Source organism: Acetobacter sicerae (genome assembly GCF_011516765.1).
In the GTDB taxonomy this organism is placed as follows: Bacteria; Pseudomonadota; Alphaproteobacteria; order Acetobacterales; family Acetobacteraceae; genus Acetobacter; species Acetobacter sicerae.
The window spans coordinates 57,672-164,265 of sequence record NZ_JAAABN010000008.1 but is presented as its reverse complement, the minus strand read 5'-3'; the positions used below and the strand labels follow the sequence as shown (position 1 = coordinate 164,265).

Here is a 106,594-nt window from a genome sequence, read left to right as displayed (position 1 = left end):
GCATCTGGTCGAAAAACTGTGGGCAAGGCTCAAGGAGTGGCGGGCTGTCGCGACCCGATATGAGAAAACCGCCGCATCCTTCCTCTCCGTCATCCTCATCGCTGCTACAGCAGACTATATCAAGACCTAACAGGCCCTAGAGGGAATTGAATTTTTCATAAGGTCGCTACGAAAATGTTAATATTACACTTCTAAAAAATATAATTAGTAAGAAAAATTATGATAAATATATTGCACAATTTTTAGAATTAATACTTCCCAGATTGTTTAACCAACGATATAAGAAATTCAGTAACCAGAAGACAGCACATCACTATTCTTTTTGCTGTTTCAATGGGTTAGAAAAGTGTCACTGCGGGTTCGAGTCCCACAGTTCGCACCAATAGCACTATTTTTCGGCTAAAATGGAGCAAAGAAGATAATCTTTGTTCCATCGTCCTCCTTCACCAAAGGGAGGATTTTATGCTCCGTATTCAAGGCAATTCTTACTACTTTCGTCAGATTGTTTTTCCCACAAGTAGCCTTAAGCCGATGAGCAACCTGACTTTTCTTTACGAACAGATTATCAAAACAAAACTCACAACCAAAACAGTGAATTAATGACTGCATGGGAAAATTGCGAAATAATCAAGAAGTAATGCTCAAAACCGGGGCAATAGGGCTAGCTTGCCCTAACAGCGTGAGTTAAAAATAAAATTAAAGCTTTCGAAATGCGAGCAAAAAAACTCAAGGGATGATTATAAATGTCTGATACAAATTTGAGTGTTATTGGCAAAGCATTAGACTGGAGCTATGAAAAGGCAGTTACAGGAGTCGGAGTTCTGGGTACAGCACAAGAACTCGGTAACGAATACCTACGCGCCAACAACAATAATAAAATTGATGCAATTAACAGTTTGATTAGATGGCAGAACACAAAAGCTGCTACTGGTGGTTTTGTTACCAACCTCGGAGGCTTGGTAACATTACCTGTTTCCATACCAACGAACATGGCATCCAGTTTATATATACAACTAAGAATGATCGCTGCTATCGCACATATTTGTGGATACAACGTTCTTGATGACAAAGTAAAGACATTGTGTTTTGTTTGCCTGACCGGCAAAAGCGCTGCAGATGTAGTTAAATCTACAGGCGTGAAAATTGGAACAAAATTTACAGCATCAGCTATACAGAAATATGTTACTGGTGAAATGATAAAATCTATTAATAAAGCTGTCGGGTTTAGATTGATAACAAAGGCTGGTTCAACTGGAATAATTAATTTAACGAAAATGGTGCCTGTGGTTGGTGGTGTAGTCAGCGGAGCATTTGATGGCATATCAACAAATATAGTTGGTAACACTGCACGAGATGCATTCACACTTTAAGAATAATATCAACATTTATCGCCCATTCCTTCCATGTACTACTTACAACAATATGGCTCTGCACATTAGGATTTAGCTTATTGTCCTGCGCACACACTTAAACCGCAGTTCTCCTATGATGGGAGATCAAGGCTGAAATGGTTATTTTACTTCATAAAACAACCCTGTTATGTAAGTTTAAAGCAACTGGGTTCTAATTTAACGAGTTCAGAGCACCTTTAAAAGACTTACCTCTACATATAGAGACTCTATTTTGCTGCCCCGCTTGTCTTCTTGATCTAATTTTCGTCAGCGAGCTACTCTCTATCTTCGTAATATTTCGCACAAACGAAAAGCGCGACACTCTCACGAAGCGACAAGACGAGATATGGCGAACCCCGTTTCTTCTTTCTGATCTTTGCGATATCGCTCTTCAATGAAACGGTACCGCAACAAGAGTGGAAATCATGCCGGGATGGATCGCTCTTGCAGCATTGCTGGCGCTGCTCTGCACCACATTTTTGCTGGCATGCGCCTTTGCGGCGGGCCAGCCCGGCACGGCCATCATGTGGGATATCGCGATGATCGGCGGGTATTCCGCCCTGTTCGCGCTTTTTCAGATGTTTTTTCTGACAGGACGCCCACTTGATCGGCCGCTGTATGAAGGCAAGTTCTTCCTCCGTTTACATGAGTATACGGGCTATCTTGTCCTTTTACTGGCCGTCGCCCATGTGATCGGAGGCGTGTGGGCAGAACCTCTGCTCTGGCGCGACATCTGGCCGCCCGTATTGCCGGTCATGCAAACAGGCGCGTTCGCCATCCTGCTCCTTGTCATTCTTGCTGTTGTATCGCAGCCCCGCTGGAAGCTGGCTGTTTTCCGCAACGCCCGCATCTTCCGTTACTGTCATTACAGTCTGGCGGCGGCCCTGCTGTGTATGACCGGGCTTCACGCATGGCAGGCTGATTTTCGGATCGTCACGCCTGTTCCGACCTTCAGTCTGATCGGATTGATTGCTCTGGCGCTCATCGTACCATTACTGGTGCGGGCTTTGCCGGTTCCGGTTCGTCGAGGAGAAAAACGTCTGAGAAATACGGCTGATCTGGCTGTACCTGTCGTCGTCACTCTGGGATGTATCGGGCTGCTCCTGCCGGTATTATGTGCCGTGTGGCTCGACAGATAATGCGACGGCGTGCGCACTCAGGGGCCGTAGCGCTCTGCGCTGCAGCCAGCATTGTCGGCAGTGCGGTCTGGTGGAGCGTCAGCGGGGCTCCACACACAGCACAGTCACTGCCTCTGATGCCGCTGACTTTTACGCATCAGGATCACGGCGCATTCAACTGCGTGGTCTGTCACCATAATTATACCGAGCCAAAACTGGCGTCAGGGCCATTTCAGCATTGTATCGAGTGCCACAAGAAGACGCCGGAACTGGCCCCGATCATCGAACGACAGTTTCATCAACAGTGTGAAGGCTGTCATCTGAAGCTCAAACGGGAAAAGCGGGCTTCAGGACCGGTTCGGGCGTGTCATGTGTGTCATGCGGAAGAACGACCTCCACGATTCTGAAGCTGGCATAACCTGTTGTAGGGCTTTGCCCCGTGCCCACAAAGGGACGCGGCCCCTTTGATCCCGGTTTGGTTATGAAAAGTAATTCCCCAACAAATAAACGCTGGCTGGAGATTTATAAACCACCAGCCAGCGTCATGGCTTTTCAGGCCCGAACAGCAGCCGCCAGTTCCCGCAACTGGGTCAGGACGGATGGCAGCGTTGACGGCGTCGCCTGTTCGCTGGGGTCCAAGGTCTTCGCCAGCGTGGCCAGCAGAGCCGACGCCACGACTGCACCGTCAGCAATACGCGAGGCAGACGCAGCCTGCTCCGGCGTGCGGATACCGAAACCGATGGCGATCGGCAGATCCGTCGCGGCGCGGATGCGTGGCAGAGCCGCCCGCAGATCCTCGTCGCTGGCCGAGCGCGTGCCGGTGATGCCGGTGATGCTCACGTAATAGACGAAGCCGGACGCATGGCTCAGCACCAGCTTGAGGCGGTTGTCGTCCGTTGTCGGAGCGATCAGACGGATGATGTCCAGACCAGCGGCCTTGGCCGGTCCCTGCATCGGTCCGGTTTCTTCCGGCGGCATGTCCACGATGATGAGACCATCCACGCCAGCAGCGGCAGCATCCACGCAGAACCGGTCGATGCCATAAGCCTCGATTGGATTCAGGTAGCCCATCAGGATGATCGGCGTATCGTTATCCTGCTCGCGGAAAGACTTCACCATCTCGAACAGGCGCGGCAGCGTGGCGCCTGCTTTCAGACCGCGACGGGCGGCAAGCTGGATGACCGGACCGTCGGCGGAAGGATCGGAGAACGGCATGCCGATCTCGATCAGGTCCGCACCCGCTTCCGGCATGGCTTTCAGCAGGTCGAGCGATGTCTGGAAGTCCGGGTCGCAGGCTTCGAGATAGGGGATGAGCGCGCCGCGCCCATCCTGTTTCAGCGCCGCAAAACGGCGGGCGATGCGGCTCACAGCTTCACTCCCAGATGTTCGGCGACGGTGAAGATGTCCTTATCTCCACGGCCCGAGATGTTGATGACGAGCAGGGTCTCAGGGCTCAGCGTCGGCGCGATTTTGACCGCGTAGGCGATGGCGTGCGCGGATTCCAGCGCCGGGATGATGCCCTCGGTGCGGGTACAGGTCTGGAACGCTTCCAGCGCCTCGTCATCGGTGATGCCGACATATTCGGCGCGACCGATTTCATGCAGCCATGAATGTTCCGGTCCTACGCCAGGGTAGTCCAGACCGGCGCTGATCGAGTGCGCCTCGGTGATCTGGCCGTTCTCGTCCTGCAACAGATAGGTGCGGTTGCCATGCAGCACCCCGCGTGAGCCACGCTCGATGGAGGCGGCGGTCTTGCCGCTGTCCAGACCATGACCGGCCGCTTCAACACCGATCAGCTTGACGGAAGGATCGTCGAGGAATGGATGGAAGATGCCCATCGCGTTGGAGCCACCACCGATGGCCGCGACGATCACGTCCGGCAGACGACCCTCGGCCTCCTGCATCTGCACCTTCACTTCGTCACCGATCACGCTCTGGAAGTCGCGCACCATGGCGGGGTAAGGGTGCGGCCCGGCGACCGTGCCGACAAGGAAATAGGTGTCGTGGATGTTGGCGACCCAGTCACGCATCGCCTCGTTCATGGCGTCTTTCAGCGTGCCTGCGCCTGCCGTGACCGGCACGACTTCCGCGCCAAGCAGCTTCATGCGGAACACGTTGGGAGCCTGCCGTTCAACATCGGTCGCGCCCATGTAGATCACGCACTTCATGCCGAACAGCGCGCAGACCGTGGCGGTGGCGACGCCGTGCTGGCCCGCGCCGGTCTCGGCGACGATGCGTGTGCGGCCCATGCGACGGGCGAGCAGGATCTGGCCCATCACGTTGTTGAGCTTATGGGAGCCGGTGTGATTCAGCTCTTCGCGCTTCATGTAGATCTTCGCGCCACCGAGTTCGTCCGTCAGGCGCTTGGCGAACCACAGCGGCGAAGGACGGCCCACATAGTCCTTGAGATAGAACGCCAGCTCCTTGTGGAAGGCCGGATCGGCCTTGGCCACCTTGTAGGCCTCGTCCAGTTCAAGGAGCAGGGGCATCAGCGTTTCCGCGACGAACCGTCCGCCCAGCCCGTCGCCGAAATGGCCGGAGGCGTTGGGGCCGTTTCGCAGGCTGTTTGCTCGTACGCCGTCTGTCATGACTGTTGGTGTCTCCGCTGCCCGGTTTCTACGGTATGTGGCTCCGCTTTCGTGCGGAAAGATCAGGTCTGGCGGTATAACAAGGCCCGGGATGGGCGTCCATGCGGACCCGCCCGATGGTCCCGGCGTCGGTTGTTCCAATGGGATGGCGGCTGTAACGTCCCGCCCTGATGTCATCACGACCGGGATCAGCAGAGTTTATGCCGCAACTATCAGACAGGAAATTTTCTTTCGCCCTGCGTCGCTCGGGCGGTCGACCGGTGGTGGATGCGCGCACCGTAAAATGGAGCTGGTATGCGGCGGGTCTGACCGCCTCGCTACAGGCGTTGTTCATCGTGCGGGCGCTCCTGCGTCCTCACCGTCAGCCTGCCTCCCGCGTGGCATGGGTCGCCATCATCGGCGCCCTGCCGATCGGCGGTATTCTCGCCTATCTTTTTCTCGGTGAAACCAAGCTGACACCCCAGCGCGTGCTGCGCATCCGCGATGCCATGAAGCGTCTGCCCGTGCCGGGAAAGACCGCCGAGGCCCTGATCGACGCTGAAAAGGAATTCGGTCTGCCGCCGCGCCTTGCTCCCCTGTTCAAGGTGGGGCAGTCGATCAGCGGCTACCCTCCGATGGGTGGCAACACGGCGCATCTGATGAAGGATTCCAACACCGCGATCGACGCCATGGTCGCCGACATTGATGCCGCGAAAGAGCATGTGCATGTCTGCTTCTATATCTGGCTGGCGGACGGGAACGGCATGAAAGTAGCCGACGCGCTCATGCGGGCGGCCAGGCGGGGTGTGGTCTGTCGCGTGATGGCGGATGACCTCGGCTCACGTCGGCTGATTCACAGCGGTCACTGGGCGGACATGCAGCAGGCGGGCGTCTTCCTTGTGCGGGCGTTACCGCTGGGAAGTGTGCTGCTGCGCCCGTTCAGAGGCCGGTTCGATATGCGCAATCATCGTAAAATTGTGGTGATTGACAATCGCGTGACCTATTGCGGGAGCCAGAACTGCGCGGACCCGGAATTTCGGGTCAAGCCCCGATTTGCGCCATGGGTGGACCTGCTGGCGCGCTTTGAAGGGCCGGTGGTGTTGCAGAACCAGCATCTGTTCGCGACTGACTGGATGGCGCACACCAATGAAGATCTGACACCGCTTCTGGCCTCCGCAAAAGTGCAGGAGGGAGACGGGTTCGTGGCGCAGGTCATCGGCACGAGCGCCGCCGTGCGGTATGCGGCGATGCCGGAAACCTTCGTGTCGATCATGAACTCGGCCGCAGAGGAGCTGACGGTCACGACACCTTACTATGTGCCGGATGAGCCGATTCAGGCGGCTCTGTGCGCTGCGGCGCGAAGGGGCGTGAAAACGTCTCTCACCATGCCGAAAAAGAACGATTCATGGATCGTGGCCGGGGCGAGCCGCAGCTACTACCGTGATCTTCTGGAAGCCGGGGTGAAGATTTACGAATACCCGCATGGCCTGCTGCACACCAAGGCGATGACTGTTGACGGGCGCATGACGCTGATCGGGTCGGCCAATCTGGATCGTCGCAGCTTCGATCTGAACTTCGAAAACAACATCCAGCTTGTCGATGACGCCTTTACACAGGCGGTGCGCGAGCGCCAGCAGACCTATATCGACGCCTCGAACGAAGTGTCCCTTGAGACGGTGGTAAAATGGCCCAAAACACGCGTACTGTGGAACAATACTCTGGCGATGATCGGCCCCATTCTTTGATGGACGCAAGTTAAGAAAAGCAACTCTTGAAAAACCGTCATTACGGACCAATATTTCGGAGAGAGCTGTGACTGCAAGAGTCACGGTCATGAATTTTCAGGAGTGCTGCTGTTATGAGCGCAACCGATGTCCTGCGGAAACTAGCCCCCGAAGACCTTGAAGAAATCGTGAAGGGTCTCGACAAATCTCTGCACAAGCATAAAGACGAATTGCACAAGCAGATTTCAGAACACCTCGCTGACATCAAAAGCGAGACAAAGCTGCATGAGAAAACCATCCCGACAGGCTGCAAGGTCTTCGGTTTTCTGATTCTCGTGGCGGCTTCTGCGATCAGCTATGTGCTGGGTCGCAAAGCGGCTGAATGATTCGGAAGGCATTATCATGAGTACGCTCGTTGTTGTTGGTTTCGACAGTCTGGACGGAGCGCAGAACGCGCTGACAGAATGCCGTGAACTTGAAAAAGAATATCTTCTGGATCTGGAAGACGCGGTCGTCGTGCGGCGCACGGCAGACGGCAAGACGCATCTGGACCAGAGCTACAATCTCGAAAAGATTGGCGCTTCTTGGGGTTTTCTGTCCGGCGGTTTCTGGGGAGCGCTTGTCGGTCTCCTGTTCCTCAACCCGCTGGCCGGTCTTCTTGTCGGCAGTGTTGCCGGTGCGGGCATCGGTGCACTGGACGGCAAGAACAGCGACTTTGGAATCAATGACGATTTCATGAAAAACCTCGGCGCCACCCTGACACCGGGTACGTCGGCCCTGTTCATCCTGATCCGTAAGGCCGAGCCGGAAAAGGTGATTGCACATCTTTCAGAACTGAAAGGTCATGCGAAGATCATCCAGACGTCCCTGTCTCCGGAAGTCGAAGGCAAGCTGCGTCAGGCACTCGGACAGACTGCCTCTGCCTCCGCCTGAGCCTCGTCGTGCTGCCCGGAACTGGACAGCGCACTCCGAGTCAGGCCACAATAAAAGCCCCGCCACTCTGTGCGGGGCTTTTTTCCGTCCGGAGTGATCCATGCGTCTGTTGATTGCATTCTTTCTGCCCTGGCTGACATTTTTCACGATCGGGCGTCCGATTTCCGGGATACTGTGCCTGTTTTTACAGATCACCGTGCTTGGCTGGATCCCCGCCGCGATCTGGGCTGTCTATGCCTTGAGCCAGTACAGCACGGACCAGAAACTGAAACGGGCAGGCCTGAGCTAAGCGGTATTATGCATCTTTCGGCATAAGTGATGCATAGCAGGTGGATGATTACTGCGCAGAAACAGTCCGCGCGTAATGCCAGCGACAAAAAATAATCTCTGGTCCACCCATGTCCCTTTCTGCTGAAGACGACACGCGCAGCCCAAGCGTAATCTTCGTATGTGTTCCATTGCGGCATTACGTAACGGATCAGAAAACACCCCTACGCTCTCAATGAAGCGCCTTTGAGACGCTTCAGATGCGCCGCCTGCATCCAAATGTTTTGTTGTTGGCAGAACCCGGAAAATCAGACCAACAATGCCTGTTCAGTGTCGAAAGATCGCGACAATCTGCGCCGTGATTTCCTTTCGGCTGAGCCTGCCTTCCCGATACCAGCTTTCCGCCGTGTTCAGGATCTTGAGCAGGAAAATACGGTAGACGCTGCGGTCGATCTCCGCGGGAAGCGGCAGATCATCGACAATACGCCGAAAGATCATTTCATAGTCGTCGCGTTTACGCACAAGCGCGTCACGCACATCATCCGGCACGGCATGCAGGTTGTTCATGATCGGCAGCGTCACATGCTCCGGACTCAGCTGGAGATCAAGCATCTCGCCACAGGCGGCCTCCAGCCGTTTCCACGGGTCGGAAAACGGCTCCATGGCTTTCAGGACACGATGCGCGGCCGCATCAATCGCCTTGTCGTGAATTTCAACGAACAGGGCTTCCTTGGACGTGATGTGATAATAGAGAGAACCCGGCAGCATACCGACACGATCGGCAATGTCGCGGATGGAAGTCCCCCTGTAGCCACGCTCGGCAAAAAGCTGCGCCGCTACCTCGAGAATCTCGCTACGCCGGTCAGGCGACTGGGCTTCGGGCTTCCTGTTCACTGTATTCAATCCGTTTTCCGCCACATCGCAGACCTAAACGGAGTGGATAGTAGGTCAGACTTCCGAAAACAGGCAACCAGGCGTACGTGTTGCCCCCTGTTGCCTGCCGTGAGACAAATCCTGCATGACCACAACCGCCCCGGATGACAGGATCAGCGCTCTTCACAGCCTCATCTCCCAATCGGGCCTGTTCGACGCGGCCTGGTACGCCAGTCGCCTGCCAGCCTGTGAGCGGGATATGGATGATCCCATCCGACATTTCCTGACGGCAGGCACACAACGCCAGCTTGATCCCGGACCACTCTTCGACACTGCCTGTTACCTGAAACAGTGCTGGCATCTCAGGCCCGGCACGGACAATGCGCTTGTGCATTACCTGACATACGGCATTGAGGAAGGCCGGATCGTTGAAGGCGTGCATGACCGGCAGCGCCACAACGATCGACAGGCGACCGTTCCCACCCGGTTGACCGCTTTCCCCACTCCCCTCCCCCGGATTGCCGTCGTCATCCACGTCTTTTACCCGGACGTTCTGGAACACAGTATCCTGCCGCGCCTGAGGCATTTCGGTTGCGCACACTCCCTGCTGATCACCACCGACAGTGAGGAAAAGGCCGCCCATATCGGACAACTGATCGCGGACACTCTACCTGACGCACAGTATTTTATCCGCGTCACACCGAACCGGGGACGTAATTTCGGCCCTCTCCTGTCCTGCTGGCGGAACGCGCTTCTCGACCACGATGTGTCCCTGCATCTGCACACCAAGAAATCGCTCTATACCGGCTCGGAGCAGCAGGAATGGCGCGATACGCTGCTGGACACGCTCCTCCCGACACAGCAGGGCGTCGCCGGTATCCTGCAACGTTTTATGGACGACGAAACGCTCGGCGTGCTCCAGCCCGCTCCCGGCCCTGCCGTGCCATGGTGGGCATGGACCTGGCTGACCAACAAGGCCGTTGCGCGGCCCCTTCTGAAACGGCTGAATATCACGCCGCCGGACGGTTATTTCGATTATCCGGCTGGCGGCATGTTCTGGGCACGCTCCAGCGCTCTGGCGCCTCTGCTGGACCTTCCATGGTCGCCTGACGACTTTCCTGAAGAAAGTGGGCAGATGGACGGCACGACGGCCCATGCCATCGAGCGCTGCATCGGCCTTGTCGCCCGTGCCACCGGCCATCGCCTTGATGAATATGACCGTAGCGCCGGCCTCATCCGCGTCGGCTACGGACGTCGCAATCTCGATCTGTACGAACGTCTGACCCCGAAAGACCTCACAGCCGCCATCCGCAGGGCGACGACGGTGTCCTTCGATCTGTTCGACACCCTACTCACACGAATCGCTCTCACGCCCGATACGATCCACCACGCCGTCGCTGATCGTCTGGTCCGCACATTTCCGCACCTCACACCCTCCGGAGAGGATTTCCTGCCTCTCCGAAAGCAGGCCGAACACGCCGCCCGCGAGGCCCTGTTCGGCACCGATGACGTGACGCTGAACGACATCTACGCGGCGCTCGCCACCCTGACAGGCTGGCCCGATGAAGCGCTTGCTCTGGCGCGCTCCGAGGAAGTGAGGATCGATCGGAACGTGCTGCGTCCTCGCCCGGCTGTCATGGACGCGCTCAGACTGGCGCGGGCGGAAGGCAAGAGGACGCAGCTTGTCAGCGACACCTATCTGACACGCGCCGAGCTTGATCCCGTTCTGGAACGGACCGGCATCCTGTCTCTGATCGATGAGATTTATCTGTCGTCCGAACGCCTCGCCCGCAAGGATCGCGGGGACATGTGGGATCTCCTGCGCGCCACGGAACAGACCGAAACGCTGCTGCATATCGGCGATAACGAACAGGCCGATATCCAGCGCACGGCCGATCTGCGGATACGCCACCATCATGTGCTGTCCGGTCTCAACATGCTGCGCCTGTCACCGCTGGCTCCGCACGTATTCGACTGTCTCTCCAGTCCGCCGGGCACATCCCCCCGTCACGCGGAGCAACGGCGGCTCGCAGGTGATATCCTGCTGGGCCCGCTGGTCTCCAACCTCTTCGCTTCGCCCTTCCTCGATCCGGGAACACCCGGAAGCCATGCGGCCAGTCTGACCACGCCCATCACGCTGACCTCACCCGAAACCGTGGGGCGAGTGCTGCTGGGGCCGCTGCTGACGACCTTTCTCGCCCGTCTGGCGCTGCACCCCGCCCTCGCCGATCTCAAGCATCTGCATTTCCTGTCGCGTGAGGGGCATTTTCTGTGCCGCCTTTACACGCATCTGCGCACGCACTGGCTGCCGCATTTACCGGAAGCCTCCGTGTTTCCTGTCTCGCGCCGCGTTGCGATCTCTGCCGCGCAGGCCGTACGCTTCGATCCTGAAATCCTGTTTCATTCAGGTGACGGCTATCGCGGCAGCATGGCGGACCTGCTCACAGCACGACTGGGCGTGAGTGTGCCGGCAGGCGATTCCCTGCACGACATGATCGTGTCGTTGCCGGAAGACCGCGCCACCACCCGTAACCTGACGCTGCTGCTGAGAGACACCATCCTTCGACAGGCCGAGACCAGTCGGGATGAACTGCTGGCGTGGGCGACATCTCAAGGAATCACGGCAGGCACGGAAACTAGGCGAGGCGTGGTCGATGTCGGATATGGCGGCACGATCCAGCGTCACCTCCAGACTGCGCTGAGTGCGCCATTCACAGGCTTCTACATGGCCGCCGAGGCTGGCATGCGGCGCGTGGAAAAAACCGGTGGTCTCGCATTCGGACTGCTGGCCAATGGCGAACAGGCTGGAGCCTTTCGGCAGGACGCCTCGATCTTTCTTGAATCGATTCTCACCGCGCCACACGGACAGGTGACCGGATACGACATCTCTGCCTCACCGCCCCTTCCCCGTTTTGCTGCGGCTGGTCTCAGCCAGCAGAATTTCACGGTGCTGACCCGTATCATCAATGGCGCGGAAGAGTATCTGACCGACCTGCTGGAGAGTTACGGCCCCTGCGTGCTGCACGCCCTTCAGCATGGGACGGCTGCTGCTCTCGCTCCCCTCTCGGCGCTCCGAAGCGGTGCAATCCGGCTGTCTTCCGACCTCTCCGATGTTCTTTTCACAGAAGACGCCTTCTGTGGGAGAGGCGAAATCAGGGCAATGGAGGAGTGTTTGCCGGACCGCGCGGAAAAAATTTCAGAAAAATGAAATGAAGGGGATTGCGCGGTAGCTTTTTCCTTTCTATAAGGCCGCCACGACGCACCCGTAGCTCAATTGGATAGAGCACCAGACTACGAATCTGGGGGTTAGAGGTTCGAGTCCTTTCGGGTGCGCCATTCTTCCTAAAATCTCTGGAATTCAGCAGGCCACGTTAATAGACGTGATTATTGCCTTGTCTTTTGACGCGTTTTCGTTCGCCGGTATCGGTCTCCCAAATTTTTGGGCATTCCCTCATGATCCATGCAACAGACGTGATGCCCGCATTGTCGTGGTTCTATGGTGGCACTCCGACCTGACGTGGGAAGATTCAGGCCCCCACTCACAACGGTTCATACGCGTCATAGGGTTGAGAACGACAGGAAAGAGCAGCATGGGTAGGATTGCCCTTGTCGCTACCAGCCTCAGTCTGCCGCACGGGTGATCTGATACAAGCATTGTCTGCCCTTCCCCACGCAATGCCGTATCAGAAGAGCTTGTCCATCAGGCAAACCATAATAACCTCCGTCAAAGTTTCGCTGAGCCGCGGCTCCCGGAAAAGCTGACGTTTGATGGCCAGCCATGATCCGGCTGTCTCATTTGCCGCCTCTTGCAAAACTTCCCTTCAAAAGAAGCGACATCAAAACATCCTTCGACTTCACCGGACCTTTCACGATCGGCCTTCAACTCATCCTGATCGTTGACCTGACTGCACAAACCGAGAAAAGCCCCGCGATTATCAGTGCCGTGGCGCACATATACCAGGCAATATCGAACTGTCCCGTCAGGGATACAATATAACCCGTTACAATCGGAGCCAGCAGCCCCAAAGAGTTACTGCAGGTCAGTGTGACGCCGGTGACGGTTCCAATCCTGTGACCATCTTCCACCAGATCGGTCAGCAGCGCCGTATTGGCTCCATTCGCCGCGATAAGGCAGGCCATCGAGACAGACATGACCAGAAGAATGGGCTGCATCGTATGGAACCATGGGAGCGTCCCGATCGAAGAGGCTCCAATCAGGCAAATGAAGACAATGAAACGTCGCCGTTCGGGAGAGGCGTTTCTCCGGAAAACGATCGCTTCCAGCACTTTGCCAATCACCACCGCTCCTGCCGCAGCCGCAAGATAACAGAGCGCCGTTCTTGTCCCGGTGCGGGTAATGTCAATGTGTAGTTCGTGTATGAGATACAGCGGCATCCATGACATCATCAGAAAATTGAGATAGTTCTGCGTGCACTGGACAGACAGAATTCCCAGAAAAGATCTGGACTGAAAAAGATTTTTTATCTCCGACAGGGAAACAACCCTGTGCGGGACCGCCGTTTTTTTCTGCGCCGGATCCCGATAGATCAACCACCAGACCAGCGCCCAGACAAAGCCGATACCGCCGAGAACAATAAACTCACAGCGCCAGCTGAAAAACGTAATCAGCCACGCCCCGGCGATTGTTCCTCCCGCCAGACCAAGCTGCATGCCGGTCAGCAGAACGGTCATGACCGATCCACGTTCTTTCGGAAGCGCCCAGTTTCGGACGACCGTCGCGCCAACGCCGAATGTTGGCGCTTCCCCGACGCCGAGCAGAACACGGGTCAGCAGGAACTGTGAAATCGTTTGCACGAAGCCACCCAGCAGCATGGCAAAAGACCAGACAGAGACGGCAAGACTTCCGATCAGACGTGCACCGACTTTATCGAGGAGGATCGTCGAAGGCAGATTCAGTAGGAAATACGACCAGAGAAAACTGGACGAGACCCATCCCATCTGCACCGGAGTCAGACTGAACTCCTTTCCCAGATCAGGCAGGGCGATCGACAGCGCCGCCCTGTCACCATAGCTGATGACGTACATCAGAAAGACCAGACCAAAAAAGACATAGCGTGACGCCGTCTTTTTCTGAATTGTTTTTACAGTTCCAGATAGGTTTCCGGAAGACGTCACTGTCTGATCAGAGGGCATGATGATCCACCGGACAATAGAATGAAAAGGAAATGGGAAAGGGACCACTCGTGACCACGGTCACGATCTCACTTCATCGACAGTGGTCAGAACATCCTCTGTTGCGACAGGCGCTTTTGAAGGCCGATCACCACGAAGCATCCACACACCAGACCCGATGATGAGCAGCCCACCGGCCAGCATGGCCAGACCGGGAATTTCCTGAAAACCGAACCATCCGATCAGAGCGGCCCACAGCAGACCGGAATAAGCGAATGGTCCGATGGCGGAGACCTGCGCGGAGGCAAAGGCTTCAGTCTGGAGCACCTGAGCAATTCCGGCAAAAGCACCGACAGCAACAAGACAAAGCGCATCTGCCATATGCGGTGTTGTCCAGATGAACGGGAGCGGTGCCGCAGTCATGACCGTCATCAGAATGGCCTGCCACAGGGAGATGGTCGTGCTGGTTTCCGTGGCGGAAAGCTGCCTGATCTGCATGGTCGTCAACGCCCCGACCGCTCCCTGCGCAAGCGCCAGGAAATAGGCCCAGACGGGAACCGCGGTGTCACTGCCATGCAACAGCCCTTTTCCAAGAGCGACGACCACGACACCGGAAAAACCGATACAGACTGCGATCCATCGCTGGAGCGACGGCTTTTCTTGCAGGAGCGGAATGGAAAGAATGACCAGAAAAAGCGGCTGCGTATAGGACAGCACCTGCTGCTCCGCCAGCGGCAGACGGGTGACGCTGACCACCACCATGATCATGCTGATCAGTCCGATAACCGACCGCAACAGGTGCCCTTTGAAATTCCTTGTCCGGAGAATGATGTGTGTTCGTGAAGCGATCAGGAGAACGAACGGCAGCGAAAAAAGATTTCGGAAAAAGATGATTTCGAGAGCAGGCAGAGTCGAGCCCGTCAGTTTCTGAAGCGCATTGAGAAGAGCCGTAAAAAAGGTCGCTGACACCAGAAGCATCGCGCCACGCTGAAGATCATGCTTCATGCCCACCTCATTTCAGAATACAGCACTGGCATCTCGCGACAGCCGGGGAAGAAAAATTTTCCAGACGCTATACTATTACGATTATGCAACTAAATTCCGACATGGAAACGATTTTTCTTCTGTCAGACAATCTTTTTCTTCAGCGGAAGTGTCAGTCGTCCAGCCTGTGGACCGGTGTCAGCACTGCTCCGCAGGCCGTCATCTCGGCGCGGATGGCCTTTGCAATGTCGAGCGAACCCGGTGTGTCACTATGAACCAGAATCGAGCGTGCATTCAGCTTCTGTCGCACACCATCAATCGTTGTCACCGAACCATCTTCAAGGAACTGCCTGACACGGGCGCGAACGCCTTCCAGATCATGAATAACAGCGCCCGGTTGACCGCGCGGCACAAGTGCTCCGGGAGAGATATAGGCCCGATCAGCAAGAAACAGGGTGTGCGTTTTTAGCCCAACCTCTTCGGCTGCCCGCTCAGTCGGCTGTCCGGGCATGCAGAAGACCGTCAGATCCTTATCCAGCGCAGCAATGACACGGACCAGTTTCAGCGCACGGTCTTCATTCTCATTGGCCATGGTGCCGAAAGCGGCATGATAACTCACATGCGTGACACGATGCCCATGACGGGCCGCAACACCCTGAAGAGCGCCGATCTGGCAGGCGAGCATGGCTTCCATATCCGTATCGGAAACAACCATGGTACGTCTGCCAAAACCCATAAGATCAGGCAGACCCGGATGCGCACCGATTCCAATGCCTTTTTCTTTCGCCACCCTGACAGTGTGGTCCATGATCGCATAATCACCGGCATGAAAACCACAGGCGATATTGGCTGACGAAATCAGACCCATCAGCCCGTCATCATCAGCCATGGCCCAGCGTCCAAAACCTTCGCCCATATCGGAATTCAGATCGATCTTCATTTCTTGCCTCCGCTCTTGCCGGACTCTCGACGTATAGAGGAGTTACGATAACGGCTGACCATCAGACGCATGTTTTCAAGCCAGTCTTCGACAGGTCGCATGGCATCAACCCCTTCTTCGTAACTGCATTCCTGAAAACGGATACGGGAACCAATCCGCGCCTGAGCAAGCCTCCAGAGATCCGCCTCGATGACCGTGGCGATACGGGGATAGCCACCCGCCGTGTTGGCGTCCGCCATCTGCACGATCGGCTCTCCGGCGGGAGGCACCTGCACAATACCCGGCACAATCCCGTATGAGCGCAGTTCCACAGGCTTTGTGAGCTGGAGTTTGTCACCGCTCAACCGATAGCCCACACGGTTGCTCTGCGGCGTGATCTTCCACTCGCAGTTCTGGAACAGCACGCGGGATTGTTCGGTAAATAGCTGATAATCCGTCGCCGGGATAAAACGGAGCGTCATAACGCCGGAAGTCTCAGCGTCATTCCCGTTTTTCAAAGCCACTGACGGCGGAAGTACGGCGTAACCAGCACAGACGGCGCCGCCGGGACGAATACCCAGCGTGTCACCTGCCTCCAGAAAACGTCCCGACAGGCCACCGAAACCGCCGCGAAGCTGCGTGCTGCGTGAACCAAGTATGACCGGAACATCAACGCCGCCGGCAACACAGAGATATCCTCGTGCTCCCGTACGGGGCGGTCCGATGCGGAGTGTCTGCCCGGCAGCAGCCGTGACAGCCGACCAGGGCAGGAGCGTTTGTCCATCCAGATCCATATCGGCGTCGATCCCGGTGACAGCGAAACTGACGGACGCATCAAAACGCAGCAGGAATGGAAAAGTCTGCAACTCGATACAGGCGTCATCAGGCTGGTTTTCGAGCAGAATATTACCGGCCTGCAGCGCCAGCATATCCATGACACCCGAACAGCCGACGCCAAGATTGCGATAACCGGGTCTGCCGCAATCCTGAACGGTATTCAGCGGTGCTGTTTCGAGAATGGTGATCACAGCACGATACTCTCAGGATAGAAACGGATGCGGTCACCGATTGCAAACAGCGCTGGTGGCTCCTTCATTGGATCGAACAGCGTGATTTCAGTAAAACCGATCGAGTTCCACCCGTTCGGTCCTGTCAGGGCGGAAATACCGGCCTGCATCCCGCCGATCGTGACAGTTCCAGCCAGCATGTGCAGAGACGGAACGGATTTTCGTGGGGTGGCGATACGCGGATCAAGCCCGTGCAGATAACCGAAACCGGGAGCGCTCCCGATGGCGCAGACCGTGTATTCATTACCATGGTGAATCGAGATCACTTCCTCCGGCGTCAAACCGGCATGTTCGGCGACACGATGCAGATCCTCACCGAGTTCACCGCCATACTGGACGCCGACCTCGAACAGACGCCCTTCGATATGGCGTTCCGGCAGCGTGTCCCAAGCGTGATGCAGCCATGCAGCGATCTGTTCCGGATCTTTCGGGGGCGTTGTGAAAACGAGCATCAGATTCGTCACGCCCGGAACAAGTTCCTGCACGTCACTGCGGCTTTCAGCAGCCTCGATCAACGCCCAGATACGACGCTGATGCGCCATAGTGAAATCGCCCGGCGCTTCAAACAGCATGGCGCGGGTGCCAATCATGCTGATGATCGGGGCCTCGTCACCGACAGGACCGGTTTTCTGACCTGACAGGCTGATGCTACGTTCCTGAATATCTGTCATGTCATCATTCAAAATATACGGTCCAGTAACTGTCTTCCCAGTGCAGCCTCTTGAAAGGACCATCGGAACCGCTCAGGAAACGCGGATTTCCAAGGTGTCGCACCGTTCAGTGTCCATCAGGGAAAATAGAATTGTTTCCGAAATTATTTCCAGCCCTCTTCCCGCTGTGAGGCCATCGGATAATCTTATAGGTCGTGAGGACCGCGCCTGCGGTATAGTATTATCTTATGACGTGAGAACGAACTGCTCTTGGCGCTGAAATCGTTACGATACTAATATCATTACAACATTCCAAGCTCGCCGCCTGTATGCTTGCGGACAGGGCATTTTTTTCAGAACTGGGATCATCAGCATGAGCAGTCAGCCATATCGTAACGCTCTCGTTACTGGCGCTTCCTCCGGAATCGGCGCGGCGATTGTCAGACGCCTCAGGGAGGCCGGGCTGGAAGTGCATGCGGTGGCCCGTGACGAGAAACGTCTGGCGCAACTGGCGGAAGAGACCGGCTGCATCCCTCACGCAGTCAGTGTTGCGGACCAGAAAGGCATTGAGGCGCTCATCAACGACATCGAAGTCGATGTGCTGATCAACAATGCTGGACAGTCCCGCACAGGCAACATCACAAAGACGACACCCGAAGACATCGACGCACTGGTTGACGTCAACCTCCGGGCGGTCCTGCAGCTGACCGCGCTTGTCGTACCCGGCATGATGCAGCGCGATCGTGGGCATATCGTCAACATCAGTTCCATTGCGGGCCATTACGCCTTCGCAGGCGGCAACACCGTCTATCATGCAACGAAGGCCGGGGTTCACTCCCTGTCACAGCAGCTGCGCTGTGACCTGTTTGGACATCATATCCGCGTCACTGAAATCTCCCCTGCCCGCGTGGAGACAGAAGTCTTTGGTCGTCTGATTGGCGACATGGCAGAAGCGAAAAAGCGGTTTTTCGATGAATACGAATCCCTGCTGCCGGAAGATATCGCCAATTCGGTCGCTTTCGCCGTGCTCGCGCCATCACGCATGAATGTCAGCTTCATGGAGGTTCTACCCACCATGCAGGTGGTAGGCGGACTGAACTTCGCAAAGAAAACCACCGGCAAGGTCTGAAAACGGTGGATATTCCGCAGATCCGGCGTCTGGTCGATCTGCTGGCCCGCTCTCCGATCGATGAACTCGAAATCGAAGAGGGCGGGTGGAAGATCAGGCTGACACGACAGGCTGGCGGTGCGACGACTGATTTCATCCCGTCGTCCGATCCGGGCAGGCATGCGCCTGCACAGGCAGCCGACGCCACGACCGATTCACCCTCCCAGGATCCGGTGATTCCGTCACCCACCTATGGTGTTTTTCACCTTTCACCCTCTCCCGGAACTCCGGCTTATGTGAAAGTCGGCGATACGGTCGAGGCAGGACAGCAGGTCGGTCTGGTCGAGGCCATGAAGGTCTTCAATGCAGTCAAGGCGACGCAATCCGGACGGATCGCAAAAATCCTGGTGGAAGATGGCGCGGAAGTGGAGGCAGGGACTCCCCTGTTTCGTTTGGCATGACTGATACTCATCGTTTCAACAGAGTCCTGATCGCCAATCGCGGTGAAATCGCATTGCGCATCCAGCGGGCCTGTCGACAGCTTGGTCTGGAGACAGTCGCCGTTTATTCAGATGCCGATAAAGACAGCCGTCATGTGCAGGAAGCCGATATCGCCCTGTGCATCGGCCCGGCAGCGGCATCCCGCAGCTATCTCGATCCGGACGGACTTTTGCTGGCGGCACGGGCGACAGGCGCCACGGCCATCCATCCGGGTTATGGCTTCCTCTCCGAAAATGCTGATTTTGCTGAAGCTGTTGAAGACGCTGGCCTGACATTCATCGGGCCAACCGGGTCTTCAATCCGGATGATGGGCGACAAGATCACCGCCAAACGCACGATGCTGGCGGCAGGTGTCCCCTGTGTGCCCGGATCAGACGGCCCTTTACCAGAATCCCCCGATGACATTCTGGCTCTGGCTGAAAAGGTTGGTTTTCCGGTTATCGTCAAAGCATCAGGCGGCGGCGGCGGACGGGGCATGCGCGTCGTGCTCCGGGCAGAAGATCTGATCGAAGCCGTTGGTCTGACCTCTCGAGAAGCGCAGCAGGCGTTCGGAAACCCGACTCTGTATCTCGAAAAATTCATGCAGAAACCACGCCATATCGAGATTCAGGTTCTCTGTGATACGCACGGCGTCGCCCTCTGGCTTGGCGCACGTGACTGCTCGTTGCAAAGACGACATCAGAAGGTTCTCGAAGAGGCTCCCCCACCGGGCATCGACGCCGCAGTCATCGCGGAAATTGGCGAACGCTGCGCAGAAGCCTGTCGCCACATTGGCTATCGTGGCGCGGGAACATTCGAATTTCTATACGAAGACGGTGTATTCGCTTTTATCGAAATGAACACCCGTGTTCAGGTCGAACATCCAGTCACGGAACAGATCACGGATATCGATATCGTCGCGGAGCAGTTGCGTATCGCTCAGGGCGATAGACTGTCCATCAGGCAGGAAGACATTCTCTTTCGTGGTCACGCCATTGAATGTCGTCTGAACGCGGAAGATGGAGCGACATTTCTGCCGTCTCCCGGCACGGTGACGCGCTGGGATCTGCCGGGAGGTCCGGGCATCCGCATCGATAGCCATGTTGTCTCAGGATATACGATCCCGCCTTACTACGATTCCCTTATTGGAAAAATCATTGGTTATGGCGCAACACGGGAAGAAGCCATTGCTCGCCTGCAGATTGCTCTGGCTGAAATGAAGGTGGAAGGCATATCGACCAATATCGGCCTTCATCAGGACCTTCTGGCCAATCCGACCGTCCGAAAGGGCAGTATGGATATTCACTTTCTTGAAAAATGGCTTGAAGAAAGAGCTGTACCATGACCGGATCAGCCGCACGCATTCCTGCTTTCGATACTGATGATATCGCCAGTATCGCTGATATGCTGGTTCAGGCCGGACTTGAGACGTTTGAACTGTCTGGTCCGGATGGCGCAAGGCTTTTCATAAAGACTTCGCAAGAAAAGCCGCAGATTGAAACCCGGTGTACGCCATCTCTTCCGTCTCAGGAAACCGATGCTGTCGATAACTGCGTCCCGGTAAAGACACCGTATTTCGGTGTTCTGACTTTCACCCATCCCTTACGCAGCACTCCATTCGCATCAGTCGGATCATATGTGAAAGCCGGTGATGTTGTTGCCTTACTGACGCTGGAAACGCTTCAGATACCTGTTATGGCATCCGTTGATGGCGAAGTTATCGAGATCACTGCACCGGAAGGTGAGCTAACTGGCTTCGGCACAGAAATCATGAAAATCAGGACCGATTCAGACGCTTAAATTAAAAGCGTTTTATGCCTGGGCGTCTGAATAACAAAAATTTCTTAAATCACTGACGTGTCTTTTGTACAAAGAAACTATTTGAGGCACGAGCCGTGCATATCCATGCTGTTTCGCCGGATTGCTCAGCGGTTATCGTAGCGGTCGCGTAACTCATTTCTCCCATAAACCCTGAGAGTATGCCTTTGCATATAGGCCAGCCTCTTACGTGAGAACTGATCTTCAATTCTTTTTTTGTATATTAAAAAAAGCGGTCAAAAGGGCAGCATGCTCCTTTTGACCGCGTTTCTTCATAACAGGACGACTGCTTTTTCTGCTTTCTCTATTTCAGAGACTGCACAAATTCAGCAATACGCTGGCAGCCCTCCCGCAGCGTCTCAACACTGGTGGCATAAGAAATACGGAAGAAAGGACTCATCCCGTACGCCGCGCCCTGAACGGTCGCTACCTGCTTTTCTTCCAGAAGCGCCATGACAAAATCCGCATCGGTCTTGATCTGCCGTCCTTCCGGCGTCACTTTTCCAATACAGGCGCTGATATCCGGATAAACATAGAACGCGCCCTGGGGGGTATGACACTCCACGCCCGGAATCGCATTCAGCAGACTGACAACGATATCCCGCCGTGTCTGATACTCAGCGGCACGTTCACGCAGAAAATCCTGCGGTCCTTCCAGAGCGGCAATGGCGGCGGCCTGTGCAAGCGTGTTGATACCGCTGGTCGACTGTCCCTGCATGTTGTTCATGACAGCGATCAGGTCACGCGGTCCGCCACAGAAACCAACGCGCCAACCGGTCATGGCATATGCTTTGGAAACACCATTGACGGTCAGCACACGCTCTTTGAGACGTGGCTCAACTTCCGCCAGCGTGCAGAAATTGAAATCATCATAGACGAGATGTTCATAGATATCGTCTGTCATGATCCAGACATGCTCATGCTTCAGCATGACCGCCGCAATCTCCTCCATGTCTTTCCGGGAACAACATGCGCCGGTCGGATTGTTGGGAAAATTCAGCACGAGCCATTTGGTGCGTGGCGTGATCGCGGCATCAAGATCCGCCGCCGAAAGACGGAAATTGCTGGCGGCCGGACACGGAACCAGCACGATCTCGGCACCGCCAAGCCGGGCGATGTCGGCATAACTGATCCAGTAGGGCGTCGGCAGAACAACCTCGTCACCAGGATTGATGGTGGCCATCATGGCGTCATAGATGATCTGCTTGGCGCCATTCGCCACCAGAATTTCATCCAGTGCGTAATCGAGACTGTTGTCTCTCAGGAACTTCGCCTGGATCGCTTTTTTCAGCGCGGGCTTGCCTGCCTGGGGTGGATATTTCGTATCGCCGCCCCGGGCTGCATCGACAGCAGCTTCAACAGCATGTTCTGGCGTGGGAAAATCCGGCTCACCGGAAGAGAGGCTGATGATCTTCAGCCCTTCCGCTTTCAGCGCGGTCGCTTTATCTGTCATGGCTGCAGAAGCAGAGATTCCGATCCCGTTCAGTCGATCTGCAAAACCAGGCATCAGCTCTATTCTCCAGCGTTTGTTCGATTGGACAGATAATATAATCAGAACCATCCTAAATCATTGCGAAGCAGAATGGGTAGCGGGGAAAACAATCTGGCGTCATATAACAATCCTATGAACGCAGATAATTTTTCCAATAAAGGCATCCGTATAGAGTTGTCGTTCAACGAGACTTCAGCCCGTTAAAGACGCTTTTGACTATTAAAGGTGAGAGACGATCTGTTCGTGTTCAACAGGCCGTCGAAAACGGTTCCTCACCCGCTGACTTTATAAGCCTGCGAGTGAGGAGGTGCTGTCGGTTCTCTTTCCGAGAATACGTTCACCATATATGGAACATTTCTTAGAAGTTCAGAGAAGTCTTTACGTAATACATTCCGCCATTGAAACCATACGGTGAATAGGACGCATATTTCGACAGTCCCTGCTGTGAGTTTGCAATCGCACGAGGCACCCGCGTCGGATACTTGTTTCCGAGATTGTTCGCCCCCACTCCGACTGTCCACTGCGGCAGAATCTTGTAATCCACTTCCAGATTTGTAATGAACCCGGGATTCTGCATGAACGGAACACTACCAGCCCCGGTCGGCGCCGCCATATAGACAACCGACCCGTAACGCATTTCCTGCACGAAGACCGACCATTTTCCCATCTCCCAGTTCACGCTGATCTGTTCGCGGTTTTTGGGAGCCGCACGCAACACCATCATTTTGGTGTATTCATTGACCAGATCGTTCTTTGCGGACCGGATTTCATTATCCGAGAAGTTGATCCCCATCGCGAACCGGAATTTACCATATCGTCTGGTCTTCAGGGTATAATTCGCGTTCAGATCACCGCCAAATGTCTGCGTGTTATACAGATTGGCGTAATAGGACAGTGTTGTCGCGCTTTCCAGATTCGATTGACGCAGAAGATCCATCAGTTCCGAATCATTCTGGTTCACACTGTAAGATTTCGTGCTTCCAAGACGACCGTTGATGGCGATGTAATACAGGTTCGCCGTGACCTGGAAATTATCCACCGGCGTCGCGTCGATGCCAATCGTATAGCTTCTGGAATACTCGCCCTTCATGTTGCCGGCACCAAGATATTTGGCAATGGCGCTGTTCGCCGGCACCTGATCGACCGTGTACCCCGGATACGGAGCCGAGTAGAAGTAGGACATCTCCCCAAGGGTCGGCGGACGATAGCCGGTATTGATATTGGCGCGAATGGCCCAACGCTTGTTGAAGTCATAACGCGTACCGATGGATCCCGTTTCGACCGTGGCGAGATTGTTGTAGCTGGCGACACGACCTCCGAGCGTCCACTCCCATTTCTTCGTTACATAGAAATCAAGATTGACGTTACCTTCATAGACGTCACGGTTCTGATGGGTCACGGCCATGGGCACGTTACCGGGATGATCCGTTGCGCCAAGACCTTCCCATGAAGCCGCCTCACCCTCAGTCATCTGGAAGGTGTCGTGACGATACTCACCTCCAAATCTGAGATTGATATCCTTAGGCAGCAGATCCGTATGGAAAGATCGTGACCCCCTCAAACCAGCAGTCATTTCAGACGCAATGGACGCGCCATCATAGAACGATGTCTGGGTGCTGTCGGGAAATGACATGTTTTCGGAATCTTTGGTTCCGTAATCCTGCTTGTCACGTCCGTAAGTAATGTAAGCATCCCATGCAAAACCAAACTGATGCGTTCTGATTCCATTGTCTGTTTCGAAATCATACTGATCCATGGTGATGTAAGGCTGATTACCGAGAGGATACAGGTTTGTATTGATCCAGGTATCGCTGTCAGCGGCGCTTCGGTACGTTTCGGCAACATTGGCGCGACGATGGGAAAATGTCGACGTGCTGTAAAACTGGAAGCCTTTAGCTACCGGCACGGCCATATTTTCGCTGATCGTCTCCAGCGTCGATTTTGGGATACCAAGACCACGCTGCACATCGCGATTGGCAGTCTCATTCCGGGAATCACTGAACAAGGTGCCGTAAAAATCGCCGCCTCTGGTTGTCGGCAGCTGATGCGTCACCTGCGCGGCCAGATCAAGGTATCCGCCGTTCTGCCCCAGCGCCATGCCATAATTTGCGGAGCCATCAAGCCCCTGCCCGTCTCCTGCGTAGAAACCACTGTTCTTGAAGTTGACGGTGCCGCCATGCGTATCGTGCTTGAGAACGATGTTCACGGCACCGGCAATGGCGTCCTGCCCGTACAGCGCCGAGGCTCCTTCGGTAATCACTTCGATATGGTCAATGGCGGATACCGGAATGAGCGAAATATCGGCAGGCTCACTGCCCCAGTTGGTGCCAGCATTGGAATTGAAGTTCGCACCGATATGACGACGATGTCCGTTGACCAGAATCAGCGTATCGTCAGGCGACTGACCGCGCAGCTGCATGGTTTTCACGAAGGAACTGGCGCCGCCGCCGGGCAGCGCTGCCGTGGTGATCGCCGGATTAGCCTGCGCCAGCGCGGAAAGAACATCCGTCTGACCGGTTTTCATGAGATCAGCGCCCGTCACAACGGTCACCTGTGTCGTGCTGTGCGGCGGCGTGGACGTCATGAAGACGGAGTTTCTTTTCCGGGCGGCGACATGCACCACTTCCGCGTCCTTGGCATTGACCGACGTGGGCGCGACGTGAGCCGGACGTGTCGATGAAGAAACCTTTTTCTCTGCCTTGTAATGCTTTACCGGCTTATGGACAGACACCGTCTCGGCATATCCCGGCGCTGCCATGAAGGAACTGGCCATCATGCCGGAAGCAAGATACAATTTCTTTTTCGACAGACCTGCCATCATATTCTCCCGACACCACCCTTAAATGAGCACATCTGTGCTGGTATGAATATGATACGGTTCCGTTATGATTTGGCGTCATACATATTAACGATACGTCATGATTTTCTCCTTCGGGAAAAAGCAGCGAATCATGTTATCTATCGAAAAATTCGTTATTTTTTTCAAGCGCTCAAATCATTCCTTATGTGAAACAATAAATGCGGAGCGCTGTTTCGCCGATCCATCAACACCAGCCATTGCGCTGCGGAGCAAACATCCATAATCATTGAAAGCAGGGAATATCGTAGATTCGGAGCCTGATATTTCTCACTGACGCATCACGCACCTGGGGATTCACATGGACATCAGGCGCCTTCAGGCATTCGTAAAGATCATTGACCTTGGCTCCATTTCACGCGCGGCCGATCTGCTCAATATCGCGCAGCCTGCCCTCAGCCAGCAGCTGGCGACACTGGAAAGCACCTTCAAAAAGAAGCTGGTGATCCGCAGCAAAAGCGGCGTCACTCCGACTGCGGCAGGCTCCGATCTCTATCGTCACGCTCAGACCCTGATCAAGCAACTCGATCGCGCCATGGTTGAAATCAACCTGGGCAGCGGCCCGCTCGTGGGCAAGGTCTCGGTCGGCCTGTCTCCCTACAGCGCCGGTTCCACCCTGTCGGTGGAACTGCTGCGTCTTGTCCGCGAGCAACTGCCGGGCATAACCCTGCATCTGACCGAAAGTTTTGATGACATCTACAGCGAACTGGTCATGACCGGCAGGCTGGATATGGCCGTCATCCATGGCGTCGGACCGATGAAGGGTGTCGTGTTTACGCCCCTGATGAAAGAGGAATTCTTTCTTCTGGCGCCGGAAGCTCTTGAACTTCCATGTTCGGACACAGGCGCTGTCCGGTTACAGGATATTGTCGATATTCCGCTTCTGGTGCCCCCCAGCCATAACTTCGTCCGCAAAAGCATTGATATGGCGTTCGTGCGTAAGCAACTGGAACCCCGGATCGCGGCTGAAATCGAAGCGCTGCTGACATTAAAAGACGCCATTGTCGAAGGCCTCGGCAGCACCATCCTCCCCTGGTCCGTAGCAAGCCGCATTGTCGTGCCCGGGAAATCGAAGATCTGGCCACTCCATAATCCAACCATTCATGAAGTCGTCTCACTTTGTGTGCCAGAGATGATTCCTGAGACGGAAGCTTCCCTTGCTGTCAGGGAACTGCTTATTGGACTTGCAAAGGCCATGGCATCTTCCCGCAACTGGCCGGGGACGCAGCCTTCTTTGTAATGTCGTGAAGCGATCGTCTTTCTGCTGGTTCAGGTTTTGTCATGATTTTGGAGAGGCGCCTTTTCAGGCTGCCTTTCGGGAAGCGTGCAGGATCAGTTGTTGTCAAGTATGTTCCACGGCTTTTTGAAAAAAGCTTCACCAAAAACTTCTTTTGTATTTTTCAAAAGTTTGTTTGAGGATATCCGACAGAGAAGCTCATGCTGGACCTTAAACGGGTTCAAGGCTGCGGGATATGCTGGTGAAGATTCAACCGGGCGTGACATTCAGGGATAACCTTCAGAAACTGCCGTCTATTGAGGTGTGTAGCACATCGACCAGACCGACGAGACGGATGCGGCGGTGGCCAGCATCGATAACCTGCCGGGCAAGCAGAGGCTGTGGCTGTATATCAGTATCTTGGGCGGGCTTTTGGTGTGCTGGATGCGGCAGCGCACGGGCTGGCTGTGTTTGGCGAGCATATGGCGGATGCGCGGAACCGGCCCGAGGCGCACCCGAATATTGACCGATTGCTGGAGATTGTGGTTGGGGGCGGAAGTTATGTGTTGAGCGTTGGGTAGGTGATTTGATGAGAAAGTGGTAAATCGTGTTATATTGGAGTCCTAAAAAAAGGAACCTGGTAATTGACTCCAATTTTGATGTTATCCCGCCTTCCTTGGATCGGAGCAAACTATTCTCTTTCCCGAATGCTTGTCGTCGGAGAAAGTCATTATGGTTCACCGGAGCAGAGCGAAGACCTCAATCTGACTCGAAATGTCATTCAGAATATGATTAACGGAACGAAAGGTCACTCCACTCTTCGAGCTATTGAGCGTTCCTTCACTGGAAATTCCATTTGCAGTCCAGATAAATTCTGGGAAAATGTAGCCTTTATTAATTTTTGTCCTGGTATAGTTGATGCTTCTCTCGCAGGGCGTCACTCTGCCACACGCTCTATGATCAAAGCTGGCATTCAGCAGTTTCCGGATATTTTGCTGAGTTTGAATCCACTTCCGAAAAAGATAGTCTTTTTTTCTACGATTTCTTGGGAAGCAACTGAAACCTGTATTGGGCTCCCTTATGAGCCACTACTACCCGTGACTATTGATGGCATCAGCGTAGATTGTGGTCTGTTCAGATCAGATGGAGGGGCGTCTTTTGAGGCTATAAATGTCGGCCATCCAAGCGGCCCTGTCCTTCGAGGCTTTAGTCTTAAACACCAATTCATCCAAGAATTTCTTAAGAGACCGTAATTTCAAGACACGAAAAATAGAAATGCATTTCTTATTACAATGAAATAAAATACAAACATAAATTAAAATTTTTTATACAATAAATTTTATAGTATGAAAAATTACAATGACCCATTCTACTTTAGAATCCTCTCTACAAATTAGTTATTTTCAATCTCAGCCATAACTGAGTCATTGTCTTTCATCAGACGAGGAAGAATGTCCACGTTTGATGATGGCAAGAAGCCACCAAAGTCTTTTTGAACTTGTAGAATCAAGTCTGCTGCATGAAGTCCAGCCTTTGCTGCAAGCCAAAGATCGAATTTGACTAATCCATTATCCTCAAAATCGAAATATGATGTAATGATCTCATCTCTTCCACCTACTTTGAAATCAAAATTATGCTGACTATTTACAATATGAGCGTGAGCTGTTTGCTCATTGATCATTGATCATTGATCATTGATCATTGATCATTGATCATATTTTTTAAGTCTTTTATAAAATCGGAGTGTCCTTTGTATTTTAGATCTAACCATTTGTATGCTTTATGAGATGCCTTTTTAGCATCGCTAATAATTCCACTTTCATAATCAATATAATTTTGAGTATCTGCATGAGCTAGTGAAAAAGCGGCATTCGCAGTTGATTCCAAAAAATAACGAAGATCCATCTTTGCTTGAATACGGTGCATTCTCACTGTCGAGACTACCGACAACGTATGGTATTTTTTCATTTGCGAATAGAATCTGATGAATAAATCACAGCTTGTTATGGGCCATATCATCAAATTCGAAACAAAAATTGTTGTATTATAGGCGTTGGTAAACGCGTTTCCGTAATTTTTCTCGGCATCAAGAACTTTTTGATGCTCTTCGACAGAGAATTGATCTAGGCTCATAGCGACAATACATCCGTTTTTGGAGTCGATATAAAACTACGATAGGTCGAATGCTGTGTAATTTCATAGCATACATATGCCGTATTTACGTCGCGGATCAAAGGGACTGCGTCCCTTTGTAGGGCACGAGGCAAAGCCCCGAAGACACCGCCCCAACAAAAAAGACCTCCCACCGGAAACACCAGCGGAAGGCCTCTCTCACACAATCCCCGGCGCAGTCACCCACGCCGGATCTTCATGCGGCAATCAGTTCTTCGTTTTGTCGACAAGCTTGGACTTGGCGATCCACGGCATCATGGCGCGGAGTTTTTCGCCGGTGGCCTCGATGGGGTGGGCGTCGTTGCGGGCGCGGACGGCCTTGAAGCCGACGTTGCCGGACTGGTTTTCGAGGATGAAGTTACGCACGAACGTGCCGTCCTGAATGTCGTTCAGGATGCGCTTCATCTCCGCCTTCGTTTCCGGCGTGACGACGCGCGGGCCGGAGACATATTCGCCGTATTCGGCGGTGTTGGAGATGGAGTAGTTCATGTTGGCGATGCCGCCCTCATAGATGAGGTCGACGATCAGCTTCATCTCGTGGAGGCACTCGAAGTAGGCCATCTCGGGAGCGTAACCGCCCTCGACCAGCGTCTCGAAACCGGCGCGGATCAGCTCGACGAGGCCACCGCAGAGAACTGCCTGCTCACCGAACAGATCGGTCTCGACTTCTTCCTTGAAGGTCGTCTCGATGATGCCTGCGCGGCCACCGCCGTTGGCGGAAGCGTAGGAGAGAGCGATCTCCAGAGCGTTGCCGGAAGCGTTCTGCGCCACGGCGACGAGGGACGGCACGCCGCCACCACGCTGGTATTCGGAGCGGACCGTGTGGCCGGGGCCCTTCGGTGCAATCAGGAACACGTCGAGGTCGGGACGGGCTTCGATGATGCGGAAGTGGATGGACAGGCCGTGCGCGAAGGCGAGAGCTGCGCCCTGCTTCAGGTTCTTCTCAAGGGATTCCTTGTAGAGCGCGCCCTGACCTTCGTCGGGCGTCAGAACCATGACGACGTCTGCCCACTTGGCGGCTTCATCAGGCGTCATCACCTTGAAACCGGCGGCCTCGGCCTTGGCTACGGCGGAGGAGGTCGGGCGCAGACCGATCACGATCTCCTTGACGCCGCTGTCCTTCAGGTTGTTGGCGTGGGCGTGGCCCTGGCTGCCGTAACCGATGATCGCGACCTTCTTGTTCTTGATCAGGTTAACGTCGGCATCGCGATCGTAATAGACGCGCATGGACATGGATTATGCCTTTCAGTGCAGAAATACGGGGCGAAACCGGAAGTCCACCCCGAAAAGGAAACTCAGAGCGTCCGGCAACCGCGGGTGAGCGCGGCGACACCGGTGCGGGAAACTTCAGCGAGCCCGATTGGCCGCATCAGTTCGATGAAACTGTCCAGCTTGTCGCTTGCTCCCGTCAGCTCAAACACAAAGGAGCTTGCGGTCGTATCCACGGCGCGGGCCCGGAAGGCTTCCGCAATGCGGAGCGCCTCGGTACGGGCCTCGCCAGTGGAGACGACTTTCACAAGCACCATCTCGCGGGCGATATGTGGACCAAGCGTTGTCAGGTTGGCAACTCGGCAGACGGGAACCTGCCGGTCAAGCTGGGCGCGGATCTGTTCGATGATCTCGGACGTGCCTGAGGTCACGATGTTGATGCGCGAGCGTGTGCCCGCTCCTTCGACTGGGGCAACAGTCAGGCTCTCGATGTTGTAGCCGCGCCCGGAGAACAGGCCGACCACACGGGCGAGAACGCCGCTTTCATTGTCCACGAGCACGGAGATCACGGCGCGGGTGATGATGTCACCACCGGCTGAAAGACCGTCGGGAGAGAAGGCGGCTGTCGGGATCGACAGGTCAGAAAAATGCTTCATCGAGTGAATCCGGAGTCCGATCCGTTACGACGTCCGGGCGGCTGTAACCGCGCCGGGCGCAAAAGGGAAGAGCATGGGGCAATGCGCGGCGTTTCCATCCTTTTAAAGAACAGAATCACCACACGCGGGAATGCGATCTCTAGACGAGCATCTTCCCCTCATCGGTGATTTCAGCACCTTTCTCTTCCTGTTCCGGTCCGAGGATCATCTCGTTATGAGCAGCGCCGGACGGGATCATCGGGAAGCAGTTTTCACCCTCCGCCACGCAGATGTCGATGACCGCCGCACCATCATGCTCCAGAGCGGCGCGGATGGTGTCGTCCAGTTCGCCCATCTTCGTGGCGCGGAAGCCCTTGGCGTGGAAGCTGTCGGCCAGCTTCACGAAGTCCGGCAGCGCGTCGCTGTAGCTCTCGGAGTAGCGGGAGCCGTGGAGCAGTTCCTGCCACTGACGGACCATGCCCATGTAGTGGTTGTTGATCAGGAAGATCTTCACCGGCAGCCGGTACTGGGCGATGGTTCCCAGTTCCTGAATGTTCATCAGGGCAGAGGCTTCACCGGACACGTCGATGACCAGCGCATCGGGGTGCGCGACCTGTGCGCCGACGGCGGCAGGCAGGCCGTAGCCCATCGTGCCAAGGCCACCGGAGGTCAGCCAGTGGTTCGGGCTTTCGAACTTGAAGAACTGGGCGGCCCACATCTGATGCTGGCCAACTTCCGTGGAGACAAAGGTCTCACGACCGGTCTCGACGGCCAGTTCATAGATGCGTTTGATGGCCTGCTGCGGCTTGATGACAGCCTCGGCGGACTTGTCCTGCGTGAAGCGCAGGCAGTCGAGCGCCTTCCATGCCTTGATGCGGGACCACCATGCCTCCAGCGCCTTCGTGTCGGGTTTGGCGGACTGCGCTTCCCATTCCTCGATCATCAGGGCGATGGTGCGTCCCGCGTCACCGACGATCGGCACGTCCACGCGGATGATCTTGTTGATCTGCGAGGGGTCGATGTCGGCGTGGATCTTGAAAGAATGCGGCGAGAACGCATCGACGCGACCGGTCACGCGGTCATCGAAGCGTGAGCCGAGGGCGATCAGCACGTCGCAGTCATGCGTGGCCAGATTGGCTTCGTAGGTGCCGTGCATGCCCAGCATGCCGAGGAACTGTTTGTCGCTGCCGGGGAACGCGCCAAGGCCCATCAGGGTGGCGGTGCAGGGAAAGCCGGTCATGTGGATCAGGCGCGTGAGGTCGGCGCAGGCTTCCTTGCCCGCGTTGATCACGCCGCCGCCGACATAGAACAGCGGGCGCTTGGCCGACTTCATAGCTGCGACGGCGCGGGCGACGGTCTTGCGGTCCGGCTCGGTGCTCGGCTGGTAGGAGGCACGGGGCGTGCGGCTTGGCGGCGCGTAAGGGGCCGGGCCGACCGTGATGTTCTTCGGCAGGTCGACCACCACCGGGCCGGGGCGGCCGGAGCGGGCGATCTCGAAGGCCTCGTTGACCACAGGGGCCAGCTCTTCCGGGCGCTTGACCAGATAGTTGTATTTCGTGGCGGGGCGCGTGATGCCGGTGGTGTCGGCTTCCTGGAACGCGTCGTTGCCGATCAGCGACACGGGCACCTGTCCGGTCAGACACACGACAGGCACGGAATCCATCAGCGCGTCGAGCAGGCCGGTCACGGCGTTGGTCGCGCCGGGGCCGCTGGTGACCAGCACCACGCCCACGCGCCCCGTCGAGCGGGCGTAGGCTTCAGCGGCATGCACGGCAGCCTGTTCGTGGCGCACGAGAATGTGGCGGATGCGGTCCTGCTGGAACAATGCATCATAAATCGGAAGGACTGCGCCTCCCGGATAACCGAAGACGACCTCGACGCCCTGATCCACAAGAACCTTCATGAGCACCTCGGCGCCGGTCAGCGTGGTGCTGGCGTCGGACTGGGTCGCAATCGTCTGTGTGGTGGCGTTCATCGTCGTCTCCCGCAAGGTGGGCGCCCGTCGCTGTGGGGCCTGCTTTCACCCGGGTTTGCTGTGTTGGGCCGACCGCGTTTCGCGCATCGGCAGGGCTGAACCTTCGGCGCAGTACCGGAAGGTGGAGGGGTGGTTTAAGCCCCGCCCGCCGGAGCGTCAACCTGCTTTTGCATGAAAGATACGATTTCCGGTATTTTTCTTTTCAAAAATTGCTCATTAAGGTCAATTCTGTTTTCGATAATAATCATTCGATCCGGACTGACGAGAGGCTGGTGGTTGAACCATGTGGCCTGACGCTTGGTGTAGCGGCCTGTCGCCTGCACTGCCCGCTCCTCCGCCGTGGCCAGAGTGATTTCACCCCGCAGCATGGCGGAGAGTTCCGGCACGCCATGCGCCCGCATGGCGGGAAGCGCAGGGTCGAGGTGCTGCTCCAGTAGAGCGCGGACTTCCTCAATGGCTCCCAGTTCGATCATCAGACCGAAGCGACGGGCGATGGCGGCGCGCAGCACGTCCCGCGCCGGATCGAGACGGATCGCCGCAAACCGGCAGTCCGCAGCAGGCAGACCGGGCTGCGCACGCCACCACGCCAGCCCCCTGCCGGTGCTGCGCCAGACCTCCCAGGCCCGAGCCAGACGCTGCGGGTCAGTGGGACGCAGGCCACCCGCCGTCTCCGGGTCCACCGCCATAAGACGGTCATGCAGGTCCGCCGGGTCAGCAGCGAGCGCACGCGCCTCCTCCCGCGCCTCCGCGCTGGCTTCCGGGATTTCAGCCAGTCCGTTGGTCAGGGCGCGCAGATACATGCCTGTGCCGCCGCAGAGGATGGGCAGGCGGCCCGCCGCCCATGCCTCCTCCATCGCAGCGAGGGCTTCCAGTCGCCACCACGCCACGCTGCGGGCTTCGGCTGCCGGACTGACGCCATAAAGCCGGTGCGGGAGGCGGGCCTCCTCCTCCGGCGTCGGACGGGCCGTCAGGACACGGAGTTCCCGATAGACCTGCATCGAATCCGCATTGATGACGGTCCCGTTCAGTTCCTCGCCCAGAGTGAGAGCCAGCGCGGACTTTCCGGAGCATGTCGGACCTGCGACAATCAGCGCCGCACGGCTGTTGTCCGTTTTCTTCATCATCCTGTCGCTTGCCTCCAGCCATCAACCCTGTCACACGCAGCACCATTATGAGCGCTATTCTGACACTCGTCGCGAACCGCGAAGCCACATCCCTCACGCCCCAGGACATTACGCTGGCCAGCACGCTGGCCGCAGGGGGCGAGACGACCATCCTCTCGCCGGGCGAGGCTGTCGATATCGCCTGCGCGCCGCTCACGCCAGCGCAGATCGACGCCATCCGCCTCGCCCTGACTGATCGCGCTGTCGATGTCCTGTATGGTCCGAGCGAAAACCGGCGCCGGAAAATCCTTGTGGCCGATATGGACAGCACCATCGTCGCCAACGAGACGCTGGACGACATCGCCGCTCATGCCGAGCGCATCCGTCCCGGCATTGGCGAGGAAGTCGCCGCTGTCACCCGCCGCTCGATGAATGGCGAGATCGATTTCCAGACTTCGCTCCGCAATCGTGTCGCGTTTCTGCGTGATCTGCCCGCCTCCCTGCTGGAAGACGCGTGGAAAGACGTGAAGATCAATCCCGGCGCCCGCACTCTGGTGCAGACCATGAAGGCGCATGGCGCGGCGACGGCGCTGGTTTCAGGCGGGTTCACATGGTTCACCGCCCGCGTGGGTGCGGCCTGCGGTTTTGCCGAGAATCACGCCAATATCCTGAATGTCGCCGGTGACACACTGGAGGGCACGGTTGGTGAGCCTATCCTTGGACCGGACGCCAAACTCCAGCACCTCATCCGTATCGCCGCCACCGCTGACGCACCTCTGAGCGCGGCGCTGACGATCGGCGACGGCGCAAACGACCTGCCCATGCTGCGTGCGGCGGGCCTTGGCATCGGCTTTCACGCCAAGCCTGTGGTGCGGAAGGAGATCGTGAACAGGATCGAGCACGGCACGCTGCGTACCGCTTTGTTCGCGCAGGGTTATCGGGCTTCGGAACTGGTCGAGGGATAAAACACGCCGGGGTTTTGTGACGAAACATGACGGAAAGAGTCGTCTGTCGTATTCTTCTTGACATCTGAGGTCCCGGAGCGCGACCGGGAGATATGAATACTCTCGGTCTGCTGGCTCTTCTTCTTACTCTGTCTGCGGTCTTCAGTATTGTGAATGACCGCTGGCTCAGACTGCCCATGACGATCGGCGTCATGCTGATCTCCATTGCGGCGTCCCTGCTCGTTATAGCCACCGGCATGCTTTTCCCGGCCTATGATCCCCGTCTGTTCGCCCATTCGGTTCTTGGCACCGTCAATCTGCCGGAAGCCCTGCTGAACGGCGCGCTGTCGCTGCTGCTGTTCGCAGGCGCTCTGGGCGTCAATCTCGGCTGCTTCCGGACGAAGCTGAAGTCCGTAACCGCGCTCGCGGTTCTGGGAACGATCCTCGCAGTTCTGATGCTGGCCGGCGCAGCATGGCTGATCTTTCCCCTTCTGGGCATTGCAGCGCCCTTTTCGTGGTGTGTGGTGCTGGGCGCGATCCTTGCGCCGACCGATCCGGTGTCTGTCATCGGCATGCTGCGTCGATTGGGACTGCCTCAGGATATTCAGGCAGTCTTCGCAGGTGAGAGCCTGTTCAATGACGGCATCAGCATTGTCATTTTCGGTGTGACCATCGGTCTGGCCACTGGCGATGCAAGCCATGTGACGCTGACGCACATCGTCGAGAGCTTTCTCTGGGAAGCGGTCGGCGGCTGTCTGCTCGGAGCGGCTACAGGCTGGCTGACCCTTTTCCTGCTGCGCGCCAGCAGGGATGCGCATACACAGCTTATCGCCTCTCTTGCGCTGGCGACAGGGACTTACAGTGTCGCCAGTTATTTCGGCATGTCAGGGGCCGTGGCGGTCGTGATCGCGGGTCTCTGTCTCGGCACGCACTACAGTCAGTCCATCTTTGACGAGCATGGCCGCAAGGAACTGAACATCGCGTGGACTCTCATTGATGAAGTGCTGAATGTCCTCCTGTTTCTGCTGATCGGCTTCGAAATTCTCGAAATCCCGCTGCATCTTTCCTCGCTGGCGGCCATGCTTCTTGTCGTTCCGCTGTCCATTCTGGGACGTGGTCTGAGCGTGTTTTTCTCGACACTGCCCCTGCATCTGAAACACTGGGACAAGGGAAGGCTGCTCAGCATCCTGACATGGGGAGGCCTGCGCGGTGGCATCTCCCTTTCTCTGGCGCTCGGTCTGCCCGCAGGCGATCTGCGCAATCTGATCCTGCCGATCTGCTACGGCGTCGTCGTGTTCACGATCGTTGCGCAGGGACTCACGATGGAACGGGTGGTGAGGCGGTTTTACCCCGCTCCATAGGATGACCGGAGGGTTTCTTTCTGGCGCTGAATGGTGTGCATACTGACAACAAAGCAGGGCCTTCTAGCCCTCTATTTTAACAAATCGGATCAAAGGATCTGCGCCCCTTTGTGGGTGCAGGGCAAAGCCCTGAAATGAGGCTGCCGTACAGTCTGAAAGACGGCCAATAATGGTCGTCACGTGTCATCGCCAAAGAAAGCGCAGCGAGACGATGGAAACCGGTCCTCGCCATCGCCTTCACAGCAGAGCCGTCATTTCAGGTGCGGGCCGGAACAATTTCGATCTCCAGAGGCGCTTCGCCAGCCACAATTTCAAGCAGGCGATCAATATTCGGATGCGCTCCCGGCCGGTTTCGCGCATCCACCGTGTGCTCACCGAAAACAGTCAGTCCATGTTCAGCTGCCTTTGCGTCGAGCTTTCCAAAAGTCTGCTTGAGATACTGATAAACAGCCAGCGAACCCTGCTTGCCCGGCAGATTTTCGATACTGGCGACGACCTTTCCCGCTCCGTCAAGCAGATCGATGCGCTGCACGCCGTCGATGGAAGGCAGTTGCTGAAGATTTTCCTTGAATAGGGCTCCCGGCTGAATTTTTTGCGGCATCTGTCGAACTCCTGCGCTCATGACAATCACGAAGAACCTGTTTGTGACAGCGTTACTGATTCAGGATGTCGAGAAACACAACAACTCTCTCGCCCTACGCAGTCCGTATGGAGAATCTGAACGCTGTGTCCCAGCGCCGGCTCTCATGGCGCTTCGTCTGACGTTAAGCTGTCATGAAGTGAAACAGCGCACACGGGATGACTGGTGAGCATATCCGTTCCTGCAACTGACAGGACTGTCGCCAATAACAAGAACAGAAACGGCCGAACCCACTGAAGTCCCGCCGTCATGCGGAAAATATGAAAACGGCGACCCGAAGGTCGCCGCCATTTCTTATTGTTCTTATCCGACATCAAGCAGGGTGTCATACGACATTGCCAATTTCAACTAAAAACAAATATGTTCTATTCACAAATTAAGTTTATCAGGCTCACGAATATTTCATTCGCCAGATCGGCATTCTTCTTTGCGATCAAAAACCGATGACAGCGGGGAAAGTTCCTGCCGTTTCCCAGCCTCACACAGCGCAGCGCCCATCTGCTCGAAGCGATGGAAATCACCAGCACTCATGTCCCGCTTCACCCACAGCAGATCACATGAAACAGAACCTGAAGACATGGACAGGAACATCATGAGTGTCTGCCAGTTAAGGTGCGTTCCGGTCTGAAGCCTCAAAACCAGAAACCCTTCTTTTGAGGCCGATATTATTCCAGAACCGCACTCCTATAAGGCAGGGTGGCAGTCACCAGAGGTATTATTAACGACCACCCCGTCACATCGAAGAATTACGTCCAGCGCAGTCCCTGGACCCTGCCTGTATTCAAGGAAGACACAGCCCCCTCACCCGAGCCGTGCGAAACAATCTCTCCTCCCTTCAACGCACAGAGACGGAACCGGAGACATGTCCATGCTTTATAGAAGCGCCTGTGGCTCGACAAGAAATCCACAACAAATCATTCAGAACATGAAAAACAAATATACGAATAAAAAGTATATTCATGAATAATTAAAGACCTCAACGGTCCGAATTGATGGTAAACAGCCATAAATAAGAAGAACTCCCGCATAACAGACCAGCACCCAGACCTCTTGCTCCCATCCTGAGAGAAGCCAACAGTAGTGCGGCAATTTGGCTTTCAGGAGATTTTTCATGAAATCACTGTGCAAATCCGTCGCTCTTGCAGCTGTATGCGGTTTGACACTGACCGCTGGTGTGGCGTCTGCCCAGACGGCAGCTCCCGCAGCGGCTTCTTCGGTAGCCGAGGCTCCTGTGGGACCCGGCCCGACAGTGGACAATGCTTCCGTCGGCAACATCGCCGGTCTGATGTACTACTGCCACGCGCACGATATCGATGACGACACCACGGTGCGTTCGCTCGGTCGCTCACTGGCCAAGCGCGCCGATGTCAAAAATGACCCCGCCTATGCTGCTGGCGGTGTCGGCAAGCTGATGGTCGGTCCGGGTCAGATGATTGATCTCACAGCGGCAGAAAGCGATGTTCGTACCGCTTCCTGCGCTCATGCTGCCCAGCGCGGCACCGAACTGGACGATGGCACCTTCCTCCTCCCGCTTCAGGACTGAGTGATCCTGACGTCATGCCTGACACACCGTGCTGTCAGGCATGACGTCGCGACGGAAAGTCCGGTCTTTCCTCGCGCAGAACAGCGCGCAATATGCGATCAGGTCCATCATCAGCACACAGGCAATCACCCTGTCGCCACAGGTTGCATCCATCTTTGGGTTGCATCTCTCTGCTGATCCAGTATTTTACCCAGCATGACTATTGCCGCCGCCCGTTCCGAGTCGATGAAGCGCTTCAGCGCCACGACCACGCGCGGCCTCTCCCAGCTTCTCCTTCGACTTATCCGCCCCTGAGCGCGCCCATCGGCATGCGTTGCCGATAACGCTTAGGGGATATCGTCAGCAGAGCGTTTCGTGCCTAAAAGGACGAAACAGGGACCAAGACACGTCATACCGGGGCTTTTCATGACCTTCGACCATCCTTCCTTCGGCCGCGTCACCGACGACCGCGTTTTCATCTTCGACACAACGCTGCGTGACGGCGAGCAGTCGCCCGGCTTTTCCATGAATCTGGAAGAGAAACTGCGCATGGCCGCAGCACTGGCCGATCTCGGCGTGGACGTGATCGAGGCGGGCTTTCCCGTCGCGTCCAAGGGCGATTTCCAGTCCGTCGCTGAAATCGCCCGCGTCGTGAAGGGCTCAGTTGTCTGCGCGCTGGCCCGTTCCGGCGGCAAGAACGACATTCAGGCGGCAGGCGACGCCATCGCGCACGCCGAACGCGGTCGTATCCACAACTTCATCTCCACTTCCCCGCTGCACATGAAATACAAGCTGCGGATGGAGCCGGAGACCGTTCTGGAAATCATCACCACCGGCAACAAGGCCGCCCGCAACCTGACGAACGACGTCGAATGGTCCGCGGAAGACGGCTCCCGCACGGACCCTGACTTTCTGTGCCGTTGCGTTGAAGCCGCCATCAAGGCAGGCGCGACGACCATCAACATCCCTGACACGGTCGGTTACGCCACGCCGGAAGACATGGAACGCATCTTCACCATGTTGAAAGAGCGTGTGCCGGGCGCGGATCAGGTGATCTTCTCCGCGCACAATCATAACGATCTGGGCCTGGGCGTGGCCAACACGCTGGCGTCCCTGCGCGGCGGCGCCCGTCAGATCGAGTGCACGATCAACGGCATCGGCGAGCGCGCGGGCAATGCGGCGCTGGAAGAGATCGTCATGGCGATCCGCACCCGCCACGACCAGTATCCCTACACCAACCGCATCGAGACGACGAAGCTGCTGAAGCTGTCGAAGATGCTGTCCACGACAACGGGCTTTGACGTTCAGCCGAACAAGGCCATCGTCGGTCGCAACGCCTTTGCCCATGAGAGCGGCATCCATCAGGATGGCGTGCTGAAGAACGCCGCGACTTACGAAATCATGACGCCGGAAAGTGTCGGCTGGTCCAAGACCTCGCTGGTGCTGGGCAAGCATTCCGGTCGTGCGGCCTTCCGCGACAAGCTGGCGGCGCTGGGTTACACGATCAGCGACGAGAAGATGAACGAAGCCTTCCAGCGCTTCAAGGATCTGGCTGACAGCAAGAAGGTCGTTTACGACGAGGACATCATCGCGCTGGTTGACGATGAAGTCCGCGATCATGCCCGCATCCGCTTCCTGTCGCTGGATGTGGTGGCCGGTTCGCAGCGCCCTGCGGAAGCAACGCTGGTTCTGGAAATCGACGGTGAAGCCGTGGAAACGACCGCCAACGGCAACGGTCCGGTCGATGCAGCCTTCAACGCCATCCGCAGCGCCTTCCCGCACGATGCGCGTCTGGCCCTGTTCTCTGTCGGCGCCGTCACCGAAGGCACCGATGCGCAGGCACGCACAACCGTGCGTCTGGAAGAAAACGGCAAGATGGTCGATGGTCAGGGCGCTGACGCCGATACGGTCGTTTCTGCCGTGCGGTCCTACATCCACGCGCTGAACAAGCTGCTGGTCAAGCGGACACGCGGTGAGCCGGAAGAGCTGGTCGCGGGCTGAAATCTGCTTCCTTTATCAAGCATTATGAGGCCGCCCTTTCATGGGGCGGCTTTTTTTATGGCGTTTTGTCTTGTCTGCTGACGAGACTATTGTGCTCGGGAAGGCAGAAAGACCCGATACCCGTTCAAAGCAGCGCTTATTGGCTATCCGTTTCCGGTGAATTCAGCCTTTATCGAAGGTTTGTATCCGAAGAGCCCTTGCAGATAGCCAGCAGGACGACCGCGCAGGGCCATCCCGAAACCGGATGAGAATGTCCCGTTCCCTGCCCCCGGCACGGACGATCTGCAGCCTTTCTCCCCTGCGTGAAGACCGTGATCCTGTCGCGTCCGGCCTAACAGACAGTATCAGCCAAGCTGTTGCTGTCCGGGTCCGAGGCATGGGTCATGATGGGCTTCCTCGCTTGACATAAGAGGCGCATTGCCCCAACAGCCGATCTATTGGTTCTGCTCTATAGGGTTATCTGTAGAGTGGCTAAGAGGGAATGTGACAGGCCTGCCCGAAAGGGCCGACCCAGGCACAGCCGCCCCCGCGACCGTTACCGGAAAGATCGCCCAATGCCACTGACGCATCGTCGGGAAGGTGGGTGATCACTGGGGAAACCCTGAATCCGGGAGCCGGGAGACCTGCCAGCAAAATGAGACAACGGGCAGCCGGGGTGCGCTGCAACCGGCTGGACGCTCCCCATTGTCCGTTCGCGGTCGGGGTTTGGCCGCGGACACCCCGGTTGCTGAACAGAGCTGGGACATGAACGCGACACTCCTCGTCTGTACGACCTGCCGAGCAGGTCAACCGACCGTGAAGGGGCAACCCGTGGCAGGCGCTCGCCTCTACAGCGCGCTGGCCAATAAACCCATGCCCGAAAAGCTTACCATCGCACCGGTTGAATGCCTGTCCGCCTGCAGTAATGGCTGCGTGATAGCACTGACCGCACCCGGCTGCTGGAGCTACGTCTATGGGCGTCTCAGTGAAGACGACGCGGCCGAGATCCTGACCGGCGCCACCGCCTATGCGGCTACCCCCGACGGTCTGGTACCCTGGAGCCAGTGCTCGCAGATTTTCCGCAAACAGAGCCTTGCCCGCCTCCCTCCGCAGGAGCGATGACATGAGTTCCTCAACCGGCTTTGCGAAAATTCCCGTCTCTGCTCCAGCCGACACTGAAGCGGCCCATGCCACGCCACCGGGCCAGATGAGGCGGAAGGGATAAATCACCATGCAGGTGGTCTTCCGCGAAAGCCACGATCGTTTCCGCACGTTCGCCGCAGCAGGTCTGTGGACGATCCGCCGCAATACCATCGCCGCCAGCCTGTGCGAGGCGTCATGACCGCACCGCTGGTCAAGGGCTGGTGTCCCGGCGCTCTTCGCCCGATGTCATCCGGTGACGGACTGCTGGTCCGTGTCCGTCCTCCCATCGGGCGACTGACCCAGGCGCAGGCCGCCGGTCTCGCGTGTCTGGCCGGGCAATATGGCAACGGACTGATCGACCTGTCTGCACGGGCCAACATCCAGATTCGTGGGGTTACCGACCCGACCTATGCCCCGCTTGTCATGGGCCTTGCTGCGCTGGGCCTCATCGACGCGACGCCTGAAGCGGAAGCCAGACGCAATATCGTCGTGACGCCGTTCTGGCAGAGCGGCGACGGCACGGCGGAACTGGCCGAACGGCTGGGCAGCGCACTGCGGAACGACCGGGCGCTCGACCTGCCCGGCAAATTCGGCTTCGCCGTCGATACCGGTGTCACCCCCATGCTGCGGGACGTCTCCGCCGATATCCGGATCGAACGCGACGCCACGGGAGCCCTGCTCTGCCGGGCCGATGGCGCTGCCAGCGGCGCACGGGTCACACCGGATACCGCCGTCGACACTGCGCTCAGTCTGGCCCGCTGGTTCATCTCCAGCGGCGGTCGGAAACGGATGGTGGCGCATCTGGCTGACGGCGCAACGCTGCCCGCCGCCTTTAACGTAATCGAAGCCGCACCGATGACCGACATGCCGCCTCCTGCGCCCGGCCAATCGGCCGTCGGGTTCATGATCGGCTTCGCCTTCGGGCAGATGCAGGCGCGTGCGCTGTCCGCCCTTGCCACTATCGCCCCTCTGCGCGCCACACCATGGCGCATGCTGCTGCTCGAAGAGCGGATCGGCGCACCTGATATCGAAGGTATCATCACGCGCGCGGACGATCCCCTGCTGCGTGTCATCGCCTGTCCCGGTCTGCCCGGTTGCACTCAGGCCCTGCAACCCACGCGACCGCTGGCGCGCGCGCTCGCGCCACATGTCCCTGTCGACAGGATGCTGCATGTGTCCGGGTGTGCGAAAGGGTGCGCGCATCCCGGACCGACATCGCTGACCCTCGTGGCTCAGGCCCGTGGTTTTGCCCTTGTCAGGGACGGCAACGCTGCCTCTTCTCCCGCATCCTCTCCCCTCACGGTCGAACAGTTGCTGGCCGATCCCGGAACGCTGATGGAAAATCCAAATGCCTTACCAGTATGAAACCGACGGCGCTGCCATCTACCGCCGCTCCTTCGCCATCATCCGGGCGGAGGCCGATCTGGCGCGCTTCACCCCGGAAGAAGAGATCGTCGCCGTACGGATGATCCATGCAGCCGGCATGGTCGGTCTGGAAAAGCATATCGCCTTCTCGCCCAATATGGCGATCGCAGCACGCGCGGCGCTGGAGGCGGGGGCGCCAATCCTGTGTGACGCACGCATGGTCAGCGAAGGGATTACCCGCGCACGCCTACCCGCCGACAATGACGTGATCTGCACGCTGAACGATCCATGCGTGGCCGATCTGGCCCGCAGGGCGGGCAATACCCGGTCGGCCATGGCGCTTGAACTGTGGCGTCCGTACCTCGCGGGAGCTGTGGTGACCATCGGCAACGCGCCCACCGCCCTGTTCCACCTGCTCAACATGCTGGAAGACCCCGCCTGCCCCCGACCGGCGGCGATCATCGGCTGTCCGGTCGGTTTTGTTGGCGCTGCGGAATCGAAGGACGCGCTGATGGAGGCGCTTCCTGTGCCCTCGCTGACAGTCAGGGGGCGTCTGGGCGGCTCGGCGATCACGGTCGCGGCGGTGAACGCTCTGGCCAGTCGGACAGAATAGCGTCATGTCCGGCAAGATCATCTGCACCGGCCTCGGCCCCGGCGACCCCGACCTGATCAGCGTGCGCGCCGACCGACTCATCCGCAACGCCCGCCATGTGGCCTATTTCCGTAAGGCCGGACGCGCAGGTCAGGCGCGGCGGATCGTCGAGGGGATGCTGGCTCCCGACACTCTCGAATATCCGATGGAATATCCCGTAACCACCGAACTGCCGGTGAACAGTCCCGCCTATCGCAGCGCGCTGGCCAGCTTTTACGATGACTGGGCGGGCCGTCTGACCGATCTGGCGCGAACGCAGGAAGTGGTGGTGCTGTGTGAGGGCGATCCGTTCTTCTACGGCTCCTTCATGCATCTGCACGCGCGGCTTCAGGGCCAGGTCGAGATGGAAGTCGTCCCCGGCATCACCGGCATGACCGGCTGCTGGAACGCCACAGGCATTCCGATCACATGGGGCGACGATGTGCTCACCGTGCTGACCGGCACGATGCCGGAGGCCGACCTGACTCAACATATGCGGACTGCGGATGCGCTGGTTGTGATGAAGACCGGCAGAAATCTGCCCAAGGTGCGCCGGGCTCTGGCCGCCTCCGGTCGGTTTGAGGATGCATGGCTGGTGGAGCGCGGCACCATGCCCGGCCAGCGGGTGATCCGTCTCGCCGAAGCCAGCGACGAGGACTGCCCCTATTTCGCAATCGTGCTGGTGCATGGGCAGGGTCGTCGTCCCGAAACCGGGCATGGAGGAGAACCATGACCGTCACGCCACTGGTCATTGCCGGTCTCGGCCCCGGCGACGAGGCGCTGATCACGCCGGAAGTGACAGCCGCCCTGACCGATGCGACCGATGTGATCGGCTATATCCCCTATGTGGCGCGCATCCCGGCACGCGAGGGGCTGACGCTGCACGCCACCGATAACCGCGTGGAACTGGAGCGGGCCACCCATGCGCTGGAACTGGCGGCGGCCGGGCGCAGGGTCGTCGTCGTCTCGTCCGGCGATCCCGGCGTGTTCGCCATGGCTTCGGCGGTATTCGAAGCGGTGGAACAGTCCCCTCGCTTCGCCCATGTCGAAATCCGGGTGCTGCCCGGCATCACCGCCATGCTGGCCGCCGCCGCACGGATTGGCGCACCGCTGGGCCATGATTTCTGCACGATCAACCTGTCCGACAATCTCAAGCCCTGGGACATCGTCGAACGGCGGCTGCGCCTTGCGGCACAGGCGGGTTTCGCCATGGCCTTCTACAATCCGCGCTCGGCCAGCCGCCCGCATCAACTGGCCCGCGCACTGGACATCCTGCGTGAGGAATGTGGGCCGGACCGGCTGATCATCTTCGCCCGTGCCGTCACGACGCCCGAGGAACGGATCAGCGTGGTGACACTGGCCGAAGCGCGCGCCGAGATGGCCGATATGCGGACAGTGGTGCTGGTCGGCAATGAAGCAACGCGACGGGTCGGCCGGTATGTCTACACGCCAAGGCGCGCGGGATGACCAAGCCACCTCATCACCTCGTCGACGGTGCGTGCGACAGGGCGCGGCGGCACGGCAGGCCGGTCGATCAGGATCACCGGCACACCCAGCGCCCGCGCGGCATCCAGCTTCGCACGTGCGCCCACGCCACCGGCGTTCTTCGCCACGACATGGGTGATGCGGTGCGCCTGCATCAGAGCGAGATCACCCGCCAGCGTGAATGGTCCCTTGGCGATGACCACAGTCGCCCGGGGCAAGGGCAGGACGACGTCAGGTGGATCGACCAGACGCAACAGGTAGTCATGTTGCGGACGGACCGCGAAAGCGTCGATCGACTGTCGACCGATCGCCAGAAAAATCCGTGCCGGTTCATCGGGCAGCGCGGCGACCGCGCCCGTGATGTCGGCAACCGCACGCCAGTCGTCGCCTTCCGCCGCCTCCCACGGCGCTCGTTCGAACGCCAGCAACGGAACACCGACAGCCGCACAGGCTTCCACAGCATTTCGACTCATCCGGGCGGCAAAAGGATGGGTAGCGTCGATGACATGAGTGATTGCCGCTTCTCTAAGAGTGGCGGCCAGCCCCTCTATTCCGCCAAACCCGCCGACCCGGACCGGCAGAGGCTGGCGCGCTGGCGACGCGGTGCGGCCAGCATAGGAAAAGATGGCGTCGACGCCTGTTTCGGCCAGTTCACGCGCCATCTGGCTGGCTTCGGTGGTGCCGCCCAGCAGAAGGACACGCGTCATGGCTGAACCCTGGCTTGTGATCATCGGCATCGGTGAAGACAGCATGGCAGGTTTATCGGCGTCATGCCAGGCCGAGCTGGCCCGCGCCGAGGTGATTTTCGGCGGGCTGCGCCATCTTGCGCTGGCGGAAGCGGACGACCGGGGCCGCGCATGGCCGGTGCCCTTCTCGGTTGAGCCGGTATTGGCCGAGCGTGGACGCAGGGTGGTGGTTCTTGCCTCGGGCGATCCGTTCTGGTTCGGCGCGGGAGCCAGCCTTGCCGCCCGCCTCGATCCCGGCGAGTGGGTGTCCTACCCCGCGCCATCGACCTTTTCTCTGGCGGCTAACCGGCTGGGCTGGCGACTTGAACAGGTCTCCTGTCTGGGGCTGCATGCAGCGCCGTTCGAGCGGCTGGGACCGGCGCTACAGGCCAACGGGCGGGCGATCTGTCTGCTGCGCGATGGGCCCGCTGTCGGAAAACTGGCGCAATGGCTGGTCGGTCGGGGATACGGCACTTCCACGCTTCATGTCATGGAGGCTCTGGGTGGCCCACGCGAGCGCATCCGCTCTGTCCTTGCGGAAGGTTTCGCACTTACGGACGTCGCGGCACCAGTGGCCGTCGCCATCGCCATGTCGGGGCCACAGGGACTGAGCCGGGCGTCGGGCCTGCCGGACAACACCTTTCTGCATGACGGGCAGATCACCAAGCGCCCGATCCGCGCCCTCACGCTCTCGGCTCTTGCGCCGCGCCCCGATGAAATCCTGTGGGATGTCGGTGCCGGATCGGGATCGGTTTCGGTGGAATGGTGTCTGGCGGGCGGGCGGGCGATCGCAGTCGAAGTCCGCGCTGACCGCGCCGAGAATATCCGCGCCAATGCAAGGGCTCTGGGAGTGGACCACCTTCTGCGGGTCGTGGAAGGCGGGGCTCCGGACGCACTGGATGGCTTGCCCGACCCGGATGCCGTTTTCATCGGTGGTGGCGGTCATCCGGCCCTGCTGGATCATTTATGGACCGTGCTGCCACCCGGAACACGGATTGTCGCAAACGGCGTCACGCTGGAAACCGAAGCCTTGCTGGCCCTGTGGCATGGACAGAAGGGAGGCGAATTGCTGCGTATCGAACTGGCGAAAGCCGCCCCACTGGGGTCGATGCGCGGATGGAGTCCGGCACGCCCCGTCGTGCAGTGGAGCGTGACACGATGAGGGTCGCAGGTTTCGGCTTCCGGCGGGCAGCCAGCATCGCCTCGCTGCGTGATGCGCTGGAAGCAGCGGGCGGCGGCAGAGATCTCGTCGCGCTGGCTACGATTGCGCAAAAAGCCGCCTCACCCGCTTTGCTGGCTCTGGCCGAGGAAATGAAGCTGCCCATCCGCGCGCTGGACGCCGAAACTCTGGCGCATATCAGCACACCAACCCGTTCCGATCGTGTCATGGCTCGCTTCGGCACAGGCAGTGTCGCCGAAGCATCCGCACTGGCCGCTGCCGGAACGGGCGCTTACCTGCTCGCCCCTCGCACGACCTCCGCCGACGGGCTGGCCATGGCCGCGATTGCAGAAAGGGACATTCCATGACGGTTCATTTCATTGGCGCCGGACCGGGCGCAGCGGATCTCATTACCCTGCGTGGGCGGGACCTGATCGCGGCCAGTCCCGTCTGCCTTTATGCCGGATCGCTGGTCCCGGCGGCGCTGCTCGACCACTGCCCGCCCGGCGTGCGCATCGTCAATACAGCGCCACTATCGCTGGATGCGATCATCGCCGAAATCGTAGCGGCGCACGAAGCGGGCCATGATGTCGCCCGGCTACATTCCGGCGACCTGTCGGTGTGGTCCGCCATGGGCGAGCAACTGCGCCGCCTGCGCGAACTGGGCATTCCCTATGATGTCACGCCCGGCGTGCCATCCTTCGCCGCCGCCGCCGCCGCACTGGGTGCGGAGCTTACCCTGCCGGGCGTTGCCCAGTCGGTCGTACTGACACGCACCTCCGGCCGGGCCACCGCCATGCCACCGGGCGAGAATCTTGCTGCTTTCGCCGCCACAGGCGCGACACTGGCGATCCACCTGTCAATCCATGTGCTGGACCGCGTCCTGACCGAACTCACCCCGCATTATGGCGCCGACTGCCCCGTCGCCATCGTGTGGCGCGCAAGCTGGCCGGACGAGCGCATCGTCCGGGCCACGCTGGCGACGCTGGAGTCCGCACTGGCCAGCGAGATGGAACGCACGGCGCTGATCCTTGTCGGTCCTGCGCTCGGGGCGACCGAGTTCGGCGAAAGCCGGCTCTATGCCGGTGATTACGACCGTCGCTTCCGCCCTGTCGGCACCGCGCCCCGTTTCCCGGAACCCGAGGCAGAATGACCAGCTCGCCTTCTGTTACGGGGGTAAGACCATGTCACACCGGGCGCGTTGGCCAACCAATCTGAGGGAAAGCGTTTCATGATCGATCTGGTCCTTGTCGGCATCGGCACGGGAAATCCCGAACACCTGACCCTTCAGGCCGTTCGTGAACTCAATGCCGCCGACCTGATCCTCATACCGCGCAAGGGTGACGAAAAGGCCGATCTTGCCGAATTGCGCCGGACCATCTGCGCACAGGTGCTGACCAATCCAACCGTCCGCATCGTCGAATTCGACATGCCGCGTCGCGACGTCACCGACCCCGACTACCACAGAGGTGTCGCACACTGGCACCGAGCAATCGCCCATGCATGGAACGAAGCGATCCATGCCAACCTGCCCCAGGGCGGCACGGTCGCGCTCCTCGTCTGGGGCGACCCTGCCCTGTATGACAGCACCCTGCGGATTGCTGCTCAGCTAAACCCGGCTCCCATGACGATCCGCAGCATTCCCGGCATCATGTCGCTGAACATGCTGGCGGCCGCCCACGCCATCCCGCTCAACGACATCGGCGCTCCATTTCTGGTCACCACCGGACGCCAGTTGCGCGATCATGGCTGGCCGCCGGGAACGGATACCGTCGTGGTCATGCTGGACGGCGACTGCTCGTTCCAGCATATCCCCGCCGATGCCATCAGCATCTACTGGGGCGCCTATGTCGGTATGCCCGAGCAGATTCTGTTATCCGGCCCTCTCGCGCAGATCGGGCCGCGCATAATCGCTGCCCGCGCCGAAGCCCGCGCCCGCCACGGCTGGATCATGGATATCTATCTGCTGCGGCGGCACGCGAGCAGCGTAACGGAAGCCAGATGATGGAACCGACCGGACAGGTGCGGGCGAACTTGTCGGCACGTGGCCTGTTGGTGGCAGCTATGGGAGGTGACCGGAAGGTCCACTCTAGGATAAAAAATTAGAAACCGGGCATCCAGGCGAGCGCATGGTTCCTTAGTGAGCCTACTGATTGAGCTAAAAACTCGCGGGAGAAATAGACGCCGAAAAAGCAGCGCCGGCTCACCTGTCCCACAATCGCTTCGTCCGTTCCGTCCACCCTTTTCGATGCTGTCGAAGCTTGCGGATGGTCGGACGAAGCATGTTGCTCACGGCTCTTACCAAGCTCAGAGTTTCCGGGTGCCGAGCCACTTCACCTTCGCGGGGTCGCGGTGATCGAAGAAGCTGCTGGCCTTCTGGTCGAGCGTGGCGATCAGGGCGAGATCATTCTGATCCAGTTCGAAGTCGAAAATGGCGAAGTTCTCGGCCATGCGCCGCTTGCGCACTGACTTAGGGATGGCGACGATGCCGCGCTGGTTCAGCCAACGCAGCACCACCTGAGCGATGCTCTTACCATGCTTCCGACCGATCGACTGAAGCACGTCGTTCGAGAACAGCCCGTTCCTGCCTTCCGCGAACGGCCCCCACGCTTCCGCCTGGACCTTGTACTCATCGAGAATCGCCTTCGCATCGTCCTGCTGATGGAAGGGGTGGATCTCGATCTGGTTGACCGCTGGCGCGATATCGTTGTGGAGCACGAAGTCTACAAGCCGGTCCGGGTAGAAGTTGCTGACGCCGATCGCGCGGATGCGACCGGCGCGGTGCAGTTCCTCCATCGCGCGCCATGCGCCATAGACGTCGCCATAAGGCTGATGGATCAGCCAGAGGTCGAGATAGTCGAGTTGCAGCTTGTTGAGCGAGCGTTCAAAGGCAGCCTTGGCGCCTTCGTAGCTCGCGTCCTCGATCCAGAGCTTGGTGGTGACGAACAGGGCGCTGCGGTCAATGCCATGATTGCGGATCGCGTTGCCGACCGCTTCCTCGTTTCCGTATGAGGTTGCGGTATCGAGGAGCCGGTAACCGACATCGATCGCGTCGCGCACGCTGCGCTCGCACTCGGCAGGGTCGGGCACCTGGAACACACCGAAGCCGAGAGACGGCATCTCGACGCCGTTGTTCAGCGTCATAGCGGGAATGTCGGTCGTCATAATCGTTCCTTCCCCGAAAAGGGGCTCAGCGATTGATGAAGTTCTGGTAAGAGGCGGGGTAGCGTGCGCCGTGGACCTCGATACCGTCGAGCGCCTGTGCGATGCGCGCAAGGTCGTCGCTCGTCAGCACCACATCGACACCGCCCAGATTCTCCTCGAGGCGAGACAACTTGGTGGTACCAGGGATCGGCACGATCCACGGCCTCTGCGCAAGCAACCAGGCGAGCGCAATCTGGGCCGGAGTGCATGACTTCTCCGACGCGATGGCCATCACAAGATCGACCAGTGCCTGGTTCGCCGCAAGCGCCTCGGCCTGAAAACGAGGAACGGTACTGCGGAAATCGTCTTTGGCGAACACCGTCTTCGGATCGAGCCTGCCGGTCAGAAATCCCTTACCCAGTGGCGCGAACGGTACGAAGCCGATGCCCAGCTCTTCCAGAAGCGGAAGGATTTGCGCTTCGGGTTCGCGCCAGAACATCGAATATTCGCTCTGAAGCGCCGTGACCGACTGAACCTTATGGGCCCGCCGGATTGCGTCGGGTCCCGCCTCGGACAGGCCGAAATGCTTCACCTTGCCGGCCTCTATCAACTCCTTCACGGTTCCGGCCACGTCCTCGATCGGCACGTTCGGATCGACACGATGCTGGTAGAAGAGGTCAATCCGGTCGGTGCGCAGGCGCTTCAGCGCCTCGTCGGCGACCTGCCGGATGCGTTCGGGCCGGCTGTCGAGCCCCTCTGCCGGCACGCCGTTCACGAAACCGAACTTGGTTGCGATCACGACCTCATCACGCACCGGCTCGAGCGCCTCGCTGACGACTTCCTCATTGATCCCCGGCCCGTAGGCCTCAGCGGAATCGAAAAAGGTGACACCGCGCTCGAAGGCCGCGCGGATCAGTTCAACGGCATCCTTGCGATCAGTTGCAGGCCCGTAGCCGTAGCTCAGGCCCATGCAGCCGAAGCCAAGTGCCGATACCTCCAGACCATCCCGGCCCAATATGCGCTTCTGCATGTCTTTTGATCCTGCTGTTCGTCAATCGACGCCCGCTCCGGTGTCGGTATGGCGGCAGTGTAAGCTGAGGCTGTTCTGCAGATTAGACAGGATAAATCGCTTGGGTCTATGACTCCATGTCATGAAACTGGTGATATGGGCGGCTCGATATGCGTCGTGAAGAATTGGGAAGCCTGGCCATGTTCCTGGTGGTTGCCGAGGAGCATAGCTTCACCAGGGCCGCGGCGAAGCTTGGCCTCTCCCAGTCCGCACTCAGCCATTCGATGCGGCGGCTGGAAGCTAGGCTGGGGCTTCGCCTGCTCACGCGCACGACGCGCAGCGTCGCGCCCACGGAAGCCGGCGAACGGCTGATCGAGACGCTTCGGCCAGCGCTCGACGACATCGACCAGGGACTTGCCGCTTTAACCCGGCTCCGCGAACGACCAGCCGGCACCGTCCGTATCACGACAAGCGCTCATGCGGCCCACGCAGTACTGTGGCCGGCGATCGACCGTCTCGCGGCCGAGAACCCCGACATCAACGTCGAGGTGAACGTCGAGAGCGGGCTCGTCGATATCGTGGCTGAAAGATATGACGCCGGCATCCGGCTCGGCGAGCGATTGGAACAGGACATGGTCGCCGTGCCGATCAGTCCAAAGCTGCGCATGGCCGCATTCAGCGCGCCCTCATACTTCGCCAGACGCGGGACGCCTCAGACCCCCTATGATCTTGCCGAGCATAATTGCATCAACCTGCGCCTGCCGACCTCGGGCGGTCTTTATGGCTGGGAATTTGAGCGTGACGGCAAGGAACTCAAGGTCAAGGCGGAAGGGCAGCTCGTGTTCAACACTGCCGACCTCATTGTGGCCGCAGCTCTTGCTGGTCACGGTATCGCCTTCATGGTTGAAGACCATGTAAAGGACCATCTGGCCGCCGGAACCTTGGTGCGGGTGCTGGACGAATGGTGCGAGCCCTTCGACGGCTACTACCTGTATTATCCTAGCCGCCGGCAACCTTCGCCAGCATTCAGCCTCCTTCTGGACGCCCTGCGCTATCGTGGTTGAGAGTGGGCTTTCAGGCAATCCGCTGCTGCGGACGAACCTCGGAAATGAAGCGTAAACAGCCCCTCACTCCACCCGCAACAAAACCTTCAGTCCCAAGAATTTCACGACTTCTGCGCGGTCGTTAAAGGCACCGGAGCCGTAGGCTTCGCACCGGAATCCACGACCACCAATGCCTCACCCGCGATGGGTGATGGCACCCGGTCCTTCCTCAGAAGCGCCTTGAAACGGTCGTCGTAACTGGCGGCCTGTTCATACTCGACATCGAGCAGACCGTGACGGTCCATGAATACGTTGAAGGCTGCGGGAATACGCACGCAGCCTTCGGAAGCAGGATGACCAAGGCGACTTTCCAGAAAATCGGGATCGGTCGCGTGCATCTCAAGACGGATATCGCCTGTTTCCCCAGACGCCAGCCAGCCTTTGACAGCGTTGTGCCAGCCGAAATCCCAGACCCGCATCCCTTTCGCGCCGATGCCGCGAATACCATTCTCGTTTTTCGTGCCTTCGGCCCTGTAACCCAGACGATCAGCGGTATTCGGGAAGACGCCTGTGGGCGTGATGTAATAGTATTTGCGGCCAGTATTACCGGTCGATACTCTTACACTACCCAGAACCTGCCAGTCCGATGTATCGGGAAGCGCCAGAACAAGAGCCAGTTTCTGGACTTTCACATTGCGATCGACAACCACAATCACCTGTGCCCGCGTAATACGGAAATCCGAACGGGCGATTGTCTCCTGAGCCAGCTTGACCCAGTGCAGTTTCTGGGCCTCGCTCAAAGGCAGCAGACCGGGCACTTCCTTGTGCAGGGCTATCGACAGTTTTTTCGCTTCAATACGGGCTTCACTGTCATCCAGCGAAGGGAGAGGCGGGATGACGACCGGCGGTGCTGCATCACTATCAGGCAGCGGCTCAGGCGGCGCAACAGTGTCCGCCGGGGTGCCGGGAACAGCCGGAGACTGGCAGAAAGCAGGCGAAGAACACGCAACGGAAGTCACAAGCGTCAAAGCCAGCGTTGTTCTCCAAACCTTCATTCGGTGCTCTCTCCTCAATGCCTCCCGTCAGTCGTCTCGCGGGACTGCTTATGCTGTGGTGTTTTATCACAGGATGAACTACACGCCACCAGAAGAAATAACAAACCCTGTTTCACACCTCTACTGTGCTACCTATCTTTAACAGAATGATATCAGTTAAAAAACAGATACATGATGTATTTGTCATACCATTTAATTTTAAGTAAAAATTAAAATTACCGAAGATTTTTACACTACACACCTTATCTCGGCATAACTTTCCTGAAGCAGTCCGGACTCTGCGGGTATAGCCGCAACAAGAAGCGTCACACGCGATAAAACCCAGCAAACCCCAACAAGACATTCGCTTCATCGCATCAGACAGAACGCTTTTCCCAGTTTCTGGTTGCTCCGGGTCTTGATGAGTACAGCGTGCCCAGACGGGCGCTCCGAAACATCAGGCAATACCCGGAACCTTGTATTTATCCACCGCTTCTCCGCAGCACATTCTGCACAAAAACCATAGAGTCCTGTCCTGTCCGCCAATATCGGCCATGACCCCAACAAAAAAACGCCGCTGATTTCCCAGCGGCGTTTCCTTAGTCAGACTTAAGCCCGTTGTCAGATATTCAGCGAATGACCAGTGACGCCCAGCGCCGCCTCCTTCACCGCTTCGCTCAGCGTCGGGTGAGCGTGACAGACACGTCCGATATCCTCGGACGAAGCGCCAAACTCGATCGCCATCGTGCATTCCGCAATCAGTTCGCCAGCACCCGGACCGATGATGTGCGTGCCAAGAACACGGTCCGTCTTTGCGTCGGCAATCACCTTCACAAACCCGTCGGTCATGCCGATGGCGCGGGCACGGCCATTGGCCATGAACGGGAACTTGCCGACCTTGTATTCGACGCCCTTTTCCTTGAGCTGCTCTTCCGTGAAGCCGACTGTCGCCACTTCCGGCCATGTATAGACCACACCCGGAATGGCGTCGTAATTCACATGCCCCGCCTGACCGGCAAGGATTTCAGCAACGGCAACACCCTCTTCCTCAGCCTTGTGCGCCAGCATCGGGCCACGGATCACGTCACCGATGGCGTAAACACCCGGCACGTTCGTGGCGAAATGCTCATCGACTTCGATACGACCACGGTTGTCGAGAGCAATACCGGCCTCTTCAAGACCCATGTTTTTGCTCGCCGCCGTACGACCGATGGCCAGCAGCACGACATCAGCGTCAAGGGTTTCAGCAGCGCCACCCTGTGAAGGCTCGACCGTCAGGGTCACGCCTTTTCCGGTTTTCTCGGCCTTGGTCACCTTGTGACCGAGCTTCATCGTCAGGCCCTGCTTGATCAGGATCTTGCGGAAAGCCGCTTCGATTTCATTGTCCGTGCCCGGAACCAGACGATCGAGGAACTCGATAACCGTCACATCCGCACCCAGACGATGCCAGACGCTGCCCAGCTCAAGGCCGATCACGCCACCCCCGATGACCACCATCTTTTTCGGCACGGCGGAGAGTTCGAGAGCGCCGGTGGAGGTGACGATCACCTTCTCATCGACGTCCACACCCTTCAGGCCCGCGCTGTCACTGCCTGCCGCAATAACAATGTGCTTTGCGGTGACGGGCTTGCCGTCAACCGTCAGACGACCCGTGCCTTCGACCTTGCCTGTGCCCTTGAGCCAGGTGATGCCGTTCTTCTTGAAGAGATACTCAACGCCTTTGACATTGGCCTCGACAATACCGGCCTTGCGCTTCTGCATCTGCGCCAGATTGAGCTTGATACCTGCAATATCGATGCCGTGCGTTGCGAAATCATGTTCCGCAGCGTGATAGTTTTCAGACGACTGCAGCAGCGCCTTGGACGGGATACAGCCGACATTCAGGCAGGTGCCGCCGAGCGTGGCGCGCTTTTCGACGCAGGCCACCTTGAAACCAAGCTGGGCTGCACGAATGGCGCAGATATAGCCGCCCGGACCGGCGCCAATCACGACCAGATCATAATCCGTCTCGGCAGGGGCTTCCGTCGCTGCTGGAGCAGGCTTCTTTTCCGCAGCCGGAGCGGCTTCCTTCTTCGGCGTTTCGGCTGGTTTGGAAGCAGCGGCAGGCTTCGCGGCAGCTTTTGCGCCCTCGGCCAGAATGGCCAGCACCGCGCCGACTTCCACTTCATCGCCTTCCTTGACGGCGTGGGTTTCCAGCACGCCAGCAGCCGGAGCGGGGACCTCAACACTCACCTTGTCGGTTTCAAGCTCGACAACCGGCTCATCGACAGCGACCGCATCACCCGGCTGCTTGAGCCATTTGCCGACCGTGGCAGACGTCACACTCTCGCCCAACGCCGGAACCTTGATTTCGATTGCCATTTTTTCCCGTCCCGATTGAATGTCGATCGACGCTGATCGTGGCGCATAAAGCCGCCTCACGTCCATCGTCTGTGTCCGCCTCTCCGTTCAGAGGCACGAAAGCTTCATCAGACAGCTTCCGGAAATATACAGGCCCTTCCATCACAAGACGAAAGAGCCTGTGAAACGTCTCAGAGTCCGAGCAGCAGACTGCGAGGATCTTCAACATACTTCTTGAGAGCAACGAGGAAGCTCACAGCCTCCTTGCCGTCAACGATACGGTGGTCGTAGGAGAGCGCCACATACATGATCGGACGGATCTCGACCTTGCCGTTCACCGCCACCGGACGGTCAACGATGTTGTGCATACCCAGAATACCGGACTGCGGCGCATTCAGGATCGGCGTGGACAGCATGGAGCCGTAGATGCCGCCGTTCGTGATGGAGAACGTGCCGCCGGACAGATCGTCGATCTTCAGCGTGCCTTCGCGGGCCGCCTTGCCAAAGCCTGCGATCTTCTTCTCGATCTCGGCGTGAGACAGCGTTTCCGCGTCCCTGATCACCGGCACGACCAGTCCGTTCGGACCGCCCACCGCAATGCCGAGATTGATGAAGTGACGGTAGATGACGTCATCGCCATCAATCTCGGCATTGATCGCCGGGAATTCGTTGAGAGCGGCAATCGCGGCCTTTGAGAAGATCGACATGAAGCCAAGCTTCACACCGTATTTCTTCACGAAGAGATCCTGGAACTCGACGCGCATTTCCTTCGCGGCGGTCATGTCGATCTCGTTGAACGTGGTCAGCATCGCCGCCGTGTTCTGCGCGTCCTTCAGACGACGGGCGATGGTGCGACGCAGGCGTGTCATCTTCACGCGCTCTTCACGCGGATCGTCCTTGCGTGGCGGCTTGGCCGGAGCCTGCGCCGTCACCGGAGGCTGCGACAGGAAGGCCTGCACATCGCCTTTTGTGATACGGCCATCCTTACCGGAACCGGAACCGATCTGCTGCGCGGACACGCCCTGCTCGGTCATGATCTTGCGTGCGGCCGGGAATGCTGTTGCAGCATCAGCCTGCTCCACAGGGGCGGATTTTTTTGCCGGAGCAGGGGCTGCTTTCGCAGCGGCAGCCTTTGGCGCTTCCGCTTTCGGAGCTTCCGTCTTGGCTGGCGCCGGTTTGGCGGAACCGCCCGGCTCCAGTGTGGTCAGAAGCGCACCGACCTCGACCTCGTCGCCTTCCTTGACGGCAGGCTGACCCAGAACACCGGCCTGTGGGGCAGGAACCTCCACCGTCACCTTGTCAGTCTCCAGCTCGGCAACGGGTTCATCAGCCGCTACCTGCTCTCCGGCTTTCTTCAGCCATTTCGCAACAGTCGCCGTCGTGACACTCTCGCCCAGCGTCGGCACCTTGATCTCGACTGACATCTCGCTTCCCACTTTCCTTTTCGAATCGGCATGTTGCGGTTCCACACCGTCAACACCGATCCTTCAGTTATGCCCCCAACCGGAGGTCTTCGAAACTCACGCTCCCGGCACCTGATCATCACGTCTGCGAGACAGGCGATGGAAAGCGTACAACCGGAACCGGGTCACCATGATGGCGACCCGATGTTTTCAGACAGTCAGGCCAGTCCCAGCGCGCTCTTGACCAGCGCCGCCTGCTCGGCGGCATGGATCTTCGCCAGACCGGTCGCCGGGCTCGCAGCAGCAGCGCGACCCGCGTAAACCGGACGACCGACCTTGTGACCGGCCACACCCAGCGCGCCCTCGATCAGACGATCGACGAAGTGCCAGCCGCCAGCGTTGCGGGTTTCCTCCTGACACCAGACGATCTCTTTCGCATTCGGGTAGCGCTCCAGTTCCGCCGCCAGCTCTGCTTCCGGGAACGGATAGAGCTGCTCCAGACGGATGATCGCCACCTTCTCCTGCTTCTGGTCGCGCCGTGCTTCCAGCAGGTCGTAGTAAACCTTGCCCGAGCACAGGACGACGCGTTCGACAGCGTTGTCTGCCAGCGGATCGATCTCGCCGATCACCGGACGGAAGCTGGTGCCTGTCTCGAACTCGGCCAGTGTGGACACGGCGAGCTTGTGACGCAGCAGGGACTTCGGCTCCATCAGCACCAGCGGCTTGCGGTAAGGCAGCTTCAGCTGACGACGCAGCGCGTGGAAGTAGTTGGCCGGCGACGTGATGTTGCAGACGAACATGTTGTCTTCGGCGCAGAGCTGGAGATAGCGTTCCAGACGGGCGGAGGAGTGCTCCGGTCCCTGCCCTTCGTAGCCATGCGGCAGCAGCAGCACGAGGCCGGACATACGCAGCCACTTCGTCTCGCCGGAAGCGATGAACTGGTCGATGATGACCTGCGCACCGTTGGCGAAGTCACCGAACTGCGCTTCCCACAACACGAGGTTGTTCGGGTTGTGCATGGTGTAGCCATACTCGAAGCCCAGCACGGCGAACTCGGACAGATGCGAGTTCCAGATATCGATCTGGGACTGCCCTTCCTTGATGTGGTTCAGCATCGTGTAAGGCTGCTGGTTGGTCTGATCGAAGACCACGGCATGACGCTGGCTGAACGTGCCGCGCTGCACATCCTCACCCGACAGACGGACGCGGTGCTTTTCCAGCAGCAGGGAGCCGAAGCCAAGCGCTTCACCAGTCGCCCAGTCGATGCCTTCACCCGTCTCGATCGCCTTGGTCTTCGCCTTGAGCTGGCGGGCGATCTTGCTGTTGAGGTTGAATCCCTCAGGCACCCTGGTGATGGCGGCGCCGATTTCGGTCAGCACGTCTTTTGCAATACCGGTTTCGACCTTCACCACTTCCCCCGCTTTCGGGGGAGCCTGCAGACCGGCCCAGTTGCTTTCCAGCCAGTCCGCCTTGTTGACCTTGTAGGACTGCGCTGACTTGAAGTCTTCATCCAGCCTGGCGTGGAACGCATCCCACTGGGCCTTCACTTCGTCTTCTGTCAGCACGCCCGCTTTCACCAGATGATTGGCGTAGACGGTGTGCGGCGTCTCGTGAGCGGAGATGGCCTTGTACATCACGGGCTGCGTGAAGGCAGGCTCGTCCGTCTCGTTATGGCCGTTGCGGCGATAGCAGACGATATCGAGAATGATGTCGCTGGCGAATTTCTGGCGATAATCCGCCGCCAGACGGGAGGCGTAAACCACGGCCTCGGCATTGTCGCCGTTGATGTGCAGCACCGGCGCTTCGATGGCCTTGGCCATGTCGGAACCATAGATGCCGGAATGGCCATTCACCGGATTGGTCGTGAAGCCGATCTGGTTGTTGACGATGATATGGATTGAACCGCCCGTGCGATAACCGGCGAGCTGAGACATGGACAGCGTCTCATAGACCACGCCCTGACCGGCGAAAGCCGCGTCACCGTGAATCTGGATCGCCATGTGCGACAGACGGGTCTCGGTATCGCCATCATCATCCTGTGCGGCGCGGACCTTGCCACAGACGACCGGGTCAACCGCCTCAAGATGCGACGGGTTCGGCTGGAGCGAGATGTGAACCGCGTGACCGCCGATCTCGACATCCGTGGAGGAGCCGAGATGGTATTTCACGTCGCCGGAACCAGCCACGTTGTCAGGCTTGAAGGAGCCGCCGCCGAACTCGTTGAAGATCGCGACATAGGGCTTGCGGACGACGTTCACCAGCGTGTTCAGACGACCGCGATGCGCCATACCGATGGCGACCGACTTCACGCCCTGCTGCGCGACCTGATCGATCATGGCGTGCAGCGCCGGGATGGAGACTTCACCACCTTCAAGACCGAAGCGCTTCGCGCCGACATAACGCTTCTGGCAGAAGGACTCGAAACCTTCGGCTTCCGTCAGGTTCTTGAGGATCGATTTCTGTTCCTCGACCGTGACGCTGCTGGGCCAGTTATCGCCTTCCAGACGGGAACGGAACCACTCGCGCTGCTCTTCGGAGCGCGCATACATGTATTCCGCGCCGATCGCGCCGCAATAGACCTGACGCAGGGCCGCCACGACTTCCTTGACGCTGGCTGTCTCGCGGCCCGGCAGGATCGGAGACAGCAGCTTGCCGATATAGACCGGACGATCGAGATCCTTTGCGCCGAAACCGTAAGTCGCAGGGTCAAGCTCGACGGCCGGAGCCGGAACTTTCAGACCCAGCGGATCGGTCTGCGCTTCCAGATGTCCGAATTCACGGAACGCCCGGATCAGCTGCGCGATGGCGAGGCTGTCCGTCGCGGCCAGACCTGCGCCCTTGCCGCCCGCAGGAGCCGGAGCGGGTTCGTCACCCGTGATGATGGATTTGCGTGGCGCCCAGGAAGCCCCGGAGGCGTCCTGAAGGATGGAAGCCGTTTCATCGTCCATTGAGCCGAACAGATCGGCGAAGGACGGGTCCACGCTCTTCGGGTCTTCGGCCCACCGTGCGTACAGATCGGCCACGTAAGCGATATTGCTCCCGCTCAGTGCCGTCGTAAGAAGATCGCTGCCCGCCATTTTCAGAACGCTCCTGTGTTTCTTCTCAAGCTCGTGGAGGTGAGTCTGTGTGTCACCTCCCCAAGCCGGTCGATAGGCCGTTTCGACATGACTGTTACGTCCAAAGCTGAAGAACTGGTCACCTGACCGCAGGAAAGCGACTTCAGACGGGATGGCTGCGTCTCTGCAAACATATCCATGATCTGCGTGTCTCCATTCCACGACCGGGTGACCCGGCCATACCCGGTCCCGGCCGGGTTACTGCGAAATTTGCTAGACCGCCGAAAAAGACACGACAAGCCGTCGGGCTGTCACGGTCTGGAGAGGACTCCCCCCGGACCATGGGCGCGGGCCAGCCAGCTCTCGCTGCTCATTTCCATGAGACGGGACGCCGTGCGGGCAAATGCGTCCGCGCCCTCCCCTGACGGGAAGAGGTTATCCGGGGAGTCGTCGGCAGAGACGAACAGCAAATTGCCGTTGTCGTACAAGGCGTCAATCAATGTGATGAAGCGTCTGGCGACGTTCGCATCGTCGGGTCCGAGCGATGGAATGTCGTCCATCACAATAACGGGAAATTTCCTGGCGATGGCCAAATAATCATTTGGTCCCAGCGGTCTGCTACACAGAGAAGTGAAATCGAAACGGGCAACCGGCCCCTGTGCATGATCGACCGGCAGGGACCGGCCACTGAATTCCAGCGTCACCTTTTCCACCGGATGGCCTTCGCCATAACGCGCCACGATCTTGTCGAGACGCCGTCTGGCCGTCTCATCGGCCGGAACGATCCATGTTGTGTCGTCCTGATCGCGTCCACGGCGGTAATCGGTTTCCGAATCCAGCACTTCAGTGTCCAGATGGCGCTTGATGATAGCGATGAATGGCTTGAAGGCATCCGCACCGGGCCGATTCTGGAACAGATCACCGGGCACGGTATTCGATGTGGCGACGATGATGACCTTCGCCGCAAAAAGCGCCTCGAAAAGACGCCCCAGAATCATGGCGTCGGCGATGTCGTTGATCTGAAACTCGTCAAAGCAGAGAAGCGTCGCGTCCTGGGCGATTGTCCGGGCCAAAGGAGGGATCGGATCGCTCATCCCCGGATTGGCTTCCTTGAGCGCCCGGAGCCGCTGATGCACTTCCTGCATGAAGGTCAGAAAGTGGATGCGCTGCTTCTTCTCGATCGTGACGCAGGAAAAGAACAGATCCATCAGCATGGTCTTGCCGCGACCGACACGACCCACGATGTACACCCCACGCGGAATACCGTCATCGACACGTTCGTCCGTCCGGTTCAGCAGTTCAGGCAGTTTGCTGACGAGCTTCGACAACAGGCCTTTGCGCTCTTCCGGCGGTTTGACCGGAGCGGGGCGATAAGCCTCCAGTTCGACCCAAAGACGATCGAGGCGTCTGGCGACTCGTTCCTGATCCGGGTCACGCCGCAGGGTGCCGCTGGCGACACGCTCTTCATACAGCGCGAATGGACCTGATGCCTGAGGCTGGCCAGAAGTCCGGGACTGGGCGGAAAGGGGCTGTCTGTTCATGGTATCCATAGCTTCTGCCGATAGCGATGCCTGCTGTGACCAGCAAGAGAGTGGCAATAGGCCACACTCGCTCGTGACACCATACTCACGCGGTGGTGAAGAGGCGGCGCACGGACATCGTCCTATCGTGAGGCACTTTCATCCCAAGCAGAGGAATTCAGGATATGACAGACTGGAGCGACTGGAATGAACGGCGCGAACATCTGGGCAAGGCCATCGGCGCTTATAGCTCTGTCGCGCCGGACACTGTCTCAAGCATTCTTGCCCTGAACAGCGCCAGCGCGAAGAGCGGCCATCTGGACGCCAAGACGCGGGAACTGATTGCGCTTGCTGTCGCCGCCACGACCCGCTGCGATGGCTGCATCACCATTCATGCTGCGGAAGCCGTAAAGGCTGGAGCGACACGCGAGGAGATCGGCGAGGCGCTGAGCGTCGCCATTGCCCTGAATGCGGGCGCGGCGCTGGTTTATTCGACGCGCATCATGGATGCGTTCGACGCTGCGAAAAAAGCAGGCGGCTGATTTCTGGTCGGCATTATGGGCCTGATTATTTTTCAGGCCCTTCTTTTTGCGAGAACGAGGCGTCAGAAAATACGGAATGATTATTTCCCGACAATTTGTCTATTTCACATTTGGGATTTCTTGAATTTTGCAATAAAAAACAGAAGAACGAAAAATAGCGCAACTAATAAACACCTTGATATATCAAGATAAGAAAGCGGCGTTATCAGGCTCATCTTCAGGAAGAAAAACCCTGCCGACATAAAGAAAGAATAGAACACGCCCACAACAAAGAACAATTTAAACCGCCTGTCCGCTTTCAGAATGCCGAACGGGAATATCAGAAAAACCAGCGCCATTGCGGAAAACAAAAATCTGTCCTGTTTCTGGAAATCCTCGTAAGTCATTATACTCATGACAAGAATCACTTCAGAAACAATGAACAGATATAGAGAATATTTTTCTATTTTACTCAACACACACATACTCCAATAGAAAAATTACTCTTTTAAAAAAATAGAGATTGGTTCCCACATATACTACGACACGCAGGAGCCAAAACTCTATCCCTGACTGGTTACAGAATTTCTATATTCGTTTTTTTCCTGTCCCGGAGATGGTGGTGGGAGGAATGCCCATTTTGCAAGGGAACTCGCGTCTGTCACGAGAGCCGTTCCGGCAGCAGCCCTGCTCCCGCAGCGGTTGCGGCAATAAAGGGAGCCGCTGTAACAGCAGTTATTCCAATAAGATCGTATACTGCCGTCTGTCCTGTTATACCATCTGAAATTTTATATGGATTTGCGAAATTATTTAAAAATATCCTGAATAATTTCAGGAAACATCTTTCTGAACATCAATACAGAAAATGTATTTTATTCATCCCACAAATACCACTCATGAAAAATCACCCACCAGCTTCAAACGATATACACATCCACGCCACAGATTATTCAATGAATATACCTTCTGTTATGCAAACTTATGGCTCCCATGCTGATAATGTTTCCCGGAGGGAGGGGATCATTACCCTGAGCAATACGACGCTGGCTGACCATGGCGGCGAGATGTTCTGCCCGTGCACGCATCAGGATCCGATGAACATAGGATCGCGACGCCCCGATCTGCTCTGAAATCGCACGAATACTCTTCCCCTTTGCGTACAGCGCCCTGGCGGCCTTCCCCAGATCTTCCGCCCGCTCGGCCTCAAATTTCCTGACCATCACGCATAACTCCCTGAGAGAGGAAATCCATTCAATGGAAAACTCACTTCCATTTCCGCCAATTTCTGTAACAGGGCTTCCATGGCCGTTTCCGCAACTTCCAGCGTCACAGCGGTAGCATGCGTCCCGGAAACAGCCATCTGCGTGCAGCACTGCGCCCGCTGCCGCAGCATATTCAGCACTTCCTTCTGGTCATCAGAGAGAGCCGAAATCATGATATTCCAGTCCCGATCGCTCATACGAATAGGATTTGGCCCATCATATGACCGCGAATGGACTTGTTTTTTACGATCGATCTGTGACATACATCATCCATTGAGTAAGGATTTTTGCCGCTTCTAGTCTTTTGTGAGTTTTTAACGATTTTCCAACCGCCCTTTCGGAGAGAAATATGAGCCATTCAACTCATATAAGCAAGCGAAAAACCTCTTTTGGGGAGTGTTATTATATAGACACCTTCTCAGAACAAACTCACACCCCGTAATGGCCGAAGAAAAGAAAATCTCCAGTCGTCGTCGTGGTCCTTCCCTGAAAGAAGCTCCTGACCTTTCAACCCGCGAAGGAAGACTCACGCAGGCCATCCAGCGTTACGGCTCCGCACGACAACTGCATCTCGCTACAGGCATTTCCGAGTCCATGATCGGGAAGTATCAGAAGCCCGGCGCAGACTGGAAACCTTCAAAAATTGATGAAATGGCCAGAGAACTTGATGTCTCGGTCGAATGGCTCTGGACGGGAGAGACCAAACTCTCCTCTTCCGTTTCTGTCGTTTATTACGATGCAAGAGCCTCCGCCGGTTTTGGGCGGACCTGTGAGGAAAGTGTCGGACATCCCATACAGTTTCCGCGATCCTTTCTGACGGAAGAACTGGGCCTGCAACCTTCCGGCCTGATCATGATCACGGCTGACGGCGATTCCATGCTTCCGACCATCCACAGCGGTGATCGTCTGCTGATAGACACCCAGCCTTCAACAAGGATCGAGGGTGTCTATGCTGTCGTGATGCACGGAGGTCTGTTCGTAAAAAGAATCTCCCGGACAGCCAATGGTGATTTTCTCGTTCAGTCCGATAATCCGGCCTATCAGTCAGCAACTTTCCCTGCTGACCAGGTGAGTCTGGGCTCCCCTGACGGCCATGCCATGACCATCATCGGCCGCGTGGTCTGGACAATGCAGCGCGTCTAAAATCATCTGAAAGTAACACGACGTTTTTGGTTCCTTCCCCAAGAAACCTCACATGTCTCACAGTCCAAAAACACTTATATATCCTGCAGACATCAATGAAACGGCGAACTCTTTCTATGGGACGTTGCCCCATATCCTACAAAGGGACACAGATCCTTTGGTCCCGCTTAGATTTCAGGATTATAAGAGATGCTCCTTTTTCCAAAAAAAATCCCAACAACCTCAATTAAATAAACAGATTTTCAGAACACTTCCGTCATCGCGGTCTGTATTCCTCCAGCAGATCCCCGGGCAACACAGTGACCGCCGGAACCTCCGTCCACACCAGACAGCACTCCACGGCACGTCCCGGATACAGCGATTGCAGCAACGCGCGATAGGCCGCCATCTGTCGCAGATACATCACCGGCGTGCGTTCCACTGATGAAGGCGGACGACGATTGGTCTTGAAGTCGCAGACCAGCACACGATCCGGCAGCACGACCATACGATCGACCTGACCGACAATCACAGTTTCTCCGACAACGCCCGCCAGCCTCTGCTCCGCACGACTCCCCTCCGCAAACAGCGGTGCCAGCACTGGTGATTCCATCACTTTAATGACACGTGCGACCAGTCGGGCCGATTCCTGTTCATCCAGCTGGTTACCGGGCTGAAGCAGCCAGTTATAACCTATATCTGTCCGGTCTGCTTCCGGTCGATCTGGCAGGAACTGGAGCAGTGCGTGAACAAGCGTGCCACGGCGGAACGCCGCCTCACGGGCCGCATTTGGAGTAAGTGCCGCAATATCCAGTGGCGATCTGGTCGAAGGCTGCTCACCAAAGGGCGCGTCATCAGGACGGCTCGGAGACAATGGACGGGCGAGCGCGGATTCCACAGGCGGCTCTATGGGCGTCCAGTCAGGCGCATGCCCGACCCATGCTGGAAGAGGCGCCTGGGATGGCAAAGGTGCTTCAGCATGCGCTGTCTTCATGACAGTCGCAATTTCTTGCAGGACCAGTCGTGATCCTTCCCATCCGAGATCAAACGGTTCAGACACCGCCTCAGCCGCAGTGAAGCCATCTACGCAACGTGCGTACCAGCTTTCATCACTGAGCGTGCGCCCTGTCTCCCAACCACAGACAATCAGCCGATCGCTGGCGCGGGTCAGGGCGACATAGAGCAGGCGGTTATATTCTTCTGCTGCCTGCTCACGAAGTTTCTCACGTACCGCTTTCGTCACATCTGTTGCAGTATCAGTGCGCGGGACGAATACCGGCAGGTTCGAACTACTCCCTTTCTCTGGAAGCCAGAGAAGCCGACTGTCGGAACGAGGTGTCCCGATCGTATCAGGCAGGATGACCAGTCGCGCCTGCAATCCCTTGGAGCCATGCGCCGTCATCACACGCACGGCGTTCCCCGTTGCCTCCGCTTCCCGCTTGACGCTTTCATTGGAGTTACGAAGCCAGTGTAGAAAACCCTGCAGGGAATGCGCGTGATTTTCCTCATAACGAAGAGCGGCGGAAAGAAGCTCATCAATCGGCTCGGCAGCTTCCGGACCAAGACGCGCAAGGATACGGGCGCGACCGCCATGCACACCCAACGCTTCGGACAGCAGCGTGTAGGGCGAGGCATAATCCACGCGGCGGAACAGGGCCGACAGATAATTCCATGCCGCCGACCAGTCCGGACGCTCGGCGTGACGTTCCCGCAGGACGGTCCAGAGCGGTTCGCCATCACGATCCATGGCCAGCGCCATCAGACTGTCATCGCTGAGGCCACCGAGCGGCGAGGTCAGCACGCAGGCCAGCGTCAGATTGTCCTGGGGCAGAAGCAGCGCATCGCACAACGCCATCAGATCCTGCACCACCGTCTGGTCGGCAAGGCCGGTCCGCACAAGCGTCGCCACTGGCACGTCAGCGGTCTTGAGCGCACGGATCAACGCCCGCACGAAGGCGGAACGGCGCGGCACGAGAATCAGCACATCGCCCGGCGTCAGCTGTGTTTCTCCCGGAGCAGGAGGTTGCAGCAACTGCGCGGCGATCCAGCGGGCCAGCGTGTCCGCAAGGCGCTGCTGTGGCGAAATCTGTCCTACATTTTTCCGGGTTGCCGCCCATGGATCAGGTTCCCCGGCATCCTCCTCGCCTTCAATGACGCGCGGTACGAGAGGCCAGAGTTCGACACGCCCACCCTGTCCCGGACGAGCGGATTCATGACGCGGCATCGCCTGACCCGGCTCGCTAACACCGCGGGCAGCGAGCGGATGACTGAAGACCGCATCGACAAGAGACAGAACCGGTGTGGTGGAGCGGAACGAGACGGTCAGCTGGGGTTCGCGCCAGAGCGCCTCGGCGCTCTGGGCACGCTTTTCAAAAGTCTGACGCCATTCGCGGAAAGCTTCTGGGTCAGCTCCCTGAAATCCATAGATCGACTGTTTGTAATCGCCCACGGCAAAGACTGTGCGCGGTCCAGAATTTTCATCATGCGCACCGACGCCCGAGAAGAATTCTTCCGTCAGATCACCAGCAATCCGCCACTGCTCGCGGGAGGTGTCCTGCACCTCATCAAGCAGAAGATGGTCGATGCCACCGTCGAGTTTGTAAAGCACCCACGCCGCACCGGGATCACGGAGCAGCCCGAGCGTGCGGAGAATGAGATCGTCATACTCCACCTGTCCGCGCAACGCCTTGCCAGTACTGTAGGTTTCCAGAACCGGAGCAGCCGTACGCAGAAGCGCAAGCGTCAGATTGGCGAGAGTAATGGCGCGGCGTGTTTCCTCGACAGCAAGAATACGTCTGCCTTCTTCCTGAATCCGATCAACCGTTGAGGTATAGTTTTTAGCATATTTTTCGCTGGCGCCAGCGTTCTTGCGAAGCTCGCCTTTACCGGTCAGGAAAAATCCCTGCCACGCGGACCAGTTCGCGGCCCGCTCTGGCGGATAATGCGACAGCCAGTCCAGCATCTCGGCGGCACGTTTTTGCGCTGTCGCCGGAGCCGTTTCCAGCATCGTTTTCAGTGCTTCGCGCAGCGTATCCTCATCAGGAATGTCCGTGCAGGCCGCCAGAACCGGATCCCCGTCAGGAACCGCCTTCACGCCCAGCGCTCTGAGCAGTTTCTTCCGCAAGGTTTCCCTGTCCGTGCGCGCAAGCGCCAGCGCATCATGACTCTGACCACTGAAACGGAGTTCAGTCAGCAGACCCAGCAGATCCACGAGTGAAATCTGTGCCGCCAGCGGCTCGACCAGACTGGCAGGAAGACGTCCCAGTTCCGCCTCCGTCGCTTCCGACAGAGCCAGCGAGGCGTCCGTATCTTCCATCAGCGTAAAATGCGGATTGGTGGCGGCTTCCAGTGGAAAACGACGCAGCAGCGACTGACAGAAAGCGTGGATCGTGCCGATCCGCATGCCGCCCGGCAGATCGAGCACACGGGCGAACAGGGCGCGGGCTTCCGCACGGGCCGACGTGGGAACATTCAGTCTGCCAAGCGCCTGATCCAGTCTGTCATCCGGCAGGGTAACCCACTCACCGAGCGTGCGCTGGAGGCGGATCGCCATTTCAGCCGCGGCCGCCTTGGTGAACGTCAGACAGAGGATACGTCCCGGCCATGTGCCGGGAATGAGCGGGCTGGCAGGGTCATGCGGGTTCTGACGTGGCAACATCAGACGCAGCAGGCGGTCGATGAGCAGCTTGGTCTTGCCGCTGCCTGCGGAAGCGGACACGAACACGGACGCATTTGGATCAGACGCCGCGTTCTGCTGCGCGTTGGCGAGATCGATGGCGCTGGTGGGGAGAGTCATGCTGGCAACCTCGTGCGTCTGTTCAGGGGCGCTGCCCCTGCCCCGCCAAAGGCTGCGCCTTTGAAAACCAGTCGGAGTGAAAAGGTCGGTGCCCGCTTCCGGTCACGATCCATAATCCTGACTGATGAGATCAGAAGAGATGCAATCATACCCTTCACAGACAGCGAAAGAAACGAAACGCTGTTCATTCTCCCCCCTCCTCACGCGCCGTGCTCCATTCCGTCACACGGGCAAGCTGGGCATAGTCTGCAAAACGCGGTGGCTTTCCGGGATGAGGATGTGAAAGATACGGCTGCGCCTTGCTGTCATACGCGATCACACGCTGGCGCAGACTTTCCCAGGCCTGCTGGGCAAGCTCGGCGATGCTGATCTCCCTGCTTTTCACCACCGTCTCAGACCCCGGCTCCGCTCCGCCGGTCAGACGCCAGTAGATCAGATCACCAACTTCAGAATGACTGCTCTCATCAGCAGAAAAATGCTTCGTCGCCTCCGGGAACGCGCCCAGCGTCAGCATGGCGGCTTCAAGCGGAAGCTGCGGACTCCACCCGGCAATCACCTCTTTCGTGGAAGGGACCGTGCCCGTCTTGTAATCGAGCAACGCCATCTTCCCGTCGTCAAACAGATCAATACGGTCTGCCCGGCCCGTCAGGGTAAAGGTGCCACCCGGCGTATCCGTAATGGTGGCGCGACCTTTGGCTTCCGTCAGAATGGCCCGCGGAGAAGCGCCTGCCCGACGGGCGGCCTCGGCCTGTGCGACCCAGTCGGCGATGCGAAGCAGACGGGGTCGCCACCATGAAGCCAGCGCCGGGCGCAGACTGGCGGCGTCCAGACTGTCGAGAAACGCCTTGCGCAGGGACGTCACAGGATCATGCGGCCACTCTGCACCATGTTTCTGAAACCATATGTCGAGCGCGCCATGCACCAGCATACCGTAATCGGATGCATCAACAGACTGCTCCAGCGGATCAAGCGGACGCAGATGCAGCACATGTTTGGCATAGATGGCGTAAGGATCACGCATCCATGTCTCGATCTCGGTGACGCTCAGGCGACGGGGCCGTCTATCGACAGGGGGGCGTGGCTCAGGGGCCGCAACCGGCTGCGCTGCGCCGGCGGGGCGGTCGATCTGCGACAGCCACGATTGCGCCGGATGCTCAACCAGTTTCTGCCCCCGTCCGGCGAGGAAAGCATCCAGCCGCACCAGCCATCGGGCGGGAACAGCGGGCGCACCTTCACGACGACCCGGTGTGGACAGCACAATTTCGGCAGCGGACGACAGGCAGGATGCGAAATCATGTGCCGCCTGCCCGATGGCCTGCTCAGGAGATGGCAGCCCGACACGCGCACGCATGGGACGACTGAGCCACGGCCCCGGATCGGTGGCTGGGGGCCAGACGCCTTCAACCAGACCGCCCAGCACCATGAGATCGACCGTCTGAAGGCGGGCCTCGGTCAGACCCCAGATAAACACGCGGGGATGGAGCGTGATGGTCGTCTCGCCACGTCCTCTCAACGCACGCCGACTCTGCACGCGCTCCTCGGTGAAGACGGCGGCCAGCAGCCCGTCGAGCACGGCCCACGGCTGGGGAGGCAGCACATCCGTGGCCGTCAGCAGGTCGGAGAAACGGCGACCGAGGGCATTGCCGTCTTCGCCACGCCAGAGTTTTTCCGCGCCCGGCGTATCATCGGTTGTGGTGAGCGCCTCGGCAGCCTTGAGCAGCGCCGTAAGCTGGTCCGGAAGTGTCCTTTCTTCGCGGGCGCTTTCCAGCGCAGGCGCAAGGCAGCGTTCAATGGCTGTCAGGAACAGGTCGAGAGGCTGCGGTTCATCAGGCCGATCCGCCGACGCGCCATCAAGAGAAGCCCCTTCCCTCTTCTGCTTCTCTTCCAGATGTCGCCGCAGCCCTTCAATGCCCGGCGCGGGCGCTGGACCACGCAGAAGTCGACGTTCCAGCAGACGGGCGGAGGCGCGGGCCGTGCCGGGCGACATGCCGCACGCAACCAGTGGGTGTTTCAGCAACGCCAGCAGCGAGACGGGCGCAAGATCCTGATCCACGGCCTGCGCCAGCAAACGCAGCAATACAGCGGCGGGTGTAGTGATGAGCAGTTCACCCGCACTGTCGTCCGCAAGGATGCCCCAGCGGGCCAGCTCAGCCGCCACACGTCCCGCTAACGCCCGATCCGGCGTCACAAGGGCGACCCTCTTGTTCTTCTGCTCGATACCAGCCCGCAGAATCAGGGCGATGGCGGCGGCTTCCTCCTGCTGGTCAGCACAGGCAAGGCGGTGCAGACCAGCACACTCACCACGTTCAGGATTGGCCGCCCAGTCCGACAGTGCGGCGGCGGGCAACAGAGCCCGTGCAATGGTGTGAGTGCGGGAGGCGAGAACAGAACGGTTTTCGTCGTCTGACAGAACGGAGGACCATGTCTCCACATCGTCCCGACGGGAATCGAGGCTGGCCAGAAGCCGGGACAGACCCGCCTGCGGGTGACCGTCCGGGAGAGTGGCGAACGTCTCGCCATCCATCTCCCGATCAAGACCGGGTACGATCAGTTGGCCGTGCGGATGCTGGAGCACACCCCGCAACGCATTGACAGTGGACGGCAGCGCATCGGTAAAACCGACGGCCCAGAGACGCGCCGTTCCATCAACCTGATGCGCCCAGTAATCAGCCTGCGCGTCCAGCAGCGCGATCTGGCGGGCGACGGGATTCATCACTCCCTGCTCACGCAGCCAGTCAGGCCAGACGCGGGTGATGATGCCGAGGAACCGGAGGGTCGCCTGCCAGTGCGTGGCGAAGTTTTCATCGACAGCGTCCGGCAGGGTTTCGGCCAGATTGATGCCCGAACGCTCCGCCTCATCCATCAGATCAGCAAGCGCCCTTGCGAGAGGCCATGCCTGATCCAGCATCGGACGGGTGCCGAAAGCGGTTTCCGCCTGAAGCACCAGTCGCGTGAGAATGGCGAGCCGCCGCATGGGCGGCACAGCCGGTGGCAGCAGCAGGGCGTCAGGACTGGCGAGCGCCGTTTCCGCTTCATCAAGTCCGCCGATGGGAATGATCCGGGGCAGAAGAATCGCCCGTCCGTCCGCCTGCCGCAAAAAGGCTTCGGTCAGAGCGCGAGCGGCGCGACGACCCGGCAGAACAAGAGTGCCGTCACCGATCCGCTCGGGATCTTCCTCCACACCTGCGGTCCAGCGCGCCGCGATTTCGTCCAGAAAACGGAGATGGGCAGGAATGGTGACGAGACCGGAAGCAGAGAAAGCGTTCATCAGAGAAGGATGATCCGTCAAAAAGAGTGCTGCAAGAGCGCCACCGTCCCGTTCACAGACGGTCTGCCCAGCCTGTCAGAACGGCCTCCCGGGGCTGGTCTTCTGCGTCAGGGTCCTGTCCGGTGACAGGACGGGGTTTCAGCGTGACATGCAGGGCATCGGGCGGCGTGAGGTCCTCCAGCCGCTCAGGCCATTCAACCAGCACGATGCCTGTGAGGGCGTCGTCCCAACCGAGTTCTTCCAGCGCTTCAGGGCCCTGTAATCGCCAGAGATCGAAATGTGACACTTCACCCTGCGGCGAGTCATAGGACTGGACCAGCGTAAAGGTGGGACTGGGGACATCCAGCGTCGGGTCATTGCACAGGGTGCGCAGAAAGGCCCGCGCAAACACGCTTTTTCCTGCGCCGAGCGATCCGGAAAGCAGAATGGCGTCCCCCGAACGGGTCAGACCAGCCAGCCTGCGGGCAAGAGCCTCGGTCTCGGACCGGGTGTTCAGCATCAGGTTACGGGTGGTCATGAACGAAATCCGGGTGGTTACAGGAAAGGAAAGAAATCCATTATTTCCTGTGTCTCCGTATTCCTGTCACGATTTTTCTTTTGAGCCGGCGCACTACATCCGGCGGGGCTGCATGAACGAAACCTGCTTCCCCAAGGAACACACGCATTGAGGAAACCTGACGGCGGCCAGTGCTGTAGTCTGACGCCTTCAGTCTGTTTTCTTCCGGGTCGCCCGGCGCATGGCGAGATCATCCAGCATGGCCTGTTCCTTTTTCTGCGCCAGTTCCTGCTGCTCCTTGGCCCGCGTTTCGGCCAGTTTTTCAGCAGCTTCGAGCGCTGACCGGGCCATGTTGACCCGCGTGCGACAGGCCTCCACCTCCATGGCGGCGTCCTGTTCACTCAGACGCGCCCTGTCGAGGGCCGCCCGACCGATCGGCAACCACCGGGAATAGGCCTCGACCACCTGATCATCCGCCGAAAAATCCAGCGCCATGTCTCTCTCGCGGACCATGTTCTGCTCCGCGGCCTTCACGGCGTCCGACGCAGTCATGGCCCGCGCCAATGCTTCCGAAAGCAGTTTCTTGGCTTCATCAAGCTCCTGCTTTCGGATTTTCAAAAGGGAATCAAGCGGTGAGGACGACATGGGATGGTTCTCGGTCTGTCTGGGGTTGCGCTAAACGATCAGGAAACGGCCATCGCGGCCGCGACCAAGTTTTCCTGGACGGGTGTTTCGGCAAGTGCGTCTCTCAAGGCGGCAAAGCTCTGCTCCAGCGTGAAGCGTTCGTGGCGGCCTTGCGAAAGGACGGCCTCAATGGCCGGTCGGAGCTTGATGGCTTCATCAACCGCCGCATCGGCTCCGGGCCGATAGGCGCCCAGGCGGATCATGTCGGCCATCTCTGCATAAGTGGCAAGAATGGCGCGGGCGCGCCGGGTCAGCGCATTTTCATCAGCGGAATTGCAGCCGGGCACAGTACGGGACAGTGAGCGCAGAATGTCGATAGCCGGGTAACGGCCTGTCTCCGCGATGCGCCGGTCCAGAACCAGATGCCCGTCCAGAATGCCACGCACCGCATCGGCTACGGGCTCGTTCTGATCATCGCCTTCCACAAGAACCGAAAAAAGCGCGGAGATCTGCCCGGCGGAACCATCAGGACGCACAATGCCGGGTCCGGCCCGTTCCAGCAGTCGAGGCAGTTCCGCGAAGACCGAAGGAGGATAGCCTCGCGTGGCCGGAGGTTCACCCACGGACAGACCGATTTCACGCAGCGCCTGACAGAACCGGGTGACGCTATCCATCAGCAGAAGCGCCGATTTGCCTTCGTCACGAAAATACTCGGCGACGGTGAGCGCCGCATAGGCGGCTTCCCGCCGCATGAGCGGAGGGGAATCCGAGGTCGCTACGATGACAACCGAACGGGCGAGTCCCTCCGGTCCCAGATCGTCCTCTACAAACTCGCGGACTTCCCTTCCCCGCTCCCCGACAAGGGAAATGACGGCCACATCGCAGGCGGTATTACGGGCCAGCATCGACATCAGCGTGGATTTTCCCACGCCTGACCCGGCGAAAAGCCCGAGTCTCTGCCCTTCCCGGCAGGTCGTGAAAAGGTTCATGGCCCGAACACCAAGATCGATTCTCGGCCCCAGACGGGCGCGCAGGGTCGCATCCGGGGGCGCCGTACGCACCGGTCGCGGCACAGGACCCGGCGGCAAGGGGCCCTTGCCGTCGAGCGGACGACCGAGAGGATCAATGATCCGTCCGATCCATCCGTCCGACACAGGCAGGCTTCCTCCCGGTTTCGGGGCACGGGAGCCAATAAAGACAGGAAACTGGACCTCGCTTCCGCTTGCCAGCCCATCAAGGCTGCCAAAGGCCATGGCATGAGCGTGGCTGCCGGAGAATCCTATGATTTCCGCAGGAATCGCCGCGCTGTTCCGCCGCATCAGGAACACCCGGTCGCCGACCGACGCCAGACTTCCAAGACCCGTGACCGTCACGGCGAGCCCCGATAGCGACGTGATTCGCCCGGTCGCAACAGCAGCAGGAATACTCGCACAGGTTGCATTAACCTGCGTGAGGAAATCCGATTTCATAAGATTTCTCCGGTTGAGACCATTCGGGTTCCGTGTTTCTGGGTCAAATAGATAAAAAAAAAGACAATTTGCGTGTTTATGACGGTTAACAAAAATCTTTATACAATCTTTACGTGAAATTTCCGTGGACCAATACAACCCATGGTGGTAACTAATGATCAACAACGAACCAAGGGTTACCATCATGCGCGTTCTGCTCGTTGAAGACGATCTCTCCTCTGTCGGTGAAATCTCCCAGATCATGAAGGGGGCTGGTTTCACAGTCGATCATGTCCAGTCCGGCGAAGAAGCCGTCGAGATGCTCCGGCACTATGATTATGATCTCGCTGTCCTTGAGCTGATGCTCTCTGACATCGAAGGATACGAGGTTGTCCGCCGGGCCCGCGCAGCACGCGTCACCACCCCGATGGTGGTTCTCTCCGGCCTGACGCGCCCGCAGGCAAAGGTGAAAGCCTTCTCCATCGGCGCGGACGACTACATGACGAAACCCTTTGATCCCGATGAACTGGTCGCGCGGATGCAGGCCATTCTGCGGCGCTCCAAGGGCTTCAGCGAGCCGACCCTGCGTGTGGGACCGCTCAAGCTCAGCCTCGACAGCCGCGAAGTCATGGTGAACGATGCGCCTGTCCATCTGACGGGTAAGGAATATGCCATTCTGGAACTGCTCGTCCTGCGTAAGGGGATGGTTCTGACCAAGGATGCGTTTCTGAACCATCTTTATGGCGGCATGGATGAACCGGAGATGAAGATCATCGATGTTTTCATCTGCAAGCTGCGGAAAAAGTTGCAGGCGGCGGGCGCAGGCAACCTCATCACCACCGTCTGGGGTCGGGGTTACATGCTGCGCGAGCAGTTCCAGCGTCTGGAAACCAATGAAGCCGCAGCACCGGCCGAACAACAGGAAACCGTCGCCGCCTGAGAATCACAACTGTCAGAACGCCGCATGTGACAGAGTGTCTTCTGCTTCCGGAGGGACCGGACGACACTCTGTCAGATTTTCAGACATTTCCGTTCAGGCAATCCAGTTCGCGGCAATCGTAATGCCGTGGTCCAGTGGGCCTGCCCCATGGCCATATCCCGGAGCATGGGTAATGGCGCCGATCAGATAAGCCCGCGCTTCCTTCACAGCGTCTCTCAGGGAGCGCCCCTGTGCAAGCCGCGTCGCAATCGCGCTGGCCAGTGTGCAGCCCGTTCCATGTGTATGACGGGTATCGATACGCTGAGACGTGAAGATCTCGACCGTATCACCATCCACCAGCACGTCAGCGAGACGGGGGCCTTTCATATGCCCTCCCTTCACCAACACTGCCGGCACACCTTTGTCGCGCAGGGCGTGCCCCGCATCAATCATGTCCTGTTCCGTCTCGATCTGCACCCCAAGAAGCGCCTCAGCTTCCGGGATGTTCGGCGTCAGGAGCGTGGAGAGCGGCAGAAGGGAATCGATCAGCGCCGAGATCGCGTCCGGAACAAGAAGCGCCGCGCCGCCCTTTGCAACCATTACGGGATCAAGGACGAAGGGGATCTTCCGGTAACGGCTGATTTCTTCCGCGACCACATGAATGCACTCAGCCCGGCCAAGCATCCCGGTCTTGAAAGCATCCGCGCCAATATCGTCCAGCACGCAGCGAATCTGGGTTCTGAGAAACTCGGGCGGCACATCAAGAATATCGACTACACCCATCGTGTTCTGGGCGGTCAGAGCGGCAATCGCCGTCATGGCGAAACCGTCAAGCGCGGTAATCGCCTTGATGTCCGCCTGGATACCGGCCCCTCCGCCGGAGTCGCTACCTGCTATGCTGAGAACCCGCCCGCGCATGATCAGGCCGCCACATGGGCTGAGTTGATGGCGTCACACATGGCGTTCACAGCCTGCTGCACATCCGATTCGTGCTCGGCCTCCACCATCACGCGCACCAGCGGTTCAGTCCCGCTTTCACGCAGGACGAGGCGGCCTTTCTGTCCGAGCTGCGCCACCACATCATCGCGGGCTGCCTGCACTTCAGGCAGACGCAGCGGGCTGGTCCCAGAAAACCGGATGTTTTTCAGAAGCTGCGGATAAGGCGAGAAAACCCGGCAGACCTCGCTGGCCGGGCGTCCATCCTCAATCAGCACGGCCAGAACCTGAAGCGCGGCAAGCAGTCCATCGCCCGTGGTCGCAAAGTCGGAGAGCACCACGTGTCCCGACTGTTCGCCGCCGACATTGGCTCCGTTTTCACGCATCCGCTCAACGACATAACGATCGCCGACGGCGGTGCGCTCAAGCTTCAGACCGCCATCCGCCAGAAAACGCTCAAGCCCCATATTGGACATGACGGTGGCCACGACCGAAGACGTCGCCAGTCGTCCGGCCTTGGCCCATGACCGGGCGATCAGGCCCAGAATCTGGTCGCCGTCGATCAGGTGCCCGGTCTCATCAACCAGCAGCATACGGTCAGCATCACCGTCCAGCGCAATACCAAGATCGGCCCCGTGCCGGACCACCGCCTCGCAGAGTTCCTGCGGATGGGTGGAGCCGCAGCCTTCATTGATGTTCACACCGTCAGGATCACAGCCCAGACGGATCACTTCCGCGCCCAGCTCCCAGATGGCAGCTGGAGCGACGCGGTAAGCTGCGCCATTCGCACAGTCGATGACGATTTTCAGCCCGTCGAGACGACAGCCTTTGGGAAGCGAGGCCTTGGCGTGCTCGATATAGCGACCAGCGGCATCATTGAGACGCGAGGCGCGACCAATCTCGGCAGGCGACGCCAGTTGCGACGTCAGATCCGTCATCATCAGCGCTTCGACCGTGGTTTCTTCCTGATCGGAAAGCTTGAAACCATCCGGTCCGAACAGCTTGATGCCGTTGTCACTGAAAGGATTGTGAGAGGCGGAAATCATCACGCCCAGATCAGCGCGAAGAGACCGTGTCAGCATGGCGATGGCGGGAGTCGGCATTGGACCGACAAGGGTCACATCCATACCCGCCGACAGGAAACCGGCCACAAGCGCGCATTCGATCATGTAACCCGACAGGCGGGTATCCTTGCCGACCACCACGCGGTGACGGTGACTGCCCCGACGGAAATGCAGCCCGGCAGCCTGACCGAGCTTCTGAGCAATCTCCACGGTCATGGGAGAAGTGTTCGCCTTCCCGCGGATGCCGTCGGTCCCGAAAAACTGTCGTGTCTTGCTCATGCCGTGCCTGAAGTCGCCTGCGTAAGTCGCTGTGGGAAACGGAACATCCGTTTAGTCCTGTCTTCTTTACCCTTCCCCTTCAGCCGGGGCCAGAGGGAGAAGGGATCACTTCAGGCTTCAGGAATTTTCGCAACCCGGATCGTATTGGTCGATCCGCTGATCCCGAAAGGCACGCCGGCCGTGATGACGATCGTGTCGCCCGGAGCGGCGACATGACTCTTGAGCGCCGCCTCCAGCGCCGTCGAAACCATGGCTTCCGTATCCCGAACCTGCTTGTCCGCAGGCGTGACAAAGGACTGCACGCCCCAGACCAGAACCAGACGTCGGGCCGTTGCAATGGTCGGCGTCAGTCCGAGAACACGGGCGATCGGGCGCTCACGGGCGATGCGCAAGGCGGTCGGCCCGGCATGCGTGTAGGCCACGATGGCCGAAGCGGCCAGCGTGGTGGCGACCTGCTGGGCGGCATGAGCAATGGCGTCGGCAATGTAATGCTCGGGAGCAAGACGGCTGGCCTGCATGATCATGCGCCAGCCCTCGTCCGATTCCACCTGCTCCAGAATCCGGTTCATGATCGTCACCGCTTCACACGGATACTGACCGGCGGCGGACTCGGCAGACAGCATCACGGCGTCCGCACCGTCAAACACGGCGGTTGCAACATCCGAGGCTTCGGCGCGGGTGGGTGTAGGAGCCGAAATCATGCTCTCCAGCATCTGCGTCGCCACGATCACCGGTTTGCCGAGCAGGCGGGCTTCACGGATGATCCGTTTCTGCGCCAGCGGCACAACCTCCGGCGGCAGTTCCACACCGAGATCCCCACGCGCCACCATGACCGCATCGGACGCGTCGAGAATGGCCGCCAGATTGTCCAGCGCCTGCGGTTTTTCCAGCTTGGACACCAGCCAGGCACGCCCCTGCACCAGACTCCGCGCCTCCAGAACGTCTTCCGGGCGTTGCACAAAAGACAGGGCGATGAAATCCGCTCCCATCTCCAGCGCAAAGGCGAGATCGTCCCGATCCTTTGTGGTGAGGGCGGGAATGGGCAGCACAAGATCAGGGACATTCACCCCCTTGTGGTTGCTGAGCGGACCACCCACCAGAACTTCCGTTTCCAGAAAATCGTCACCGACCTTCCTGATGATGAGCTTCAGCTTGCCGTCGTCCAGCAGGAGAACGGAGCCTTCCTTCGCCACGGAAATGATCTCCCGGTGGGGGAGATTGACCCGGGAGGCGTCGCCCGGTGCGTCACTGAGATCAAGACGGAACGGTCTGCCCGTTTCCAGCAGAACCTTCCCATCCGCAAAACGGCCTACCCGCAGCTTCGGCCCCTGCATGTCAGCAAGGACACCGAGCGGTCGTCCGATTTCCTGCTCGACTTCCCGCACGATCCGGTAACGGGCGGCATGATCGTCGTGAGTGCCGTGGGAAAAATTGAACCGAAAGACATCGGCCCCGGCAAGAGCGAGCCCCCTGATCACCTCATGCGTCGATGAGGAAGGTCCGAGTGTGGCCACGATTTTTGTGCGGCACTGAGCGACGACCATGGTTGCTGTCTCCTGTTGCGAGCCGGATGCCCCGAGACTGACTCAACGAAGGAAACCTGTCATCCGATCACCGCGCATCCGTCCCTTTCGGACAAAAAAGGGTGATCACACCTTCAGGATGGCGGATAGGCCTCGTCCGGACCGATTCCCCACATCTGGGCCCGGTGAACCCAGCCCTCGTAACGCTGCACCGAAACCTTGCACCATGATGACCCGGAAGCGCAGGTCTTGATGGTTCCAACAGTGCCCGGGGTCAGCACTGCGACAGCGGCGGACTCATCGTCAGCCGACGAATGCAGAATGACCGCACCGGGCAGCTTCGCCACATCCGCGCTGGTGGAGACACGGCTGATGATCTTGGCTTCGGTGTGCCGGTTGGCGGCCGGAGCCTCAGCTTTCGGTGCTTCGGTTTTCGGCGTCTCACCTTTCTGCCCATCGACCTTCGCCGCAGCGGATGCGTCCGGCGCCGGTTTGGCATCGGCTTCCGGAGAAGGAACCGTCGTGCCCGGCAGGGATGGAATCACAAAATCACGCGAGCCGATGAGCGTGGCCTGATGCACCCAGCCCTTTACTCCATCAGCATCCTCCACCAGACGCCACACATCAAACTCGCGCTCGATCTGCACGGGCAGACCGCGACGATGATAGACCCACTGGATGGGATAGCGCTGACCCGGACCGGCGCGCATGTTCACATCATCCGCGCGCAGGGCCGCGAAACGAGGCAGCGGAAGGCCGGTATTGCTGCCCTTCGTGGGGTCCTGTCCATTGGCGTTGGAGCCGTTCGGCGCTTCGTCCGGCGAGGCTGGCTGTGCCGGATTACCGTCCGCGGGCACGGGAACCGGGACCGGACGCACCGTTTCGGACGGCGCACCATGAGCCGCATGTTTTGCCGGATGGGCTTTATGCGTCGCCTTGCTCTTGTGAGACGCTTCTTCTCTGGTCGCCGCCTCATGCTTCTTGTGATGGGCTGTCGCGGACGAACCGTGGGCTTTCACCTCGGCGTCATGGTGAGTCTTCTGCGCCTTATCCGAATGCGCTCCCGTATGCGTCGCCTTTTTACCTGCCTTATGCGCGGCGGTGGCGTCACCTTTATGGTGATGCGCAGGCTGATCCGATGTGGCGGCATGCGCAGCGGCAGTTACCGACAGGGTTGTGGCCGCAGTCATAATGGTCGCGGCGACACACAGGGGGATGGATGCTTTCATGCCCGCATCCGTGCCAAGAGCTGAGCCTGTCGGCAAGTGGGTTCATGGATTCCCGTCACAGAAATACCCTGATGCGATGTGAGCCGATCACGATCAGACACACTCACCTGACCGCGAGATGGAACCTCAGACTCCCGTCCATCACCACAAAGGGAACGGACAGGCTTCTAGAAGGTGACCAGTTTATACCCGGCTGAAAGATCAAGAAAAGTAGGCATTCCAATCACTTCGGCTTCCTCGATCAGGTCGGCCTCTGTCTTTCCCGCGCGTCGGAGCCCAGTTTCACAGACAAGCAGTCTGGCGTCCATGGAAAGAAGCGCATCCCGCAGGGTGTCGAGGGTTGCAACACCCTGCATCGCAAGCTGACGGTCTTCTTTCTCCCATAACGTCGCCGACTGCCGGCACAGCGCCAGAACGCCCGGCCCCGTTGCAAAGATGATGACGGACCGGTTCATGGCGAGCGCAGTAGCCGCCAGCATGAAGGCCGCGTGCAGCCGGTTGAAATCACTATCGCAAAGGAGAAAGGCGAAGTCCTTCTCAAATTTGCGCTCCACCGTGTCAGTCCTGGTCATGTCTTTCCTGTTTGCCACAGACCGGGCAGTCCGGATCTTTTGGGATGGTGATGGTGGTGAACCGCGTCGCCAGCGCATCCCAGAGCAGCAGTCTGCCCGAAAGGGATTCGCCGAGGTTCAACAACTCCTTCAACGCTTCTGTCGCCTGAAGTGTTCCGAGAACTCCCGTGACCGCACCAAAAATACCCGCATCGCCACAACTCGGAGCGGACCCGTCCGCACCGGTGCGCGGAAACAGGCATTCGTAACAGGGACCACCGAGATGGGGACGAAAGGTCGAAAGCTGCCCGTCAAACCGCAGCACTGCCGCGGACACGAGTGTCTTGCGATGCTGCACACAAGCGGTGTTGACCAGATAGCGTGTCTCGAAATTATCGCATCCGTCGCAGACAAGGTCATAACGGGAGACAAGATCCGCGACATTGTCAGTCGTCAGCCGTGTTTCATGCGTCTCGATACAGATCTCGGGATTGAGCGCTTCAAGGGTCTGACGGGCGGAGACAGCCTTGCTCATGCCGACACGATCCGTGGTGTGCAGAATCTGTCTCTGAAGGTTGGAAAGCTCGACCCGATCATGATCAATGATCCCGATCCGCCCGACACCCGCTGCCGCCAGATAACAGGCGACAGGTGACCCCAGCCCTCCCGCGCCCACAATCAGAACCGAAGAGTTACGCAGGCGCACCTGCCCCGTGCCCCCGATTTCCGGCAGCAGGATGTGGCGCGAATACCGTTGTATTTCGTTTTCCGTCAGGTCGAGCGGCATAGGTCTTTCCGGTGGTTCGGGCGGGACGCCGAAAGAAGTGAGATCACTTTTCCGTGATGCGTGTCATCGCAGGCAAACCATAACTGCATAACTGCATTGCGTATGATATGGTCCCTATCATGAATAGCAGGAGCGCCGCCATGCACACCGCAGACACAACACCCTCCTCTGATGCCTGGGCCAGCCCCGCGCGGAAGCGGGCGCGTGTGATCTGCCTGGCCTCCCTCGCGACGTCTCTGGCTTTCTACACCCTGTCGCCTTTCATGACGCTCTGGACGATTGCGGGCGCCGTTTCCAACCATGATATGATTGCGCTCGGGCACACGATCAACTGGTCGTCTCTTGATGCGTCGATCAAGGAGCAGGTGCTGAACGGCCTCAATATCGGGCAGGTCAACGAAGTGTCTGACGAGCTGCCGGAATTTGGGTCGTCCTTCGCGACGAACGTCGTGTCCAACGCCGTTGATACACGCGTCACGCAGGACAATCTGGGGCATGTGATCGATCAGGCGATGGCGTCCGGTCCCGCCAGAATCAACGCTGGCACCGTCCTGTCTGCCGTCAGTCATGCGCTGGTGCGCTTCACGGCCGCCAACAGTTTTGAAGCGCAGGTCATGCTTCCGGGACATGAAAACGAAACCCCATTACGGGTCCAGCTCCGCATTGAACGCTGGCAGTGGAAACTGACCCGCGTGGATTTCCCGACCGCGGTCCATCATCCGGTCATGGAAGCTTCGGTCATGCAGCACAAGGCCTGAAATCAAGCCCGACCGGACCAACAGACAGCTTTTGAAAACCTCCGACCCGCCAAACGGATCGGAGGTTTTTCTGTTTCAGCCTGCCTGTCTCAGACCGGCGGCGGCAGGTCTTCTTCCAGAAGGATGATATTGATGGCGTAGGACACTTCGCCCTCGTCATCATCACGATGAATCGTGCCGATCACCTCACCATCCACGGCCAGTTCCACTGACAGGCCGGGACGCGGCGGAGCGTTGACGCTCAGTCCCTTCGCGCCCAGCAGACGACGCAGGGTGGTTTGCAGACGTGAAATCTCACTTGTCGAAATCGTGCTCATTGATGACATCTCCCGGAAGATGGTGGGCGGTTTGTGTGGCTGAGAGGTTAGCGACTTTAATCAGTCTGTCGCAGATTCGAACACAACCGCCTGCTGCGGTAGGTGGCACGCTAATAGGCATAGCCGCGGCCTCCTGCAACTCCCGTATGAGGATTGTCCGATTGTCATGGTACGTTCACACCCCAACCAAACGCATCCGAAAAATGGCGCTGTCTGCTTTTCTGCTCTGAAGGCATTGCCTTGCTGAGAGCGGGAATTTCAATCGTGATACCAGGCACCCGGTCACGCGCAGGTCTCATAGCCAGAACTGCGTAGCAGGCCGCCAAGAAGACGCATGAGACATCTCACACTATACAGCCCGCATCCGTAGAGGCAGAAAGACGCAGGAGCATGTCTGGCCTTTTGCAACCACCCTCTTTATCTCTTGAGGCACGCCGTTCTCTTTTCGATACAAAAATCCAGAACATGAGACGTTTTCCAAAAACAGCCCGGCCTGCTCATTTCAGAAAGATCACGCGCACTTCGCGGCGGATCTTTGCTCTGGGGGTGCAATGTCTGGTGACGGCCTCGGTCTTTGTTCTGCTGTCAGGGTGTGTGGATGATCATGGCAAAGGGGACATGCACGCCGCTGTTTCAGACTGCTTTGCAAAATATCCCTTTGCGAAAGGGACTGCCTATCAGCGGTTCAACTGCATCTATCAGGCGCACTTCCATTATGGACCGGCCGCCATGGGAGCGCAGTATTATCTTCTTCTGCAAATAGATCTGGCGTCCCTGAATGTCGGAAAGGACGTAGATTCAGGAGTTTTAACGCCGGAAGAAGGCAGGACAGCCCTGCACTGGGTCACGGACAAGGCCTATGCCCAGTCGTCCCAACGTTCATGGGTGACCGCCCAACCAAACAGAAACTGATAATTCCTATAAAGAAAAAGAGGGAATGTCGCCGGAGCAACATTCCCTCTCGCCAGTATAAGCCTGATTTCAAGCCCGCGTTTTACTGGGCGCGCGGCACAATAGCTGGCGCTGTAGAATCCTTCTCGGTATTCAGCACCGCATTGCCTGACTGCTTGGAATAGGTCGCAGTGGTGGACTGCTGCGGTGTTCTGGGCGGATGGAAGGCGGAAACCGGTCCAAGAATACCACCGGCGGAACTCTTCATCGTGCCTTCCGGCTGACGGGCGCACCCACGCGTGATGATCGAACAGACGCCATCCGTGCCGATCATTTCATCATCGTTGCCCGTGTAATGCACGTCGGACACACGATCATTATCAAGGCGGATCACGGCAGTACAACCGGTACCACCGCCACCGCCAAGCGTGTTCACCAGAGTCGAAATATCACCAACCGGGATAAGGGTCGAACCGCCAAAGCTCGGCGCAGGCTGCGTGCCTGTGTAGGTCAGGATCTGCGTCGTATCATTGAGCTGCTTGGTGGAGGCTGGCAGGCCTGCGCAAGCCTGAAGATCGTAGGATGTCATCCCGATCATCGTGATTTGTGCTTTATGCGCAGCCCGTGAATCAAAATATCCGCAACCGCTTAAGCTGACAGAGAGTGAGGCGACCGTTAACAAACCCCAAATACCACACTTCATTTCTTCGACTATCCTCACACCGTGTCCAGAACGCTTTAAGCAAGACGCGTCGAATTATTACGTACTGTTTTCTTCCCATGCAATGCAAGAGGCGGAAACGACAAACCCTCAGACTTTGATCCGGCTGTATGATTTCTTCCTGCATATTTCGGGAAGAAAGGATGCTGTGAGGCAGATGGCAGTCCTGCCCATAAAACTTTCCCTCCTCAGGTCGAATGATGACTTACGCTCCTTTCCAAAATCGCGGAGCACCTGTGTCTCTCGTGTCTTGCCTTTTCCTCCCAACCATACGCTATTATCATTGGGGTTCTTTAATAGTGTTATCTGAGACCTTGGGCAGTCATGCAAAACACCCCCTGAGGTCAAAGGAGAATTTGCTGATCATGTTTCTTCCGTCCCGTCATCAGGTGCTTGCCTGCTCTTCTCTTGTCGTTTCGCTTTTCACGCTGAGCGCCTGCATGAACCCAGGTCAGCCGCCTGCACCTCCTCTGCCCTCTCTGGCGAAGCCCGCCCCCTTTACTGCTGTGGACACAGGTCTCGCCACAAAGCTCAATGATGCGGATCTGACCCACATTGCGCTGGCCAACCTTGCCAAAACCCACGCCGCCCGCAACGACATCGCGCTCCTCAGCACGACGATCGTAAAAGATCTGACCGATAATCATGACAAGCTGACCGCGCTTGCTACAACCGGCACGGTAACACTGGCGGCCAAGCCCTCCGCGCAAAGTCAGAAAGTCATCGACCAGATGCAGCGTCTGCACGGCGCAGCCTTCGACAGAGCCTATGCGCGCTATCTTGCGAGCAGCACAAAAACCACAAGCACTGTTATTGATGCAGACAGCGCTACATCCACAAACGCGGATCTGGTGAAACTCGCAACCGATCTCAAAACCAAGCTTCTCGGCTACGCAGCACAGGTCAAATAATCACGGCATCAGATATGTCATCCGGCCAAAACCGGGTGGCATATTTCTGACCTCCAGCAGCGCGGCAATGTCTCTGCTCTGCATCGACACCTTCATTGACCGCTCTCCACATCAGTAAAGCGGCCAGTTGCCCAGCTACCCAAGCATCTGTCCGATGACCCGGGCTGTATAATCAATAACAGGAATGATCCTGCCGTAATTGATCCGCGTCGGGCCAATAACCCCGATGGCGCCCACAATCCGTCGGGCCTCATTTCGGGCCGGCGCCACAACCATCGACATGCCGGACGCCCCGAACAGTCCGCTTTCCGAGCCGATAAAGATGCGGACACCGTCCGAATTCTCGGCCAGTTCCAGCAGGCGCAGCATGGCGTCCTGCTTTTCCAGCCGCTCGAACAGACGCTGAATGGTCGAAAGACGCTCGATTTCCGTAATATCGGTCAGCAGATTGCCCTGCCCGCGGATAATCAGCGTGCCGCCCCGCCCCTCGTTGCTCCAGGTCGCCAGACCGCTGGCCACAACTTCCGTGGCAAGCTGATCAAGCTGGGTCTGATCCGCTTCCATCTCGTCATTCACCCGCGTCCTGAGTTCGACGAGCGTGCGACCGGTCAGGCGGGCGTTCAGGTAGTTCGCGGCTTCCGTCAGGGTGGATGGTGGCATCCCAGCCGGTGTTTCGATCACCCTGTTCTCGACCTGCCCGTCAGCGCCGACGAGCACCACAAGCGCGCGGTTACCCCCAAGAGCGACAAACTCGATATGTTTGATCGCTCCCTCGCTTTTGGGCGCAATGATGAGACTGGCGGCCTGCGACAGACCTGACAGCAGCGATGACGCCTCCGTCAGGGTGTCTTCCATCGAGCGTCCACGCATTTCCAGCGTGCTGGAGATGGACTCACGCTCCTCCTCGCTGAGATTGCCGAACTGAAGCAGGCCGTCGACAAACAGGCGAAGTCCTTTTTCGGTAGGCAGACGTCCTGCCGAGGTATGCGGCGAAAACAAAAGACCAGCATCCGTCAGGTCGGCCATCACACTGCGGATCGTCGCGGGAGAGAGACCGAGGGGCAGACGGTGTGACAGCGTGCGGCTGCCGACCGGATCTCCTGTCTCCAGATAATGCTCCACCAGCTCCCGCAGAATGGTGGCGGAACGTGAATTCAGACCGGATGCTGCTCCAAGAAGTTCGATGGAGCGACCAAACGTCAGGCCGGATTTTTCATTGGAACCAGAGATGGAAGGTGCGCCTTTCTGCTGAAGAGTCTTCAAGGATTCTGCTGTGTGAAGGGAGGTGTGGCAAGAGATTTCGGCATGCCCTCCCTCCGGAATGCGCAGACATCGCGGACAGCCACATAAGTTCTTCAAAACGCAGCAAGGTCACACAAGGTTCATGCGTCTGAAGACAGTGGATCATGATGCAGTTCCACCAGAACTCTGCCTGTCTGCACTTTAGGAAAGAGTGAAGATGACGAGGCATGGCTGCGCCCTGTGGGAGCAGGTAACAGATCCCGACACGCTGTGGCACGTTGCACAGGCGACGGTTACGTCCGTCATCATGGATTCACGAACACGGAGAGTCTTCATGACACAGGCATCTGTTACAGAAACGACCACCATCCGTGGGCTTAAACACCCCGTCTCACGCATTGCGCTCGGCACATGGGCCATTGGCGGCTGGATGTGGGGCGGTCCGGATGACAGGAACGCCATTGCCACCATTCAGGAAGCCGTTGATCTGGGGATCACGCTGATCGATACGGCCCCCGTCTATGGCTTTGGCCATTCGGAAGAAATTGTAGGGCAGGCCCTTGCCGGACGACGGGAGAAGGTGGCGATCGCAACCAAAGTCGGACTGGACTGGAAAGAAGATCACAAGCCGTTCCGCAATACATCACCCGCCCGTATCCGCAAGGAAATCGAAGACTCGCTGCGCCGTCTGCGCACCGATTACATCGACCTGTATCAGGTTCACTGGCCCGATTCCGCCGTGCCGATGGAGGAGACTGCCCGCACGCTCGAAGATCTGGTCAAGGAAGGCAAGGTTCTGGCCCTTGGGGTCAGCAACTTCACCATCGCCGAAATGGATGCGTTCCGTTCAGTCGCTCCTCTGGCTGCCGTACAGCCGCCCTACAATCTGTTTGAACGTGGGATGGAGCATGACATCCTGCCTTATGCACGCCAGCATGACCTGACCATCCTCGCCTACGGGCCGCTCTGTCGTGGCCTTCTGTCGGGCAAGATGACGGCGCAGACCAAATTTGGCTCTGATGATCTGCGCAGCGCCGACCCCAAGTTCCAGTCACCCCGCTTTGCCCAGTATCTGGAAGCCGTGCGCCAGTTACAGGATTTTGCACGCGAGAAACACAACAAGTCGCTTCTGGCGCTGGCCATTCGCTGGGTGCTTGATCAGGGGCCGACCATTGCCCTGTGGGGCGCACGCCGTCCGGACCAGATCGCAGCGGTCGCCGACGCAATGGGCTGGCATCTGAGCGCTGATGATCTGCGTGAGATCGATACGATCCTCAGGACCTGCATCAAGGACCCGGTCGGTCCCGAATTCATGGCGCCTCCGGGCCGCTGATCCGGCGCTTGTGGGTCGGGATTGTCCTGCATCAGGTAATCCGATTTCCCTCTCCGTTGCAGGAAGAGTGTGGAGAGGGTTACCTGAGGTCTGAGACGGGTCTGACAGAACGGGTCATCAACACAGCGGAGATCGCATGAGCGCACACTTACCACTGAAGCAGGGCAGCCGTCTGGTTCTTGCCAGTCACAACAAAGGCAAACTGGCCGAGTTCGCTACTCTTCTGGCGCCTTACGGTGTGGAAGTCGTGTCTGCGGGCGAGCTGAATCTGCCGGAGCCGGATGAGACGGCCCTGACCTTTGAAGGCAATGCCCGCATCAAGGCGGAAGCAGCGGCGAAGGCCACAGGTCTCCCTGCACTCGCGGATGATTCCGGTCTCTGCGTGTCGGCTCTGGGCGGCGCGCCGGGCATCTATTCCGCGCGCTGGGCCGGACCGGACAAGGATTTCGCAGGCGCAATGCGACGGATTGAAGAAGGGATCGACGGCGATGAACGGGAAGCGTGGTTTATCTCCGTCCTGTGCCTCGCTTTCCCTGACGGCGCGACCGAGTGCTTTGAAGGGCGCATCGACGGCACCATCGCGCCGGAACCCCGTGGTGCTGCCGGGCACGGGTACGATCCGATTTTTGTTCCTGAGGGAGAAACACGGACATTCGCCGAGATGAGCGATGCGGAGAAAAACGCCATCAGCCATCGGGCGCGCGCTTTTGAGGCGTTTCGGAAAGAGTGTCTGGGGTAAGGCTTTGTAGCAGGGTATTGCCCTGCCCCCGTTTATGTCTGGGGTCTCCGGAAGGCCCGCTCTTCAAAGCGCGTCTCTTCACAGTCTCAGACAAAAACACAAAGAAATTTTGGTGAAGCTTTTTTCCAAAAACTTCAGAAGGCATCGCCCCATTCAAAAAAGGCGATGCCCTGAAACCTACTGCGTCACAGCTTCTTTCTGCCGACGCGCTTCAATGTCTTCCTTCATGTGGGCCTGCACTTTCTCGAAAGCCCGCACTTCGATCTGACGCACGCGCTCGCGTGAAATACCGTAGTGCTGAGCCAGTTCCTCAAGCGTGACAGGCTCGTCTTTCAGACGACGCTCTTCGAAAATGTGACGCTCACGTTCATTGAGCGACGCCATCGCGCTGGAGAGCAGAGCCTTGCGGTTAGAAAGCTCCTCATGCTCGCCGAGCATGTCTTCCTGATTGTCGCCGTCATCGACAAGCCAGTCCTGCCACTCGCCATCTCCGTCACTGCGAAGAGGCGCGTTCAGACTGTGATCGCCAGCAGCCAGACGCCGGTTCATCGCCACGACATCCTGCTCAGGCACACCGAGCGTCCTGGCGATATGATCGACCTGTTCCGGCGCCAGATCCCCGTCATCAATCGCCTTCATCTCGCCCTTGAGACGGCGCAGGTTGAAGAACAGCTTCTTCTGGGCGGAGGTGGTCCCCATCTTCACCAGCGACCAGCTGTGAAGGATGTACTCTTGAATCGCCGCACGGATCCACCACATGGCATAGGTAGCCAGACGGAAGCCGCGCTCCGGATCGAACCGGCGGACGGCCTGCATCATGCCGACATTGCCTTCGCTGATCAGTTCGTTCAGCGGCAGACCATATCCACGGTAGCCAAAGGCGATCTTGGCGACGAGACGGAGGTGAGATGTGACCAGCTTATGGGCAGCCTTTACATCCCCCTTGTCGCGCCAGCGACGGGAGAGAGAGGCTTCTTCTTCCGGTGACAGAAGAGGATATTTGCGGATTTCCTGAAGATAGCGGGAAAGGCTGGCGTCAGGTCCAAGGGTTAGAGAGGGTGATGCCATGGAGAAATCTCCTTCATCCCGGCACTGGCCTGTCTTATCCGACTTCCGGAGACTTTGAACGTCGGAGTGATCGGCCTGTGATATCGGGCGACGCAGGGAGTGGATTTAATGTGTCCCCGGCAAGCTCCCCCACTCGGGCAGAAGAAGCCGGGACATCCATTCCGGCGGCCTCATTGGCGCGTCGAAAAGATAGGACCTGTCTAAAGTAAATACCCGAAAAAGTCAAGATTAACAAAAAATTATGTTAGTTAATCACTCGCCAGTATTCTTTCAAGAGTCATGAAATCTTCAGGTGGTGACGTTTCGAAGAGCAGCTTTTCTCCTGTTCCGGGATGCGTGAATCCCAACCGGGCCGCATGGAGCGCCTGCCGGGGGAAATCAAGCGCAGCGTCCCGCGCGTCGATGGGGCATGTTTTCGCGATCGCAGGAATACGCCGCAGATAGAGAGGGTCCCCCATCAGCGGGTGACCGTTAGCGGAGAAATGAACCCGGATCTGGTGCGTGCGTCCCGTGGCGAGACGACATTCCACCAGCGCGGCATACGTGCCGAACGCCTTCAGAACGGTGTAACGGGTCAGGGCTGTCTTACCGCCGCTCCCCACCATCGCCATGCGTTTGCGGTCCCGTTTGTCGCGCCCGATATTGCCTTCATATTCTCCCTTGGTGGGAGAAGGCACGCCCCAGCACAGGGCGAGATAGGCGCGGTCGATCCGTCTGGCGGCAAAATCCTCCGACAGTGCACGATGAGCGCGCTCGGTCTTGGCCGCAACCATCAGACCGGACGTATCCTTGTCCAGCCTGTGCACGATTCCCGGACGCCGTTCCCCCCCGATCCCGACGAGACTTTCTCCGCAATGCGCGACAAGGGCGTTCACAAGCGTGCCTGTTTCATTGCCGGGCGCGGGATGGACCACAAGTCCGGCCGGTTTATCGAGAACGATCAGGTCGTCATCTTCGTAAAGAATGGGAAAGCTGATGGCCTCTCCCACCGGTATGGCGGGTGTCGGTGCTGGAATGTCCAGAATGAGCTCCACTCCTGTGCGGACAGGTTCGGCCGGTTCACGCAGGCAGAGTCCGTTACGGGTCAGACGCCCCTCGTCGATCAGGTTTTTGATACGGGAACGGGACAGGTCCGGAAAGCAGGCCGTCAGCACGCGATCCGTGCGCTGACCGGCAAATTCCTCGGTGATGATCAGGGTGCGTGGCCCGTGGCTTGAAACTGTCATGGGTGTCATTTACAGGCCGATGGCATCAACTGTGAAGGAATGACGGCATGGAGCAGAGCACTTTCGCACGGCGAGGGCTGTTTGCGGCCGTCATCGGCATGGGAATCCTGATTATTCTGGGGGTCGGCGCGCTGGTGGCGATCATTATTCACCGGATGTCGCACCCACGCGCACCGGTCGCCGCTCCCGCGGGCATTTCCTTGCCGGTTGCAGCGACAGCCATACAGCCCCAGACTTTTCTTCTGCATGAACCGGCTGGAACCCGGATTGAGCAGATTGCCTGGTCGAATGGCACAGTCATGGCGGTGCGCCTGAGCGGTGGGGGGCCGGATCGGATCGTTCTGTGGGATACTGGCGCAGGGCGACCTGTCGGCGAGCTTGATCTCGCTCAGTGATCAAGCATCCGCACTGATTATTTTTTAGCAGAATACTTGTGTTGGTGCGTCGCTTGCCGTAAGAACCCGCCCACGGCCAATGTCCCATTCGTCTAGAGGCCTAGGACACCGCCCTCTCACGGCGGCAACAGGGGTTCGAATCCCCTATGGGACGCCATTGATCTTTCTACATAAATGGATGAAAGCGATAGCGTATTAGTGGTTAGCTGCACCACTACAGGTCGAAAGTGTCTACGACGTTTCGTAGATAGGTCGGATCAAATTTCAAATAAACACATCATAGTGTTTGTTGCCGAATCGGCTGCCAGCCAAGTCACATAGCTAAGCGATCAGACTCTCATCAGCATGAGAGAGAATGACAGAGGCATACTCAAAACTGCGAACCTGCCATCTTACTCAGGCTGAATACCTACCGATAACGGCGCACCATCATCATGCGGTCGTAAAAATTCAACAACTGTGGAACGATAAAGATCCAGCCCTTTGTAGGAAGCCAGCGCCGGATCAAGATCGCGCAGGACGCGGTGCAGACGTTTTCGCCATTTTGGCACTGTCATGATGTCTTTTATCGGTAAAAGATAACAACGGATCGCGAAGAGGATCGCATTGGAACGCGGCAGGCGGTAAAGCGACTGAAGCTCAACACGCAGATGCACTTTTTCCGCTACGTTTTCAGGCGTGACCGATGCGCGATCCTCGCCCCAGATCATGTAATTTTCCGGCGACGTATCAAGTCGGGGATTGATCGTCATGGTCCAGTTCAGACGCCTGACCGGACGTCCGTACTGAAGCATCAGCAGAAACCTGAGACCACGATCGAAAATTCCCATTTCAGAGGCCTTGGGAACAGGCGCATGCCACTGGCGAAAGGACATGCCCATGTCGAATTTCAGTGACCAGTCCGCCTGCGATGTGACCATGCCGCCATCCATCCACAGATCGTTTTCACGCTGGTCATGGAGCGTAAAATCTCCCTGCATCTGACGCGCCATGTATTCGAAAGGCGCCTGCGGAAGCGTGGCTTCGTCGCCAAACACAAAGGACTGGCTGATATTCAGAAGATGATTTTCCCAGCGCCAGTCATTACCCTCTTTCTTCAGGGTAAAATGCCCGGGATAGTCTGATGACAGACTGTCCATGCCCAGTTCGAGAAAATCCCATTCTGCATCGCGCATATGCGGCAATACCATGCAGCGTTTGGGATCTTCCGCAAGAATACGTGCTTTCTCGGCGCACTCGCCAATATAATGCTCATCGACATCGAATGTGTGGCTCATGGCCTCCACCGGACCGCCGCGCACATGCGGTTCGACATTCATCGAATACATGTAAGTATCTTCAGGAAACGGAAAGGGAAACCGGAGAATGGTTTCCTCACTGTTTTCGACATGGAATGGAGGACGGTAACTGTCCCGGACATGCGTCTGACCGCTCATGACTGGCCTCCTTAAAGATCAAGGGTGAGCGTGTCCGTTTTCGCACGGGACACACAGGTAAGAATAACGTTGCCCGAGGCGCGTTCCGCCTCCGTAAGCACATGGTCACGATGGTCCGCCTGTCCGTCGAGCACGGTCACGGCACATGCGCCACACGCGCCGCCCCGGCACATGCAGGGAGCATCCACATCAGCCTGTTCCAGGGCTTCCAGCAGCGTCTCATCCGCCTTGACCGCTACCCTGCGGCCACTACGTGCCAGAATGACCTCAAACGGCCGTCCTCCCTCCGGCACGAAGAAATGTTCGGAATGCGCTTTCCCCGGAGCAAAGCCGCACCGATGCGTGGTTTCTTCCACCCATTTCATGAACCCTTCTGGTCCGCAGAAATAGACATGGGTCGCAATCGCCTCATCCTGCAACCAGTCAGCAAGACCGACCTCGGACGGCAATTCGGTGTGCACGAAAACCCGGACCTGATCCTGATCGGCCAGCAATGCTTCAAAAGCCGGACGTTCTTCCGCGCGGCAGAAATGATGTAGTGTGTAATCCGCCCCGACAGAGCGCAGTTTTTTCAGATAGGAAAGAAAAGGAGTGATTCCAATTCCCGCGGAAAGCAGCAGGTGACGCCGTGCTGTTTTCACAATCGGAAAGAGGTTCGCTACACTTCCGACCCACACGGGCAGTCCAGGTCGTCCCTTTTCGTGCAGGAACCGCGAACCACCCCGTGACTGCGGTGCGAGACGGACTATCACCGTCAAGTCCCGTCCGTCTTCCGAACGTTCCACGATGGAATAGGCGTTTTTGTAGACTTTCTCACCATCCTCGAATTCAAGGGCGGCATAACTTCCCGGTGACACAGGCGGGAATGTTTGCTTCTGCGCGCTGAGCACAAACCGCCGCAATGTTGGCGTCAGACTTTCGACACGCTCAATGGACGCGGGGAAGCCCATTCGTTCAGCCATGAGTCGCCGCCTCCATCGCCTCAATCACCACCGCTGGTTCACCCGCTCCCATATAGGCGCCGAGAGCACGGGAATAATGGTCGCGGACGGACAGTTCGGTGGCGCATCCCTGACACACCAGCGTGTCACCACTCACCCCGTCATGAAGCGTGTCGCAGTGCACGCAGAACACGCGCCGCTCGAAACCGGCCGGTTCATCAAGAAAGATTTCCCCACCACACAGACCGGCACCATCCGCCACTTTCGCCACCTGTGCGAGAAAAGCCGGTCGGCCGGCCGCATACAGCCGGAGCCCCACCTTTTCACGCGACAGACGATAGGCGAGCCTTTCCAAAAGGTCGGCAGCAGAACGCATCCGCACATCGCATGTGTCTGACTCAGCTTTTATCAGACTGCTGTGCTCGATGGTCCAGACCTCGAACACGGCAGGCTGTTCACCTTCCGGAAACGCCTGTGTCGCGTTTTCACGGACAAACAGGTGGCGTCGCCCATCGGGATCAAAGGTCAGAGGCCGGTACGGAAGCTCACTTGTTCCCATAAGACCTTTTTCCTTTCCAAAAGGGTCATGACGGAACGGGATATCATCCCTTTACTGTCCGCTTCTTTTTCTCAGGATCGTCGAATGGGAGCGTATGGGTTACACCCGGCAGTTCCGTGTCTCCAGAACGCACCACAATATGTTTCCCCGGTGTGGCGTAAGGCACGTCCATCCGCGCCAGCGCCATCGATTTTCCCGTCAGTTTCGAAACCATGGCGCAGGTGACAACGCCAACCTTGCGCTCACCATCATAAACAGCCGAACCTTCCTTGGCCGCCACATCACCATCCAGCAGCAGACCAAATATCCTGAAACGCTCTTTTCCCTTGAGCGCGAAGTGGGCCGGAGCACCACGGAAATGCGTCTTGCCAGGACTGACGGTAAAGTTCAGGCCCAGTTCCCACAACGTGTCGCCTGCCAGATCCTGTTCAAACGGATACATTTCCGAATTGTCGTAAGGATAGAACAGAAGATAGCTTTCGACACGCAGCAGATCGAGCGCGGTAAAGCAGACCGGCACGATACCATCGCCCTTTCCGTCTTCCAGAATACTGTCCCAGATCAGCGGTGCATCGACCCCCTTGCAGAAAATCTCATATCCACGCTCTCCGGTATAACCGGTGCGAGAGATCATGACCGGCGCGCCGAAAAGCGTGGTCTGCATATGGTGAAAGTAGTTAAGCTGCCTGATTCCGGGAACATGACGCTCAAGAAAATCCACCGCCACCGGCCCCTGCAGCGACAGGTCATGCAGATCGTCATCGAACAGCATGGCGGCGTTACGCCCCACAACCGCCTGCGCCAGCATCTCATGCAGAGATCCGGCTCCATGCACCACCATCCAGCTATTGGGCCCGGTGCGGTAGAGAACGCAGTCATCAATGAACTTGCCTGAATCATTGAGCGCTGTGGCGTAAACCGAGCGCCCTGGAGTGACCTTCTGGAGATTCCTGCTGGTTGCATAATCAAGGATTGCTGTTGCGTGCGGTCCGACAAGATGGACTTTCTTCAGGCCTGAGACATCCATCAGGCCCGCCTTCGTACGAACGGCGACGTGATGATCCCGTACATCAGTGGAATAACTCCAGGCCGTCGCCATGCCGTTCCAGTCTTCAAGACCCGAACCAAGGGCACGGTGACGATCGGCAAGGGTGCTTGAACGCCAGCTTGTGGTCATGTTTGCAGCTTCTCCCGGCTCACCGAGCCTTTACTTCGAATTGACATCGCAACAAATAATATCAGGAAAACCATGCAGCCCGATTGCATTATCGGATATATAAGTTTTCCTTACAAAGGAAACATCATATTAAAAACAATGATCTTTCAAATTCTTTCAGGACATCATCTGAACTGGCTGATGTCCTGAGTCGTGTTAGCCCGCACTGACCTTACGCTGGGGTTCGGCCACAGGAGCAAGAAAAGCCTCAAGAGAATCATCCAGCGCTTTCATCCATACCGTATGGTGCGGAGGCGCCATTGTGCCGGTCAGGACGGATGGATAGCTTCGGTCCCTGAAAGTCATGATGCCGTCACCCTTGTCATGCTTCCACTCTTTGAAGATCTCAGCCACCTTATCGAGATCAAACGGTGGATAATCAGTATATTTCATCAGATCACGGACGTAATCCGTCTGGAAATCGATCTCCTGATAGGCGTCTTCAAGCGCCTCTTCGCGCTTGCGCCATACATGGGTATCCGCCGTCATGTCCGCCGCCGTAGGCAGTTCAAGACGTTCCATAATCACATCACGGGCGAACCACGCCTGAGCATCAAACATATTGAATGTGTAATACTGATCCTGCATCCCAAGATAAAGCAGATTCGGATTGTCGATCCAGCAGACGCCTTTGTACAGATCCAGTGGGTACAGACGGTTATTTGTTTTCAGACGCAACGTATCTGGCAGGAAGGGAAAATGATGCTTGTATCCCGTGCACAGAATGATGGCGTCGACCTTGCGGGTTTCTCCGTCACTAAAATGGGCTACATTTCCTTCCACTTTTTCAAGAAGCGGGTGCTCCGAAAAACCTTCCGGCCAGTTAAAACCCAGAGGACGGGAGCGATAGGAAAAGATGATCGACTTCGCGCCGTATTTGTAACACTGCGAAGCGATATCTTCCGCAGAATACGAACTGCCGATCAGAAGAATGTCCTTACCGGCAAATTCATTCGCATCCCGGAAATCATGGGCGTGCAGGATACGACCGGGAAACAGATCAAAGCCCGGAAAACTGGGGACATTGGGGGTGGAGAAGTGACCGGAAGCACAGATGACATAATCAAAACATTCTGAATAAACATGACCGTTCGCAAGATCTTCAACTGTGACGATGAAATGTTCCGCATCCGCATCCCACTGCACCTCCCTTACCGGCGTGCTGTAACGCATGTCGCCCTGCAGATCATCACGCTTCATACGGCCCAGAATGTAATCCAGCAGCACGGCACGAGGCGGATAGGACGGGATGGGACGACCAAAATGCTCTTCAAAGGAATAGTCTGAAAATTCAAGACCCTCCTTCGGGCCGTTTGACCATAGAAAGCGGTACATGCTCCCATGCACGGGCTCTCCGTATTCATCGAGCCCCGTACGCCAGGTATAATTCCAGATACCGCCCGCCGATGACTGCTTCTCAAAGCAGACGACATCAGGAACATCATGTCCCTGCTTACGCGCCGTGCTGAATGCTCTCAACGCAGCAAGTCCGCTCGGACCCGCGCCAATGACTGCCACCCGCTTTTTTGTCATGTTCGTCAATGCTCCTTACAGGACGATCAGGCTCGCAAACCTGTTTCTGGTTATATTTCAGGATCTGACCCGTGTTTTTTTGGGGTCATAAGCCGGAAAAGATGTAACCTTCACCGGTATTCTCTTTCGAAACCCGTCAAGTTTTCCGATTTCCAGTTCCTTTCCAATTTCCGCTACCGATACATCGACACGTGCGAGCGCGATGTTTTTCCCCAGAACGGGAGAGTTGCACGCGCTTGTCACGACACCGACCTTCGCCCGCCCTGAATAGACAGCGTCTCCGTGATCAAGCCTGTCGTTCATATGAGTTTCCAATCCGATCAGACATTGCCGCGGATTTTCACGTCTCCGCAGCAGGGTCTCACGGCCGACATAGTCCTCGATCTTGGCCGCAGGCACGGCAAAGCCAATGCCTGCCTCGAATGGATCCGTCTCCGGACAGAACTCGTAATTGGCAAAAGCCAGTCCGGCTTCGATACGCAGCCAGTCGAGAGCGTCCAGCCCGAGAAGCACCAGTCCTTTCGGCTTTCCGGCCTCCCAGATCGCATCCCACACGGCAGAAGCCTGCTTGGGGTGACACCAGATTTCGTAACCAAGCTCTCCCGTGTAGCCGGTTCGTGAAACCACAACCGGAATTCCCTCCGGCCCACCAATGCGCCCGATGGTAAACCGAAACCATTTCAGGGATTCGATGTCCGGCTGTGTCGGACAGGTCCAGATCAGAGGAGCCAGAATTTTCCGACTTTCCGGCCCTTGTACTGAAAGATTATGCAGCTGGTCCGTAGATGCACGAATACGGACATGCAGTCCCCGCTCATCAGCCAGCTTGCGGAGCCATTCACCGCAATAATCATCGCCACAGACAAGCCGGAACGCCTGCGGCGCCAGACGGAACACGGTTGCGTCATCCAGCATACCACCGTGCGGATAACACAGCGCCGTATAAACCACCTGCCCTACAGCCAGCTTACGGATATCGCGCGTCACAGCGGTCTGGAGTAGCAGTTCGGCATCCGGACCTGTGATTTCGAACTTGCGCAGAGCCGACAGATCCATGACGCAGGCTTTTGTCCGGCAGGCCCAGTATTCGGAAACCGGACCATAGCCTTCGAAATAGGATGGCAGCCAGAAGCCTTTATACTCGACAAACTTCGCGCCCAGCGCTTCCAGACGATCGTGAAAACCACTTTGGCGTGTCATGACGGGTGGAGATTCGGGTGTCATGCGATGCGTCACCCCCTTCGGAAAACGGTTGTTCCGGTCGTAAATACGGATGTGAATGTCGGTGGGTATCCAGCCGTTTGCGGACGTCACATCATCAGCGCACGATGAAGAGGCGCAGACGAGATCCTTCTCCGCCCTGAGCAGCACATAGTCTCCGGGCCGGGACCACGGTTCCTCGCCCACGATCGTTCCGCATTCGAGAACCTGCGTGTTGAAGAAGAAGTTGATTGCGGGCCACCCACTGCGGGGAACAATCCCCTCCACTTCAAGAACATTGTTGAAGTTTTCAGTGCAGTTGGCATGGCCGGGATAGCCGCCATCGTCATAATATTTGGCTGTGCAGGCCAGAAGAAATGCATCGTGACGGCCTACCGTGTCCTGCACGATCTCGACCATCGGCTGCATGTGCTCATTGAGAAACCTGGCGTGCAGTCCCGGTGTCGGCATGACGTTTCCCTGCACGGTCCGGGTGGCGGTCGCATCCAGCCCGCACTCCCTGCCCTCTTTCAGCGCCAGTGCATCGAATGCGAGAAAATCGGAGCATTGCCGACCTTCAACATCGATGATCTGGATATAGTCGCCCTTGCGGACACGGTAACTCACAGCCGAGGCCGCAGGCACGCATATCTCCTGCACGACAGGTCCGAGTGGGGGCGGCAGTCGTGACGTGCTGTCAGTTGCATACATCACCACGTCCACACGACCGGGAGCCTCAGAGCTTTCAGGCAGCATATCGTCCGCAGGAGCATCGACCACAATGTTTCCATCCTGCAGCACCGCAACACTGACAGCCTCACCCGGCGCAGCGTCTGCGCCCAGAACGACAAAGGAAACCTCGTCTCCTTCCAGAAACTCGGAAAGGGCCTCACTGGAAAAGCTGTGCGCGGTTTCTGCTCCCGAAGAGCATTCCAGCATACCCCGCGCAGCAAACACGACGGCCGCCTGCCCTCCATCAACGCCCAGAATTTCGAGGCGCTCACCTGCGGTTACCGAAAACTTCTGAGCGCTGCTTCCTCCATTGATCCGATGAGAAGATCTTTTCGGAGCCTTCACAAGAAACGCGGTCATGATCGTCGCCCTCGATACGTTGCCGATCGGAAATAAAAGGAAGCATGCGGCAGGGCTCACAACAATAGTGCCATTTGGCACCATTCACCCTGAACGGGCAGTCATCCGCCTCTCATACGGACGCAGACATGAAACTCCATTTTTCCATTCTACTGAAAGGAATTTTTATAGAACAAACAGGGATCCTACCCAGGCATACCGCCGAATCCGTTTCGATATAAAAACATTACTCAGGAGTTTCAGATTCTTTCAAAATTTCGCTATATCATTGCTTTGAAATAGAAAAATACTTCATCAACCTTCGTAACCAGAAGAATTATCTAAGCCCGCATATAAATATATCTTATATATAAGAATTAACTGTTGCTGTTTCTGTCTTGCGGTTACTAGGATTTACCCAACATCATTATGGAAGTGAAATGATGATCAGAAATCTGCTTTGCATCTCACTGCTGGGCGGCCTTTGCCTCATGGGCCGCTCCGCCATCGCTGCACCAGAATCCCACGATCCGATCAAGATCACTCTCAATGACTGGACAGGTGAACTGATAACCGCCCATATCATGGGCGATATTCTGAAAAAAGCTGGATACAACATTGATTATGTGCCGGCCGATTACCTCGCCCAGTTCAGTGGCATGGAAAATGGTGACCTCACTGTCGCCCCCGAAGTCTGGGCCACGACAGCGCAGGAAGCTCTTCAGGCCGCAGTCAAAACCGGCAAAGTGGAAGATCTGGGTTCTTCCGGAATGCAGGCTCGTGAAGAGTGGTGGTTTCCGGAATACATGAAGGAAAAGTGCCCGGGCCTGCCCAACTGGGAAGCTCTCAAAAAGTGTGGCGAGGTTTTCAGCACGCCTGAAACCGACCCCAAGGGGCGTTATCTCGGCGGTCCTTCGACCTGGGGCGGACATGATGAGGAGCGCATTGAAGCGCTCGATCTGCCGTTTGAGGTCGTACATGCCGGCACGGACGCCGCGCTGTTCGCCGAGCTTAAAAGCGCCTACGAACGCAAGGCTCCCATCATTCTGTGGATCTACACACCGCATTGGGTGCCCATCAAATACAAAGGGGAATTTGTTGAATTTCCCCGTTACGAACCGGGTTGTTACGAAGATCCCGGCTGGGGAATCAACAAGGACGCCAAGTATGACTGTGGCAAGCCTTACGGCCCTATCTGGAAGGCCGTCTGGTCCGGCATGAAGGACAAGTGGCCGGGCGCATACGCCATCATCAAGAATTACAAGTTCGACAACAAAACCATGGGTGAGCTTGACGCCCGTGTGGACCTCAATGGCGAAAAAGTCGAGGACGTGGCTCAGGACTGGGTAAACAAGCACGAAGACGTGTGGAAAGCCTGGCTCAGCAAGTAACGACTCTCCTCCGCGCAGTCCCGCCGGGACTGTCGGAGGCATCCCCTTTCCGCAGAAGAGAGACCTGATGCAGCATCCCGTACTGGCTTGCCGGAAAGTCAGCCGACTCTATGGCGCACGCGCATCCGAATTCGTCACAGACGGCCATCTGACCACCGACAATGTGCAGACGCTTCAGGAAGCTGGCATTACACCTGCGATCTTCAATGTCGATCTCGATATTGAACGGGGCAAGACCTTTGTCATCATGGGCCTGTCCGGCTCCGGGAAATCGACCCTTTTACGCTGCCTGGCCGGTCTCACGCCTCCTTCGGCCGGAAAGATCCTCTTTGAAAGCAAGAATCTTTTCGAATTTTCCGAAGCTGATCTGATCCAGATCCACCGTCACCAGATGGGGATGGTCTTCCAGCATTTCGCGCTGTTGCCACACCTTACGGTGCTCGGCAACGTTGCTTTTCCGCTGGAAATTCAGGGGCGACCGCGCGCGGAACGTGAGGAAATCGCACAGCGGATGATCCGTCTGGTCGGGCTTGAGGGCCGCGAACACCGTTTTCCCGCCCAGCTGTCGGGCGGGCAGCAGCAGCGTGTCGGTATTGCCCGCTCTCTCGCTGGCGATCCTGACGTGTGGTTCCTTGATGAACCGTTCTCCGCCCTCGACCCCTTGATCCGCCGCGAAATGCAGGCCGAGGTCATACGTCTTCAGGGCATGCTGAAAAAAACCATTGTTTTTATCACGCATGATTTCGAAGAAGCTGTACGCGTTGCGGATCGCATCGCCATCATGAAAGACGGACAGGTCGAACAGGTCGGCACGGCGGAAGAACTGCTTGTCAGCCCCGCCACAGATTACGTGCGCGCCTTCACGCGGGACGCGCCACGCGCCCATATTCTTACTGCCCGATCCATCATGACAACGTCTCCTTCCGCTGGCCCCTTTGGCGGTGAAGTCAATGCGACAGACCGGGTCATCTCCTTTGCACGCGAGCTTGATGCCTCCTCCCTTCCGCTTGCTGTCATTGAAAACAATGAAATCATTGGCGCCATCGACCGGACCATGCTGCTCGACATCCTCATCGGCCCCGAGACACAGGCTGTCGGCGCATGAAGAAAGCGTCTGCTCTCCCTGCCGGTGTCGTTTTCGGCAAACCGGTCAATCTGCGCCATCTGCCGTGGCTGATCATCGTCATTCTGAGCGTCATTCTGGCTGAACTGCCACGCACCGTGTTTCCACGCTGGGTGCAGAAATATCCAACCGGATGGCGTCTGTCGCTGGCGGACTGGATTTCCGCCTTCATGCACTGGCTGACAGTGGATGCGCATCTGGGACCGCTGACCGTGTCCGGTTTCACCCGCGCACTCTCGTTTCTCCTTGATCTGCCGCTGCAACTGGCCTCCATGGTGCTGGCGACCGGCGTCCTGAAAGGTCAGGGGTCTGAGGCCGTGATGCTGTTTCCGCCCGTGCCATGGTTCGCTCTGATCATAGCTATCGCGGCCCTGTCATGGACACTACGCGGGTGGCGTCTCGCCGTCGGTATGACGATCGGTTTTCTCTATCTCGCAGTCTTCGGGCAATGGACCAGCGCCATGGTCACACTCGCCTCCGTGCTGGTGGCGGCCCTGCTGAGCGCTGCGGGCGGTCTCGCGCTCGGGCTTCTGTGCGTCCGTTCGGCCACCTTTGGTCGCCTTCTTTCCCCGTTGCTCGACGTGGCGCAGACGATGCCCGTCTTCGCCTACCTCCTGCCGATGCTGATCCTCTTCGGTTTCGGCCCCGTCTCCGCCATGATCGCCACCGTGATCTATGCCATCCCGCCGATGGTCCGTGTCACGGTGGTCGCCATTCAGGGCGTCCCTGACGAGTTGCGTTCGCTCGGCAGCATGACGGGCTGCACCCGTCGCCAGATGACATGGCGTATCCTGCTGCCAACTGCGCTTCCCGGGCTGATGGTGGGCGTCAATCAGGTTATCATGCTGTCACTCAACGTCGTGATCATTGCCTCGATGATCGGCGCCGGCGGTCTTGGCTGGGACGTGCTTGGCGCCCTCCGCCGCCTCGATATCGGTGGCGGACTGGAAGCCGGGCTGGCGATCACCGTTCTGGCCGTCATGCTCGACCGTTTCGCGCAGGCGCTCGTGCCGGACGCACGCCGTAGCGGTCCGAGCGGTTCACGCTCCCATCATAGAGTGATCGCGGGAGCCCTCGCTCTGGCGGGACTGCTGTGGATTGCCGCCGCCCTCTGGCCTGCGATCGCGCATTATCCCGAGAGCGCACGCCTCTCGACCGGCCCGTTCTGGAATGACCTGGTTTCCTGGATCAATATCCACTTTCACGATCCACTCGACGTGATCAAGACCTTCATGCTGCTGCACGTCCTCATGCCGGTAAAACGCTTCATGCTCGCCCTGCCCTGGCCATGGGTCGTGACGGTCGTAACGCTGGCCGGACTGTGGATGGGGGGCATCCGTCTCGCCCTGACCGTGGGCCTCATGTGCGGCTTCATGGCTGTCGTGGGACTGTGGCAACCGGCGATGATCACACTCTATCTCTGCGGCGTATCGGTCGTGATCGCCATGCTGCTCGGGGTACCTGTGGGAGTTATCGCCACACAGCGTCCATGGCTGATGAAAAGCGTGGAAGTGTTCATAGACACGCTCCAGACTCTCCCGGCCTTCGTGTATCTCATCCCCATCGTCATGCTGTTTCGTGTCGGCGATTTTACGGCGATGATCGGTATCGTGCTCTACGCCATCGCTCCCGCCATCCGCTACACGGCGCACGGGATCAGTCATGTGCCGGAGTCCCTTATCGAAGCCGGCACAATGACCGGCTGCACACGCGGGCAGATTCTCAGACGCATCCGCCTGCCTCATGCCCTTCCCGACATGCTTCTGGGCCTCAACCAGACGATCCTTCTCGCTCTTTCGATGCTGGTCATCACGGCGCTTGTCGGCACACGCGATCTTGGGCAGGTCACTTACGCCGCCCTTTCCAAGGCGGATGTCGGACAGGGTGTCGTGGCCGGCCTGTGCGTGGCGTTCATCGGCATGATTTCCGACCGTTTCATCAGACAGGCGATCCGGCAGCCCGGCTCATAAGCTCTTCTGAAAGAATGATCTTTACACCTGCTTTTTCCGCCCCCCGTTACAGGATGCCGAAAAGGCTGAAGTATATTGAATATATTATAATCATCATGAATATCACGATGAATTTTCATTGCAGAACAACAATGATGATTCTATTGTTTCCGCTACTGACAGGTGCAGGGGCCAGAGCATGACCTTGGCCGGAGACACAGTCCTTCTCGCAGGCTTCGATTTCGGTTCGACAACCAGTCGGGCGATGGCCGCGCACGCGCGTCTTTCCCTGAATTGCGTCACCGGTCGCATGGAATTTACCCAACCCGAACTCTGCTACCGTTCGGAAGCCTGTTTCACTCCTTTTCGGAACGATCAGCAGCTCGACATCGAAGCAATCGGCGCATTGCTCGATGGCTGGCTGGACGCCATCACGCCTGCTCGTGACAGCATCTTTTCGGGCGGCGCGATCGTGACAGGACTCGCTGCACGACAGGACAACGCCGCCGCTCTGACAGAAGCCGTGGAATCCCGCATTGGCGCGGCAGTAGTGGCCACGGCGCGCGACCCCATGCTGGAATCCTGGCTCGCCTTCATGGGCGGATGCGCCGAACTGTCGCGGCACCACACCAATACCGGCGTGCTCAATCTCGATATCGGCGGCGGCACAACCAACGCAGCGCTGGGCATGAACGGACAGGTTATGGCGGCGGGCTGCCACTATATCGGCGCTCGCCACTTCCAGTTCGGCAGCGATGGCATCACGCTCACGACACTCTCGCCCTTTGGAAAAGCCCTGTGTGATGAAATCGGTTTATCGCTTGTACCCGGCGATACTGTTTCCGAACAGGATATCGAGCGCATCACGCACTGGTATGTCCGTGCGCTGGAAGACATCGCCCAGGGATCACGCGCCAGTTTCAGCAGCGTCTGCGGAGCACTCCACGAAGACTGCCCGTTCACCCCATCCGTGCCCTCTTCCACCCTGCTGACCTTTTCCGGCGGCGTCGGAGAAATGATCTACGCCGTCCTGAACGGACAGGATCTGCCGCCACGCGCCCTTTATGGAGATCTCGGGGTCGATCTGGCGCGTGGGATCATGGCGTCTCCTCTTCTTTCCCGTGATCTGCATCGGGCCGTTCCGGCCAATCAGGGACGTGCCACCGTTTACGGCCTGACCATGCACAGCACCGACATCTCAGGCGCGACAGTCTTTCACTCCGATAAGATTGGCCTGCCACTACGGGATCTCCCGATCCTCGGCACGTTTGACATGCAGACCCCTGTCAGTCGGCTGAACAACCTTCTCACTATCGCTCGCAGACATCCTGCCGGCGTGTGCCTGCGACTGGCCAGCGACACGCCCCCGAATCTCGCAACCATCCGCGTGACAGGAGAGCGCATCGCGACCGCGCTGGAAGAAGTCCGGCTGCCGTCCGAACTCCCGCTGATCATCCTGACCGATCACAATATCGGCCACACGCTGGGCAGTTACATCACCCGCTGGGGCACGCTGCCCGTCAACCTGATGGTCCTTGATGAAGTGCCGGTCCGCGACGCCCGTTTCGTACGCATCGGGCTGCCGCACAACATCGTCTTTCCTGTGTCCTTCTACGGCATGAGCTGACCGAACCGATAATGGAGAATGTTCCCATGGCTCATCTGACTTCTCTCGCGGACATTGTGGTGCCAGCGCCCCTTCCCGATGAGGACTACACAATCAGCCTCATGGATCGCGCCTTCACCTTTCATGGGCTGAAGGCGCTGCTGGGCGCTGCTGACGTCTCCAAGGCCGGTGATCGCATGGCCGCCCTGACCGCGGCGGATGAAATGACCCGGGAGGCCGCCCGCGCCATCCTCTCCGGTCTCACGCTGCAGCATCTTCATGACCGCCCACTCACCACCACCGATGGACGCGTAGATGCCATCATGCGGGTCAATTACGACATTGACCGGGAAGCGTTCGGAACCATCGCCTCGCTGACCGTGGGCGAACTGAAGGATCTGCTGCTGCGGGCTCCTGCTGCCGAAGTGCGTCGTCTGGGACGTGGCCTGACCGGAGTGATGGCGGCCGCTCTCGCCAAACTGATGGACGTGCATGAACTGATCCTCGTGGCGCGCAAGGCCAAGTGTTCGGCGCGGGCACGCACTCTGGTCGGCGCACAGGGAACCCTGTCCTCACGCCTTCAGCCCAACCATCCGACCGACGATCTCTCCTGCGTATCCGCGCTTGTCTATACGGGTCTCTCCATGGGATCGGGTGACGCGCTGCTGGGCATCAACCCTTCCATCGACACCGTCGAGAACGTGACGGCACTGCTGACCCATCTTGACCGCCTCCGCCACGAGACCGGAGCGCCGACCCAGATCTGCGTTCTGGCGCATATGAAGACCCAGATGGCCAGTCTGCAGGATGGCGCACCTGTGGAAATCCTGTTCCAGAGTCTGGCAGGCACCGAACGCACTCTGACGGACGAGTTCGACGTAACCGTCGATCTGCTTGATGAAGCCTATGATCTGATGGCCAAACAGGGACCGCTGCGTGAAACCGCCAGTCAGTTCATGTATTTCGAGACCGGACAGGGCAGCGAGCTGACCTACGCCAAGCATGAAGGCATGGACATGACCACCTGCGAGGCGCTGTGTTACGGCCTCGCCCGCCGGTATGACCCCTTCATGGTCAACAATGTGACCGGCTTCATCGGCCCGGAGACCCATCTCGATAATGTCGAGATGATTCTTTCAAACTTGCAGGATCACTTCATGGGCAAACTGATGGGGCTGCCGATGGGCATGGCCCCCTGTTACACCATGCATTCCGACATCTCGATCGAAGGCCATCAGATCGCCACCGAACTGCTGGCCGCCGCCGGGGCGAACTACTTCATGGACGTGTTCCTGACGGTCGATCGCATGCTCGCCTATTTCGACACGTCCGGTCACGACGACCAGACGCTTCGTGAAATTCACAATGCGCGACCGGCGGCGGAGTATCTCGCATGGGCGAAAACGCGCGGTATTTTCACGGAGACAGAAGACGGCACGATCGAACGTGGACCGAACTGGGGCAATCCCCGCATCTTCTGTGGTTCGGAGTCCGAATTTGACCGTCTCCTGGAGCGTGTTCCTGCTGCTTACGGCTTTGAGTCCGCCGGTCCGAGACCAGCCAATCACGTCTCACGTGAGATCCGCGCCAATCTCGCCATCGGACGTCAGGCCATCGCGGCCGAACTTGACGAAGCGCGCCTGCCCGACCTGACATTCCGGCGTCTGAAAACCTGCGCACCTGACAAACAGGCCCATCTCGGCAACCCCGATATCGGCGCCTACCTCGACGAAGAGTGCATCGCCAGCCTCGCTCCGGAAGGCATGGACGTGCAGGTTGTCGTCTCCGACGGGCTGAGCGCCGAGGCCATTCATCACAATATTCCTGATCTTCTGCCCGTATTGCTGGATGGTCTGCGTGCACATGGTCTGTCTGTCGGACAGCCCATCCTTCTCCCTTTTGGTCGGGTGAAAGTCGCAGAAGCCGTTGGCGAATTGCTGGAACCGAA

Annotated in this window: 95 protein-coding genes, 2 tRNA genes and 1 riboswitch (1 of these 98 running past the window's edge); of the genes, 46 read left to right on the top strand and 51 right to left on the bottom strand. The window is 58.1% G+C overall.

Annotated elements, in window-relative coordinates; translation table 11 throughout:
- From GVI59_RS10940 to GVI59_RS10925, 4 genes are all read left to right on the top strand, one after another.
- The coding region (locus GVI59_RS10940; protein ID WP_173573981.1) for a transposase at positions 1 to 130 on the top strand (130 nt) is incomplete at its 5' end.
- Between the two features lie 613 nt (positions 131 to 743).
- Positions 744 to 1,370 carry an EcsC family protein gene (locus tag GVI59_RS10935; protein ID WP_173574309.1) on the top strand — a complete coding sequence of 209 codons (627 nt, stop codon included), beginning with the start codon at positions 744 to 746 and terminating at the stop codon, positions 1,368 to 1,370.
- Between the two features lie 446 nt (positions 1,371 to 1,816).
- Positions 1,817 to 2,530, top strand: coding sequence for a ferric reductase-like transmembrane domain-containing protein (locus GVI59_RS10930; protein ID WP_173574308.1), 714 nt, complete (start codon positions 1,817 to 1,819; stop codon positions 2,528 to 2,530).
- On the top strand, positions 2,530 to 2,916 hold the full coding sequence (locus GVI59_RS10925; protein WP_173574307.1) for a cytochrome c3 family protein: 387 nt from the start codon (positions 2,530 to 2,532) through the stop codon (positions 2,914 to 2,916). Before GVI59_RS10930 ends, GVI59_RS10925 begins: the two co-directional genes overlap by 1 nt.
- 145 nt (positions 2,917 to 3,061) lie before the next feature.
- Here GVI59_RS10925 and trpA read toward each other — a convergent pair whose 3' ends face one another.
- Together trpA and trpB are read right to left on the bottom strand one after the other, a co-directional pair.
- Complete coding sequence (trpA, locus tag GVI59_RS10920; protein ID WP_173574306.1) at positions 3,062 to 3,877, bottom strand: tryptophan synthase subunit alpha; 816 nt, start codon at positions 3,875 to 3,877, stop codon at positions 3,062 to 3,064.
- Positions 3,874 to 5,097, bottom strand: a complete 1,224-nt coding sequence (gene trpB / locus GVI59_RS10915; protein WP_173574305.1) for a tryptophan synthase subunit beta — start codon at positions 5,095 to 5,097, stop codon at positions 3,874 to 3,876. The genes trpA and trpB overlap by 4 nt, the downstream gene beginning before the upstream one ends.
- 200 nt (positions 5,098 to 5,297) lie before the next feature.
- Here trpB and cls point away from each other — a divergent pair, with 200 nt between their 5' ends.
- The 4 genes from cls to GVI59_RS10895 all read left to right on the top strand — a co-directional run bounded on the left by cls (position 5,298) and on the right by GVI59_RS10895 (position 8,022).
- Complete coding sequence (gene cls / locus GVI59_RS10910; protein WP_242013061.1) at positions 5,298 to 6,821, top strand: cardiolipin synthase; 1,524 nt, start codon at positions 5,298 to 5,300, stop codon at positions 6,819 to 6,821.
- 113 nt (positions 6,822 to 6,934) lie between these two features.
- A complete protein-coding gene (locus GVI59_RS10905; RefSeq protein WP_010669257.1) occupies positions 6,935 to 7,186 on the top strand; it encodes a hypothetical protein in 252 nt (83 codons plus the stop codon).
- A 16-nt stretch (positions 7,187 to 7,202) separates the two neighbouring features.
- Positions 7,203 to 7,733, top strand: coding sequence for a DUF1269 domain-containing protein (locus tag GVI59_RS10900; RefSeq protein ID WP_173574304.1), 531 nt, complete (start codon positions 7,203 to 7,205; stop codon positions 7,731 to 7,733).
- A 100-nt stretch (positions 7,734 to 7,833) separates the two neighbouring features.
- Positions 7,834 to 8,022, top strand: a complete 189-nt coding sequence (locus GVI59_RS10895) for a YqaE/Pmp3 family membrane protein (RefSeq protein WP_173574303.1) — start codon at positions 7,834 to 7,836, stop codon at positions 8,020 to 8,022.
- Positions 8,023 to 8,327: 305 nt separating this feature from the next.
- Here GVI59_RS10895 and GVI59_RS10890 read toward each other — a convergent pair whose 3' ends face one another.
- A complete protein-coding gene (locus tag GVI59_RS10890) occupies positions 8,328 to 8,894 on the bottom strand; it encodes a TetR/AcrR family transcriptional regulator (RefSeq protein WP_173574302.1) in 567 nt (188 codons plus the stop codon).
- A 124-nt stretch (positions 8,895 to 9,018) separates the two neighbouring features.
- Here GVI59_RS10890 and GVI59_RS10885 point away from each other — a divergent pair, with 124 nt between their 5' ends.
- Together GVI59_RS10885 and GVI59_RS10880 are read left to right on the top strand one after the other, a co-directional pair.
- Complete coding sequence (locus GVI59_RS10885; RefSeq protein WP_173574301.1) at positions 9,019 to 12,081, top strand: rhamnan synthesis F family protein; 3,063 nt, start codon at positions 9,019 to 9,021, stop codon at positions 12,079 to 12,081.
- A gap of 51 nt (positions 12,082 to 12,132) precedes the next feature.
- Positions 12,133 to 12,209, top strand: a tRNA-Arg gene (locus GVI59_RS10880).
- 543 nt (positions 12,210 to 12,752) lie between these two features.
- Here GVI59_RS10880 and GVI59_RS10875 read toward each other — a convergent pair.
- The 5 genes from GVI59_RS10875 to pxpB form a co-directional block, all read right to left on the bottom strand.
- Positions 12,753 to 14,027 (bottom strand): MFS transporter, encoded by a 1,275-nt coding sequence (locus GVI59_RS10875; protein ID WP_173574300.1) that lies wholly within the window; start codon positions 14,025 to 14,027, stop codon positions 12,753 to 12,755.
- Positions 14,028 to 14,087: 60 nt separating this feature from the next.
- Positions 14,088 to 15,011: a DMT family transporter gene (locus tag GVI59_RS10870; RefSeq protein ID WP_173574299.1), complete on the bottom strand. Its 924-nt coding sequence runs from the start codon at positions 15,009 to 15,011 to the stop codon at positions 14,088 to 14,090.
- Positions 15,012 to 15,162: 151 nt separating this feature from the next.
- Positions 15,163 to 15,930: a LamB/YcsF family protein gene (locus GVI59_RS10865; protein WP_173574298.1), complete on the bottom strand. Its 768-nt coding sequence runs from the start codon at positions 15,928 to 15,930 to the stop codon at positions 15,163 to 15,165.
- On the bottom strand, positions 15,927 to 16,937 hold the full coding sequence (locus GVI59_RS10860; protein ID WP_173574297.1) for a 5-oxoprolinase/urea amidolyase family protein: 1,011 nt from the start codon (positions 16,935 to 16,937) through the stop codon (positions 15,927 to 15,929). The genes GVI59_RS10865 and GVI59_RS10860 overlap by 4 nt, the downstream gene beginning before the upstream one ends.
- Complete coding sequence (pxpB, locus tag GVI59_RS10855; protein ID WP_408736616.1) at positions 16,934 to 17,566, bottom strand: 5-oxoprolinase subunit PxpB; 633 nt, start codon at positions 17,564 to 17,566, stop codon at positions 16,934 to 16,936. The genes GVI59_RS10860 and pxpB overlap by 4 nt, the downstream gene beginning before the upstream one ends.
- Positions 17,567 to 17,999: 433 nt before the next feature.
- Between pxpB and GVI59_RS10850 the strand changes: the two genes are divergently transcribed.
- Genes GVI59_RS10850 through GVI59_RS10835 form a run of 4 tightly spaced genes read left to right on the top strand, consistent with a single transcriptional unit; the run spans position 18,000 to position 21,014 of the window.
- On the top strand, positions 18,000 to 18,755 hold the full coding sequence (locus tag GVI59_RS10850; RefSeq protein ID WP_173574295.1) for an SDR family oxidoreductase: 756 nt from the start codon (positions 18,000 to 18,002) through the stop codon (positions 18,753 to 18,755).
- 5 nt (positions 18,756 to 18,760) lie between these two features.
- Positions 18,761 to 19,195, top strand: coding sequence for a biotin/lipoyl-containing protein (locus GVI59_RS10845; RefSeq protein WP_173574294.1), 435 nt, complete (start codon positions 18,761 to 18,763; stop codon positions 19,193 to 19,195).
- Entirely contained in the window at positions 19,192 to 20,559 is a 1,368-nt protein-coding gene (gene accC, locus GVI59_RS10840; RefSeq protein WP_173574293.1) for an acetyl-CoA carboxylase biotin carboxylase subunit, read from the top strand. The genes GVI59_RS10845 and accC overlap by 4 nt, the downstream gene beginning before the upstream one ends.
- A complete protein-coding gene (locus GVI59_RS10835) occupies positions 20,556 to 21,014 on the top strand; it encodes a biotin/lipoyl-containing protein (protein ID WP_173574292.1) in 459 nt (152 codons plus the stop codon). Before accC ends, GVI59_RS10835 begins: the two co-directional genes overlap by 4 nt.
- 322 nt (positions 21,015 to 21,336) lie before the next feature.
- Here GVI59_RS10835 and GVI59_RS10830 read toward each other — a convergent pair whose 3' ends face one another.
- Both GVI59_RS10830 and GVI59_RS10825 read right to left on the bottom strand, forming a co-directional pair.
- On the bottom strand, positions 21,337 to 22,539 hold the full coding sequence (locus tag GVI59_RS10830; protein ID WP_173574291.1) for a pyridoxal phosphate-dependent aminotransferase: 1,203 nt from the start codon (positions 22,537 to 22,539) through the stop codon (positions 21,337 to 21,339).
- A gap of 343 nt (positions 22,540 to 22,882) precedes the next feature.
- Positions 22,883 to 25,345 (bottom strand): TonB-dependent receptor plug domain-containing protein, encoded by a 2,463-nt coding sequence (locus GVI59_RS10825; protein WP_408736615.1) that lies wholly within the window; start codon positions 25,343 to 25,345, stop codon positions 22,883 to 22,885.
- A gap of 337 nt (positions 25,346 to 25,682) precedes the next feature.
- On the opposite strand from GVI59_RS10825, the gene GVI59_RS10820 reads away from it, so the two are divergent.
- The 3 genes from GVI59_RS10820 (at position 25,683) to GVI59_RS10810 (ending at position 27,850) form a co-directional block, all read left to right on the top strand.
- Complete coding sequence (locus GVI59_RS10820) at positions 25,683 to 26,621, top strand: LysR substrate-binding domain-containing protein (protein ID WP_173574290.1); 939 nt, start codon at positions 25,683 to 25,685, stop codon at positions 26,619 to 26,621.
- A gap of 377 nt (positions 26,622 to 26,998) precedes the next feature.
- On the top strand, positions 26,999 to 27,178 hold the full coding sequence (locus GVI59_RS19035; protein WP_338422093.1) for a DUF2322 family protein: 180 nt from the start codon (positions 26,999 to 27,001) through the stop codon (positions 27,176 to 27,178).
- 63 nt (positions 27,179 to 27,241) lie between these two features.
- Positions 27,242 to 27,850, top strand: a complete 609-nt coding sequence (locus GVI59_RS10810) for a hypothetical protein (protein WP_173574289.1) — start codon at positions 27,242 to 27,244, stop codon at positions 27,848 to 27,850.
- Between the two features lie 140 nt (positions 27,851 to 27,990).
- Here GVI59_RS10810 and GVI59_RS10805 read toward each other — a convergent pair whose 3' ends face one another.
- The 6 genes from GVI59_RS10805 to miaA form a co-directional block, all read right to left on the bottom strand.
- Entirely contained in the window at positions 27,991 to 28,278 is a 288-nt protein-coding gene (locus GVI59_RS10805) for a hypothetical protein (protein WP_173574288.1), read from the bottom strand.
- A 17-nt stretch (positions 28,279 to 28,295) separates the two neighbouring features.
- A complete protein-coding gene (locus GVI59_RS10800; protein WP_173574287.1) occupies positions 28,296 to 28,730 on the bottom strand; it encodes a hypothetical protein in 435 nt (144 codons plus the stop codon).
- 246 nt (positions 28,731 to 28,976) lie between these two features.
- A complete protein-coding gene (ilvC, locus tag GVI59_RS10795; protein ID WP_173574321.1) occupies positions 28,977 to 29,996 on the bottom strand; it encodes a ketol-acid reductoisomerase in 1,020 nt (339 codons plus the stop codon).
- Between the two features lie 68 nt (positions 29,997 to 30,064).
- On the bottom strand, positions 30,065 to 30,634 hold the full coding sequence (gene ilvN / locus GVI59_RS10790; protein ID WP_194299101.1) for an acetolactate synthase small subunit: 570 nt from the start codon (positions 30,632 to 30,634) through the stop codon (positions 30,065 to 30,067).
- 139 nt (positions 30,635 to 30,773) lie between these two features.
- Positions 30,774 to 32,588, bottom strand: coding sequence for a biosynthetic-type acetolactate synthase large subunit (gene ilvB, locus GVI59_RS10785; protein ID WP_173574286.1), 1,815 nt, complete (start codon positions 32,586 to 32,588; stop codon positions 30,774 to 30,776).
- Between the two features lie 134 nt (positions 32,589 to 32,722).
- A complete protein-coding gene (miaA, locus tag GVI59_RS10780; protein ID WP_173574319.1) occupies positions 32,723 to 33,709 on the bottom strand; it encodes a tRNA (adenosine(37)-N6)-dimethylallyltransferase MiaA in 987 nt (328 codons plus the stop codon).
- 50 nt (positions 33,710 to 33,759) lie between these two features.
- Between miaA and serB the strand changes: the two genes are divergently transcribed.
- Positions 33,760 to 34,656, top strand: a complete 897-nt coding sequence (gene serB / locus GVI59_RS10775) for a phosphoserine phosphatase SerB (RefSeq protein WP_173574285.1) — start codon at positions 33,760 to 33,762, stop codon at positions 34,654 to 34,656.
- Positions 34,657 to 34,748: 92 nt separating this feature from the next.
- Positions 34,749 to 35,996 (top strand): cation:proton antiporter, encoded by a 1,248-nt coding sequence (locus GVI59_RS10770; protein ID WP_173574284.1) that lies wholly within the window; start codon positions 34,749 to 34,751, stop codon positions 35,994 to 35,996.
- A 256-nt stretch (positions 35,997 to 36,252) separates the two neighbouring features.
- On the opposite strand, the gene GVI59_RS10765 is transcribed toward GVI59_RS10770, so the two are convergent.
- Positions 36,253 to 36,597 carry a DUF2322 family protein gene (locus GVI59_RS10765; protein WP_173574283.1) on the bottom strand — a complete coding sequence of 115 codons (345 nt, stop codon included), beginning with the start codon at positions 36,595 to 36,597 and terminating at the stop codon, positions 36,253 to 36,255.
- A gap of 1,150 nt (positions 36,598 to 37,747) precedes the next feature.
- Between GVI59_RS10765 and GVI59_RS10755 the strand changes: the two genes are divergently transcribed.
- Positions 37,748 to 38,179, top strand: a complete 432-nt coding sequence (locus GVI59_RS10755) for a hypothetical protein (RefSeq protein WP_173574281.1) — start codon at positions 37,748 to 37,750, stop codon at positions 38,177 to 38,179.
- 12 nt (positions 38,180 to 38,191) lie between these two features.
- On the opposite strand, the gene GVI59_RS10750 is transcribed toward GVI59_RS10755, so the two are convergent.
- Positions 38,192 to 38,332, bottom strand: coding sequence for a hypothetical protein (locus GVI59_RS10750; RefSeq protein WP_173574280.1), 141 nt, complete (start codon positions 38,330 to 38,332; stop codon positions 38,192 to 38,194).
- A gap of 252 nt (positions 38,333 to 38,584) precedes the next feature.
- On the opposite strand from GVI59_RS10750, the gene GVI59_RS10745 reads away from it, so the two are divergent.
- From GVI59_RS10745 to cobJ, 6 genes are all read left to right on the top strand, one after another.
- Positions 38,585 to 40,159 carry a 2-isopropylmalate synthase gene (locus GVI59_RS10745; protein WP_173574279.1) on the top strand — a complete coding sequence of 525 codons (1,575 nt, stop codon included), beginning with the start codon at positions 38,585 to 38,587 and terminating at the stop codon, positions 40,157 to 40,159.
- A gap of 421 nt (positions 40,160 to 40,580) precedes the next feature.
- A riboswitch (cobalamin riboswitch) is annotated at positions 40,581 to 40,804 on the top strand.
- A 99-nt stretch (positions 40,805 to 40,903) separates the two neighbouring features.
- Positions 40,904 to 41,260 (top strand): DUF1636 family protein, encoded by a 357-nt coding sequence (locus tag GVI59_RS10740; protein WP_173574278.1) that lies wholly within the window; start codon positions 40,904 to 40,906, stop codon positions 41,258 to 41,260.
- A 216-nt stretch (positions 41,261 to 41,476) separates the two neighbouring features.
- Positions 41,477 to 42,646, top strand: a complete 1,170-nt coding sequence (cobG, locus tag GVI59_RS10735; protein WP_173574277.1) for a precorrin-3B synthase — start codon at positions 41,477 to 41,479, stop codon at positions 42,644 to 42,646.
- Positions 42,630 to 43,259, top strand: a complete 630-nt coding sequence (locus tag GVI59_RS10730; RefSeq protein ID WP_173574276.1) for a precorrin-8X methylmutase — start codon at positions 42,630 to 42,632, stop codon at positions 43,257 to 43,259. The genes cobG and GVI59_RS10730 overlap by 17 nt, the downstream gene beginning before the upstream one ends.
- A 4-nt stretch (positions 43,260 to 43,263) precedes the next feature.
- Positions 43,264 to 44,010 carry a precorrin-2 C(20)-methyltransferase gene (locus GVI59_RS10725; protein WP_173574275.1) on the top strand — a complete coding sequence of 249 codons (747 nt, stop codon included), beginning with the start codon at positions 43,264 to 43,266 and terminating at the stop codon, positions 44,008 to 44,010.
- Complete coding sequence (gene cobJ / locus GVI59_RS10720) at positions 44,007 to 44,744, top strand: precorrin-3B C(17)-methyltransferase (RefSeq protein WP_173574318.1); 738 nt, start codon at positions 44,007 to 44,009, stop codon at positions 44,742 to 44,744. The genes GVI59_RS10725 and cobJ overlap by 4 nt, the downstream gene beginning before the upstream one ends.
- On the opposite strand, the gene GVI59_RS10715 is transcribed toward cobJ, so the two are convergent.
- Entirely contained in the window at positions 44,720 to 45,469 is a 750-nt protein-coding gene (locus GVI59_RS10715) for a cobalt-precorrin-6A reductase (protein ID WP_173574274.1), read from the bottom strand. The two genes, cobJ and GVI59_RS10715, sit on opposite strands and share 25 nt — an antisense overlap.
- On the opposite strand from GVI59_RS10715, the gene cbiE reads away from it, so the two are divergent.
- The 4 genes from cbiE (at position 45,468) to cobF (ending at position 48,651) form a co-directional block, all read left to right on the top strand.
- Positions 45,468 to 46,649 carry a precorrin-6y C5,15-methyltransferase (decarboxylating) subunit CbiE gene (gene cbiE / locus GVI59_RS10710; protein ID WP_173574273.1) on the top strand — a complete coding sequence of 394 codons (1,182 nt, stop codon included), beginning with the start codon at positions 45,468 to 45,470 and terminating at the stop codon, positions 46,647 to 46,649. The two genes, GVI59_RS10715 and cbiE, sit on opposite strands and share 2 nt — an antisense overlap.
- Positions 46,646 to 47,014 (top strand): cobalamin biosynthesis protein, encoded by a 369-nt coding sequence (locus tag GVI59_RS10705; RefSeq protein ID WP_173574272.1) that lies wholly within the window; start codon positions 46,646 to 46,648, stop codon positions 47,012 to 47,014. The genes cbiE and GVI59_RS10705 overlap by 4 nt, the downstream gene beginning before the upstream one ends.
- Positions 47,011 to 47,799, top strand: coding sequence for a precorrin-4 C(11)-methyltransferase (gene cobM / locus GVI59_RS10700; protein ID WP_173574271.1), 789 nt, complete (start codon positions 47,011 to 47,013; stop codon positions 47,797 to 47,799). Before GVI59_RS10705 ends, cobM begins: the two co-directional genes overlap by 4 nt.
- 78 nt (positions 47,800 to 47,877) lie before the next feature.
- A complete protein-coding gene (gene cobF, locus GVI59_RS10695) occupies positions 47,878 to 48,651 on the top strand; it encodes a precorrin-6A synthase (deacetylating) (RefSeq protein ID WP_173574270.1) in 774 nt (257 codons plus the stop codon).
- Between the two features lie 302 nt (positions 48,652 to 48,953).
- On the opposite strand, the gene GVI59_RS10690 is transcribed toward cobF, so the two are convergent.
- Together GVI59_RS10690 and GVI59_RS10685 are read right to left on the bottom strand one after the other, a co-directional pair.
- On the bottom strand, positions 48,954 to 49,811 hold the full coding sequence (locus tag GVI59_RS10690) for an aldo/keto reductase (protein ID WP_173574269.1): 858 nt from the start codon (positions 49,809 to 49,811) through the stop codon (positions 48,954 to 48,956).
- Between the two features lie 25 nt (positions 49,812 to 49,836).
- Positions 49,837 to 50,820 carry an aldo/keto reductase gene (locus tag GVI59_RS10685; RefSeq protein WP_173574268.1) on the bottom strand — a complete coding sequence of 328 codons (984 nt, stop codon included), beginning with the start codon at positions 50,818 to 50,820 and terminating at the stop codon, positions 49,837 to 49,839.
- 149 nt (positions 50,821 to 50,969) lie between these two features.
- Between GVI59_RS10685 and GVI59_RS10680 the strand changes: the two genes are divergently transcribed.
- On the top strand, positions 50,970 to 51,863 hold the full coding sequence (locus GVI59_RS10680; RefSeq protein ID WP_173574267.1) for a LysR family transcriptional regulator: 894 nt from the start codon (positions 50,970 to 50,972) through the stop codon (positions 51,861 to 51,863).
- Between the two features lie 101 nt (positions 51,864 to 51,964).
- On the opposite strand, the gene GVI59_RS10675 is transcribed toward GVI59_RS10680, so the two are convergent.
- The 5 genes from GVI59_RS10675 to zapE form a co-directional block, all read right to left on the bottom strand.
- Entirely contained in the window at positions 51,965 to 52,897 is a 933-nt protein-coding gene (locus tag GVI59_RS10675) for a L,D-transpeptidase (protein WP_173574266.1), read from the bottom strand.
- A gap of 600 nt (positions 52,898 to 53,497) precedes the next feature.
- Positions 53,498 to 55,237, bottom strand: a complete 1,740-nt coding sequence (lpdA, locus tag GVI59_RS10670; protein WP_173574265.1) for a dihydrolipoyl dehydrogenase — start codon at positions 55,235 to 55,237, stop codon at positions 53,498 to 53,500.
- Positions 55,238 to 55,407: 170 nt separating this feature from the next.
- Positions 55,408 to 56,640: a 2-oxoglutarate dehydrogenase complex dihydrolipoyllysine-residue succinyltransferase gene (gene odhB, locus GVI59_RS10665; RefSeq protein ID WP_173574264.1), complete on the bottom strand. Its 1,233-nt coding sequence runs from the start codon at positions 56,638 to 56,640 to the stop codon at positions 55,408 to 55,410.
- 197 nt (positions 56,641 to 56,837) lie between these two features.
- The gene (locus GVI59_RS10660) at positions 56,838 to 59,696 is read right to left on the bottom strand and encodes a 2-oxoglutarate dehydrogenase E1 component (RefSeq protein ID WP_173574263.1); all 2,859 of its coding nucleotides are present in this window, start codon (positions 59,694 to 59,696) and stop codon (positions 56,838 to 56,840) included.
- A 290-nt stretch (positions 59,697 to 59,986) separates the two neighbouring features.
- On the bottom strand, positions 59,987 to 61,216 hold the full coding sequence (gene zapE, locus GVI59_RS10655) for a cell division protein ZapE (RefSeq protein ID WP_173574262.1): 1,230 nt from the start codon (positions 61,214 to 61,216) through the stop codon (positions 59,987 to 59,989).
- A 164-nt stretch (positions 61,217 to 61,380) separates the two neighbouring features.
- On the opposite strand from zapE, the gene GVI59_RS10650 reads away from it, so the two are divergent.
- Positions 61,381 to 61,737, top strand: coding sequence for a carboxymuconolactone decarboxylase family protein (locus GVI59_RS10650; RefSeq protein ID WP_173574261.1), 357 nt, complete (start codon positions 61,381 to 61,383; stop codon positions 61,735 to 61,737).
- 104 nt (positions 61,738 to 61,841) lie between these two features.
- On the opposite strand, the gene GVI59_RS18850 is transcribed toward GVI59_RS10650, so the two are convergent.
- From GVI59_RS18850 to GVI59_RS10640, 3 genes are all read right to left on the bottom strand, one after another.
- Positions 61,842 to 62,123: a hypothetical protein gene (locus tag GVI59_RS18850; RefSeq protein WP_206752370.1), complete on the bottom strand. Its 282-nt coding sequence runs from the start codon at positions 62,121 to 62,123 to the stop codon at positions 61,842 to 61,844.
- A gap of 543 nt (positions 62,124 to 62,666) precedes the next feature.
- Positions 62,667 to 62,936 (bottom strand): helix-turn-helix domain-containing protein, encoded by a 270-nt coding sequence (locus tag GVI59_RS10645; protein ID WP_173574260.1) that lies wholly within the window; start codon positions 62,934 to 62,936, stop codon positions 62,667 to 62,669.
- A complete protein-coding gene (locus tag GVI59_RS10640) occupies positions 62,936 to 63,241 on the bottom strand; it encodes a hypothetical protein (protein ID WP_242013060.1) in 306 nt (101 codons plus the stop codon). The genes GVI59_RS10645 and GVI59_RS10640 overlap by 1 nt, the downstream gene beginning before the upstream one ends.
- A 178-nt stretch (positions 63,242 to 63,419) precedes the next feature.
- Here GVI59_RS10640 and GVI59_RS10635 point away from each other — a divergent pair, with 178 nt between their 5' ends.
- Positions 63,420 to 64,121, top strand: coding sequence for a LexA family transcriptional regulator (locus GVI59_RS10635; RefSeq protein ID WP_173574258.1), 702 nt, complete (start codon positions 63,420 to 63,422; stop codon positions 64,119 to 64,121).
- Between the two features lie 256 nt (positions 64,122 to 64,377).
- Here the strand turns inward: GVI59_RS10635 and addA are convergent, their stop codons facing one another.
- The 5 genes from addA to fliI all read right to left on the bottom strand — a co-directional run bounded on the left by addA (position 64,378) and on the right by fliI (position 73,753).
- Positions 64,378 to 67,896: a double-strand break repair helicase AddA gene (addA, locus tag GVI59_RS10630; protein WP_173574257.1), complete on the bottom strand. Its 3,519-nt coding sequence runs from the start codon at positions 67,894 to 67,896 to the stop codon at positions 64,378 to 64,380.
- Between the two features lie 184 nt (positions 67,897 to 68,080).
- Positions 68,081 to 71,164, bottom strand: coding sequence for a double-strand break repair protein AddB (gene addB, locus GVI59_RS10625; protein ID WP_173574256.1), 3,084 nt, complete (start codon positions 71,162 to 71,164; stop codon positions 68,081 to 68,083).
- 52 nt (positions 71,165 to 71,216) lie between these two features.
- Positions 71,217 to 71,681, bottom strand: a complete 465-nt coding sequence (gene tsaE, locus GVI59_RS10620) for a tRNA (adenosine(37)-N6)-threonylcarbamoyltransferase complex ATPase subunit type 1 TsaE (protein ID WP_173574255.1) — start codon at positions 71,679 to 71,681, stop codon at positions 71,217 to 71,219.
- A gap of 189 nt (positions 71,682 to 71,870) precedes the next feature.
- Positions 71,871 to 72,305 carry a flagellar FliJ family protein gene (locus tag GVI59_RS10615; RefSeq protein ID WP_173574254.1) on the bottom strand — a complete coding sequence of 145 codons (435 nt, stop codon included), beginning with the start codon at positions 72,303 to 72,305 and terminating at the stop codon, positions 71,871 to 71,873.
- Between the two features lie 38 nt (positions 72,306 to 72,343).
- Entirely contained in the window at positions 72,344 to 73,753 is a 1,410-nt protein-coding gene (gene fliI, locus GVI59_RS10610) for a flagellar protein export ATPase FliI (RefSeq protein ID WP_173574253.1), read from the bottom strand.
- A 184-nt stretch (positions 73,754 to 73,937) separates the two neighbouring features.
- Between fliI and GVI59_RS10605 the strand changes: the two genes are divergently transcribed.
- Positions 73,938 to 74,672 carry a response regulator transcription factor gene (locus GVI59_RS10605; RefSeq protein ID WP_173574252.1) on the top strand — a complete coding sequence of 245 codons (735 nt, stop codon included), beginning with the start codon at positions 73,938 to 73,940 and terminating at the stop codon, positions 74,670 to 74,672.
- A gap of 93 nt (positions 74,673 to 74,765) precedes the next feature.
- On the opposite strand, the gene thiD is transcribed toward GVI59_RS10605, so the two are convergent.
- The 6 genes from thiD to GVI59_RS10575 form a co-directional block, all read right to left on the bottom strand.
- Positions 74,766 to 75,569 carry a bifunctional hydroxymethylpyrimidine kinase/phosphomethylpyrimidine kinase gene (gene thiD, locus GVI59_RS10600; protein WP_173574251.1) on the bottom strand — a complete coding sequence of 268 codons (804 nt, stop codon included), beginning with the start codon at positions 75,567 to 75,569 and terminating at the stop codon, positions 74,766 to 74,768.
- A 2-nt stretch (positions 75,570 to 75,571) separates the two neighbouring features.
- Positions 75,572 to 76,930, bottom strand: coding sequence for a phosphoglucosamine mutase (gene glmM / locus GVI59_RS10595; RefSeq protein ID WP_173574250.1), 1,359 nt, complete (start codon positions 76,928 to 76,930; stop codon positions 75,572 to 75,574).
- 110 nt (positions 76,931 to 77,040) lie between these two features.
- The gene (gene pyk, locus GVI59_RS10590; protein WP_173574249.1) at positions 77,041 to 78,474 is read right to left on the bottom strand and encodes a pyruvate kinase; all 1,434 of its coding nucleotides are present in this window, start codon (positions 78,472 to 78,474) and stop codon (positions 77,041 to 77,043) included.
- A 113-nt stretch (positions 78,475 to 78,587) separates the two neighbouring features.
- Complete coding sequence (locus tag GVI59_RS10585; RefSeq protein ID WP_173574248.1) at positions 78,588 to 79,718, bottom strand: SH3 domain-containing protein; 1,131 nt, start codon at positions 79,716 to 79,718, stop codon at positions 78,588 to 78,590.
- Between the two features lie 131 nt (positions 79,719 to 79,849).
- Positions 79,850 to 80,254, bottom strand: coding sequence for a DsrE family protein (locus GVI59_RS10580; protein ID WP_173574247.1), 405 nt, complete (start codon positions 80,252 to 80,254; stop codon positions 79,850 to 79,852).
- A complete protein-coding gene (locus tag GVI59_RS10575) occupies positions 80,241 to 81,020 on the bottom strand; it encodes a HesA/MoeB/ThiF family protein (RefSeq protein WP_173574246.1) in 780 nt (259 codons plus the stop codon). Before GVI59_RS10575 ends, GVI59_RS10580 begins: the two co-directional genes overlap by 14 nt.
- Before the next feature lie 140 nt (positions 81,021 to 81,160).
- On the opposite strand from GVI59_RS10575, the gene GVI59_RS10570 reads away from it, so the two are divergent.
- Positions 81,161 to 81,778 (top strand): DUF2939 domain-containing protein, encoded by a 618-nt coding sequence (locus tag GVI59_RS10570; protein ID WP_173574245.1) that lies wholly within the window; start codon positions 81,161 to 81,163, stop codon positions 81,776 to 81,778.
- Between the two features lie 89 nt (positions 81,779 to 81,867).
- Here the strand turns inward: GVI59_RS10570 and GVI59_RS10565 are convergent, their stop codons facing one another.
- Positions 81,868 to 82,095, bottom strand: a complete 228-nt coding sequence (locus tag GVI59_RS10565; protein ID WP_099348936.1) for a DUF3126 family protein — start codon at positions 82,093 to 82,095, stop codon at positions 81,868 to 81,870.
- A gap of 465 nt (positions 82,096 to 82,560) precedes the next feature.
- Between GVI59_RS10565 and GVI59_RS10560 the strand changes: the two genes are divergently transcribed.
- Positions 82,561 to 83,007 carry a hypothetical protein gene (locus GVI59_RS10560; RefSeq protein WP_242013059.1) on the top strand — a complete coding sequence of 149 codons (447 nt, stop codon included), beginning with the start codon at positions 82,561 to 82,563 and terminating at the stop codon, positions 83,005 to 83,007.
- 82 nt (positions 83,008 to 83,089) lie between these two features.
- Here GVI59_RS10560 and GVI59_RS10555 read toward each other — a convergent pair whose 3' ends face one another.
- Positions 83,090 to 83,584 carry a hypothetical protein gene (locus GVI59_RS10555; protein WP_173574244.1) on the bottom strand — a complete coding sequence of 165 codons (495 nt, stop codon included), beginning with the start codon at positions 83,582 to 83,584 and terminating at the stop codon, positions 83,090 to 83,092.
- A gap of 488 nt (positions 83,585 to 84,072) precedes the next feature.
- On the opposite strand from GVI59_RS10555, the gene GVI59_RS10550 reads away from it, so the two are divergent.
- Positions 84,073 to 84,618, top strand: a complete 546-nt coding sequence (locus GVI59_RS10550) for a DUF4142 domain-containing protein (protein WP_173574243.1) — start codon at positions 84,073 to 84,075, stop codon at positions 84,616 to 84,618.
- Between the two features lie 135 nt (positions 84,619 to 84,753).
- Here GVI59_RS10550 and hrcA read toward each other — a convergent pair whose 3' ends face one another.
- Positions 84,754 to 85,821 carry a heat-inducible transcriptional repressor HrcA gene (hrcA, locus tag GVI59_RS10545; protein WP_173574316.1) on the bottom strand — a complete coding sequence of 356 codons (1,068 nt, stop codon included), beginning with the start codon at positions 85,819 to 85,821 and terminating at the stop codon, positions 84,754 to 84,756.
- 373 nt (positions 85,822 to 86,194) lie between these two features.
- Between hrcA and GVI59_RS10540 the strand changes: the two genes are divergently transcribed.
- Both GVI59_RS10540 and rdgB read left to right on the top strand, forming a co-directional pair.
- Positions 86,195 to 87,193 carry an aldo/keto reductase gene (locus tag GVI59_RS10540; RefSeq protein ID WP_173574242.1) on the top strand — a complete coding sequence of 333 codons (999 nt, stop codon included), beginning with the start codon at positions 86,195 to 86,197 and terminating at the stop codon, positions 87,191 to 87,193.
- Positions 87,194 to 87,329: 136 nt separating this feature from the next.
- Positions 87,330 to 87,932 (top strand): RdgB/HAM1 family non-canonical purine NTP pyrophosphatase, encoded by a 603-nt coding sequence (gene rdgB / locus GVI59_RS10535; protein WP_173574241.1) that lies wholly within the window; start codon positions 87,330 to 87,332, stop codon positions 87,930 to 87,932.
- Between the two features lie 177 nt (positions 87,933 to 88,109).
- On the opposite strand, the gene rpoH is transcribed toward rdgB, so the two are convergent.
- Together rpoH and GVI59_RS10525 are read right to left on the bottom strand one after the other, a co-directional pair.
- The gene (gene rpoH, locus GVI59_RS10530) at positions 88,110 to 89,000 is read right to left on the bottom strand and encodes an RNA polymerase sigma factor RpoH (RefSeq protein ID WP_173574240.1); all 891 of its coding nucleotides are present in this window, start codon (positions 88,998 to 89,000) and stop codon (positions 88,110 to 88,112) included.
- 248 nt (positions 89,001 to 89,248) lie between these two features.
- The gene (locus tag GVI59_RS10525; RefSeq protein ID WP_173574239.1) at positions 89,249 to 90,226 is read right to left on the bottom strand and encodes an RluA family pseudouridine synthase; all 978 of its coding nucleotides are present in this window, start codon (positions 90,224 to 90,226) and stop codon (positions 89,249 to 89,251) included.
- Positions 90,227 to 90,273: 47 nt separating this feature from the next.
- On the opposite strand from GVI59_RS10525, the gene GVI59_RS10520 reads away from it, so the two are divergent.
- Together GVI59_RS10520 and GVI59_RS10515 are read left to right on the top strand one after the other, a co-directional pair.
- The gene (locus GVI59_RS10520; RefSeq protein WP_173574238.1) at positions 90,274 to 90,621 is read left to right on the top strand and encodes a hypothetical protein; all 348 of its coding nucleotides are present in this window, start codon (positions 90,274 to 90,276) and stop codon (positions 90,619 to 90,621) included.
- Positions 90,622 to 90,702: 81 nt separating this feature from the next.
- Positions 90,703 to 90,778, top strand: a tRNA-Glu gene (locus GVI59_RS10515).
- A gap of 235 nt (positions 90,779 to 91,013) precedes the next feature.
- On the opposite strand, the gene GVI59_RS10510 is transcribed toward GVI59_RS10515, so the two are convergent.
- From GVI59_RS10510 to GVI59_RS10485, 6 genes are all read right to left on the bottom strand, one after another.
- A complete protein-coding gene (locus GVI59_RS10510) occupies positions 91,014 to 92,057 on the bottom strand; it encodes a heme-dependent oxidative N-demethylase family protein (RefSeq protein ID WP_173574237.1) in 1,044 nt (347 codons plus the stop codon).
- An 11-nt stretch (positions 92,058 to 92,068) separates the two neighbouring features.
- Positions 92,069 to 93,019, bottom strand: a complete 951-nt coding sequence (locus tag GVI59_RS10505; RefSeq protein ID WP_173574236.1) for a PDR/VanB family oxidoreductase — start codon at positions 93,017 to 93,019, stop codon at positions 92,069 to 92,071.
- On the bottom strand, positions 93,012 to 93,557 hold the full coding sequence (locus tag GVI59_RS10500) for a dimethylamine monooxygenase subunit DmmA family protein (protein WP_173574235.1): 546 nt from the start codon (positions 93,555 to 93,557) through the stop codon (positions 93,012 to 93,014). Before GVI59_RS10500 ends, GVI59_RS10505 begins: the two co-directional genes overlap by 8 nt.
- Before the next feature lie 43 nt (positions 93,558 to 93,600).
- Positions 93,601 to 94,734 (bottom strand): aminomethyltransferase family protein, encoded by a 1,134-nt coding sequence (locus GVI59_RS10495; protein ID WP_173574234.1) that lies wholly within the window; start codon positions 94,732 to 94,734, stop codon positions 93,601 to 93,603.
- 195 nt (positions 94,735 to 94,929) lie between these two features.
- Positions 94,930 to 96,306, bottom strand: coding sequence for a flavin-containing monooxygenase (locus tag GVI59_RS10490; protein ID WP_173574233.1), 1,377 nt, complete (start codon positions 96,304 to 96,306; stop codon positions 94,930 to 94,932).
- A gap of 57 nt (positions 96,307 to 96,363) precedes the next feature.
- Complete coding sequence (locus GVI59_RS10485; protein WP_173574232.1) at positions 96,364 to 98,598, bottom strand: DUF1989 domain-containing protein; 2,235 nt, start codon at positions 98,596 to 98,598, stop codon at positions 96,364 to 96,366.
- Between the two features lie 419 nt (positions 98,599 to 99,017).
- Between GVI59_RS10485 and GVI59_RS10480 the strand changes: the two genes are divergently transcribed.
- The 5 genes from GVI59_RS10480 to eutB form a co-directional block, all read left to right on the top strand.
- Positions 99,018 to 99,968: an ABC transporter substrate-binding protein gene (locus GVI59_RS10480; protein ID WP_173574231.1), complete on the top strand. Its 951-nt coding sequence runs from the start codon at positions 99,018 to 99,020 to the stop codon at positions 99,966 to 99,968.
- A gap of 67 nt (positions 99,969 to 100,035) precedes the next feature.
- Positions 100,036 to 101,073: an ATP-binding cassette domain-containing protein gene (locus GVI59_RS10475; protein ID WP_173574230.1), complete on the top strand. Its 1,038-nt coding sequence runs from the start codon at positions 100,036 to 100,038 to the stop codon at positions 101,071 to 101,073.
- A complete protein-coding gene (locus tag GVI59_RS10470) occupies positions 101,070 to 103,061 on the top strand; it encodes an ABC transporter permease (RefSeq protein ID WP_173574229.1) in 1,992 nt (663 codons plus the stop codon). Before GVI59_RS10475 ends, GVI59_RS10470 begins: the two co-directional genes overlap by 4 nt.
- A 178-nt stretch (positions 103,062 to 103,239) precedes the next feature.
- Positions 103,240 to 104,667, top strand: a complete 1,428-nt coding sequence (locus GVI59_RS10465) for an ethanolamine ammonia-lyase reactivating factor EutA (protein WP_173574228.1) — start codon at positions 103,240 to 103,242, stop codon at positions 104,665 to 104,667.
- A 26-nt stretch (positions 104,668 to 104,693) separates the two neighbouring features.
- Positions 104,694 to 106,594: the 5' portion of an ethanolamine ammonia-lyase subunit EutB gene (gene eutB, locus GVI59_RS10460; protein ID WP_173574227.1), read on the top strand. The gene runs 313 nt beyond the window's last position; only the first 1,901 of its 2,214 coding nucleotides appear in the window; it begins with the start codon at positions 104,694 to 104,696; the stop codon falls past the right edge of the window.

What these genes read in the sequence shown, in the direction of transcription:
- GVI59_RS10935 (WP_173574309.1), top strand. Translation starts at nt 744, where the DNA reads ATGTCTGATACAAATTTGAGTGTTATTGGCAAAGCATTAGACTGGAGC.
- GVI59_RS10930 (WP_173574308.1), top strand. Translation starts at nt 1,817, where the DNA reads ATGCCGGGATGGATCGCTCTTGCAGCATTGCTGGCGCTGCTCTGCACC.
- GVI59_RS10925 (WP_173574307.1), top strand. Translation starts at nt 2,530, where the DNA reads ATGCGACGGCGTGCGCACTCAGGGGCCGTAGCGCTCTGCGCTGCAGCC.
- trpB (WP_173574305.1), bottom strand. Translation starts at nt 5,097, where the DNA reads ATGACAGACGGCGTACGAGCAAACAGCCTGCGAAACGGCCCCAACGCC.
- cls (WP_242013061.1), top strand. Translation starts at nt 5,298, where the DNA reads ATGCCGCAACTATCAGACAGGAAATTTTCTTTCGCCCTGCGTCGCTCG.
- GVI59_RS10905 (WP_010669257.1), top strand. Translation starts at nt 6,935, where the DNA reads ATGAGCGCAACCGATGTCCTGCGGAAACTAGCCCCCGAAGACCTTGAA.
- GVI59_RS10900 (WP_173574304.1), top strand. Translation starts at nt 7,203, where the DNA reads ATGAGTACGCTCGTTGTTGTTGGTTTCGACAGTCTGGACGGAGCGCAG.
- GVI59_RS10895 (WP_173574303.1), top strand. Translation starts at nt 7,834, where the DNA reads ATGCGTCTGTTGATTGCATTCTTTCTGCCCTGGCTGACATTTTTCACG.
- GVI59_RS10885 (WP_173574301.1), top strand. Translation starts at nt 9,019, where the DNA reads ATGACCACAACCGCCCCGGATGACAGGATCAGCGCTCTTCACAGCCTC.
- GVI59_RS10875 (WP_173574300.1), bottom strand. Translation starts at nt 14,027, where the DNA reads ATGCCCTCTGATCAGACAGTGACGTCTTCCGGAAACCTATCTGGAACT.
- GVI59_RS10870 (WP_173574299.1), bottom strand. Translation starts at nt 15,011, where the DNA reads ATGAAGCATGATCTTCAGCGTGGCGCGATGCTTCTGGTGTCAGCGACC.
- GVI59_RS10865 (WP_173574298.1), bottom strand. Translation starts at nt 15,930, where the DNA reads ATGAAGATCGATCTGAATTCCGATATGGGCGAAGGTTTTGGACGCTGG.
- pxpB (WP_408736616.1), bottom strand. Translation starts at nt 17,566, where the DNA reads ATGATTGGCACCCGCGCCATGCTGTTTGAAGCGCCGGGCGATTTCACT.
- GVI59_RS10850 (WP_173574295.1), top strand. Translation starts at nt 18,000, where the DNA reads ATGAGCAGTCAGCCATATCGTAACGCTCTCGTTACTGGCGCTTCCTCC.
- accC (WP_173574293.1), top strand. Translation starts at nt 19,192, where the DNA reads ATGACTGATACTCATCGTTTCAACAGAGTCCTGATCGCCAATCGCGGT.
- GVI59_RS10835 (WP_173574292.1), top strand. Translation starts at nt 20,556, where the DNA reads ATGACCGGATCAGCCGCACGCATTCCTGCTTTCGATACTGATGATATC.
- GVI59_RS10830 (WP_173574291.1), bottom strand. Translation starts at nt 22,539, where the DNA reads ATGCCTGGTTTTGCAGATCGACTGAACGGGATCGGAATCTCTGCTTCT.
- GVI59_RS10825 (WP_408736615.1), bottom strand. Translation starts at nt 25,345, where the DNA reads ATGATGGCAGGTCTGTCGAAAAAGAAATTGTATCTTGCTTCCGGCATG.
- GVI59_RS10820 (WP_173574290.1), top strand. Translation starts at nt 25,683, where the DNA reads ATGGACATCAGGCGCCTTCAGGCATTCGTAAAGATCATTGACCTTGGC.
- GVI59_RS10805 (WP_173574288.1), bottom strand. Translation starts at nt 28,278, where the DNA reads ATGATCAATGAGCAAACAGCTCACGCTCATATTGTAAATAGTCAGCAT.
- GVI59_RS10800 (WP_173574287.1), bottom strand. Translation starts at nt 28,730, where the DNA reads ATGAGCCTAGATCAATTCTCTGTCGAAGAGCATCAAAAAGTTCTTGAT.
- ilvC (WP_173574321.1), bottom strand. Translation starts at nt 29,996, where the DNA reads ATGCGCGTCTATTACGATCGCGATGCCGACGTTAACCTGATCAAGAAC.
- ilvN (WP_194299101.1), bottom strand. Translation starts at nt 30,634, where the DNA reads ATGAAGCATTTTTCTGACCTGTCGATCCCGACAGCCGCCTTCTCTCCC.
- ilvB (WP_173574286.1), bottom strand. Translation starts at nt 32,588, where the DNA reads ATGAACGCCACCACACAGACGATTGCGACCCAGTCCGACGCCAGCACC.
- miaA (WP_173574319.1), bottom strand. Translation starts at nt 33,709, where the DNA reads ATGAAGAAAACGGACAACAGCCGTGCGGCGCTGATTGTCGCAGGTCCG.
- serB (WP_173574285.1), top strand. Translation starts at nt 33,760, where the DNA reads ATGAGCGCTATTCTGACACTCGTCGCGAACCGCGAAGCCACATCCCTC.
- GVI59_RS10770 (WP_173574284.1), top strand. Translation starts at nt 34,749, where the DNA reads ATGAATACTCTCGGTCTGCTGGCTCTTCTTCTTACTCTGTCTGCGGTC.
- GVI59_RS10765 (WP_173574283.1), bottom strand. Translation starts at nt 36,597, where the DNA reads ATGCCGCAAAAAATTCAGCCGGGAGCCCTATTCAAGGAAAATCTTCAG.
- GVI59_RS10755 (WP_173574281.1), top strand. Translation starts at nt 37,748, where the DNA reads ATGAAATCACTGTGCAAATCCGTCGCTCTTGCAGCTGTATGCGGTTTG.
- GVI59_RS10750 (WP_173574280.1), bottom strand. Translation starts at nt 38,332, where the DNA reads ATGGATGCAACCTGTGGCGACAGGGTGATTGCCTGTGTGCTGATGATG.
- GVI59_RS10745 (WP_173574279.1), top strand. Translation starts at nt 38,585, where the DNA reads ATGACCTTCGACCATCCTTCCTTCGGCCGCGTCACCGACGACCGCGTT.
- GVI59_RS10740 (WP_173574278.1), top strand. Translation starts at nt 40,904, where the DNA reads ATGAACGCGACACTCCTCGTCTGTACGACCTGCCGAGCAGGTCAACCG.
- cobG (WP_173574277.1), top strand. Translation starts at nt 41,477, where the DNA reads ATGACCGCACCGCTGGTCAAGGGCTGGTGTCCCGGCGCTCTTCGCCCG.
- GVI59_RS10730 (WP_173574276.1), top strand. Translation starts at nt 42,630, where the DNA reads ATGCCTTACCAGTATGAAACCGACGGCGCTGCCATCTACCGCCGCTCC.
- GVI59_RS10725 (WP_173574275.1), top strand. Translation starts at nt 43,264, where the DNA reads ATGTCCGGCAAGATCATCTGCACCGGCCTCGGCCCCGGCGACCCCGAC.
- cobJ (WP_173574318.1), top strand. Translation starts at nt 44,007, where the DNA reads ATGACCGTCACGCCACTGGTCATTGCCGGTCTCGGCCCCGGCGACGAG.
- cbiE (WP_173574273.1), top strand. Translation starts at nt 45,468, where the DNA reads ATGGCTGAACCCTGGCTTGTGATCATCGGCATCGGTGAAGACAGCATG.
- GVI59_RS10715 (WP_173574274.1), bottom strand. Translation starts at nt 45,469, where the DNA reads ATGACGCGTGTCCTTCTGCTGGGCGGCACCACCGAAGCCAGCCAGATG.
- GVI59_RS10705 (WP_173574272.1), top strand. Translation starts at nt 46,646, where the DNA reads ATGAGGGTCGCAGGTTTCGGCTTCCGGCGGGCAGCCAGCATCGCCTCG.
- cobM (WP_173574271.1), top strand. Translation starts at nt 47,011, where the DNA reads ATGACGGTTCATTTCATTGGCGCCGGACCGGGCGCAGCGGATCTCATT.
- cobF (WP_173574270.1), top strand. Translation starts at nt 47,878, where the DNA reads ATGATCGATCTGGTCCTTGTCGGCATCGGCACGGGAAATCCCGAACAC.
- GVI59_RS10690 (WP_173574269.1), bottom strand. Translation starts at nt 49,811, where the DNA reads ATGACGACCGACATTCCCGCTATGACGCTGAACAACGGCGTCGAGATG.
- GVI59_RS10685 (WP_173574268.1), bottom strand. Translation starts at nt 50,820, where the DNA reads ATGCAGAAGCGCATATTGGGCCGGGATGGTCTGGAGGTATCGGCACTT.
- GVI59_RS10680 (WP_173574267.1), top strand. Translation starts at nt 50,970, where the DNA reads ATGCGTCGTGAAGAATTGGGAAGCCTGGCCATGTTCCTGGTGGTTGCC.
- GVI59_RS10675 (WP_173574266.1), bottom strand. Translation starts at nt 52,897, where the DNA reads ATGAAGGTTTGGAGAACAACGCTGGCTTTGACGCTTGTGACTTCCGTT.
- lpdA (WP_173574265.1), bottom strand. Translation starts at nt 55,237, where the DNA reads ATGGCAATCGAAATCAAGGTTCCGGCGTTGGGCGAGAGTGTGACGTCT.
- odhB (WP_173574264.1), bottom strand. Translation starts at nt 56,640, where the DNA reads ATGTCAGTCGAGATCAAGGTGCCGACGCTGGGCGAGAGTGTCACGACG.
- GVI59_RS10660 (WP_173574263.1), bottom strand. Translation starts at nt 59,696, where the DNA reads ATGGCGGGCAGCGATCTTCTTACGACGGCACTGAGCGGGAGCAATATC.
- zapE (WP_173574262.1), bottom strand. Translation starts at nt 61,216, where the DNA reads ATGAACAGACAGCCCCTTTCCGCCCAGTCCCGGACTTCTGGCCAGCCT.
- GVI59_RS10650 (WP_173574261.1), top strand. Translation starts at nt 61,381, where the DNA reads ATGACAGACTGGAGCGACTGGAATGAACGGCGCGAACATCTGGGCAAG.
- GVI59_RS18850 (WP_206752370.1), bottom strand. Translation starts at nt 62,123, where the DNA reads ATGACTTACGAGGATTTCCAGAAACAGGACAGATTTTTGTTTTCCGCA.
- GVI59_RS10645 (WP_173574260.1), bottom strand. Translation starts at nt 62,936, where the DNA reads ATGGTCAGGAAATTTGAGGCCGAGCGGGCGGAAGATCTGGGGAAGGCC.
- GVI59_RS10640 (WP_242013060.1), bottom strand. Translation starts at nt 63,241, where the DNA reads ATGTCACAGATCGATCGTAAAAAACAAGTCCATTCGCGGTCATATGAT.
- GVI59_RS10635 (WP_173574258.1), top strand. Translation starts at nt 63,420, where the DNA reads ATGGCCGAAGAAAAGAAAATCTCCAGTCGTCGTCGTGGTCCTTCCCTG.
- addA (WP_173574257.1), bottom strand. Translation starts at nt 67,896, where the DNA reads ATGACTCTCCCCACCAGCGCCATCGATCTCGCCAACGCGCAGCAGAAC.
- addB (WP_173574256.1), bottom strand. Translation starts at nt 71,164, where the DNA reads ATGAACGCTTTCTCTGCTTCCGGTCTCGTCACCATTCCTGCCCATCTC.
- tsaE (WP_173574255.1), bottom strand. Translation starts at nt 71,681, where the DNA reads ATGACCACCCGTAACCTGATGCTGAACACCCGGTCCGAGACCGAGGCT.
- GVI59_RS10615 (WP_173574254.1), bottom strand. Translation starts at nt 72,305, where the DNA reads ATGTCGTCCTCACCGCTTGATTCCCTTTTGAAAATCCGAAAGCAGGAG.
- fliI (WP_173574253.1), bottom strand. Translation starts at nt 73,753, where the DNA reads ATGAAATCGGATTTCCTCACGCAGGTTAATGCAACCTGTGCGAGTATT.
- GVI59_RS10605 (WP_173574252.1), top strand. Translation starts at nt 73,938, where the DNA reads ATGCGCGTTCTGCTCGTTGAAGACGATCTCTCCTCTGTCGGTGAAATC.
- thiD (WP_173574251.1), bottom strand. Translation starts at nt 75,569, where the DNA reads ATGCGCGGGCGGGTTCTCAGCATAGCAGGTAGCGACTCCGGCGGAGGG.
- glmM (WP_173574250.1), bottom strand. Translation starts at nt 76,930, where the DNA reads ATGAGCAAGACACGACAGTTTTTCGGGACCGACGGCATCCGCGGGAAG.
- pyk (WP_173574249.1), bottom strand. Translation starts at nt 78,474, where the DNA reads ATGGTCGTCGCTCAGTGCCGCACAAAAATCGTGGCCACACTCGGACCT.
- GVI59_RS10580 (WP_173574247.1), bottom strand. Translation starts at nt 80,254, where the DNA reads ATGACCAGGACTGACACGGTGGAGCGCAAATTTGAGAAGGACTTCGCC.
- GVI59_RS10575 (WP_173574246.1), bottom strand. Translation starts at nt 81,020, where the DNA reads ATGCCGCTCGACCTGACGGAAAACGAAATACAACGGTATTCGCGCCAC.
- GVI59_RS10570 (WP_173574245.1), top strand. Translation starts at nt 81,161, where the DNA reads ATGCACACCGCAGACACAACACCCTCCTCTGATGCCTGGGCCAGCCCC.
- GVI59_RS10565 (WP_099348936.1), bottom strand. Translation starts at nt 82,095, where the DNA reads ATGAGCACGATTTCGACAAGTGAGATTTCACGTCTGCAAACCACCCTG.
- GVI59_RS10560 (WP_242013059.1), top strand. Translation starts at nt 82,561, where the DNA reads ATGAGACGTTTTCCAAAAACAGCCCGGCCTGCTCATTTCAGAAAGATC.
- GVI59_RS10555 (WP_173574244.1), bottom strand. Translation starts at nt 83,584, where the DNA reads ATGATCGGGATGACATCCTACGATCTTCAGGCTTGCGCAGGCCTGCCA.
- GVI59_RS10550 (WP_173574243.1), top strand. Translation starts at nt 84,073, where the DNA reads ATGTTTCTTCCGTCCCGTCATCAGGTGCTTGCCTGCTCTTCTCTTGTC.
- GVI59_RS10540 (WP_173574242.1), top strand. Translation starts at nt 86,195, where the DNA reads ATGACACAGGCATCTGTTACAGAAACGACCACCATCCGTGGGCTTAAA.
- rdgB (WP_173574241.1), top strand. Translation starts at nt 87,330, where the DNA reads ATGAGCGCACACTTACCACTGAAGCAGGGCAGCCGTCTGGTTCTTGCC.
- rpoH (WP_173574240.1), bottom strand. Translation starts at nt 89,000, where the DNA reads ATGGCATCACCCTCTCTAACCCTTGGACCTGACGCCAGCCTTTCCCGC.
- GVI59_RS10525 (WP_173574239.1), bottom strand. Translation starts at nt 90,226, where the DNA reads ATGACAGTTTCAAGCCACGGGCCACGCACCCTGATCATCACCGAGGAA.
- GVI59_RS10520 (WP_173574238.1), top strand. Translation starts at nt 90,274, where the DNA reads ATGGAGCAGAGCACTTTCGCACGGCGAGGGCTGTTTGCGGCCGTCATC.
- GVI59_RS10510 (WP_173574237.1), bottom strand. Translation starts at nt 92,057, where the DNA reads ATGAGCGGTCAGACGCATGTCCGGGACAGTTACCGTCCTCCATTCCAT.
- GVI59_RS10505 (WP_173574236.1), bottom strand. Translation starts at nt 93,019, where the DNA reads ATGGCTGAACGAATGGGCTTCCCCGCGTCCATTGAGCGTGTCGAAAGT.
- GVI59_RS10500 (WP_173574235.1), bottom strand. Translation starts at nt 93,557, where the DNA reads ATGGGAACAAGTGAGCTTCCGTACCGGCCTCTGACCTTTGATCCCGAT.
- GVI59_RS10495 (WP_173574234.1), bottom strand. Translation starts at nt 94,734, where the DNA reads ATGACCACAAGCTGGCGTTCAAGCACCCTTGCCGATCGTCACCGTGCC.
- GVI59_RS10490 (WP_173574233.1), bottom strand. Translation starts at nt 96,306, where the DNA reads ATGACAAAAAAGCGGGTGGCAGTCATTGGCGCGGGTCCGAGCGGACTT.
- GVI59_RS10485 (WP_173574232.1), bottom strand. Translation starts at nt 98,598, where the DNA reads ATGACCGCGTTTCTTGTGAAGGCTCCGAAAAGATCTTCTCATCGGATC.
- GVI59_RS10480 (WP_173574231.1), top strand. Translation starts at nt 99,018, where the DNA reads ATGATGATCAGAAATCTGCTTTGCATCTCACTGCTGGGCGGCCTTTGC.
- GVI59_RS10475 (WP_173574230.1), top strand. Translation starts at nt 100,036, where the DNA reads ATGCAGCATCCCGTACTGGCTTGCCGGAAAGTCAGCCGACTCTATGGC.
- GVI59_RS10470 (WP_173574229.1), top strand. Translation starts at nt 101,070, where the DNA reads ATGAAGAAAGCGTCTGCTCTCCCTGCCGGTGTCGTTTTCGGCAAACCG.
- GVI59_RS10465 (WP_173574228.1), top strand. Translation starts at nt 103,240, where the DNA reads ATGACCTTGGCCGGAGACACAGTCCTTCTCGCAGGCTTCGATTTCGGT.